Genomic DNA, 80,842 nt, shown 5'->3' on the forward strand with positions numbered 1-80,842 from the left:
CGTGATGACGCTGACCGTCACCTTCAAGCTGGGCACCGACCCGGACAAAGCGACGCAGCTGGTGCAGAACCGCGTCAGCCAGGCCGAACCGCGCCTGCCGGAAGAGGTGCGCAGCCTCGGCGTGACCACGGCGAAAAGCTCGCCGAACTTCATCATGGTCGTGCATCTGCTGTCGCCCAACGACCGCTACGACATCACCTATCTGCGCAATTACGCGGTGCTGAACGTGAAGGACCGGCTGGCCCGCATCGGCGGCGTCGGCCAGATCGACATTTTCGGCGCCGGCGACTACTCCATGCGCGTCTGGCTGGATCCCCAGAAGATCGCGGAGCACGGCCTTTCCGCCGGCGACGTCGTGAACGAGATCCGCGCGCAGAACATCCAGGCGGCGGCGGGCATCGTCGGCGCCTCGCCCACGATGCCGGGCGTCGACCTGCAGCTTTCCGTCAACGCGCAGGGCCGGCTGGAGACTGAGGAGGAATTCGGCGACATCGTCGTGAAGACCGGCGCCGACGGCCAGGTGGTGCGCCTGCGCGACCTCGGCCGCATCGAGCTCGGCGCGGCGGACTATGCCTTGCGCTCGTTGCTCGACAACAAGCAGGCGGTGGGCATCGGCGTCTTCCAGGCGCCGGGCTCCAACGCGCTGGAAATCGCCGACAACGTCCGCAAGACGATGGACGAGATCAAGAAGACGATGCCGGAAGGCGTCGACTACGCCATCGTCTACGACACCACCCGCTTCGTGGACGCTTCCATCGAGGCGGTGGTGCACACGCTGTTCGAGGCGGTGCTGCTGGTCGTCATCGTGGTGGTGGTGTTCCTGCAGACCTGGCGGGCCTCGATCATCCCGCTGCTCGCCGTGCCGGTGTCGATCGTCGGCACCTTCGCGGTGATGTACGTCTTCGGCTTCTCGATCAACGCGCTGAGCCTGTTCGGCCTGGTGCTCGCCATCGGCATCGTCGTCGACGACGCCATCGTGGTGGTGGAGAATGTCGAGCGCAACATCGAGGAGGGGCTCTCCCCGCGCGACGCCGCCTACCGGGCGATGAGCGAGGTGTCCGGCCCGATCATCGCCATCGCGCTGGTGCTGGTGGCGGTGTTCGTGCCGCTGGCCTTCATCACCGGCCTGTCCGGCCAGTTCTATCGCCAGTTCGCGCTCACCATCGCCATCTCGACGGTGATCTCGGCGATCAACTCGCTGACCTTGTCGCCGGCGCTGGCCGCGATGCTGCTGAAAGGCCATCATGCCGAGCCGGATGCGCTGCAACGCGTCATCAACGCGCTGTTCGGCTGGTTCTTCCGTGGCTTCAACTGGGTGTTCACCCGCGGCTCGGCCGGCTATGGCCGCGGCGTGCGCGGCGTGCTCACGGTGAAGAGCCTGGTCATGGTGTTCTACGCCGTGATGCTCGGCGCGACCTGGTGGCTGTTCCAGGCGGTGCCCTCCGGCTTCGTGCCGGCGCAGGACAAGCAGTATCTGGTCGGCTTCGCCCAGCTGCCGGACGGCGCCACGCTCGACCGCACGGAGGAGGTCATCCGCAAGATGACCGAGATCACGCTGGCCGAGCCGGGCGTGGAAAGCGCGGTGGCCTTCCCCGGCCTGTCGATCGCCGGCTTCTCCAATTCGTCCAATGCCGGCATCGTGTTCTCGACGCTGAAGCCCTTCGAGGAGCGCAAGACCCCGAACCTCAGCGCCGGCGCCATCGCCATGTCGCTGAACCAGAAATACGGCGCGATTCAGGAGGCGTTCATCGCCATGTTCCCGCCGCCGCCGGTGCAGGGCCTCGGCGTGGTGGGCGGTTTCAAGATGCAGATCGAGGACCGCGCGGGCCGTGGCTATGACGAGCTGGCGAAGGTCACAAATGCCTTCATGGCCAAGGCGATGGCGGCGCCGGAGCTGGTGGGCCAGTTCACCACCTTCCAGGTGAACGTGCCGCAGCTCTTCGCCAATGTCGACCGCACCAAGGCCCGCCAGCTCGGCGTGCCGATCTCCTCGGTGTTCGAGACGCTGCAGGTCTATCTCGGCTCGCTCTATGTCAACGACTTCAACAAGTTCGGCCGCACCTACTCGGTGCGGGTGCAGGCGGACGCGCCCTATCGCGCCAAGCCGGAGGACATCGGCAAGCTGAAGGTGCGCTCGAACTCCGGCGAGATGATCCCGCTATCGGCGCTGCTGAAGGTGGAGACCACCGCCGGGCCGGAACGCGCCATGCGCTATAACGGCTTCCTCACGGCGGACTTCAACGCCTCGCCGGCGCCGGGCTATTCCTCCGGCCAGGCGCAGGATGCGGCGATGCGGATCGCGCGCGAGGTGCTGCCGCCCGGCTTCGACTATGAATGGACCGACCTGACCTATCAGGAAATCCTGGCCGGCAATTCGGCGGTGCTGGTGTTCCCGCTCGCCATATTGCTCGTCTTCCTGGTGCTGGCGGCGCAGTATGAAAGCCTGACCCTGCCGATCGCGATCATCCTGATCGTGCCGATGGGGCTGCTGGCGGCGCTGTTCGGGGTCTGGCTCGGCGGCGGGGACAACAACATCTTCACCCAGATCGGGCTGGTGGTGCTGGTGGGCCTGTCGGCGAAGAACGCGATCCTGATCGTCGAGTTCGCCCGCGAGCTGGAATTCACCGGTCGCAGCCCGGTGGATGCGGCGGTGGAGGCGGCGCGGCTGCGGTTGCGGCCGATCCTGATGACCTCCTTCGCCTTCATCATGGGCGTGCTGCCGCTGGTGCTCTCCACCGGCGCCGGTGCCGAGATGCGCCATGCCATGGGCGTGGCGGTGTTCGCCGGCATGATCGGCGTCACCTTCTTCGGCCTGTTCCTGACGCCGGTGTTCTACGTGCTGCTGCGGCGGCTCACCGGCAACCGGCCGCTGCGCCAGCACGGGCAGGCCATCCATGCGCTGCCGCACCCGGCGGAATAGCGGCACGGCCACGCACGGGGGAACCCGCCCGGTCCATTCGACCGGGCGGGTTTTCTTTTCCGGTCACGACCGTGCGAGGTCGTCATCCGCCGACCGGGCGAAGGATTATGGTGACACCATCTCCGGGGCGCAGGGCCGCTCGGGCCTCCGCCTCGCTTCCGCACAAACAGGGACTGGACCATGAAGATTGATCTTTCGGGCAAGAGCGCCCTCGTGACCGGCTCCACCGAGGGCATCGGTTTCGCCATCGCCAAGGGGCTGCACGAGGCGGGCGCCGCCGTGGTCGTCAACGGCCGCACCCAGGCCAAGGTCGATGCCGCGGTGGCGAAGCTCGGCGGTTCGGCGCGCGGCCGGGCGATCGACCTGTCGACCGCCGAGGGCGTCGCGGCGCTGGCGAAGGTGGAGCCGGCCTTCGACATCGTGGTGAACAATCTCGGCATCTTCCAGCCCGTCGACTTCTTCGAGGCGGATGACGAGGTGTGGGAGCGGCACTGGCAGGTGAACGTGATGGCCTCGGTGCGGGTGGCGCGCGCCTATCTGCCGGGCATGGCCGCGAAGGGGTGGGGGCGCGTGCTGTTCCTCTCCTCGGAATCCGGCCTGAACATTCCGGTGGAAATGATCCATTACGGGGTCAGCAAGACCGCCGACATCGCGGTGGCGCGCGGCCTCGCCAAGCGCATGGCCGGCACCGGGGTGACGGTCAATTCCATCCTGCCCGGCCCGACGCTGTCGGAGGGCGTGGCCGAGATGCTGAAGCAGGAGGTCGCGGCCGGCAAGACGGTGGAGCAGGCCGGCGCCGATTTCGTCAAGGCGCACCGGTCGAGCTCGATCATCGGCCGGCTGGCGACGGTGGAGGAGGTGGCCAACATGGCGGTCTACATCGCCTCGCCGCTGGCCTCCGCCACCACCGGCGCGGCGCTGCGCGTCGATGGCGGCACGGTAGATTCCATCGTGTGACCGTGCGGCCGGGCGCGGGCGGGCAGGGGAACCTGCCCGCCGCGTTCATCGCCGTCCGGCTTGCTCGCGATCCGAAAGGCCGTAGGCGGCGGCGATCAGCTCCCGCGTATAGGCGGCGGCGGGGGCTTCATAGACGTCCTCGGTCGGCCCGGCCTCCACCAGCTGTCCGCGCCGCATCACCATGATCCAGTCGGAGAGCGCGCGCACCACCGACAGGTCGTGGCTGATGAACAGGTAGGACAGGCCGTGCTCGCGCTGCAGCCGGCGCAGCAGTTCGACGATGCCCTTCTGCACCGAGCGGTCGAGCGCCGAGGTGGGCTCGTCCAGCACCAGCACGCGCGGCTTCAGGATGAGGGCGCGGGCGATGGCGATGCGCTGGCGCTGGCCGCCGGAGAACTCGTGCGGGTAGCGGTTGCGCAGGGCCGGGTCGAGCGTCACGTCCTCCAGCGCCGCGATCACCTGCCGCTCGCGGCTGCGGGCATCGAGCTCCGGCTCGTGCACCCTCAGCCCTTCGCTGACGATCTCGCCGACGGTCATGCGCGGGGAGAGCGAGCCATAGGGATCCTGGAAGACGATCTGCACCTGCCGGCGCAGGGCGCGCAGGCCGGCGGCGTCGAGTTCGCCGACCGGCCGGCCGAACAGCCGGATGTCGCCCTTGCCGTCGATCAGGCGAATCAGCGCCCGGCCGAGGGTCGACTTGCCGGAACCGGATTCGCCGACGATGCCGATGGTCTGGCCGCGCTTCAGCGTCAGGCTCACCCGGTCGACGGCGTGGATCTCCAGCGGCGGGCCGGCCAGCCAGCCGCCGCCGATGTGGAAGGTGACGTCGAGGCCCTGCGCCTCCAGCACCACGGGCGCGTCCTCCGGCGGCGGCGCCTTGGTGCCGCTCGGCTCGGAGGCCAGCAGCATGCGGGTATAGTCGTGCGCCGGCCGGGAGAGCACCTGCGATGCCGGGCCTTCCTCCACCACCTGGCCGTAACGCATCACCGCGACGCGGTCGGCGAAATGCCGGGCGAGGCCGAGATCATGGGTGATGAACACGATGCCCATGCGGAAGCGCCGCTGCAGCGAGCGCAGGAGCTCGATGATCTGCGCCTGCACGGTGACGTCGAGCGCGGTGGTGGGCTCGTCGGCGATGAGCACGTCCGGCTCGGCGGCGAGCGCCATGGCGATCATCACCCGCTGGCGCTGGCCGCCGGAGAGCTCGTGCGGATAGGCCCGCAGCCGGCGTTCCGGGTCGGGGATGCCGACGAGGGCGAGCAGCTCCACCGCCCGCTCGCGCGCCGCCCTGGCGCCGAGACGCTTGTGGCGGGCCAGCGGCTCCGCCAGCTGGCTGCCGATGGTGTAGAGCGGATCGAGCGAGGTCATCGGCTCCTGGAAGATCATGGCGATCCGGGCGCCGCGGATCTCATCGAGCGCCCGCGACGGCAGGCCGAGGATTTCGCGGCCACGATAGCGCACGCTGCCCGCGACCCTGCCGTTGCGCGCCAGCAGGCCCATGGCCGCCATCATCGTCTGGCTCTTGCCGGAACCGGATTCGCCGACGACGGCGAGGGTCTCGCCCGGATTCAGCGCGAGATCGATGCCGCGTACCGCATGGATCTCGCCGTCGGGCGTGTCGAAGCGCACGTCGAGGCCGGTGAGCTCGAGCAACGGGGCGTCGCCGGCGGCGGCATCGATGTCGAGGTCGGAGGGCATCTCGTCGGCCATCTCAGCGGTCCTTCGGATCGAGGGCGTCGCGCAGGCCGTCGCCGAGGAAGTTGAGCGCGAACAGCGTCGAGGTCAGGAAGATCGACGGGAAGATCAGCAGCCAGGTGGCGGCGGGAATGTTCTTCGCCCCCTGCGCGATCAGCACGCCCCAGCTGGTCAGCGGCTCCTGCACGCCGAGGCCGAGATAGGACAGGAAGCTCTCGAGCAGGATGACCTGCGGCACCAGCAGCGTCATGTACACCACCACCGGGCCGAGCGTGTTCGGCACCACATGCCGCCACAATATGCCGCGCGAGGAGACGCCGAGCGCGAGGGCGGCCTGCACATATTCCTGCCGGCGGATCGACAGCGCCTGTCCGCGCACGATGCGCGCCATGTCGAGCCACTGCACCGCGCCGACCGCGATGAACATCAGGACGAAGTTCCGCCCGAAGAACACCACGAGCATGATGACGAGGAAGATGAAGGGCAGCGAGTAGAGGATGTCGACGATGCGCATCATCACGTCGTCGATCCGGCCGCCGAGATAGCCGGCGGTGGCGCCGTAGATCACCCCGATGACCACGGCGGTGAGCCCGGCGAGCAGGCCGATGGCCAGCGACACGCGGCCGGCGATCAGCGTGCGGGTGAGCAGGTCGCGGCCGGTATTGTCGGTGCCGAACAGGAAATAGTGACGCGCGACGGCGGCGCTCACCGTCATGCTCAGCCCGTCGGCGCCGGTCTGCTCGACGCGGCTGTCCTCGAAGCTCGACGAGCGGTCGAAATAGCGCGTCACGCGCGGGTCGATGGGGCGGGCGGAGCGCAGATCGACGATCACCCGGCCGTTTTCCTCCCGCCAGCCGGCGAGATCGAGGCGCATGCGCCTGGTCAGGTCGTCGAGCGTGGAGGCGAGGGCGTCGGGCTTCGGATAGGGCGTGAGGCTGGGCGCGACACGCACGTAATCAGTGTAGATCGTCGTGTAGTCGTGGCCGGTGAGCAGCGGGCCGACCAGGCAGGCCACCGCCATGACGACGAGATAGACGGCGCTGATCACGGCGGCGCGGTTGGCGGTGAGGCGTCGCCACGCATCGATCCACAGCGAGCGGCCCTTGGCGGGCGGCGAACCGGCCGGCGGGGAGGAGGGCGGAGCGGCGGGGGCGGGAGCCGTCATCTCAGTCATAGCGCACCCGCGGATCGACCAGCGCGTAGAGCAGGTCGACGATCAGGTTGAAGACGATGACGAAGACGGCGATCACCACCACCGTTCCCATCACCAGCGTGTAGTCGCGATTGAGGGCGGCATCGACGAAGTAGCGGCCGACGCCGGGAATAGCGAACACCGTCTCCACCACCACCGAGCCGGTCAGCAGCGCCGCGGCGGCCGGGCCGGCATAGGAGATGATCGGCAGCAGCGCCCCGCGCAGCGCATGCCTGACCACCACCGACCAGCCGCCCAACCCGAGGGCGCGGGCGGTGCGGATGTGGTTGGCGCGCAGGGCCTCGATCATCGCCCCGCGCATGAGGCGGGCGACGATGGCGATCTGCGGCAAGGCGAGGGTAAGCACCGGGCCGATCTTGTTGATGAACGCGCCGCCGCCCCAGCCGGCCACCGGCACCCAGGCGAGGGTGAGCGCGAAGACCAGCTGGTAGAGCGGGGCGATGACGAAGGTCGGGATGGTCGAGCCGGCGGTGGCGAGCGCGACGACGGCGTAATCGCCGGCGCGGTTCTGCCGCAGCGCCGCGACGATGCCGAGCACCGAGCCGAGCACCAGCGCCAGGATCAGCGCCGAGGCGCCGAGCTGCACCGAGACCGGCAGGCCGACGCGGAACAGGTCGGCCACGGTGAAGTCGGGCAGGTTGTAGCTGGGGCCGAAATTGCCGTGCAGCAGATCGGCGAGATAGTTCAGATATTGGCGCCAGAGCGGCGCATCCAGCTGGTAGACGCGCTCGAGATTGGCCTTCACCTCCGGGCTGAGCCCGCGCTCCTGGCTGAACGGCCCGCCGGGCGCCACGCGCAGCAGGAAGAAGGAGAGGGTGACGATCAGGAAGAGAGTCGGGATGGCGGTCAGCAGCCGCCGCAGGACATAGCGGATCAAGAGGGTCGTCCTCGTGCCGGGAGACCGGGTCGGCCGGCGCCCCGCGCGGGGACGCCGGCCCTCCGGCTCACTTGCTGATGAAGCGCGAAGGGTGGATGGCCATCACGTTCGGCTCCCAGCCTTTCAGCTTGGGCGAGGCGATCTCATGGTAGCTGTAATAGAGCAGCGGCATGTTGCCGAGGTCGTCGACCAGCACCTTCTCGGCCTCGGCGAGCTTCTTCATGCGCACGGCCGGATCGGCGCCGGCGGCGGCCGCGGCGTCCATCAGCGTCTCGAAGTCGGTATTGTTGAAGTTCGAATAGTTGTTGCCGCTGGACTTGCGGGAGATGCCGAGGAAGGTCTCGGGGTCCTTGTAATCGGCGATCCAGGCGGCGCGGGCGTAATCATAATCGCCCTTCTGCTCCAGGTGCCCGTAATGGGTCTTGGTATCGGTGTTGATCAGCGACACCTCGATGCCGAAGGGCTTCAGCTGCTCCTGGATCGCCACCGCGGTGTTCTTGTGGTTCTCGGAGGTGTTGTAGCGGATCTCCAGCTTCAGCGGCTTGCCCGGGCCGTAGCCGAGCTCGGCGAGGATCTTCTTCGCCTCGTCCTCGCGGTCGAACTGGGACATCTTCGCGTAGTCGGCCTCGGCCGGCGTGTAGCCGTCAATGCCGGGCGGCACCATGGAATAGGCCGGCAGCATCGAGTTCTGCCACACCTTCTCGGCGAGGAAGTCGCGGTCGATGATGAGCGAGACGGCGCGGCGCAGCTTGGGGTTGTTCCACGGCGCCTTGTCGGTCTTCACCGCGTAGTAGTAGGTGCCGAGATAGGGGCCGACCTTCACCTGGTCGCCGAACTTCTTCCTGAGATCCGCGAGCTGCTCGGTGGGCAGGTCGTCGTTGGAATCGAGCTCGCCCGCCTCGTAGCGCTTCATGGCGGTGGAGCGGTCCTCGGTGGGGATGTAGTTCACCGCATCCAGCTTGACCTCGGACGCGGCGTGGAATTTCGGGTTCTTGAGCAGCTTGATGTGATCGTTGGGAATGAACTCGGCCAGGGTGAAGGCACCATTGGAGACGAGATTGCCCGGCTTGATCCAGTCGGCACCGAGCTTGTCGATGGAAGCCTTGTTGACCGGATAGGCCGCCTGATGGGTCAGCAGTTCCAGGAAATAGGGGGTGGGCGACTTGAGCGTCACTTCCAGCGTCTTGGGATCGACGGCGCGCACACCCATCTCCTCGGGCTTCGCCTTGCCGGTGTTCACCTCCTCGCCATTCTTGATGACATAGAGCATGGAGGCGTATTCGGCGCCGGTCGCCGGATCCTCGAGGCGGCGGAAGGAATAGACGAAGTCGTCGGCCGTCACCGGCTCGCCATTGGACCACACCGCATCCGGCCGCAGCTTGAAGGTGTAGACCTTGCCGTCGGGCGAGACGCTCCAGCTTTCCGCGACGCCGGGAATGAGGTTGGAGACCGCGTCCTGCATCACCAGGCCCTCGAAGACGTCACGCAGGATATGCGCCTCGTAGACGGTCGAGGTCTTGTGCGGATCGAGCGATTCCGGGTCTGCCGAATTGCCCCGGTTGTAGATGGTCTCGGCCGCGGCGGGCAGCACTGCGGTGCCGAGAAGGAGCGAAGCGATGAGAAGGGATCGGAAGCGGCTCATGAGAACATTCCTTTCACGCTGGATTGGCGTCGCCTGCACAATTCTAGTGCGCGTCGACGAATTGTGCGAAGCCTTCCGTTGCGAATTCGCACGGGGCGGCCTACCGGCAGGCACGGGCGGACGGTCGCGGCCCATTCCGCGAAGGTCGTAATATGCCTGCTCCCGTTCGGGAGGGACGATTTTCTCCCGATGCGCCGGGCCGGAAAGCTCCTTTGCACAGGGAGTTCGTTGCAGATGTAAGCGGGCGCCGCGCGGCGCCTCGGGGAGGGCCGGACCATGCGGGGAATCCATCACGTCGCGATCATCTGCGCCGACTATCAGCGCTCCCGCCGCTTCTATTCCGAGACGCTGGGCTTCCCGGTGCTCAACGAGGCGTTTCGCGAAGAGCGCGGCTCCTGGAAATGCGATCTCGACGCCGGCAATGCGCGGCTGGAGCTTTTCTCCTTTCCGGCGCCGCCGCCGCGGCCGAATCGCCCGGAGGCGTGCGGGCTGCGTCATCTCGCCTTCGTCGTCGCCGATCTCGACGAGGAGATCGCCCGGCTGACGGGGCTCGGCATCGCGATCGAACCGGTGCGCACCGATCCCTATACCGGCCGGCGCTTTACCTTCTTTGCCGATCCCGACGGCTTGCCGCTGGAACTCTACGAAGCCGACCCCGCGGAGGCGGACGGGCAGAGGTGGGAAGCCGGCGGGGCCCTGTGACGTCGGCGTGTCGCGTTCTTCGGTTCTGATCCCACCTCCTTCAATCGGCACGAGCCGCCCTGTCTCCCGTTCCAGCGATGCCGCGTCATGACCGTTCCGCCTGACCACGAACTTCCTCCCTCCGCCCCGCCCTTCGGCGAGGCCGTGCGGGTCTGGGCGAAGATCGGGCTGCTCAGTTTCGGCGGTCCGGCGGGGCAGATCGCCCTCATGCACAAGGAACTGGTGGAGGATCGCCGCTGGATCGGCGAGCAGCGTTTCCTGCATGCCCTCAACTACTGCATGCTGCTGCCGGGGCCCGAGGCCCAGCAGCTCGCCACCTATATCGGCTGGCTGCTCCACCGCACTGCCGGTGGGCTGGTCGCGGGCCTGCTGTTCGTGCTGCCCGGCGCGCTGGTGATGCTGGGGCTCAGTGCGCTCTATGCCGTTTACCGGCATGTGCCGCTGGTGGAGGCAGCGTTCTTCGGCATCAAGGCGGCGGTGCTGGCCGTGGTGGTGCAGGCGGTGCTGAGGATCGGCCGGCGCGCGCTCGGGAACCGGCTGATGGTGGTCATCGCGGCGGCGGCGTTCGTCGGGATCTACCTGCTCCACCTGCCGTTTCCCCTGATCATCGCCCTGGCCGGCCTCGCCGGCTGGATCGGCCAGCGCTATGCGCCGGGGCTCTTCGCGCCGGCCGGGGCGGGGGCGAAGGGCGGGATCGCGGATCGGCCGGGCGCGGTCGACGCGATGTTCGAGCGCGGCGAGCTCGCCCATGCCGATCCTTCCGGCAGGAGGGCGCTGCGCGTGATCGCGACGTGCCTGCCGCTGTGGCTCGGTCCGGTGCTGCTGCTCTGGGCGATCACCGGCTCGTCCAGCGTGTGGACCCAGCTCGGCGCCTTCTTCAGCGCCATGGCCGTGGTCACGTTCGGCGGCGCCTATGCCGTGCTCGCCTATGTGGCGCAGGCGGCGGTGGACGGCTTCGGCTGGATGCAGCCGGGCGAGATGCTGGACGGCCTCGGCCTCGCCGAAACCACGCCGGGCCCGCTGATCATGGTGGTGCAGTTCGTCGGCTTCCTGGCGGCCTTCCGCAATCCGGGCGGGCTGGATCCGCTGCTGGCCGGCGGCCTCGGGGCGGCGCTGACCACCTGGGTGACGTTCGCGCCCTGCTTCTTCTGGATCTTCCTCGGGGCGCCCTTCGTTGAATCGCTGCGCGGCAACCGCGCGCTGGCGGCGTCGCTGTCGGCGATCACCGCCGCCGTCGTCGGCGTCATCCTGAACCTCGCTTTGTGGTTCGCGCTGCATGTGGTGTTCCGGCAGGTGGAGAGCGTCGACATTCTCGGTCTGCGGCCGGATCTGCCGGTGCCAGGCTCCATCGACTGGGCGGCGGCGGCGCTCGCCGCGGCGGCGCTGGTCGCGACGCTGTGGCTGCGCGCCGGCATGTTCACCACCCTGGCCGGCTGCGCCCTGGCGGGCATCGGCCTGCGGCTGCTCGCCGGCTAGCCGGCCGTCGCCAAATCGCCCCAAACGCCCCGCACCTTCGCGCAAGGGGCGAGACGCGACGCGGCGGCTTGCCGGGTCGTCGGTGCCGGCGGCGCGGCCGGGCGGGCGCGTCTTGATGCAGGGCCGCTCGCATGTCCGACGACCTCGCCGCGCTTACCGCCCTCCGCCGCTTCGGCCTCGGCCCGCGCCGCGGCGATCTCGCCCGCATCCGTTCCGATCCGCGCGGGGCCCTCATCGAGGAACTTGCGCAGCCCGCCACCGCCCGGCTGGAGGACACCTCCCTGCCGGGCAGCCAGCAGGCCCTGGCGCGCAACGCCGCCTATCAGCGCGCGGTAACCCGGGCGCGGCAGCAAAAGGCGCCCGTGGCGGAAGCGGCGAGGGCGACGTCGGTCGCCCTGCGCGCGCCGGCGGAGCGGGCGCCCGGCGGGTCCATGGAAGCGGCATCCGGCGGGATGGCGACGCCTCCGGCCGGGATGGCGACACCTCCGGTCGGCATGGCGGCGCCGTCGATGGGCGGCAACGGCCTCGGCCCTTCGCCCGACGTGCCCGTCTACGAGCAGGAGGTGGCGGCGCGGCTGATCCGCCTGCACGACGTGCCGGTCGGCTTCACCGAGCGGCTGGTGCTGTTCTGGGCCAATCACTTCGCCATCGCGCTCAAGGACGGGACGGTGCGCATCCTCGCCGGCGCCTTCGAGCGCGAGGCGATCCGCCCGCATGTGCTCGGGCGCTTCGCCGACATGCTGAAGGCGGTGGAGCAGCATCCGGCGATGCTGTTCTATCTCGACAACAACCAGTCGGCCGGTCCCGCCTCCAACGTGGCCCTGAAGAACAGGCGCGGCCTCAACGAGAACCTGGCGCGCGAGACGCTGGAGCTGCACACGCTCGGCGTCGCCGGCGGCTACTCCCAGGCGGACGTCACCTCGCTCGCCCGCATCCTCACCGGCTGGACGGTGGCCTCGGCCGACGAGGACGCCTTCAATGGCGGGCGCTTCACCTTCGCCCCGGTCCGGCACGAGCCGGGCGAGCAGACGCTGCTCGGCCATGTCTATCCCGAGGGCGGCGTCGAGCAGGGGGAGGCGGCGTTGCTGGCGCTGGCGGCGCATCCGGCGACCGCCCGCCATATCGCCCGCAAATTCGCGGCCCATTTCGTCGGCGACGATCCGCCGCCGGCGCTGGTGGACAGGCTGGCGGCGAGCTTCCGCACCAGCGGCGGCGACCTGAAGGAGCTCGCCCGCAGCCTGATCGAATCGCCGCAGGCTTGGGAGGCGCCGGCGGACAAGCTGCGTTCGCCGCAGGAGTTCCTCTTCGCCGCGGTGCGGCTCACCGGCAAGCCGGACCAGGTGAAGATGGCGCTGGGCCAGCTCGTCGCCATGGGGCAGCCCATGTGGAATCCGGGCAGTCCCAAGGGCTTCCCGGATCGCAGCGACGAGTGGCTGTCGCCGACCGGCATCAAGACTCGCCTCGACGTCGCCGACCAGATCGGGCGGATCGCCGGCGCGGCCGATCCGCTGGAGCTCGCCGAGGCCGCTTTCGGCGCCTCGGTCTCGCAGGAGACGCTGCGCGCGATCCGCCGCGCCGAAAGTCGCCCGCAGGCGGTGGCGCTGCTGCTGATGGTACCGGAATTCCAGAGGAGATAGCCATGGAACTGTGCGAGACCTCCGTCTCCCGACGTGCCGTCCTCGGCGCTTCCGGCGCTCTCTTCGCCTGGGCCTTCATGCCGCGCCTCGCCTTTGCCGCCGGCGGCCGCGACGCGCGCTTCGTCTGCATCGTGCTGCGCGGAGCGATGGATGGCCTCGCCTGCGTCGCCCCGGTGGGCGATCCCGCCTATGCCGGGCTGCACGGGGACCTCGCGCTGTCCCTCGAGGGCGAGATTCCCGCCCTGCCGCTCGACGGCTTCTTCGCGCTGCATCCCGCCATGCCGAACTTCGCCCGCCTCTACAAGGCGGGGCAGGCGAGCGTGGTGCACGCGGCGGCGACCGGCTATCGCGACCGTTCGCATTTCGACGGGCAGGATGTGCTTGAAAGCGGCCAGCCGGCGCCGGGGCGGACCGAGACCGGCTGGCTGAACCGCTTCCTCGCCGGGCTGCCGGCCGGCGAGCGGATCGCTGCGACCGGGGCGCTGGGCGTCGGATCGGTGCCGCCGCTGGTGGTGCGGGGCGCGGCGCCGGTGCTCGGCTGGAGCCCGGCCGTGCTGCCGCCGGCCGGAGAGGACCTCGCCGAGCGGCTCGCCGCGCTCTATGCCGAGCGCGACCCGGCGCTGCACCGCACGCTGCTCGAAGGGCTGAAGACCGAGGGCCTCGTCTCGATGAACGGGCCGGCGATCAAGCGGCAGGGCGGCCCGGCCGATCCGAAGGGCATGAACCAGACGGCCCGGGGCGCGGCGCGGCTGCTGGCGCGCGACGACGGGCCGCGCATCGCCGGCCTCGCCTTCGAGGGGTGGGATACCCACGCCAATGAGGGCGGGGTGAAGGGGCAACTGGCCAACCGGCTGCGCGGGCTCGACGACGCCATCGGCGTCTTCGCCGAGACGCTGGGGCCGAAATGGCGGGACACCGCGGTGATGGTGGTGACGGAGTTCGGCCGTACCGCCCGCATCAACGGCACGCGCGGCACCGATCACGGGACCGGCACGGTGGTGCTGCTGGCCGGCGGGGCCATTCGCGGCGGCCGGGTGATCGCCGATTGGCCGGGGCTTGCCGACGCCGCGCTGCTGGAGGGACGCGACCTGCGCCCGACCACCGATGTGCGCGCCGTGGCCAAGGGGCTGCTGGCGGATCTGTTCGGCGCGCCCGCCGCCTTCCTCGCGCGCGAGGTGTTTCCCGAGACGGGGACGCTGGCGCCGCTCAAGGATCTCGTCGCCTGACGGCGCCGGAGCGGCGGTGACACTATCTCGCGCCTCTGCGTCGCGGCGGCGCCGGCCGAACGGCTGCGCGGGCGACCCGGGCGCGATATGATGGGCCGGCATGATATCCGCAGCAAACGGCAGGGGAGGCTCGCCATGAGGGGCTGCCGCGCTCTTTTCGTGGTCGCCGCATTGATGTCGCCGGTCGCGGCGAGCCAGGCGGAGGCGTCCTCGCGCACGGTGGCGATCGCCGATTTCCAGTACATCGACACTTCCGGCGAGGCGCGGGACCAGAAGGCCGACCACGCATCGCGCCTCGAGGCGTTCATGACGGCGCTGCATCGCGATCTCGCGGCGAGCGACATGTTCCGCGTGGTGCCGCTGCCGTGCCGCCCCTGCGTGCTCACCGACGGCAACGCCGCCAAAATCGCCGGCATGGCGCAGAAGGCCGGCGCCGAGTTCCTGCTGGTGGGCGGAATCCAGAAGATGAGCACGCTGGTGCAATGGGCCAAGGTGGCGCTGATCGACCTCAGGACCGACGAGAAGGTGCTGGAGCGGCTCTACACCTTTCGCGGCGACAATGACGAGGCCTGGCGCAACGCGGAAAGCTTCATTTCCCGCCAGATCATCGGCCTGTCGTCGCAATAGGCCGGCCGTGCGCCGGCTCGACAGGAACATATTGCGAACTCGGAACAAAGCAGGTACATTCGGGAAATCACAGCAAAACACTTGCTTGCGACCCGGAGCCCGGCAATGACTCAAGCTACGTTGCGACTCGTCGAAGGATCTTCCATGGACAAGGCCAAGGCGCTGGACGCCGCGCTTTCACAGATCGAGCGGCATTTCGGCAAGGGCTCGATCATGCGGCTCGGCAAGGGCGACAAGGTCATGGAGATCGAAACGGTCTCGACCGGGTCGCTCGGGCTCGATATCGCCCTCGGCATTGGCGGCCTGCCGCGCGGGCGCATCGTCGAGATCTTCGGGCCGGAATCCTCCGGCAAGACTACGCTGGCGCTGCACACCATCGCGGAAGCGCAGAAGAAGGGCGGTGTCTGCGCCTTCATCGACGCCGAGCATGCGCTCGACCCGGTCTATGCCCGCAAGCTGGGGGTGGATCTCGACAACCTGCTCATCTCCCAGCCCGATGCCGGCGAGCAGGCGCTGGAGATTGCCGATACGCTGGTGCGCTCCGGGGCGGTCGACGTGCTGGTGGTCGATTCGGTGGCGGCGCTCACCCCGCGCGCCGAGCTGGACGGCGAGATGGGCGACAATCAGCCGGGCATGCAGGCGCGGCTGATGAGCCAGGCGCTACGCAAGCTGACCGGCTCGATCAGCCGTTCCAACACCATGGTCATCTTCATCAACCAGATCCGCATGAAGATCGGCGTGATGTATGGCAGCCCCGAGACCACGACCGGGGGCAACGCGCTGAAGTTCTACGCCTCGGTCCGCCTCGACATCCGCCGCATCGGCTCGATCAAGGAACGCGAGGAGGTGGTGGGCAACCAGACCCGCGTGAAGGTGGTGAAGAACAAGCTGGCGCCGCCTTTCAAGCAGGTCGAGTTCGACATCATGTATGGCGAGGGCGTGTCCAAGATGGGCGAGCTCATCGATCTCGGCATCAAGGCGGGCGTGGTCGAGAAGTCGGGCGCCTGGTTCTCCTATGACAGCCAGCGGCTCGGCCAGGGACGCGAGAACGCCAAGAACTTCCTGCGCCAGAACCCGGACGTTTCCGGGCGCATCGAGGCGACGATCCGCCAGAATGCCGGCCTCATCGCCGAGCAGATCCTGGCCGGGGAAGCCGAGAGCGAGGACGACGCCGACGCCTGAGCGCGCGCCGGGCGACATGGCCGGCTGCGGGGGCGTGCCCCGCGGCCGATCTTCGTCGCGCGGCTTGTGCGAGGAAGCGGCGAGGCCGGCGCGCGGCCTTTCTGGACAAGCCATTGCGGCGTCGTTAGAACCGGGGCTCGCGCCGCTCCGGCGCGGGCCGGCGCAGCTGCCGGGGGTCTATTTTCTGCGGGCAGTGTTCGATGAGCGGCGTCAACGAGATTCGGTCGACCTTCCTCGACTATTTTGCGAAGAACGGTCATCAAGTGGTTGAATCTTCGCCGCTCGTGCCGCGCAACGATCCGACATTGATGTTCACCAATGCCGGCATGGTGCAGTTCAAGAACGTCTTCACCGGCATGGAGAAGCGTGCCTATTCGCGGGCGACCACCTCGCAGAAATGCGTGCGCGCCGGCGGCAAGCACAACGACCTCGATAATGTCGGCTACACGGCGCGGCACCATACCTTCTTCGAAATGCTCGGCAATTTCTCCTTCGGCGACTATTTCAAGGAGAACGCGATCGAGTTCGCCTGGAACCTGATCACCCGCGAATTCGAGCTGCCGGTCGAGAAGCTCCTGGTGACGGTGTACCATGAGGACGACGAGGCCTTCGACCTGTGGAAGAAGATCGCCGGCCTGCCGGACAGCAAGATCATCCGCATCCCGACCTCGGACAATTTCTGGCAGATGGGCGATACCGGCCCGTGCGGCCCCTGCTCGGAGATCTTCTACGATCACGGCCCGCACATCCCCGGCGGCCCTCCTGGCTCGCCGGATGCCGATGGTGACCGCTTCATCGAGATCTGGAACCTCGTCTTCATGCAGTTCGAGCAACTGCCTGGGGGCGAGCGGATCGCCCTGCCGCGGCCGTCGATCGATACCGGCATGGGGCTCGAGCGCATCTCCGCGGTGCTGCAGGGCACGCACGACAATTACGAGATTGATCTGATGCGCGCGCTGACCGGCGCGGTCGAGGATTTCACCGACATTCCGGCGGACGGCCCGCAAAAGGCCAGCCATCGGGTCATCGCCGACCATCTGCGCGCATCGACCTTCCTGGTCGCCGACGGCGTGCTGCCTTCCAATGAGGGGCGCGGCTACGTGCTGCGGCGCATCATGCGCCGCGCCATGCGCCATGCGCAGCTGCTCGGCGCTCGCGACCCGCTGATGCATCGGCTGGTGCCGGTGCTGGTGCGCGAGATGGGCCGTGCCTATCCCGAGATCGTGCGCGCCGAGTCGCTGGTCACCGAAACGCTGCGCCTCGAGGAGACGCGCTTCCGCAAGACGCTGGAGCGCGGCCTGTCGATCCTGGAGACGGAGAGCGAGGGACTGGGAGATGGCGCCAAATTCTCCGGCGAGACGGCCTTCAAGCTCTACGACACCTATGGTTTCCCGCTCGACCTGACCGAGGACGCGCTGCGCGCCCGCGGCATCAGCGTCGACACCGGCGCTTTCGACGCGGCGATGGAGCGCCAGCGCGCCGAGGCCCGGGCCTCGTGGTCCGGCTCGGGCGAGGCGGCGACCGACGCTGTCTGGTTCGGCATCCGCGAGAAGGCGGGGGCGACCGAGTTCCTCGGCTACGGCACCGAGACCGCCGAGGGTACGGTGGCGGCGCTGGTGGCGGATGGCGTCGAGGTGGCGGAGATCGGTACCGGCGGGCGTGGCTTGCTGGTGCTCAACCAGACGCCGTTCTACGGCGAATCCGGCGGCCAGCTCGGCGATGCGGGCGCGTTGACCGGCGAGGGCGGCGTCAAGGCGCGGGTGCTCGACACGCAGAAGAAGCTCGGCGACGTGTTCGTGCACGAGGTGGAGGTCGAGAGCGGGACGCTGACCCTGGGCGCGGCGCTGGCGCTCGAGGTGGATCACGGCCGCAGGGGCGCCATCCGGGCCAATCATTCGGCCACGCATCTGCTGCACGAGGCGCTGCGCCGCGTGCTCGGCGACCATGTGGCGCAGAAGGGATCGATGGTCGGGCCGGACCGGCTGCGTTTCGATTTCAGCCATCCCAAGCCGATGAGCGAGGAGGAGATCGCCGAGGTCTCCGACATCGCCAATGCGGTGATCCTGCGCAATGAGCCGGTCGAGACCCGTCTGATGGCCGTGGACGACGCCATCGCCTCCGGGGCGCGGGCGCTGTTCGGCGAGAAATATGGCGACGAGGTGCGGGTGGTCTCCATGGGGACCGATCCCGGCAACGGCGCTCCCTATTCGATCGAGCTCTGCGGCGGCACCCATGTCGGCCGGACCGGCGATATCGGCCTCGTCACCGTGCTCGGCGAGAGCGCGGTGGGCGCCGGCGTGCGCCGCATCGAGGCGATGACCGCGGATGGGGCGCGCCATCATCTCGACGCCCAGAACCGGGCGCTGCAGGCGGCGGCGGCGGTGCTGAAGGCGCCGGTCGGCGAGGTGGAGGCGCGCGTCGCCCAGCTGGTCGAGGAGCGGCGGAAGCTCGAGCGCGAGCTGGCCGAGGCCCGCCGGCGCCTGGCGATGGGCGGCGGTGCCGGCGATGAGGACGCGGCGCGCACCGTGGGAGCGGTGAAGCTCCTGGCCAAGCAGGTGTCGGGCATCGACCTTAAGGATCTCAAGAGCCTGGCCGACGAGGGCAAGAAGCGCCTCGGCTCCGGCATCGTGGCGATCGTCGCCGTCACTGAGGAAGGGCGTGCCGGGCTGGTGGTCGGCGTGACGCCGGACCTGACCGATCGCTATGACGCGGTGGCGCTGGTGCGGCGCGGTGCGGAAGCGCTCGGCGGCAAGGGTGGCGGCGGCCGTGCCGACATGGCGCAGGCCGGCGGCCCGGACGGTGCCAATGCCTCGGCGGCGCTCGAGGCGATCGAGGCGGCGCTCGCCGGCTGAGCGGCGGAGCGTCGCGAGGGCATCCCCTGGGTCGTCCGTTCGGGAGTGTGGGCGGATCATGGCGGCGCGCAGGAAGCAGGGGCGCTGGTGGTCCAGCGCCGGACGCCGCGAGCTGCGGCGCCGGTGCCACGAAGTGCTGGAAGGCAGCGGCTCGGATGCGCTCGGCCGCTGGATCAACATCGGGCTGATCTTGCTGGTGCTCGCCAATGTGGCGGCCGCGGTGCTGGAGACCGTGCCGAGCCTCATGCTGCGCGACGCGGCGGTGTTGCGCGGCTTCGAGGCTTTCTCGCTGGTGGCCTTCGCGCTGGAATATGGGGTGCGGTTGTGGATCGCTCCCGAGGATCCGCGCTACCGGGGGCTGAGCCGGCGACAGGCGCGCTGGCGCTATGCGCGCACCCTGCCGGCGCTGGTGGACCTGGCGGCGTGGCTGCCCTTCCTTCTGTCGGCGCTATGGGGCGTCAATCTGCGGACATTGGCGATCCTGCGCCTGATGCGCTTCGTCAAGATCGCCCGCTACTCCCCTGGAATGCAGTCGCTTTTCGAAGTGCTCTATGCCGAGCGGCAATCGCTGCTCGCCTGCCTGTGGCTGCTGGCCGCGGCGGTGCTGATCTCCGCTTCCGCCATGTATGTCGCCGAAGGCGACGTCCAGCCGGACCGCCTCGGATCGATCCCCCAGGCGATGTGGTGGGCCATGGCGACGGTGACCACCGTCGGCTATGGCGACGTCTATCCGCTTACGGCCATCGGGCGGGTGATCGCCGGTCTGACCATGCTGACCGGCATCATCATGATCGCCTTGCCGGTCGGCATCATCGCCACGGCTTTCGTCGACGTGATCAAGCGGCGCGATTTCGTCATCACCTGGGGCATGCTGGCGCGGGTGCCGCTGTTCGCCGATCTCGACGCGGCGGCCATCGGCGAGATCCACAAGGTGCTCTCCGCCCATACGGCGCAGCCGGACGAGATCGTCGCCCGGCGTGGTGAGCCGGCACGGTCGATGTATTTCATCGCTTCCGGCGAGGTGGAACTGGAGTTCGGTGACGAGACGGTGGTGCTCGGCGCCGGCCAATTCTTCGGCGAGATGGCGCTTCTTCACAGTGCCCAGCGCGCTGCCACCGCCCGCGCCCGCCGCCGCAGCATGCTGCTGGTGCTCGATGCCGACGACCTGGCGGAAGTGGTGCATCGTCACCCGGATATCGGCCAGCGCATCCGCAGCATGGCGAGGGACGAGGAGGGGCCGCACGCCATGGCCCGGCGAAGCGACATCGCCACAGGGGAGGTCGCGGAGGCGAAGGAGCAGGCGGACCGGGGATGACTGTCAGGTGGCGCTTCCCGGGAGCCGCCGGTTGAACGCAACGGCGCTGAGCTACCCACGTTCGTTCGCGGCATAAGAGCCGACAACGGCGCCGAGCTGCCCACGTTCGTTCGCGGCACGAGCATCGGCCATCCCATACGACCGGGCGATGACGGCGCCGGATCAATCGGAAGATGCCGGCGGGGCGGCCTCGGCAGGTGCGCGCCGGGAGCCAACGCCGCGCGCACCGGCGGCGAGATGCGGGCTTTGTCGTGCCGATGCGAGCAAGCGGGCTGGCTCCAGAGGCACGCGCAACCCGGCAGGCGTCGAGCGGTAAGGCCTTCGCCCGATTTCCGGTAGTTCCACAGTTGTGGCGAGGTGGGTGCCGCAGGAAACGACGAGCGCGTTCCATCAGGGGAATGTTCAGCGCCTTGCGCAGATCGGCGACGTCGGCAGCGCTCTCGGTGGAGCTGTCGGCGGCTCACCCGGTGGAGCTGTTGGCGGAAAGGTCGATCCCCCTCGCGTACCGGCCGATCCCGGCGGGGCATTGCACCGGAGGCCGGCCGGCGGAAAGGTGCCGTCCGGCCTCCGGCGGAAGCGCGGGCGGGATGGAGCGTCCACCCCGCCCGGCAGGGCGTGCCTCAGGCGAGCGCCTTGCTGAGGTTCTCGGAGATCTTGTCGAGGAAGCCGGTGGTGGACAGCCACTTCTGGTCCGGCCCGATCAGCAGGGCGAGGTCCTTGGTCATGTCGCCGGCCTCGACGGTGTCGACGCACACCTTCTCCAGCGTGGCGGCGAAGGCGGCGAGCTCGGCATTGTCGTCGAGCTTGGCGCGATGGGCGAGGCCGCGCGTCCAGGCGAAGATCGAGGCGATGGAGTTGGTGGAGGTCTCCTTGCCCTTCTGGTGCTCGCGGTAGTGGCGGGTGACGGTGCCGTGCGCGGCTTCCGCCTCGACGGTCTTGCCGTCCGGCGTCATCAGCACCGAGGTCATCAGGCCGAGCGAGCCGAAGCCCTGCGCCACGATGTCGGACTGCACGTCGCCGTCATAGTTCTTGCAGGCCCAGACATAGCCGCCGGACCACTTGAGCGCCGAGGCGACCATGTCGTCGATGAGGCGGTGCTCGTACCAGATCTTCTTCTTCTCGAACTCGGCCTTGAACTCGGCGTCGTAGATGTCCTGGAAGATCTTGCGGAAGCGGCCGTCATATTGCTTCAGGATGGTGTCCTTGGTGGACAGGTACACCGGGTAGTTGCGCATCAGGCCGTAATTGAGCGAAGCGCGGGCGAACTCGACGATGGATTCGTCGATGTTGTACATCGACAGCGCCACGCCGGCGCCGGGGAACTTGTAGACCTCGTGCTCGATGGTCTGGCCGTCCTCGCCGACGAACTTGACGGTCAGCGTGCCCTTGCCCGGCACGGTGAAATCGGTGGCGCGGTACTGGTCGCCGAAGGCGTGGCGGCCGACGATGATCGGCTGCGTCCAGCCCGGCACCAGGCGCGGCACGTTCTTGCAGATGATCGGCTCGCGGAAGATCACGCCGCCGAGGATGTTGCGGATGGTGCCGTTGGGCGAGCGCCACATCTTCTTGAGGTTGTATTCCTTCACCCGGCCGACATCGGGGGTGATGGTGGCGCATTTCACGCCGACGCCGACCCGCTTGATCGCTTCCGCGGCGTCGATCGTCACCTGGTCTTCGGTGCGGTCACGGTTCTCGACGCCGAGGTCGTAATACTCGAGGTCGATGTCGAGATAGGGGTGGATCAGCTTGTCCTTGATGTACTGCCAGATGATGCGGGTCATCTCGTCGCCGTCGAGCTCGACGACCGGATTCGCAACCTTGATCTTCGCCATGGTTCTACCTCGCGCGGAAGCGGCTTCGTAATGGGGCCTCGGCGCCAGTCCGCGCGGCAGGCGCCGGTGCGAGCGTGATACCGCGACCTCGGGTCAAACGAAAGCGCCTCGGTCCCCGACTTTTTGGCAGGTTGCCGTTGCGTCGCGGAACCGATTGTCGCCGGAGGTTCATGCGCCGCTGCTAGGCGGCGGACGTCATGCAGGCCCGGCGGACCGGTTGGCGCCGCCGCCAAGGAGACGTCCCATGTCCATCTCATCCCGTTCCTTCCTCGCCGCGACGCGGGCGGCGGTTGCCGGCACCGCGCTGGCGCTGCTGCTCGCCAGTCCGGCCGCCTTCGCCCAAGAGCAGCGTCCGGCGGCGGAGACCATCAAGCGTTTCCAGGTGCCGGAGGCCCGCCAGGCGGTGGCCGTCGCCGAGCGCTATTTCTACGCCATCGACAACCGCACCATCGCCAAGCTCGACAAGGAGACCGGCAAGCCGGTGGCCAAATGGGAGGGGCCGAAGGGCGGCCCGATCCTGCATCTCGACAGCGGCGTGGTCCGCGACGGCAAGCTCTACACCGCCCATTCCAACTATCCCGACTGGCCGATGGTGAGCTCCGTGGAGGTGTGGGACGCCGAGACGCTCAAGCATCTGGAGAGCCACAGCTTCGGCATCGAGCGCGGCTCCTTCACCTGGCTCGACCGCGACCCGCAGGGGCGCTGGTGGGGCGCCTTCGCCAATTACAACCGGGTGTTCGACAAGAGCCCGCTGGCCTATGGCAACAAGTTCAACACCCAGATCGTGCGCTTCAACCCCGATTGGAGCGTCGCCGAGGCATGGGTCTACCCGGATGCGCTGGTGGCGCGCTTCCAGGACATGAGCAATTCCGGCGGCGCCTTCGGGCCGGACGGGAGACTCTACATCACCGGCCACGACAATGCCGAGCTCTATGTCGTCGCTCCGCCGGAGATGGGCTCGGTCATGCAGTGGGTGGAGACCATTCCGCTGGAGATCGGCGGGCAGGGCTTCGCCTTCGATCCCGCCGAGCGCGGCGTGGTGTGGGGTCTGATCCGCAACAAGGCGGGCGGGCCCAACGACGTCACGGTGAGCCGCCTGCCGTCGAAGCCGTGAAACCGGCCGGATAATCGCGCGGATACGGGTCCGGCCGCTGCCGGGCCCGTTCAAATTTGCCCGGACATGCTCTAGGAGAAGCGCATGTCCGAGCTCCGCTTTCCCGTTCCGTCCCTCTTCCGTCCCGTCCGGCCCGCGCGAGGCGCACGCTGATGCCCGGCGCCGGAACCGACAGCACCCGCCCCTGGCACGAGGGAGGCCCGGTGGTGATCCTCGTCGAGCCGCAGCTCGGCGAGAATATCGGCGCGGCGGCGCGGGCGATGGGCAATTTCGGCCTGTCGCGCCTTCGTCTCGTCAATCCGCGCGAGGGCTGGCCCAACCCGAAGGCCGTGACCTTCGCCTCCGGCGCCGACCGCATCCTCGAGAACGCCACGGTGTTCCCGGATGTGCGCTCGGCGGTGGCGGACCTGAAATTCCTCGCCGCCACCACGGCGCGCGAGCGTGGCATGGCCAAGCCGGTGATGGGGGCCGATGCCATGGCCGCCGACATCGCCGGCCGGCTGGCGGCGGGCGAGGATGCCGGCCTGCTGTTCGGGCGCGAGCGCACCGGCCTCTATACCGAGGAGGTGTCGCTGGCCGATGCCATCCTCACTTTGCCGGTGAACCCGGCCTTCGCCTCGCTCAATCTCGGCACCGCCGTCGCGGTCGTCGGCTATGAGTGGTACAAGATCGCCTCCCAGGGCGCCCTGCCTTTCCAGCCGCCGGAGCGCTCGCCGCTCGCCGACAAGGGCGACCTGTTCGCCTTCTTCGACCATGTGGAGCGCGAGCTGGAGGCGGCCGACTTCTTCCGCTCGCCGGAGAAGCAACCCTCCACCACCCGCAACATCCGCAACATCTTCCACCGCGTGAACCTGACGCGGCAGGATCTGGCGACGCTGCACGGCGTCGTCACCGCGCTGGTGGAGGGGCGGGAAGGGCGCGCCGCCCGCAAGGCCAAGCGGGAGGAGGGCTGACACGCCCTCTGGCGAAGCCGCGCCCGCCTGCCTATCTCCTCCGCCGCCCGGCAATGGGCACCTGTCTGAAGACGCTTTGAGGAGATGCCGCTTTGCGCGTTGCCGCTTCCGAGGTTGTCCGCTGGCTGCGGGACAACGGCCTCAACCCCGCCGACTTCCGCCTCCGGCTGGAAGCCAAGACCATCACCGCCCAGCGCGACTTGATCAATCTCGCCAGGACCGATGTCGACCCGCACCTCATCGGCAAGGTGTCGCCGACCTCGCGGCCGGCGCTGGAGGGCATCGAGCTGATCCTCGACGGCCCGATGCCCCGCTTCTGATGCGCTGAAACGACGAACGCGGCCCCGTGGGCCGCGTTCCCTGCTCGCCAGGATTGCCGACTGCCTACTCGGCGGGGGCGGGCGAGGGGGCGATGGCCATTTCCGGCAGCGTCTCCGCCGACGTGGCTTCGCCGGCCAGCGCCCGGCGCAGCTTGTCGGCGTCGAGTTCGCCTTCCCAGCGGGCAACCACGATGGTCGCCACCGCATTGCCGACGAAATTGGTCAGCGCCCGGCATTCCGACATGAAGCGGTCGATGCCGAGGATCAGCGCCATGCCGGCGACCGGCACCGAGGGCACCACCGAGAGGGTGGCCGCCAGCGTGATGAAGCCGGCGCCGGTAATGCCCGCCGCGCCCTTCGAGGAGAGCATGGCGACCAGAAGCAGCAGCACCTGGTCCCACAGGCTCAGCTCGATGCCGGTGGCCTGGGCGATGAACAGCGCCGCCAGCGTCATGTAGATGTTGGTGCCGTCGAGATTGAAGGAATAGCCGGTCGGGATGACCAGGCCGACCACCGACTTCTTGCAGCCGGCGCGCTCCATCTTCTCCATCAGGCTGGGCAGCGCCGCCTCCGAGGAGGAGGTGCCGAGCACCAGCAGCAGCTCTTCCTTGATGTAGCGCAGCAGCGCGAGGATGGAGAAGCCGTTGTAGCGGGCGACCGCGCCGAGCACCACCAGCACGAACAGCAGGCTGGTGAGGTAGAAGGTGGCGATGAGCATGGCGAGGTTGGCGACCGAGCCGATGCCGTATTTGCCGATGGTGAAGGCCATGGCGCCGAAGGCGCCGATCGGCGCGGCCTTCATCAGGATCGACACCAGCTTGAACATCGCCTGCGACAGCGAGGTGAAGAACTCCATCACCGGATGGCCGCGTTCGCCGATGGCGCCGAGCGCGATGCCGAACAGCACGGCGAAGAACAGCACCTGCAGGATCTCGCCGGAAGCGAGCGCGCTGGTCGGCGTATTCGGGATGATGTTCATCAGGAAGGCGGTGACCGTCTGGTCATGCGCCTTCTCGGTGTAGCTCGCCACCGCCTTGGGATCGAGCGAGGCGGGGTCGATGTTCAGGCCGGCGCCGGGCTGCACCACATTGGCGACGATGAGGCCGATGATGAGGGCCAGCGTCGAGAAGGTGAGGAAGTACAGCATCGCCTTGCCGGCGACCCGCCCGACCTTGCCGAGGTCGCGCATGCCGGCGATGCCGGTGACCACGGTGAGGAAGATCACCGGGGCGATGATCATCTTCACCAGCTTGATGAAGGCGTCGCCCAGCGGCTTCATGTCGGTGCCGAGCGAGGGATAATAATGACCGAGCGCGATGCCCGCCGCGATGGCGACGAGCACCTGCACATAGAGATGCTGGTAGAATTTCCGGGGCTTGGCCGGAACGGGAGCCGGGATGGCGTGCGCCATGTTGCATTCCTCCTGGGGAACCGTCGTCGCCTCTTTGCCTGGGCGTCGCTGGGAGCCGTGACTGCATGAAGCTGGCGCGAGCCGCGCCTGCCGCTTCCCTGCGCAAGCGGCGTGCCAATCTCGCGGGAGGAGGGGTTCCATTCAATGCATTGATTTATAAGTATTTTTATTGAGGGGCCTTGATCTCTGCTCGACAGTTTGTGCGAAAAACCGCACAGTGCCGCTGAGAGGCGTGCGATATTCCGCACGAATGCCTCGGCTCGGAGTTTTCCTGCATGTCCGAACGGCGCCTGTCCGGGCGATTGTCGCGCTGGCTCCTCGCGGGGCTCGGCGTCGCCGCGCTGCTGGTGGTGCTGGATGCCGCCGCCCGCTATGGCGCCGAGCGCTGGGCGCTGGGGGAGGTGCGGGCCGGAGCCGAGGCGGCGGCCTTGTTCCGCGCCGCCATGCTGCGCAGCGAGATCGAGAAGCAGCGCACGCTTCCCGTCATCCTGGCGCAGGACCCGGATGTGCGCGCGGCGCTCGAGGAGCGCGATCCGGCCCGCCTCTCAGCGCTCAATGCCAAGCTGGAGGCGCTGGCCGCCGCCACCCGGGCGGGCGTCATCTATGTGATCGATGCGCGCGGGATCGCCATCGCCGCCAGCAATTACCGGCTGCCGATCAGCTTCGTCGGCAATGACTATGCCTTCCGGCCCTATTTCACCCGCAGCATGGCGGAGGGAAGCTTCGAGCATTTCGCGCTCGGCACCGTCAGCCACAAGCCGGGGCTCTACATCGCCAGCCGCATAGGCGCGGCGGCGCAGCCGCTCGGGGTGGTGGTCGCCAAGGCGGAGTTCGACGATGTCGAGGCCGATTGGCGCCGGGCCGCCGATCCGACCTTCGTGACGGATCCGCGCGACATAGTGCTGGTGACGAGCGTGCCCGACTGGCGTTTCCGCGCCACGGTGCCGGTGCCGGCGGAACAGCGCGAGGCGATCCGCGCCAGCCTGCAATTCGGCGATGCTTCCCTCGATCTGCTGCCGCTCCGCTCCGAGGCCGGCAGCGGCCTGGTGGAATGGCCGCAGGCGTCGGGCGAGCGGGTTTTCGTCGAGGCCTCGGCGCCGGTGCCGACCATCCCCTGGACCCTGCATGTGTTGGAGCCGGTTTCCGCCACCCGCCAGCTGGCGCGGCTGGCGGCGCGGCTGATCGCGCTCTTGGTCGGCCTCGCCGCCATCGGTGCGGCGACGATATGGCTGATCCGCCGCCGCCGGCTGGAGGATGAACGGCGCCAGCAGGCAAGCATGCGCCGGGAGCTGGAGAGCCGCGTCGGCGAGCGCACGGCGGAACTGCGCGACGCCAACGATCGGCTGCGGGAGGAGATGGAGGAGCGCCGCCGTGCCGAGGCCGCCGCCCGCAGCGCCCAGGACGACCTCGCCCAGGCAAGCAAGCTGGCGCTGCTGGGGCAGATCGCCGCCAGCGTCGCCCATGAGGTCAACCAGCCGGTCGCCGCCATCCGCACCTTCGCCGACAATGGCGACCGGCTGATCGAGGCCGGTCGGCTCGACACGGCGCGGGGCAATTTTGCCACCATCGCTTCACTCACCGAGCGCATCGGCGCCATCACGTCGGAGATGCGGGCCTTCGCGCGCAAGAGTCCGGCCGCGATCGGCCCGGTAGCGTTGCGCCCGGCCATCGAAGGCGCGCTGCTCCTCGTCGGCCATCGCTTGCGGCAGAACGCCATCGACCTGGTGCTCGACCTGCCGGTGGAGGAGGTGACGGTGAAGGCCGAGCGCTGGCGACTGGAGCAGGTGCTGGTGAACCTGCTGCAGAACGCCATCGAGGCGCTGGCCGGCCGCGACGAGGCCCGCATCCGCCTCACGGTCCGCGCCACCGCCGCCACGGTTGATCTCAGCGTGGCCGATAACGGGTCCGGCCTGTCGCAAACGGTGCTGGACAATCTCTTCGTGCCCTTCACCACCACCAAGCCGGACGGGCTCGGGCTCGGCCTCGTGATCTCGCACGACATCGTGGCGGAGTTCGGCGGCACGCTGGCCGCCCGGAACGACGGCGGCGCGGTGTTCACTCTCACCTTGCCGAGGCTTGCCTGATGGATGTCGCCTTCATCGACGACGACGAGACACTCCGTGCCGCCAATGTGCAGGCCTTGATGCTGGCCGGCTTCGACGTCGCGGCCTATCCCTCGGCGATGGCGGCGCTGGAGGAGATCGACGCCGATTTTTCCGGCGTGGTCGTCACCGATGTGCGCATGCCGCGCATCGACGGGCTGGAGCTGTTCCGCCGGCTGAAGCGGATGGATGCCGAGCTGCCGGTCATCCTCATCACCGGTCATGGCGATATCGGCATGGCGGTGGAGGCGATGCGGGAGGGGGCCTACGACTTCATCGCCAAGCCCTATGCGCTGGACCGCCTGCTGGTGGCGGTGCGCCATGCGCTCGACAAGCGCCGGCTCGTCCTGGAGAACCGGGCGCTGCGGCGCAAGGCGGAGGCGTCGTCGCCGGATTTGCCGCTGATCGGCGAGGCACCGGTGATGCAGCGGCTGCGCCAGACGCTGCGGCAGCTCGCCGATGCCGAGATCGACGTACTGGTGGAGGGCGAGACCGGCAGCGGCAAGGAAGTGGTGGCGCAGACGCTGCACCGGTGGAGCCCGCGGGCGGCGCGTCCCTTCGTGGCGGTGAATTGCGGCGCGCTGCCGGAAAACGTCATCGAGAGCGAACTGTTCGGGCATGAGGCCGGCGCCTTCACCGGCGCGCTGAAGAAGCGGGTGGGGCGGGTGGAGCATGCCAGCGGCGGCACGCTGTTCCTCGACGAGATCGAGGCGATGTCGCCGGCGCTGCAGGTGAAGATGCTGCGGGTGCTGGAAGCGCGCGAGATCACGCCGCTCGGCACCAATGAGGTGCGCCGCGTCGATATTCGCGTGATCGCCGCCTCAAAGACCGATCTGGCGGAACTGGTGCGGCAGGGCAGCTTTCGCGAGGACCTTTATTACCGGCTGCACATTGCTTTCATCCGCATCCCGCCCTTGCGCGAGCGGCGGGAGGATGTGCCGCTGCTGTTCGGGCATTTTCTCGGCCGGGCCGCGAAGCGGTTCCGCCGCGAGCCGCCGCTCATCGATGCCGGCACCCGCCGGCATCTGGATGTGCATGACTGGCCGGGCAATGTCCGCGAGCTCGCCCACTACGCCGAGCGTTTCGCACTCGGCCTGATCGCCGAGCCCGCGGCTACGGCCATCGAGGGCGCCAGCCTGCCGGAGCGGGTCGACGCCTTCGAGGCGGCGCAGATCCGCGAGGCGCTGGCCGCCTGCCGCGGCGACATCCAGGCGACGCTGCGGGCGCTGGGCATTCCCCGCAAGACGCTTTACGACAAGCTGAAGCGCCACGGCATCGACCAGTCGCGCTTCCGCCTTCCGAATGAGTGACGCCCCGCCGGCCGCGGGGCGTCACGGGACGGCTCAGGCCGTGCGGGCCAGCGGCGCGGCTTGAGCCGCCGGCGCAAAGGCGAAGGCCTCCAGCGTCTCCGGCTTCATCTCGATGGAGAAGCCGGGCAGCTTGGGCGGCATGTAGGCGGCGTTCTCGATCACGCAGGGGTCGAGGAAATGCTCGTGCAGGTGGTCGACATATTCGATCACCCGGCCGTCCTTGGTGCCGGACACCGCGACATAGTCGATCATCGACAGGTGCTGCACATACTCGCACAGGCCGACGCCGCCGGCATGCGGCCACACCGGCAGGCCGTATTTCGCCGCCACCAGCAGCACCGCCAGCACCTCGTTCAGCCCGCCCATGCGGCAGCTGTCGATCTGCACCACATCGATGGCGCCCTCGGCGATGAACTGCTTGAACATGATGCGGTTCTGGCACATCTCGCCGGTCGCCACCTTCACCGGCGCGATGGCCTCGCGGATCTTGCGATGGCCGGCGACGTCGTCGGGGCTGGTCGGCTCCTCGATGAAGAACGGCTTGGCGAAGGCGAGCTGCTTCACCCAATCGATGGCCTGGCCGACTTCCCACACCTGGTTGGCGTCGATCATCAGATAGCGGTCGGGCCCGATCACCTCGCGGGCGATGGTGAGGCGGCGGATATCGTCTTCCAGGTCGCGGCCGACCTTCATCTTCACATGGTTGAAGCCGGCGTCGATCGCCTCCTGGCACAGGCGGCGCAGCTTGGCATCGTCATAGCCGAGCCAGCCGGCCGACGTGGTGTAGCAGGCATAGCCCTCGGCCTCGAGAGTGGCGATGCGCTCCGCCTTGCCGGCCTCGGCCTTGCGCAGGATGGCGAGGGCGTCGTCGCGGTCGAGCACGTCGGTGAGGTAGCGATAGTCGACGATGTCGGCGATCTCCTCCGGCGACATGTCGGCGACGAGGCGCCACACCGGCTTGCCGGCCTGCTTGGCGAGCAGGTCCCAGAAGGCATTGACCACCGCGCCGGTGGCGAGGTGCATCGCGCCCTTCTCCGGGCCGATCCAGCGCAGCTGGCTGTCGCTGGTCAAATGACGCCAGAACTTGCCGGGAGCGGCCCGCACGGTGTCGAGATCGGTGCCGACCACCAGATGGCGCATGGCGGCGATCGCCATGCAGCAGATGTCGTTGCCGCGGCCGATGGTGAAGGTGAGGCCATGGCCCTCGAGGCCGGGAGTGTCCGTCTCGAGGATGACATAGGCCGCGGAATAGTCCGGGTCCGGGTTCATCGCATCCGAGCCGTCCAGCGACAGCGACGTGGGAAAGCGCAGGTCGATGACGCGCATATCGGTGATTTTCGCCATGGCGGAGCCTCCGGCAGGATCGATGGGCAGAGATCGGAAATCGGGATGGACGGGATCGGCGCGGATCAGAGTGACCAGCCGCCGTCGATGGCGATGGCCTGGCCGGTGGTGTAGGTGGCGCCGGCGAGATAGACGGCGAGATCGGCGATCTCTTCCGGCGTGCCGATGCGGCCGATCGGCTGGCGGGCGATGAAGGCGGCGCGGGTGGTCTCGTAGTCGCCCTGGGCGCGCAGGCGGTCCTGCAGCGAGGGGCTCTCCACCGTGCCGGGGCAGATGGCGTTGCAGCGGATGTTCTGCGCCACGTAATCGGCGGCCACCGACTTGGTGAGGCCGATCACCGCCGCCTTGGTGACGCTGTAGGCGAAGCGGTTCGGCACGCCTTTGATCGAGGAGGCGACGGAGGCCATGTTGATAATGGCGCCTTCCTTGCGCGCGAGCATGCCCGGCAGCACGGCGCGGATGGTGCGCACCATCGACTTGATGTTGAGGTCGACGGCGAAGTCGAGGTCGCCGTCCTTCATCTCGAGAATGCTGCCGGGATGCACCACGCCGGCGCAGTTGAACAGCACGTCGACCGCGCCGATGCCGGCGACGAAATCGGCCACCGCCGTGTCGTCGAGCACGTTCAGCCTGGCGGTGACGAGCCGGTCGGAGGCCGGCAGCTCGGCGAGCAGCGCCTCGTTGATGTCGGTGGCGTACACCTTGGCGCCGGCCGCCAGATAGGCAAGGGCGCTCGCGCGGCCGATGCCCTGCGCGCTCGCGGTGACAAGGACGGTCTTGCCCTCAAGGTTGGCCATGGCCAGTTCTCCGTTCTTCGCTATCGGTCAGTCGAGATGGAAGACTTCTTCCGCCATCGCCCACCATTCGCCGTCCTTGCGGGTGGCGAGCGGGCGCTGGCAGGGAATGGTCAGCTTCCACCATTCCTGGTTCTTCGGGTCGGCGGCCATCCTGGCCATGTCGGCCTCGAAATCGCTGCCGTGATACTCCCAGGTGCCGAACAGGATGTTTTCCGGCTCGCGCAGGAAGATGGTGTAGTTGCGGATGTTGCAGCGGGTGATCAGGTCGAGCACTTCCGGCCACACGGCGGCGTGCAGCTGCTTGTAGGTCTCGACCATGCCGGGCTCGAGCCCGATCATCATGCCCATGCGTTGCATGACAGGCTCCGTTCAGGCGGCCGGCGCCGGGGCGTCGGCGAGCCGGTAGAAGGTGGCGGCGTTACCGCCGAATACGGCGTCGTGGTGTTCGCTCGGCACGATGTCCAGGCACTGCTCCACCCAGGCGCCGTATTCGCCGGCGAGGCGCAGCACCGGCCAGTCGCTGCCGAAGATCAGCCGTTCGGGACCGAACAGCTCCAGCAGCGTCTCGGCATAGGGGCGCACCGCCACCGGGGCGTTGCCGCCGGCCTCGGTGAGCAGGCCGGAGAGCTTGCACCAGACATTGGGCAGCGCCGCGAGGCGCGCCATGTCCTGCCGCCAGCCGGTGAGGCGGCCCTCGGCGATGAGCGGCTTGGCGCCGTGGTCGATGACGATGCGCAGCCGCGGATGCCGCGTCGCGAAGGCGGTGAGCGGGCCGAGATGACGCGGCAGCACCAGCGCGTCGAAGGCGAGATCGTGGGCGATCATAGCCTCCACCGCCGGGTCGAGCGCGGCATCGTCGATCCAGCCGTCCTCGGCGAGGTCCTGCAGCATCGGGCGGAAGCCCCGGAGCTTCGGCTCGGCGGCGAGGCGGGCGACGACCTGCGGCGCGCCGGGTGCCTTGAGGTCGGTCCAGCCGACCACCGCCTTGATGAAATCGTGCCGGGCGGCAAGGCCGAGCATGTAGGCGGTGTCCGCCTCGCGCTCCATGGTCTGCACCAGTACGGTGCCGTCGAAGCCGTTGGCGGTGAGCAGCGGCTCGAGGTCTTCGGGCCCGAAGTCGCGATGGATCGCCGCGAGCTCGGCCGGCGGCCATTGGCCGGCCCGGTCGGCGATGCGCCAGAAATGCTGGTGGGCGTCGATCCGCATCACCGCCTCACACCGGGACCGGGGCGCCGTCGGCGATCAGCCCGCGCTCCTTCAGCCGGCTCCAGAACGAGGCCGGGATGGTCTCCTCGAACCAGCCGACATTGGCGGTGATCTGCTCGGCATTGCGGGCGCCGGACACCACGGTAAGCGTGGCGGGATGGGCGAGCGGGAATTGCAGCGCCGCCGCCTGCAGCGTCACGCCCTCGTCGGCGCAGGCGGCGCGCAGCGCCTCGACGCGGGCGACGATGTCGGCGGGGGCGTCGCCATAATTGAACTTGTTGCTGCCGGCGAGGATACCGGAATTGAACACGCCGGCGGCGACGATGCCGACGCCGCGGCGGGCGCACTCGTCCATGAAGCCGAGGCTGTGCTGCTCCAAGAGCGTGTAGCGGCCGGCCAGCATGCAGATGTCGAGATCGGCGACCTTGAGCGCGTCCTCGATGATCTCGAACTCGTTGACGCCGAGGCCGAACGCCTTGATCGCCCCCTGCTCGCGCAGGCGGGTGAGCGCGCGGAAGCCGCCGCCCTCGGTCAGCTGCTGCCAGTAGTGCTCGTGGCGCTCGCCATGGGTGAAGCGGCCGATGTCGTGCACATAGAGGATGTCGGGCGCCAGCAGGCCGAGCCGCTGCTGGCTGGCCTCGAAGGAGCGCATGATGCCGTTGTGGGAATAGTCGAAGACCGGGCGGAACGGCAGCGGCTCGGCATAGCCCTCTTCCATCGTGCCGACGGTCGGGTCCGGCGTCATCACCCGTCCGACCTTGGTCGAGACGGTGTAGCTGTCGCGCGGCAGGTCGGTCAGCATGGTGCCGAGGCGGCGCTCGGAGCGGGTATAGCCGTAGAAGGGGGCGGTATCGAAATAGCGCACGCCCGCGTCCCACGACGCCCGGAAGGCGCCGGCGCATTCGGCGTAGCTGGTCACGCGGTAGAGGTTGCCCATCTGCGCGCAGCCGAGGCCGAGCGCGGTGACGGCGACCTGGGTACGGGCGTGGATGCGGGTATCGCCGGCCTTCATGATGTCCGTGTCCGTTCGGAAAGGCGGGGCACCGGCTATCCGGCACCCCGCAGGCGGGAGGTGATCAGTAGAGGACGTTCTTGGCTTCCGGCTGGTCGATATTCGCCTTCGTCACCACGACGGCGCCGGTATCGACGAACTTCTCGACCTTCTGCTTGTCGATCAGCTTGGAGACGGTCTTCACGCCGAGGTCACCCATCTGGAACGAGCCCTGCACCACGATGGCGTCGAGCGTGCCGTCCTTGACGAATTCCTGCAGGTCCTGGTTGCCGTCGAAGCCGATGGCGGCGATTTTGCCGGACTTGCCCGCCTGCTTGATCGCGCGGGCCATGCCGATGGCGGTCGGCTCGTTGGCGCCGAAGATGCCCTTCAGGTCGGCATTGGCGGCCAGCACGTCGGTGGTCTGGTTCAGCGCCGTCGCCATCTGCGACTGCGAGTAGAACGGGCCGACGATCTGGAGCTTGGAGTTCGCCTTCACATAGTCGACGAAGCCGCCCACGCGGCCGATCTCCGAGCCGGCGCCGGCGACATAGCTCATCACCGCGATCTTGCCCTCGGGGCCGGTCTTCTCGATCAGCGCCTTGGCGGCGAGCTCGCCGGCCTTGCGGTTATCGGTGGCGAGGAAGGACTGGTAGTACTGCTCGGCACCCTTGGCGAGCTGGGAATCGATCAGCACCACCGGGATGCGGGCTTCCCACGCCTTCTTCACCGCCGGCACCAGCGCATCGGGGTCGGAGGGGGCGAGCACGATGCCGGCGACGCCGCGGTTCACCGCGTTCTCGACCATGTTCACCTGGTCGGCGATGGCGGATTCCGAGGCCGGGCCCTGGAAGGTGAGGGTGTTCTTGCCGCCGGTCTCCTTGAGCGCGGCTTCGGCGCCCTTCTGCACGTTCTGCCAGAAGGTGGAGTTCACGGTCTTGACGATGACGGCGATCTCGCCGGCATGGGCGGCGGTCTGCGCCGTGGCGGCGGCGCCGAACAGGACCGCCGAGGCGAGCAGGGCGGAGACGAGCTTCTTCATGGTTTCCTCCAGAGACAGGCGTTCGTCGGGGACGGCGCCGGTCTTCCGGTCGCCGGGCAGTTTCGGAAGAGGCGCAGCGGTCAGCGGCGGTTGCGCAACTGGTCGATCCACACGGTGAGCAGGATGACGAGGCCGATGATGATCTGCTGCGTGAAGGCGGAGACGCCGTTCATGTTCAGCCCGTTGCGCAGGATGCCGATCACGAAGGAGCCGATGAAGGTGCCGGAGATGGTGCCGACGCCGCCGATCAGCGAGGTGCCGCCGATCACCGCCGAGGCGATGGCGTCGAGTTCGTACATCACCCCCTCGTTCGGCTGGGCGGTAACGAGGCGGCTCATCAGCACGCAGCCGGTGAGGCCGGCGAGCGAGCCGGACAGGATGTAGGTGAAGCAGGTGACGCCGGAGACGTTGACGCCGGACAGCCGCGCCGCCTCGGCATTGGAGCCGACCGCGTAGATATGGCGGCCGAGTACCGAGCGGTTGAGCATCAGCGACACCGCCAGCGCGATCACCACCATCAGCACCACCGGGTAGGGGATACCGGGGAACACCACGTTCGGGAAGCCGTCGTCGCCGATGGTGACGATGCGGAAGAGTGCGCCGTTGCCGAGCTCGCCGAAGCTCTCGCCGAGGCCGGACACCGCGCGGGCGCCGGTGATCTGCAGCGCGACGCCGCGAGCGATCAGCATCATGCCGAGGGTGGCGATGAAGGGCGGCAGCCGCATCTTCGTCACCAGCACGCCGTTGACCACGCCGCACAGCGAGCCGGTGAGGATGCCGATCATCATGGCGACCGGCACGGGCATGCCGAGTTCCTTCACCGCCAGCGCCGCGATGACGCCGGCCAGCGCCAGCACCGAGCCGACCGACAGGTCGATGCCGCCGGTGATGATCACGCAGGTGGCGCCGATGCCGAGCAGGGCGATCGAGGTCACCTGCAGGGCGATGGTCATGCCGTTATTGACGGTGAAGAAGGCGCTGCTGCTCAGCGAGAACACCACGATCAGCACCAGGAGGCTGCCGAGGGCGGCGAATTTCTGCAGCAGGTCCTTCTGCCGGTCGGACAGGCGGCCGCTCGGTTTTCCGGTCGCGGGCGGGGTGGTGACGGTCATGGTCATTCTCGGCTCCGTCAGTGGCGGCTGTCCGGCCGTCCGTAGCCGGAGGCGTAGCGCATGATCTCTTCCTGGTCGGTGCGCGCGGTTTCCAGCACGCCGGTGATGCGTCCGTGGTGGAACACGCAGACGCGGTCGGTCATGCCGAGGATCTCCGGCAGTTCCGACGAGATGAGCACGACGCCGATGCCCTCGGCGGCCAGCTCGTCCATGATCTTGTAGATGGCGAACTTGGCGCCGACATCGATGCCGCGCGTCGGCTCGTCGAAGAACAGCACCCGCGACTTGCGGAACAGCCACTTGCCGATGATGATCTTCTGCTGGTTGCCGCCGGAGAGCAGGCGCACCGGCTGCTTGATCGACGGCGTCTTGATGCTGAGCAGGTCGACATATTTCCTGGCGGCGTCCGCGTGTCTGGCGAAGTCGATCAGCCCGAAGCGGTTGGACACCTCGTCCATGTTGGCCAGCGTCATGTTGGCGTCGACCGGCATCTTCACCGCGAGGCCCTGCGCCTTGCGGTCCTCGGAGAGATAGGCGAGACCGGCGGCGATGGCGTCGCGCGGCGAGCGGATCACCAGCTGCCGGCCTTCCAGCGTCACCGTGCCGGCGTCGATGGCGTCGGCACCGAAGATGGCGCGCGCCACCTCGGTGCGTCCCGCGCCCATCAGCCCGGCGAAGCCGAGGATCTCGCCGCGCCGCAGCTCGAAGCCGACATCGGCGAAGACGCCGTTGCGGGTGAGGCCGTTCACCGCGAGGATGACGTCGTTCGTCGGCGTCGAGGTGCGCTCGGGGAATTTCTCCTCCAGCGAGCGGCCGACCATGCGGGCGACGATCTCGTCGACGGTGGTCTTGGCGAAGTCGTCGGTGGCGACGTAGCGGCCGTCGCGCAGCACCGTCACCCGGTCGACGATCTCCGCCATCTCGTCGAGGCGGTGCGAGATGTAGATGATGCCGACGCCGGCGGCCTTGAGGTCGTGGATGACCTTGAACAGCAGCCGGGTCTCCTGCTCGGTGAGCGAGGAGGTCGGCTCGTCCATGATCAGCACTTCGGCGTTGAGCGACAGCGCCTTGGCGATCTCCACCATCTGGCACTGGGCCACCGAGAGCTCGCGCACCAGCCGGTTCGGGTCGATGGCGACGCCGAGCCGGTCGAGGCAGGCCTTGGCATCGGCGCGCAGCTTGCGGCGGTCGATGAGGAAGCCGCGGCGCGGCTCGCGGGCGAGATAGATGTTCTCGGCGACGGTGAGATGCGGCACCAGGTTGAGTTCCTGGTGGATGATGGCGATGCCGACCGCCTCCGCATCGAGCGGGGAGGCGAAGCGGCGCTCCTCGCCCTTGTAGACGATACGCCCGGAGGTCGGGGCGAACACGCCGCTGATGATCTTCATCAACGTCGACTTGCCGGCGCCGTTCTCGCCGCAGACCGCGTGCACCTCGTGGCGACGCAGGTTGAAGCTGACGCCCTGCAGCGCTTTGACGCCAGGAAATTCCTTGGTGATGCTCTCCAGGGCGAGCAAGGGCTCGCCCGGCGCCACATCGTGCGGCGCCCGCAATTCGTCGCCGGCGGCCTGGCCGTACGCCATCCTGTCCTCCCTAGTCGCGTTTGCGACGCGTGCCCGCTTGCAGCAGGTCTTCTCGGCTCATCGGCCGGTTGCGTTACCTATGGTGGCATGTGCGGAACTGGTCAAGCCAATTTTGAGAGGAAGCAGCTGCCTTGACAGGATCGGTCGAGAAAGACACGAAGAGTCAACGCATTGAGGGCGTCTTGTTGCCCGAGGGCTCGGCTTCTATGGTAAGGCCAACCGAGGACGTGGCGATGAACATCATTCGAACGGCCGAGCGCCGGCTCTATCAGCAGGTGGCCGACCAGATCCGTGGGCTGATCCAGAGCGGGCACTTCGCGGCCGGCAGCCGGTTGCCGGCGGAGCGCGACCTCGCCCAGCAGCTCGGCGTGTCGCGTCCCTCGCTGCGCGAGGCGCTCATCGCGCTGGAGATCGACGGCACCGTCGAGATCCGCATGGGGTCGGGCATCTATGTGATCGGCCTTGGCGAGCGTCGGCCGCTCGCGGTGGCGGCCACCGGCGAGAGCCCCGTCGAATTGATGGAGGCCCGGGCCACGGTGGAGAGCGCGGTGGCGGCGCTGGCGGCCACGCGGATGACCTCGATCGCCCTGCAGGCGCTGCGCGCCACCCTGGACGCCATGCGCTCCGACATCGAGGAGGGACGCAGGCCGCTGGACCACGACCGGCAGTTCCACCTCGCCATCGCGGCCCAGACCGGCAACGCCGTCATCGTGCGGCTGGTGGCCGAGCTGTTCGACGAGCGCCACAGCCCGATGTCGTCGCAGTTCCGGGTGCATTTCGACACGCCCTCCAACTGGCTGTCGGCGCTCACCGAGCACGAGGCGGTCCTGGCGGCGCTGGAGGCGCGCGACGGGCCGCTCGCCGAGGCGCTGATGCGGGTGCACCTGGCCGAATCGAAGCGTCGCTGGGTGGAGAGCGAGCCGCGCTGATCGCGAAAGCGCGGCCCGCCGGCAAGGAGGCCTATCGCGCGCAGCTCAGCGCCGCGACGAGGTTGGAAAGGCGGCCGCCGAGGCGGCTCGACCCCTTGCTGTTCAGCACGCTTGCCGGCACCCGGCCGCTCTCCAGCGCATCGAGCCAGACGACATTGCCGACGCTGTTCTGCCGTGCGCCCGCGCGGGCGGCGAGCCATTGCGGATCGGCGATGATGTGCCGCAGCACGCCTTCCACCCTGGCGATGGTCGCCCGTTCGGGCTCGGGCATCGGGTCGCCGAAGCAGGTGCGGATATCGGCATAGAGCATCAGCGGCTGCGCCGCGAAGAAGTGGTAGTGCGAGGCCTTGGCGCCGCGACTCAGTTCCCGCGGCAGGATGCCGTCGGGCAGGGCGGTGGCGAGGGAGAGGCTCACCTTGGTGTTGGCCCATTGCACCAGATCGGCCTGACCGCTGAGATAGCCTGTCGTGCCCACCCCGAGCGCCGCCCACAGGACATGGTTGTTCAGCTGCCCGTGCTGGTCATGGAACTTCATCACTTGGTGGGCGATCTGGACCAGCCAGTCGAGGGCGGGGGCGGGCAGGGGCTTGCCGGCGCGCTGCAGCTTGAAGGCCGCCAGCGACAGGCTGGCGAGCGCCCAGTGCTGCTCGTAGCCGGACTGCATCGCCGAGGTCTTGTCCAGCAGCCGGCGCTGGCGAAGCTCCCGCTGGAACGCCTGGCCAAGGCAGTCGACCACCGCGCCGTCGGGAGCGGCGACGGCAGCATCGGAAGCCTGCGCCACGAAGGACAGGAAGCGCCGGACGCCGCGCACGCTGTCCTGATAATCCGACAACTCCTGGTCGAATTCCTCGGAGCCGGGCCGTGCCGCCTGGTCCGGGCGGCGCACGTCGATCACCGATGGCAGCGGCGGCGGGACGGCGCAGGAGGGCTGGTCCTGGGCGGTGGCGGGGGAGCCCAGGAAAAGCCCGGCGATGAACAGCGCGGCAAGGAAGGGAGGGGTGCGGCGAAGGCGTCGAGGTTCCAGCATGAATATCCGATCCAGAATAGCGCGGCGATAGAGCTCTATGAGGCGCGCAGCCTTGGCAGCGCAGACGTTGAGCAAAAGAGGTGGCGTAAAGTTGTCGAGATGTGAGGTATTATTTTCCGAACAAATTCGTTGCTTTTTCTATCGAGCCGGCTCCGCTTGACGGGGTGCGGAAACCTATGTTCTGGTAAGTTTCGGTAGCATAAGGCATTGCACGGAGAAGAGCGGGCGGCCGGGGCGACGCATCTGACTTCTCCTTATCCATTCTCGATGATCGGCTGGAATGGCATTCTCGCCCCTATGGGTGAGGAAGCGACAGGTATCATCCGAACGGCGGCACGAGCCGGATTCGGCGGTTGACACGGCGTTGCGCGCTTGGCGGGAAAGGCTCGGGGGCTCAAAGGTCGAAGATCGAAAAACTCTGATGATAGAGTAACATGGATTCTGGTACTGCGCTTGCACTTGTGCTTTAGGGTGTCTCAAATGACCGAGAGACTGCGAGGTTGCGGTTCCGCGCGAGTCGGATTTGGGAGACCAGACGCATGCTGAAAGCCAACGACAAGCATCGTGTGCCACATGATGCCGAGGCGGCGGGGTCGACCAAGCTCCTGAACGATATCGCGGCCAACCTTCCGCAACTGAAGCTGGAAACCATCATCGAGGTGGGCGCCAATCTCGGCACGTCCCTTTCCCGTTTTCTTCATTTGACGGAAGCGCGGGTCATCGGTTTCGACCTGTCCAAATCCAGCTTCGCGAAGATCGAGAAGAAGCAAGCGGAGGTTGCGCGCAGCCGGGTCCTGAATCTGGCCCTCGGGTCGAAGGCGGGGCAGGCGCAGCTGAACGACAAGCAGAATTCCATCCTCAGCCTGACGCCGGGCAAGGTGCCGGCCTCCGAGCTCATCGACGTGATCACCGGCGACGAGTTCTGCGCGCGCGAGAAGATCGACCGCGTGTCGCTTCTCAAGATCGGCACGGAAGGTTTCGATTTCAACGTCGTCGAAGGCTTCCGGTCGATGTGGGACAACCAGCAGATCGATATGGTCCAGGTCGGCTGTTCAATGAATATCACGAACCGGAAGTGGGTACCGTTCGCGGCCTTCTTCAATTATTTTTCGGCTCGTGATTATCATTTGTTCGGCCTATATGATATGGCGTTCGAATTGGACGGGCGCCCGACTGTCCGCCGTTGCAATCCAGTTTTCATCTCTTCATCTGTTATTATGAACAATAAAAAATCGAACAGTCTTTCTGCTGCGCAGAAATGAGGATGGAGAGGAAGTTGGGTTTCGGCCGAGTCATAGGTGTCATCTCGATCGGCAATCGACCGTGGTTTGCCTCGTGCACCGCTTCGATGGAGCGCTATGCGAGCCGCTGCAAGGCGGATCTGCGCATATTCGAGACCACGCCGTCGCGCACCGAATTCCCGTTTCCCGACCTGCCGGACAAGCCCGGCCGGCCGCACAAGTTCGAATACGCCCTCAAGCAATATATCGTCGGCAAGCTGATGGACGAGGGCTACAGCAATGTGCTGATGCTGGACGATACCTGCATCGTCTCGCCGACGGCGCCCGACCTCTTCTCGCTCGTCGAGCCCGGCCGCTGCGGCTACACCCATACCAGCCGCGAGCATGCGGAGGATTCCTTCCGGGTGATCCAGGCCGAGGCGGCGAAGAACGGCTGGAAGGACGTGCCCTACGACCCGGCGCTCTATGCCAATACCGGCGTCATGCTCTATGACGCGCTGTATTCGCCGGCCTTCCTTTCGAAGAACATCATCGATGCGGCGCCGTTGCTTTTCGCCCGCTATCCGCACCAGACGCTGTCCTATTATCTGCTTCGCAAATACGACGTCTCGATGCAGAGGATCGACAAGCGCTTCAACAACAGCACGCTCTTCCTTACCGAGCCGGGGAAGGACTGGCGCGACAGCGAACTGAGCGATTCCTTCATCTATCACGTCACCGGCTTCTGGAAGGAAGATCGGGAGGAGGTGGTGAAGGTGGTGCTGGAGAAGCTGGCGGAGAAGTTCGCCGCCGACGAGATTTCCTCCGTCTGAGCGATCTGTCGGGTCGTCGGCCGGCCGGGCCACCGCGCGGGATCGACTTTCCGGTGTAGATGCTTCGTTGCTGCGGCCGGTGTTCGCGGGCAGGACGCTTTCCGCGTGCCGGGCCGTCGGAGACGGCTGGCCGGACAGGCCCTTGCCCAGGGCAGACGGCTCCGGCTAGGTGGACGGCGAGGGCGCTTCGGCGGGGAAATGCGCGGTGATGGCCGCCCAGACATGTCCGTAATACGGGTCTTCATAGTGATAGGGGGCCGGGCCCCATTGATGTTCCGTCGCCGCCCGCCGTACGGAATCGTCGGCGCGCACCGCCACGGCTTCCGGCAGGGCGGCGCAGATGACATCGTAGAGTTCGTCGAGAAACGCGTTGTGCTCCGCCACGGTCTTGTCGTCGGAGCCGCCGCCGGTCGCCCATAGCGCCCGGTGGATCACGATCGGCATGTGGCCGACAGCCTCCTTCAGCTTCGCGGCCCAGAGCGGCGCGAGCTCCAGCGTCTCGGCACGCATGGCCAGGGGCGCGCGATACTTCCAGGGCGGCGGCAGCTTGCCCATCGCGACCTCGAAGCCCTTGGAATTCGTCAGGATCGTCTCGCCGTTGTTCCAGGTGGCGAGCCGCTCGTCGATCATGTCGACGATGCACAGATCCGCCTCCACCGTGCTGAGCTGGCGAAAGGCCGACTTGGCGATGTCGGTATCGAAGTTCCGGCGCTCGAAGCCCGACAGGTCCGAGGGATCGCCATAGGACAGCTTGCCGGGCGACTTGGCGAGGATCGAGCGCACCGTGCCGCGAGCGAGGTATTTCTTTACCTTCACCGACTCGCCGGTGGCGATGCGGATCATGTCGCGGCTGACGCAGGTCCCGAGGATGGCGACACTCTTGATGCGGGTGTCCCCGGCGGCGACGGCCTCCGTCAAGAGCCCGTTCCCAGGAAGCCCGACATGCGGCTCTGCAGCGAGGTCACGTGGCAGTTCTCCGCCACGAAATCACGGCCGGCGCGTGCGTAGTGCATGTAAAGGTCCTTGTCCGCCCAGACGCGGCGGATGGTCTCGCCGACCTCGTCCGGCTCGCAATAGATGGCGGCATCGTGGAAGGTCTCGCGGAACACCGGCGGCAGTACCGCGGGCACGCCGCGGGCCATGGCTTCCGCGACGTTGCGGCCGAATTCCTCGATATATTGCGTGTGCGGGAAGTGGACGAGGAAGTCGAGCGAATCGATGAAGTCGAGCACCGGGATGCTGTCGAACTCCAGCACTTCCCAGTTCTCCGGGATGCTGCTCAGAAGCCGCTCGGGGGTGTTGGCGCCGCCGAGCAGGCGCACCGTCACCTCGGTGTCCGCCATATAGGCGGCGGAGAGCAGCGAGGTGTCCTCCGGCCACTTCGTCCAGTGGTCGCGGGCGTGGCGGCCGATGACCGGCGGCCGGTCGGCGTCCCGCGGCGGCGGATCGCGCAGCGGCACGTTGATCGGCGGCAGCCAGTCGATATCGGTCATCCTCAGGCCGCTGTCCTGCTCGTCGAGATGGCGGCGCACCAGGGTGGAGATCGGCGCCCAGAGCGGGCGCACGCCGAACAGCCGGCGGAAATCGCGTTCGGCGATCAGCGGCTCGTAAAAGCTGTTTTGTCCGCCCAGCACCTGGTAGGGGAGCTGGTTGACCAGGATCACGCCGTTCTTGGTGACGATCCGCGGGAAGCGGTCGAGCATGTGCTTCATCACCGGCGGGTGATGCAGGATCAGCAGGTCGCACTCCGCCTCTTCCTCGCAGGTGATGATGTCGACCTGGGGAAGCTGGTTGCGGTCGCGATAGGCCGGATCGATGTCCGGCAGCAGGCGCAGGTCGCCGCGCGGCCAGTGGAACAGGCCGACGCGCAGGCCCGCCGCCACCGCGGCGTCGATATAGCCGAGGTTGCAGCCGCGCGTGCCGCCGAGCAGCGACAGATCCGAGACGAGGATCATGTCGTATTTCGGCTCCGGCCGCATGTGATAGGGCAGCAGCAGCTGCGGCGAGGCGAAGGGCTCCTTCTTGCTCGCCCGCTCGCCCGGGATGACGCCTTCCGCCTCCCATTTCCGCCGCATGTGCTCGACCTGGCGGTCATATTCGTGGCGCACGCCGAAGGTGAGGCTGAGCAGGCTGGTCTCGCCCTGCTCGGTCAGCGATTCCGGGCGCACGAGGAAGAACGACATCGGGGTGTTCGGCAGGGCGTCGACCAGCTTTTCCGGCCCGAACCGGTTGCGCAGGCGCGCCACCATCTCGGCGTCGGCATTGGCGCGCACGCCGTCCCACACGCCGACCTCCTCGAGGTCGCTGCGCCGCACCAGCAGCGAAGGATAGCTGCGGTGCACGGTTTCGAGGTTGCGGCGGCTGGGCCGGATGCCGAAGCGCAGGTCCGGCGTCACGCGGCACATCATGGTGAAGGTGGCCTTCACCTCCTCCGGGTCCCGCTCGAGGAACGGCTTCATCTGCGCCGCCAGCATCTCGGGATGGGACCAGTCGTCGCTGTCATGGACGGTGATGAACTCGCCGGTGGCGTAGCCCAGCGCGTTGTTGCGGGTGATGTAGGCGCCCTGGTTCTCGCTGTTGCGGAAGATGCGCACGCGATCGTCCAGCGCCGCGAAATGCTGCATCCGTTCCCAGGTGCCGTCCGGGCTGCAATCCTCGACGATGACCAGTTCGAGGTTGCGCCAGGTCTGGCCGAGGATCGATTCCACCGCGAGGTGGATATGTTCCTCGGCGCCATAGGCGGCCATGAGGACGCTGATCTTCGGCCCGTCGGTGATCCAGCGGTCGGTGGCGTCGCAGCGCAGGCTGTTGATGTTCAGCTCTTCCTTGTCGAGATCGACACGGAGCGTCGCAAGCCCGTCCTGCTCGAACATCGCGTTGAAGGCCGCAAGGCGCTCGGCGCTGGTCTCCTTCAGCGCGGCGGGATTGTCGAGGCCGCGCAGATAGGAGACGTTGGTTCCCATCAGCCGGTAGTCATTGTCGTCGGGCCGGGCCTTCGACGCATCCTCGATGCGCTTGGCGGCGGTCTCGAGGTCGCCGACCTGCAGCAGCGCGTTAATTTCGACCAGACGGAAGGTCTTGCGGCGGGCGAACGGCTTGGAGAGGCCGCGCACGTCGCTCAGCAGCTCGACCACCTGCCGGAAGTCGCCCTTCACCGAGAACCAGCGCGCCAGCTCCCAGCTGGCGCGCACGCGCGCTTCCGGGTGGGACAGGCGCGATTTGGCGATGCGCAGCAGGTTTTCCTGCGCGACCTGCGAATAGCCGCCCCACAGCGCACGTTCGAGATGCCCGATCTCGGCGTCGATCGCCTTGAGGTCCTTGGAGGCGATGCTCGGCGCCGGCGGGGAGGGGGGCGTGGCCGGCGCTGGCGCGGGAGCCGCCGCCGGTGCCGCGGCTGCCGGCTCCTGGGCGGCCTGCGGGGGCGCGGCCGGGGCCGCCGCGGGGGATGCCTTGGGCGCGGCGGTGAACAGCGGCAGCACGGTGGCCATGGGCGGGACGGCGGGTGCCGGCGCCCCCTCTTCCCGCAGGGTTCCGATGGCGGGCAGGGGAATGCCGTTGAACTGCGTCCCCTTCTCGAGGTCGCCTTCCTTGACGAGCGTCACCAGGCCGAGCCGGACCGCCACCTGCGGCGCGCGGATCACGAAGTCCACATGCAGCGTGTCGCTGACGCCGCCGGGAATATGACCGGAAGCGATGTCGTCATAGGCTTCCTTGAGGATCTCCTGATCCTCGGGTCGCAGCACGACCTCGAAGCCGGTCGCGTAGGCGGGGATTTCGACATTGTTGTCGACGGCGAGCACGGTCGAGACCAGCTTGCCGCCCTTGCCGCGCCGCACGATCTCGATCGCATCGACGATGCCGCCGTCGGCGCCGTCGGCGGCGCCGAGCACGAAGGCGACCGCCAGCGCGAAGCGACGATCCTCGCGGTCCACGGGGATCTCCGCCTCGATGCGGAGAAACCCGTCTTCCTGCACGCCCAGCACACGCAGGCCGGGCGCCACGATACCGCCGCCATCGCTGACCAGCGGTATCGACACGTTGCTATAGGCCGCTTTCGTGGCCCCTTGCTTGAGGACGATCGACCATCCGCCCCGTATGAACACCCGAGGCCCGGAAACCCGCACGCCATCGAGGGAGGATTCGGCCAGATTCGTCTTCATGCGCAACCTTCACTGCAGCGACACCAACCCTTCAGGCTGCCGCGGTTTCCTCTACGGCGACCTCAACCAGCGGCGGGGCGACGTAATAGAACACGGTATTGCTGTTGATGTCACGGAACTCGCTCGGCGGGATGCGCCAGCGATCGAGGTCCGAGTCGGAGAAGCGCGCCGCGAAATTGAAGCGCGGGTTGCTCTGGCGACGCATGGTGGCCAAAGCGCGGGGGAAGTCCGCCGCTCCGAACAGGCGGTTGCGATCGGCGCGGCCGAAGCGCTTGGAACGCTCGGCCTCGTCGAGCATCAGGCCGCCGCCTTCATCGGTGCGGGGACCGCGCACGGTCACCGTGAACAGATGAATGCCGTTCGGCTTCAGCAGGCTGTCGAGCTTCGACACCGCGTCCATGGGACGGCCGTTGAGGAGCTCGAGCGCGTTGTTGTGCAGGATGATGTCGTACTTGTCGTCGGAAGCCTCGATCAGCGCGTCGAGGTCGGGGTAGGATTCGCAATCGACGAAATCCACCGCGGTGCCTTCGATCGTCTTGGCGCTGTAGCCCTTGCCGTAGGTCTTGCTGAGGAAGCGGGCCGCGGCCCGATCCGGCATAATGTGAAGAACCTTCTTCTTCTTGCTTTCAAAATAACCAAGGCACTTCAGGGCAAGGATCTCAGCACGCTCTCTGGCTTTCGACTTGCACTTCTTGCACTCCTCCAGGGTGCGCCCCCGGAAGTCTGCAAATTTATCCCCTCCGCAAATCGGACAAGAGAAATCAACCACCTTCTTATCCCCATTATAAAATATAAAACGCCCAAGTGAGCAATCGCAGCATAAAGCTAACCCAGCTTCGATCCCCTTGGCAAGGCGGAAGAAAATGATTTGCGCCCTCTCTGTCAGGTTGAGCGAGAGTAGTTTCCGCAACGTGCGGCCGAATGCGCGGCGAGGGGACCCGAATCCGTGTGTGGCAAAACTGTGGCGGAAGGCGTCGGTGGCCGCCGCTTCCTTCCCGGGGAGAGTCTATTGCTCCCGGCGGGGGCGTCCGGTGTGTCCGGTTTGTTCCCGTCCGGGGGAATGTTGCTGACGTTCCGTCACCCCAAGACCCGGCGCGAGGGGCGGATGACGGGCTTAATCTTGCCGTGTTGCGACGGCTCACTGCGGCGCGTGCCATGCTGAGACTGTTGACATCGATCCCCCGCCTGCTTTTCGAGGCCGTCATCGCGCTGATCGTCGTGCTCGACGAACTGGCGCGCCCGGTCTATCGCCCGCTCATCGCGGCGGTGGCGCGGTGGCGGCTGATGCGGCGCTTCGAGGCCTGGGTGGCCGGGCATGGCCGTCTCGCCATCCTCATCCTGCTCGCCGTGCCGCTGGCGATCGTCGAGCCGATGAAGTTCCTGGCGGTGATCTGGGCGGCGCGCGGCCATTACGTCACGGGCACGCTCGCCCTGGGGCTCGCCTATCTCGCGAGCTTCGTGGTGGTGGAGCGCATCTACAGCGCCGGCAAGCCGAAGCTGATGACCTTTCCCTGGTTCGCCTGGGGCGTGGGGCTGATGCTGGCGGTGCGTGCCGTGGTGCTGGAAAGATTGCGCGCCAGCCCGCTCTGGCAGGGTGGCGCGCGGCTGGCGGCGCGGTTGCGCGCCGCCTTCGCACGTTTCAGGGCCGGCGCGGAGCGCTGAGGCCCGCGCGTCTCACCACTTGCCGGTATTGGGCATCGAGGTCCAGGGTTCCTGCGGCTCCTTGGCGCCGCCCTTCTGCAGGAGCTCGATCGAGATGTTGTCCGGCGAGCGGATGAACGCCATGTAGCCGTCGCGCGGCGGGCGGTTGATGGTGACGCCGGCGTCCATCAGCTTGCGGCAGGTGGCGTAGATATCGTCCACCTCATAGGCGAGGTGGCCGAAATTGCGGCCTTCGCCATAGGCTTCCGGGTCCCAGTTGTAGGTCAGCTCGACCTCGGCGACGCCGGCCTGGCCGGGAGCGGCAAGGAAGATGAGGGTATAGCGACCCTGCGGGACCTCCTTGCGGCGCACCTCCTCGAGGCCGAGCTTGTTGACGTAGAAGTCGAGCGAGGCATCGATATCGGTGACGCGCACCATGGTGTGCAGATATTTCATGGCTTCCTCGGCTGGAACGGCGAGTGAACGGGGCAGGTGAAAGACGCGGCCCGCATGGCCGCAGCAGGTGACAGGCGGCAGCAACATATGGTTCTCGACGACGACATCAAGTCCGCGCGGCGGGCGCTTGCCGGCCTGCTGGGCGACATGCGCGCCGGCGTCGCCTTCACCGGCGCCGGCATTTCCACCGAATGCGGCATCCCGGATTTCCGCTCGCCGGGCGGGCTGTGGACGCGCAACCGGCCGATCGACTTCGAGGCCTTCCTCTCCAGCCGGGAGATGCGCGACGAGGCGTGGCGGCGGCGTTTCGCCATGGAGGCGGCGTTCGGCGGCGCGCAGCCGGGGCGCGGCCACCGGGCGCTCGCCCGCCTCATCGCCGGCGGCCGCCTCGCCGCCGTGGTGACGCAGAACATCGACGGGCTGCACCAGGCCTCCGGCGTGCCGGAGGAGCAGCTCGTCGAGCTGCACGGCAACTCCACCTATGCCACCTGCCTCGCCTGCGGGCTGCGGCACGAGCTTTCCTGGGTCCGGGCGCGATTCGACGCGCTGGGCGGGCGGGCGCCCGATTGCCGCGCCTGCGATGGCCCGGTGAAGACCGCGACGATTTCCTTCGGCCAGGCGATGCCGGTCGAGGCGATGACGCGGGCGCGACAGTTTACACATGACTGCGATGTGTTTCTGGCCATCGGTTCGTCGCTGGTCGTGTATCCCGCGGCGGGATTCCCCTTGGAAGCCAAGAGGAACGGGGCAAGACTGGTGATCATCAATCGGGAGGCGACCGAGTTCGACGCGCTTGCCGACCTGGTGATCCACGCCGACATCGGCGACATATTGGATGAAGTCCAATAGCCACAGTCCGGCATTTTGCATCGATTGGGGTGTTTTCGTGGCGGAATCGGATGCTATGCTCGCCTCTGCTTGAATCGCGGGGCTGGTGTTGGCTGGGCGGCGGGGGCGCTGCCGCAAGCGGGGTGGGTCGATGGTATCCGACGGATCTTCGCCACGTTATGGTTCGAGCGCGCGTGGCGGGCCGGGCAGCGAACTCGATGGGGCCACGGAGGCGGATGCCGTCGTCTTCCAGGTCGCCGGCACCATCAAGTGGTTCGACGTTTCCAAGGGATATGGCTTCATCATTCCCGACCAGGGCGGCGGGGACATCCTGCTGCACGTCACCTGCCTGCGTCGCGGCGGTTTCCAGACCGCGCAGGAAGGCGCCCGGGTGGTCTGCGAGGTGGTGGCGCGCGAGCGCGGCTTCCAGGCGCTGCGGGTCATCTCCATGGACGAGACCACGGCGCTGCACCATTCCCAGTTGCCACCGGCGCGCACCCATGTGGCGGTTCAGCCCACCGGCGGCTTCGAGCGGGCGTGGGTGAAGTGGTTCAACCGCCTGCGCGGCTTCGGCTTCCTCACCCGCGGCGAGGGCACCGAGGATATCTTCGTGCACATGGAGACGCTGCGCCGCCACGGCCTGACCGAGCTGCGCCCGGGGCAGGTGGTGCTGGTGCGCTTCGGGCCGGGGCCGAAGGGGCTGATGGCGGCCGAGGTCCGTCCCGACGGTTCCTCCATGCCGTCCTCGCACTGATCGCCGAATCTCCGGGCGGAAGGCGGCCGGTCATACCGCCGCCATGTTGCGCTGGTGCCTTGCTGCGCTCCCCGCCGACCGGGAGGCGACGCGGCGTCCGCCGCTTCCTCGACGTCTCCCGTCAAGAAATTCGTCCAGTCACGAAACCCGTGCAGCGCAAGAACCTCGTCCGATGATCGCTCCGTTCCGCCTTTCCCTGCTGCCGGCCGTGCTGCTGGCGCTCGGCGCCGTCTTCCTCGTCCTTGCCCCGAAGGCCGCCCGGGCGGCCAGCTTCGAGAAGGCGACCATCGAGACCCGTAACGGCCCGGTGGTGTTCGAGGTGGAGATCGCCGTCACCGCCGATGAGCGCGCCAAGGGGCTGATGTACCGCACCGAGCTGGCGCCCAATTCCGGCATGCTGTTCGATTTCGCGGTGCCGCAGCCGGTCTATATGTGGATGAAGAACACCTATCTCCCGCTCGACATGCTGTTCATCCGCGCCGATGGGCGGATCGCGCGCATCGCCGCCGACACCACGCCGCTCTCGACCCGGACCATCGAATCCGGCGAGCCGGTGCGCGGCGTGCTGGAGCTGCCCGCGGGAACGGCCAAGGCCCGGGGCATCGCGGTCGGTGATCGCGTACGGCACCGATTCTTCGAGGCCAATTGAGCGGTTCGGACGGCAATTGAGCTGTGTCGGCGCCGGGCTATCGGTCGGCGCGGGCTGCCGAAGCGACCTGCACCGGCCTTCGCGCCGGCGCCCCCATCCGGGCATTTCCCCGCCTATCCGGCGCGGGCTTCGGCCGCGCGGGGCGGGCTCGGGCGCATGGCCCGGGGGAGTTTTCGCTCCGTCTCTTGCCATCGGCCCCCTCTCTATGCCATTGCATGCGGTGGGCACCGGATCGGTGCTCGAAAACGTTGGAACACAACGGGTTTCGGTCGGCGGGGTATAGCGCAGCCCGGTAGCGCGGAAGTTTTGGGTGGTTCGCGCCGATTATACACTAACCACCTGCAATGTCGTCCTTTTTCACTTCCTCCACGGGCCCCGGTTGGGACTTTTGTTGGGAATAATCGACGTCTAGCGCGTCACGCAGATCATCGTCGGTTACGTGGGCATAGCGGCCAGTCGTTTCGATCCTCGAATGACCCAACAGGCGCTGCACGAGCTTCAGGTTGCCGGACGCGCGCAGAAACCGGGTCGCTTTGGTGTGCCGGTGATCGTGCCATCGATAATCCTTGATGCCGGCGGCTGAGAGGGCGCGGCGCCATTCGCTCATCAAACCATTCTCGGTGATGGGATGGCGCTCGCCCCGCTTTCGGCCCTCTCTGGTCCGCTGGGCGATATATGTGAAGACCGATTCGGCATGCTTTCCCTGCAGGGGCCAGAGGATGTCGCGCATTTCCTTCGACAGAGGAATGGAATAGTCGCGCCCACCCTTCCCCTTGATGTTCACGCGCCGGTTGCCCCAATCTATGTCTGGCCATTGCATCTTCAGGCAGCCGGACAACCGTACGCCGCTCGCCAGTGCGAAAAGGGATATCGGCTGGTAGTCCGGCCTTAGCTGGCGGAACAACTTCTCCTCCTCTTCGGGCGTCAGCTCTCGGATGCGTTCGTTAGGTTCATCAAGAACATGCGAACTCCACTTAATGTTCGGTATTGGCTCTTCCCAGACATCGCGAGCCCGATAAAGGACCTTGCGGATGATCTCCGTCACCGAACGATTGACCGTTGCGGGCTTCACCAACGGCGCGTCTTTTTTGGTCTCTACGCGCTCGCCGCGTCGCCGCGCTACGAGGTCGGCGACAATCGAACCATTGATCGACACAAGCAGGGTGGAGCGCCCAATCCGTTCGCTTACCCAGTCCAGCGCGCGCTTCGTATGGCGGTCGCCGCCGCCGGCATGGAACTGCCCCACCTCAAGCCAAAAGCGATCCGCTGCGTCGCCCCAGGTCAGCTTCCCGACTGATGGTCGTTGTCCCTTACCCAATTCCGCTCGGATCTGGGTACGGATGCGGTCTTCGTGCGCTTCGGCTTTCCGCTTCGCGGTCTCGCCGGTGTTGCCCGAATAGCGACGACCCTTGAGCTGGAAGTCGTAATAGTAGGTATCGCGACCCTTCTGTTTGTAGACGGACAAGGCGCGCTCTCCCACCGCTTCCGGCGCTCGATGAAGTCGTCGAGATCGGCGGGGTCGAACATCCTCCTGACCCGCTTGATGCCTCTCCCGACTGCAACGTATTTGATATCGCCGTTTGTAACATGCTCGCGCAGCGTGCGCTCGCACACCGCAACGTAGTTGGCGGCTTCAGCGACGGATAGAAGTCTCCCGCTCATCCCCGCACCTCACCAGCCAGAGCGCGGCAAAGTGCAATGTCATCCTCGTATTCCAGAGGAAGCTCTGCGCCGACTTCGGCATCGATCCATTCAGTGAGGCGGGCGATGATACGTATCAATTGCTTCGGGTGGGCGACGGTAGGCGCCTCTCCCTCAAGAAGAGTGACCCAATGCACACCGTACGCTTCGGCATATTTTTTGGCGTCGGCAACGTCCATCCCACGGTCGCCGTTCTCATGCCCGTAATAGGTTGAACCGACCCATCCGAAGGCACGGATCGCCTTCGCGGCCGTCCGGTATCCGGCGTTGATGCGTGCGCGTTTGAGCCTACCGGCTGCCGTGAGAACCCCGCTCATACCCCGGCCTCCTTAGCGAGCGCGCGACCATCTCTGACCCCGGCCGCGTATGCGCGTTCAAGTTCGCGGATGATGAAATCCTTGTCGGATACGCAATCGCAATATGGGGTTTCGCCTGCCATCCACGCTCTGATCTTGCGTTGGCGGACAAGGTTTGCGAGCAACATCGCTTGCCAATAGCGGCGGCGGCCTGAAAGCGGCGCCTTAACCTGCATGGCCGGCCTCCTTAGCGAGCGCGCGGACGCGCCGTCGTGCTGCCCAAGCGATGTCCTTCCACTTCACTGGCTCTTCGGCCTCTTTGAAGCTCCAACCTTCACCGCTATGAGCGTCGTATGTGAGGGCCGCTTCCACCTCCTCCAACACTCTCGCCCTTATGATCGGCAGGACGGCGGCGAGGGCGGCTTCCATGGCACCGTCATGGGTTGGGCGGTTCATATAGGCGGATTGCATCATCTCGACCCACTCCGCCTTGCGCTGCTGTTGGGTGAGCGCTGTCACGGGCGGTCCTTCTCTGCCAGCTTGTTCATGGCGGCTTGATGCACGTCACGAAACAGATCGTATCGCGCGGACAGAAGCTGCATTGAGCGGTCGTAAGCGTCCATGACGCGCCGATGGCTTTGGTTGGTCCACCAGCGGCAGGGGATAGAGACCAAAAGCGCCCCGACGATCAGGCCAAACATGAAGGCGGAGAACAGTGGCTCACTTGGCATTCCCGCCTCCCTCAAGCGCGGCGCGGCCGGCTTCGGTCACCGCCCATTCTTTCATGACCGCATAGACGCTCGGCACTTCGACGACGTGACCGCGCTTCTCCAGCCGCCGGCATGAGCGCAGCACGTCGCTTGTGCGAAGGCCCGGCGTGAAGTTCGGCCTATTCGACCAACTCAGCATGTTACGGATGACATAGGTCGCATTGCCGCTCTGGTATGGCGCTAGGACGGCCAGCACACGGGCATCAAGTTCGGCCAGCCGCTCACGCATCCTCGCCTCCTGTGGGAGGCTGAGGGCGGAGGAGGGCGCTCCCCTCCTCCTTCTCAGAGATCGCAGCCCAGCGGCAACCCGTGGCCGGCGGCTGGGAGGAGAACGCCATTATAGCATCAATCGACATTCGGTGGTGCCGGATGCCGCTTAGGCAAGCCTCGTTGGCTTCCGAGGCAATCGTGTAGTTTCGTCCGATCCTGCGGCGATACTCGTTGTTCTCTTCGATCTGCCGTTCAAGCCGCGCTATCTCGTCCTTATGCCAAGCGACGACCTCCTCCAGCGCCGCCCGCCGCACCGCCTCTGCGTCGGTGGGTGGGGGTGAGGCCTTGACCGCCATCGCCCGTTCGAGAACGGCAACCGCGCGATCCACGTGCGGGCGTCCGATGGTGCATTTGCCCGGCCCCATGATGACGTAGGTGCCAAGAACCTCGACAATCTCGGACAACAGATCGGGCGGCACCGCCTCGGCATGCGCGGGGGCTGCGGCGAGCGCTGCGTCGTAGCCTGCGCCCATCATCGGAGCTTGCGAGCCGTCATACGGCTCAGCGACCGGCACCATCTTGAACTCACCGCTTGTCATCGGAGACCTCCGAATACGGGTAGACATCGGCCGGCCCCGCAACAGGCTCGCCAGTCTCCAGATCCACGACCGGAGAGCCCGCGAGACATTCCGCATGGCAGATTCCGAGCTCGATATCCGTCGAGCATTTGTCGGTGAGGGTGAACGCGCGCTCGCAAATCGGGCAGCGGTGTTCATCGTTCATCTGCGCGGTCCTTCTGTGCGAGGGCTTGGCGGTCACGCCTGACGCACGTCTCGATGCTGGCGGCGATTTGCTGATTGACCGAATACTCCCCGCCGCCATGGGCGATCAGCGCGGCGAAGCAGATCCTGCTCTTGCTGTCCTCCATGTCGCGGGAGTTCTTGCAGGGCCATGCGTAATTTTCTCGGCCGCAGAAGCGGCAGGGCTGCTCACCCGCCATGGTCATCACTCCCCCTCCTTGGCCGGCTGGGACAGGGCGGCGCGGCAGCCGGGACAGCAGGCATAGCGCCCAAAAACCGCCCACCCGGTGCGTCGCGCTTCCGCCGATGCGCTCCGCAAGTCGATGCCCTGTGGATTGGCGTTCTCATCAGAGAAGCAGCGCAGTCTCATGTGCTGCGTGCCATCCGGCCACTGCTTCCGCTCGTTGCACATCACCTCGACATAGAAGGCCATCGCGCTCATCCCCTGCCCAAGGCGGCGCGGATGTTGGCCGCGGTCTCTTTGGCGAAAGTTCCGGGGTAGTTGACGTCCTCGGGGCCATATGGCTCGCCGGTGTTGTCGCTATAGCCGGTCGGGTCCGCGTAGTTGTCGAGAGCGTCAAGCGCCACGTCTACCAGCCCAGTCAGCCGCTCCACCTCGCCCTTGCAGGCCGTGAGGGCGACTTTGTGGTGCTTCGCGGCCGTCTTCCAGACCTCCGCCACCTGTTGCAGCCCCACGTTCTCGGCCTGCAATTCGGCGATGCGGGCGGCGTCGGCTGCGCGAGCCTCCTTAATCGCCTGCTCGATCATCTCCTGAAAGTGCGGGTATTGATCGAACGTTGCGTCGGACAGATCGAGGTGCTTGCGAGCGATTGCCGAGATGTCCACCATCCCGCCCGCTTCGCCTGCCGGCTGCTGCGCCCGTTCGGCCTTCTCACGCTCGTAGGCGTCGTGCAGGTTCAAGGCCGGCTGCTGGGAGGGCGCGGGGGTGGCGTCGTACTTGGCGACCTTTGCCGGGTCGGGGACGAACCGCATGCCCACCGATGACGCGAGGCCATCTACCGCACCGATCAACTCAGCAGATCGGCCCTCCTCCCGCGCCACCGGCGGGGCGACTTCGATTTCTGACAGGATGCGTCGCGTGTGGTCTGACTGTGTAGCGGCTTTGGCGGCATCGAGGGTGCGAACCACGCATTTGCCGCGACAGGTCGTGAGCCACCACTCCCATTCGCCGCCCTTCGTTCTGGCGATGCAGTAGTCACCGACAACCGTATGGGAGATGTATTGCGGATGGACGTTCTCGCGTTCGACCCACACCAACTCCCGCACCTTCACCGCCCCCGGCTCCTGCGCGGCAAGGGCTGGGGCTTGTGCGTTCCATTCCGTGAGCATCTGCAAGATATCTTCGTCCGGCAGCGTGTCCTTCCAACTGCCAACGATGGAGAGCAGCCAATGCGTGGCGCCGAGTTTGGTAAGCGCCTTGGAAATTTGCGCGGCGATCTGGCCGGTGAGATCGTCCAGCGGTGCAGAATACAAGGGCTCGACTCGATAGCCGAAGCCTGGGTCGGGCGGCTGCTTAGATAGAAGAACCCATGGTGACGGCTGAACGGCCAGCCGGGGGTTAACGCATGTCATGCGCCACGCGACCGGATCAGCCTTCACGGCATCGACTGCGGGCGCGGTGTCAGGGGTGCTCATACCGGGCCTCCATCAGGGAAATGTTCAGATGGTTCGTTCGCGAAACGCTTCCAACCGAATCCGGTATCGTGAAGCTGGCGCTCGGAACGGCGGGCGACCCAGATGACAATGGCGCAGACGATCCCGACGCCGATCACCAGAAGGGCAAGGAGGAGGTTCAGGTCAGCGTCCGTCATGCCGCGCTCCTCTCAATGTCGAGGAAGGCGCGGATCACTTCCGCCGCGACTTGCGGGACGATGGCGTTGCCGAAGGCGCGCACTTGAGCCACGCGTCCGGGAAACCCATGAGCCAGCACGAGTGCGCCGGATCCAGGAGCACACCGCCGACGTTCTCCGCGGTCCCAGCCGATACCTCGGCCAGTGACCACCCGAAACCGTTCCCAGAACGCCCCGCCCACTTCGCCTTGGCTTTCGCTCTCCGCTCCGCCTTGCGCAGGATGTTGCCGCCGTTTTCCTCGGCGGTTGGTGTTGGCCACCCAGTAAATCCGTGGCCTGCCGTGCGGCGCGCCAACGGACGCAGCGCAGATATCGATAGCCCCGCAGGCATCTCCCAGGTCTTCCAAGTCAGCGCGTATTCCGGCGAGCCATTCACGTCCATCTGAACTCGCAACCTGCTCTCCAAAAGCCACTGGAGGGCGGCACTCGGCGTAAAGCTCGTAAAAAGAGGGCCAGAGATGGCGTCTATCGGCATGGCCCTTTCGCTGTCCCGCGCTCGAAAGCGGCTGACAGGGACAGGAGGCTGTCCAGACAGGGCGGAGGTCAGGCCATCCGGCGAGCCGCAGTGCGTAGGACCATCCACCGATGCCGGCGAAGAAGTGGCATTGCGTGTAGCCCGCGAGGTCGTCCGGTCGGACATCCACGATGCTCCTCTCGTCGACATCGCCAGGCGCGATCAGGCCCTCGGCGATCAGGTTGCGCAGCCACTGGGCGGCATAGGGATCGATCTCATTAAAATACGCTCTAGCCTCAGCCATTTGCTCTTTTCCTGGCTTTGTATTTGCGCGCGAGCATGTTCACGCAGGCTCGGCACTGCCGCGCACCACGGGGCGTGATGATCAAGTTACTGCCTTCAAAAGGATGGCCGCGTTTGCAGAACAACTTCGCGGCGTTGCGGCCCATGGCCGTATTGCTGACGCGCATATTTTCGCGATGCGGAACAGCTCGAAGATGCTCTGGGTTGATGCAGCCACGGTTGCGGCAGATGTGATCTATTTCGTTTCCCTCGCCAATCTCTCCGCAGAAAAGACGATAGGAAATGCGGTGTGCTTGCTCGGGCCGCCGCCCGTTCCATAGGGTTCCGTATCCGGTAGGTTGTTTCGCGCCGTGCCAGTTCCAGCACCCGGTGTCTGGGTCAGCTATGAATTTGACTCGCAATCTAGCTTCAACGTCCGTCATGCCGCGCCTCCCAGGCCGATAGCCCATCCCCAAAGGACGGCTACGAAGATGGCCATGCCGATGGCGGGGGCGAGGACGTGCGCGATGTACTGGGCGGGGCTCATCGTGAGCGCTCCATAGATAGGGGCGAGCGCGGAGCTCGGGCTATTCGGGTGAGAGCGGGGCGTTCAGGGCCAGCAGGGCCAGCACCGCGAGGGCCACGGCGTCCATGAGGGCGATGACCAGTAGGAGCGTCATGGCGCCTACTCCGCCGCCCTGAGGAGGCCATGCCGAAGGCGAGGCGATGGCTCGTTGCCGACGAAGTACAAGCCTTCGTCTTCGTCGTGCTCGGCCTCTTCGGCGGCGATCAGCGCCATGGCGACGTGCCATTCGGCATTCGAGAGCAGGTCGGCCAGCGTTGCGGGGATGTCGGAGCGAAAATCGGCCGCGTCCTTCGGCTCGACCATGCCCGAGAGCTTGATCAGCTCTTCGACGATGGGAGCCGCTTCGGCCCGGCACCTGTCGAGTACCTGATCGAGAGCGCCGATAGCCTGCGTGATGCGGGGATCGGCAGCCTTGAGGGCGGCTTGGATGGTGGGGGAATGGGCCATCACGCCACCTCATCCGAGGTGCGGCCTTCGGCGCGGGCGATGGCGGCGCGAACCATGTCGAGTGCATCGGTGGCGATGCCCTCGCCTGACATCCAGCGCTCGGCCGCCTTCAGCGCCGCCAGCATGTCGGGCGCGGCGGCGATCAGGCGAGCGTTGGCGCTGCCTTCTTCGGCGGCGTTGTCCCGCCAGGAGGCGACGAATGCCGGGGTGTTCCCATCCTTGTCCGCCACAGGGAAACCGAAGCCGCCAACGGTCATCCGTCGACATTCGCCGAGGACCCAAGGCCCAGGAGTATGCGAAGCCATCTCAATCTCCGAAGAGAGAGGAAGCGCCCCGGCCATCTGAGGGGGCTCGGGAGGAAGGCCGGGGCGCGTCACCTCGGGGAGGTGATGAGTGGGTTATAAGTGGGATTATTCCCACCGTCAACATAAAAGTAGGAAATTTCCCTCTTCCGGTCAAAATCGTTGGCGACGGCACGAATCAGACTCGACTCTCCGCTTGAACGTTCTCATGATGAGAACATAAACGGAACATTAACCTTTGGAGACCGAGGATGGCCGAGGAAGGAGAGGGGCGGATTGTCGCCCGTTTTGCGATCCACATTTGCTGCGACAGCTGCTCCAGCACGAGTGCGAAGCGCCTGGATGTTCCAGATGTCGAGGATGCGCCGACGACGGTCGAGGAGCTTCTAGAGAGCGCGTTGCTAGCGCGTCAGACCTTCTGTTGCGAAGTTTGCGAAAGCCGGATTGCTTACGTCACGTCGATCAAGCGGCTGCGTGAGAAAGAGCCGATCCATGCTTGACGCGCCTCCCGCGAACCGCGACCGGGCGGAATGGATAGCGATTGCGGTCCTCGGTTCGATAGCCAAGGATCCGTCTCGGCTGGAACAGTTTCTGAACGTGACCGGGATCGCGCCGCGAGCTGTCCGCTCACTCGCGGACGATCCACGCTTTCTGGCAGGGGTGGTGGACTATGTAGCGGACGAGCCGGCCCTGGCGGCGATCATCGTGTCCGAATTGTCTCTGCACCCGGCCGATCTGAGCATGGCGCAATACGCGCTTCGGAGGCCGAAGATCGCGGAACCAAGCGCCAACGTCGTGCGTCTTCCGATCCCGCCAAGGAGAGTGAAATGAGCAAGCGCACCTTCTATGTCGTACAGCCTTATGAAGCCGGCAAGCGCGGGGCGATCCGAGCTGGCGCGCCGATGGAAGCCCGGACGCGAGAGGACGCCGAGCGGATCGCGAAGCGCCTCAGCCTGATCAAGCTTGGGGCGATTGCGTTCTCGAAGGACGTGGATCCCGACAGCGATGACGCTGACGAGCCCGTCCTGATCGCATCGTTCGGCCAGGTGCCCGAGGGCGTGCTCGAGGCCTGAACGAAAAGCCCGGCCTGAGCCGGGCTAGTTGTGACGATCAGCCTAGGCGACGAAGCCAAGGCGCTCATATAAATCAGCGGTGGCGGATAAGTTCCGGTCCAGAAAGAAAGAGCCCGGCCGAAGCCGGGCTAGTGCTGACCATCGCGCCTGAGGGGAAACATCAGGCGTCGGCAAAACTCACTATCGGCGCCGCGGTTCCCGGCCCAGAAACGAAAAAGCCCGGCACTTGGCCGGGCTTCTACTCCTCACCGACGGGCCGCCCGGTCTCAGGATCAACGTCGTAAACACCTGGGATGCGGACATCCCTCGGCCAGTACCCCAGCCCCGCAAGGCTGACGAACATGTCTCCGTGCCGCCACAGTATGGTTCCGAGATTCTTGTTCTTGTCCTTTCCGGCCAAAGGGACACCCTTTTGTTCTAGCGCCCGCACCAGTTCGCCTCGCTTCATCGGCTTGCCAAATTCGAGCAGAGTCTCACGCGCATAGCGAGCAATCGTCTCAGGGGGCAATTCCCCCCTTTCTCTTTTCACGACTTGTTCTTCAAGCGTGTCCGCCGGTGTTGCAAAATCAAACTCCGGCTGACTGACTCGAATGGTCTCTTCGAGCATCTGAATCGTGGCGTCGAGTTTATCGAGCTGGTCAACCAACCGAGCCCGCCGTCCCCGCAATTCACGCATTATCTGGCGATAATCTGCCATGGGTCGCTCAGCCCTGCTCAACACCGACACATGCAGCATCATACACCAGCCTCGTCTCGCCTGGAGAGTGGATTCCAAAGAAGGTTAACGGAATCTTAAGTCGGGCACAATCCGCCTCTGTCCCCACCCAAGGGTTGCCCGTCGAGTTGGGATTCGCTAGAGTCGGTGGTGTTGAGGTGCCTGGTAACGCAAACGGCTCCGGATGGCAGTCCGGAGCCGCTCATGGTTGCCAGCGTTTCTCGGGGCCTTGGAGTGCCATCCCGAGAACGAAGGCGTGTCACATATGTTTGCGTAACGCGCGAAGCGTATGTCATTCGGCCAGAGACTTCAAGGGCACGCTCCATAAGGGAGTGACCCCCATGTCCAGCAAGTGCTGTCATTGGGTCCGCCCCTACACGCGCACGCGGTTTGGCCGCGAAGAGCACGTGTGTGGGCACTGGCGCTGCTGCTTCCTCTAGGAAGCGAAGCGTGTCCCGCTAACTTTTGGCGCGCGATATGCCGCCCGAGGTGAGCTCGTCGTCGGGGAGATATTCCCGACGACCTTCCTTTGCTTCTTTAGCGAGAATGCGTGCAATTAACTGCACTCAGTGTCCCGGTCCCTCACCTCCGCCCCCACTTCGTAGGGCGGGTGATGTCGGTGACGAGGGCTACCACATTCTCGGGTACGTATGGGAAAGGCGCAGCAGGATGGCGAGGATCTTCACTTCGCGCCCGTCATCGGCTGTTAGATCGCGAGTGACAACGATTGGCTTATGCCGTGGATCGGTGGAGCGGGGCTGGAATTCGACCCGGTCGTCGAATAGCGCGACTTGTTTGACCGACCATTCCCGAAGGTGGCCGCCTGCCAAGCTCTGTTGCACCACGACGATCATTCCATCGCGCAACGGGGGGCTGCCGACATCCTCGTAATCGATGCAGATAATGCGATCCCCCGGGAAGAGTGGCCGGCCGGGGAGGGCGTTCATCGAAGTCCCAACAATATCAAAGGCCATGAGGCGCGCCTGCGGATATGTGGGATCGCGCGGTTCGTCGAACCAAACCTCATCGGCTTCATACAGTTCGTCCACGGGCCTGAACGCTCCCGCTTCGACCGGACCTTGCAGCCGCACGCGCACGAAGGGTGCTGACGTCTTCACGACGTCGGACACCAGCTTCTCGTCAGGCACCGGCTCGCCATTGATTGCAGCAGTGAGTTGGCCAACTGTCCAGTGGAGAGCCTCCGCCAGTCGCGCCATGCTTGGCTGGCGGACAGACTTCTTCTTCTCCTCGACGATGTCGCGAATGAACGTTTTCTCCATGCCAACAGCGGTTGCCGCCTCAACCGGACCCAGTCCGATCTCGGCAAGCCGCGCAGACACAACATCCTTCAATGGCCTGTTCATGTAGGAATTATCCCACGCGCGGATAGTCGCATGCGAATGGGAAATTTCCCTTGTATGGTGGGTTATATCCCACTATAAAGGAGCCATGGAACATGAACTCCGCTCCAATTTGATCGCCTGCGCCGAAGCTTTTGCGAGCGCGCGCGACCTCAAGCTCTCCACTGTCGGGCGGCTGGTTGCAAATGACGGCCAGTTCTTCGAGCGGATCAAGTCGGGCTCGTTCACCGCCAGGAAATACGACGAAGCCATCCGGTGGTTCGATGAGAATTGGCCGGACAGCGGAAGCTGGCCTGTTGCCGTGGCGCGGCCCTCGCAGGGAGGGGCGCAGGTATGAGCTTCGAGGCCATCAACTCGGCGATGTGGGCTAGTGCTGTTCAGGCTGCGGCGGGGAACGCTGAGGCCATCGCCGCCTTCAAGGCGGACACCGGGATGGACTTGCGCGCCAACCTGCCGGCCGTCCTGTGGGAATTCGTTCGATGGTTCACCGTGAACCATTGGGGCCTTGAGTTCGCGCCGCAGTCCTATCGCGACAGCCTGAACACGAAGCCGGCCGAGCGCGAGGCCACGCCATGACCTCAGCCGCCGGCCGCTTCCTGCATCAAGATCGCCTGTGCCAACGAGGCGATCTCCATCAGTTCCACGTCGCCATTATAGCCGGCGTGGGCTTCGAGTGCTGCCAGCGTCCTCACCGGGTCTCCTCTGCCAAGGAGAACCACATAAGCGAGGATCGCTGCTGCTACGGACTTGCTCATTCGTCACCGCTTCCGATTGACGTCTCGCATCAGCTTGCCTGCCAGCAGGCCGATACTCTGCCATTCCTTTCCCCGGCCGGACTTACCCACCGGCCCAACTTGACGGCCGATCTCGCCCTTCGTGCTGACGGTCGGTCGTCCCTTCTTCATTTCCGCGCCTCCGTAAGTGTTCGTCTGCCTTGCTCCAATCAAAGCAGAAAGGGCGGATCGGATGCAGGGAATGTCACCCAAATCTCGGCAATCTTTTCCAAATTCGGCAAAGGACAAGACCGTGCATGTCGCGGCTGACGACCCATCCCGGATTATCGACGACATCATCGGGCCGCGCGTCAAGCTGAGCGCTGCCCTTGAGGATATTGCCGAGCGCACGGGGATAACTGTCCGTCGCGTTCGGGCCTACTGGAATGGCGAGGTAACGAAGCCTCGTCCGATTGAAGTGAGGGCGCTGCGAGAGCTGCGCGATGGCTCCACGAAGGAGCGGCCAGCACCGGCCGGCTTCGTGAGCTGGGAAGAATTCGAGCGCGTGAAGGCGGAACGAGATGCCCAAATTGCTGAATTGCGAGCCGATCTGGCGCGCGTGCAGGAAACGATTGCCCTGGCGGCTGCGCTTGGCTCTCGCGGGTTTAGCGCGGAGGCGCGGCGAGAAATGGCGGCGTCGAGCCGATTGGCTGATGGAGGCTGATGATGATCGGTGAAGTCTATTTTGTTCAGGCTGAGAAAGGCCCGGTTAAAATCGGCTTTTCAACCGACGTGCCGCGCCGCATCGGACAGCTACAGTCTGGCATGCGGGAGATCATGACGCTCCTCGCAGTGATGCCCGGCGATCGTCGGACCGAATATTTCTTTCACCAAAAGCTCAGGGCCTTTCGGATTACCGGGGAATGGTTCCATCCCTCGTCCGATGTGCTGAAGGCAGCCCAGGATGCATCGAGCGTAGGGCTGGAGTCGGTGCCCCCTGATTACCGCCCACTGCCCGAATATGACCCGCCGTCGGGGTTCGACGACGATATGAAGAGCGAGGCGCGGTACTACTGCATTCAGATCGCGGGCCATCGAGTTGGCTCGGAGACGATCCGAGACCTGATGCGCCGGGTCGAAAAGGTCACCGGCGTCAAACTCCGCACAATTCAAACTATCTGGTACGCCGAACGTGGCATCGTTCATGCCGACGTCTATCGTGCTCTCCGCGAGGCCTTCGAAGCACGCGAGGCCGTCAGGCTCGAACGCGTGAGCCGTACCGGCAACTCAGAGCCCCACGTCTACCCGATCCTCGGGCCGGGGAGGGCGGCGTAATGCTTGATCGCACCATTCCCGAAGATCAACCACTATCCGATGCCGCCGCTGGCTTCGCGAAGGAGCAACTGCGCTCCTTCGTTGAGCGCATCGAGCGCATGGACGAGGAAATCCGCGCCCTCAACGCCGACAAGCGGGACATCTACGCCGAAGCGAAGGGCAATGGCTTCGACGTGAAGGCCCTCAAGACCATCGTTGCGATGCGCCGGCAGGACGCGGACACCCGCGCCGAGCGTGAGGCCATCGTCGACCTCTACCTGCAAGCGCTTGGGATGGCTGGCTAGCCGCCTCTCACGTGCGTGCACGTGCACGCGTAGCGAGCTGATCGCCGCCCGGCTCGCACACCCCTGCGCTTACCGAGCGGCTGTTCCAGAGAACAAGACAATGGATAGCATCTTCGACGACTACCGCAAGATCCGGGCTTCGGAGCAGCACACCGAGATTTCCTACCGCTTGCTGGAAATCCTCGGGTCGGTTTCCGACGCGCACCGCAAGGCCGGCGGCCTGCGCTTCCGCATGCGTAGCCTTGATATCCCCGTCGAGAACCGGTCTTTCATCGTGGATGAAGCCAAGGCCATCCGCCGCTCGCTGACGGCGCTGCTGGCCGCGCTCGACGACGTTGAGGGCATGTGCGCCACGCCGGATCCGACCCTCCTGCTGGAGGCCGCGGAATGAGGATCGATATCAACGCCCTGCGTAGGCAGATCGACGGCCTGCTGGCCGCGCATCCCGAGCTTGCCGAAGACCAGGATCTTCTCCGGGATATGGTGGAAGGTGAGACCGAAGCCTTCGAGATTCTCTCCCGGCTTGTCTGCCAGGCCGGGGAGGCCAAGGCCCTCTCGTTCGGCGTGGCTGAGTACATCAAGGAGCTGGGCGAACGTAAGGCCCGGTTCGACCGCCGGGTGGATGGCATCCGCGCTCTAGTCGTCTCCGTGATGGAAGCTGCCGGCATTGATAAGGCGATCCTGCCGGAGGCCACTCTTTCCATTCGTGCCGGCAACTCGAAAGCAGTTGTCGACGACGCCAGCCTTCTCCCGGATGACCTCGTTCGCATCGAGCGCAAGCCTGACATGGCCGCGATCAAAGCGGCTGTGGAAGTGGGGAGGGAAGTGGCTGGTATCCACATCTCCAACGGGGAGCCGTCGCTGACGGTGCGGGTGCGCTGATGGCTCGGAAGCTGGATCCTGTCATCGCCGACGCGCTCAAGAGCTTCGGCTTCGGCCCGGACGCGGCATGGGACTGCCACGGCACCTGGGTTGTCTATCACCGCGTACTTGAGCAAATCGCCGCGAAAGGAGGCATTCGCTTCGAACCGCCCATGCCGCTGGAAACCAATGGTGCCGCCAAGTCGGTAGCGATTTGTGTCACTGGCCATATGGGCGACAAGGCCGAATGGTCCATTGGCGAAGCCTCGCCGGCAAACAACAAGAATGGCTACCCCTATGCGATGGCAGAGAAGCGCGCCAAGGACCGCGTGATACTCAAGCTGATCGGGTTGCATGGTCTGGCCTATTCCGAGGATGAGGCGGACGATTTCAAAGGAAGCGCGCCGGCACCGTCTCAGATTGAGACGCATGAACCATCGGTGTCGCGCGCGCAGCAGGAGGATGCTCGTCGCCTCATCACGGCGGTGAACCAGTGTGAAAGCCTGAATGACCTCGACGCACTCGCTCGGCAGCCCGAATTCAAGGGTGCCCTGAAGGCGCTGCCGCCCACCCTCGCAGATCAAATCAGCGCTGCGGGCGCGGCCAAGCGGCGTGTGCTGACGCCCGCCAACGTGACGATGGCGGGATGAGCCATGTCCAGCCCCGCCGCTTTCCAAGGCACCTATTCGGATATGCGCCCGGTCAAGAGCCGGAAGGTTCTGCAGATCGTTGTCGAAATCCCGATAGAGCAGGGCGCCGCGTTCGTGGCGGCTTTCGGCATGCCGAACCCCGGCACCGAAAGCTGGGTGGCGCTTGCGAAGCTGGTCTCGCCTGAGGCCAAGCCCAAGGATAGCCGGCGGTGGGATGAGCTGAGCCCCGCCCAGCAGGCCGGCATTCGATGTGCTGAAAAGTCGTTCTGGGCCTTCCTCACCGAGCGCGGCCATCCCTGTGACACGGCCGAGAATGCTGCGGCGTTTGTCCGTTCGTGGTGCGGCGTCCGCAGTCGAGCGGACATCGCCGGCAACGAGCGCGCCGAGGCCGCATGGCTCGAACTGGATGGCGAATATCTCGCATGGATGAGGTACGCCGCATGAAAACGCGCACTCAGAACGACCCGATCCGCCGCGCCATCGCGCTTTGGCAGTCTGGCAAAGACACCGCTGAAATCGCCCATGCGGTCGGGCTTGAGGAAAGCACCGTCTACAACATCCTCGCGAGGTGGCGGTCATGAGCGCCTTCCGTATTGCCTATCACCCCGAAGCCTTCTCCATCTCGCACGGCAAGAAGCGGCCCCGTGTGGAGAATGGCGCGCACCTCAAGTTCATCCGCAAGCTTCCCTGCGTTTGCTGCGGCTCCCGCAACGTCGAAGCGGCCCATATCCGCATGGGCTCTCTGGTCCACGCCAAGCGCGACAGCGGCAAGGGAGAGAAGCCGGACGACAAGTGGACGCTCCCGCTCTGCCCCGACCACCACAGGGAGCAGCACTCCATGTCGGAAGCAGCATTCTGGACGGCAAAGGGTATCGACCCGTTCCTGCTGTCGCTGATCCTCGCTCAGTGTTCGGGTGACGAAGAGGCGGCTGAGGTCGCCATTGCGAAGGCGAGGCCGGCACGATGAGGAAAGAGATCATCGGCGACTGCACGCTTTACCTCTACGACTGTCATAGCATGTTGGCCGATATTCCGGACAATTCTGCAATCGTATCAGATCCTCCTTATGGGATCGCCTTTCAAAGAGGCGTTGGAGGGCAGGGAAAGCATTCAGTACGCAACAGAAAGGCTATTGTTGGAGACGCCCATCCCTTTGACCCGGCGATTTGGCTTAGCTTCCCTGAAGTAGTCTTGTGGGGGGCAAATCACTATGCCCAACGCCTTCCGCATGGGCGCTGGTTGGCATGGGATAAACTGGCTGGGGTTCCAGAGTACGATGATTTCAGCGACGTTGAGTTTGCTTGGATTAAGGGGCGCGGAAAGGACCGCATCTTTAGCCATCTCTGGAAGGGCATCTGCAAGGCGTCTGAAAAGGGAGGCAAGGAGCGCTGGCACCCTACACAGAAGCCCGTCGCGCTTATGGAGAGATGCCTAAAGGAAGTCGCGGGCTCTCCGATTGTAGACCCCTATATGGGGTCAGGAACGACCGGCGTTGCATGCGCAAAGGCGGGTCGCCAGTTCATCGGCATAGAGATCGATGAGGGCTACTTCAACATAGCCTGCGAGCGCATCCGCAAGGCCTATGCGCAGCCTGATATGTTCGTCGAACGCCCGGCGCCCCCGCAGCAATTGTCGATGCTGGGAGCGGCCGAATGATCACCCTGCATCTCCCTTTTCCGATCAGCACCAACGCCATTTGGCGCAAGGGGAAGGGACGCACCTTCAAAAGCAAGAAGTACGTCGCCTGGATCAAGGAGGCTGACGGCTGCTTTCTTGAGCAGGGCGGCAACCGCCTTCCGAAGATCAAAGGCCGCTTCGTCGCGACCATCACGCTATCTGACCAGCGGCGCGGCAGCTGCGACGCGGACAATTTCAACAAGGGCGTTCTGGATTTCCTCCAGCGCGTCAACGTCATCGCCAACGACAAATTCAGTGACCGCGTGACCGTTGAATGGGGCCCGGCTCCGGCCGGCTGCACCGTCACGATCACGCCGGTGGAGTGACCCCCATGGAATACGTCCAAGACCTTCCCGCCGACGCCAATCCCGAACGTACATATGGCACGCAGGAATTCGAAGCCCGGCGCGGAATCTTTGGCGGACTGGCGCGCCGGCATGTGCGGGACCTTGAGCCCGCCGCACCCATCCTGCCGCCGGCTGCCGCCCTTGCCCGCTGGAAGCAGGCCAATGCCCGATTGAACCGAGGCAAGCCCCAAGCTGCGTTCCCGTCTACGCCTCCGGCTGTGGCCGCGCCCTGTCCCGAGCCGGAGCCGGATCGAAAAATGGTGGCGCACCGCCAGAGAACCTTCATTTACGAGGCTCCAATTGAGCCGATCATGCCTGAGCTAGAAGCAGCCTGCCGGATGACGATGGCAGCGATCATCCGGGCGGTGAGCGCCCACTATGGGGTCTCTGTCGTCGATATCCTGTCGCAGCGCCGCGATGCGAGGGTCATGCGCCCCCGCCTCGTCTGCTATCACCTCGCGCGCTCCCTGACCCTCAAGGGCTTCCCCGAAATCGCGCGTCGCATGGGTGGCCGCGACCATACCTCGGTCATGAGCGGCTGCCGAAAGGTCCTCCGGCTGATCGAAAACGGCGATGCCGCGCTCGTCAAGGAAATCGCCGACATCACCGAAGCGCTGGGAGCGAAGGCATGAGCGCGCCCGGGTGGATGCCGCTGCACGTCAGTGAATATCTCGCTGACACTGGCCATTTGTCCGCCTCAGAGCATGGCGCTTACCTCCTGCTGATCATGCACTATTGGCAGCATCGCAGCTTGCCTGACGATGATCGGAAGCTGGCGCGCATCTGTCGGATGGCCTCTGACGATTTCGCTAGTGCGCGTGACACCCTCGCTGAGTTTTTCGGCGAAGGATGGACGCATAAGAGGATCGACGCCGAGCTCGCCAAGGCGGACGAAAAATACGAGAAGCGCGCGTCGGCTGGGCGCAAAGGTGGCATTGCTAAAGCTTCGGCTAGCATTGCTACAGCAATGCCAGAGCAATGCTCTACCAATAACACTGACATATACAAAACAGAAGAAGATACCAAGGCTAACGCCTTGGTTGTCGAACCCTCGCCGGCTTCGACAACGACATGCCCTGTCGCAGAGATGGTCGAAGCGTACCACGAGGCTATGGCCCCATCTGGTTGCCCAAGGGTCGCCAAGATCACACCCTCTCGGAAAGCCCGCGCCCTTCAGCGGTTGAAGGACTGCAAGGGCATTGATGGTTGGAAGGCCGCGATGGCGAAAGCCCGCGCCAGCCCGTTCCTGACCGGCGCCAATGCGACCGGGTGGAAAGCCGACTTCGATTTCTTCTTGCAGGCCACGTCTTTCACCAAGCTACTCGAAGGCTCTTACGATGCGAGACAACCCGTCCAACGCCCCGGCGGTGATCGCCCCGCGACCGGGCACGCTGCCCTCCTTGCCGCCGCGCGTAAACGCCTTGCTCCACAATCTGATGGAGGAAGCTGGGCGGCCGATGTATCCGGCGCGGTTGATGCCGAGCGAAACGGATCGGGCCGATATTTCCTCGCAGATAGCAGCCATTGAGAGGCAGTTGGCGCCAGGCCCAAGCGACCAGTCTCTTGCCAAAATCGCTGGCCTAATGCTGGTGCTGCCAGTGCAGGGCGGGACGACCGAAGAGGAGGCCGGCGCCCGACTAGACCTCTATGCTGAGATTTTGGCGGATAAGCCCGCTTGGGCAGTCGCGCAGGCATGCGACCGATGGGCTGGCGGCAAAGTATCAGCGAACGTGCGGTTTATGCCCTCGACGGGAGAGTTGTGCCGTCTCGCGGATGAAGCCACCGCACCTCATCGCGCCATGATCGAGCGGCTGAAGCGCGTCCTGATCGCCCGTCCTGCCGGCTCCCAGCCCAATCCAGCCGAGCGGGAGCGCGTGGCCCGCAAGTTCGGCGACCTCCTCAAGTCCATGACGATTCTCGACTAACCCCTCTCGTCCCCCTGCCAGGAGACACCTGATGGCCCGCAAGCAACTCGACGCATTCATCCGCCACAAAGCGGAGAAGAAGAACCGCCGACGCGATCCCGATGTGAAGGTCTTCGACAAGCGCGCCCTAGGGAACCCTCAGGGCGTCGTGGAGGGCGTCGAGGAGATCCGTGGCCCGATGGACAGTCACAAGGAGCGAAGCCTTGTGGTGCGTAACCTGCGGGGCGACACGCTGGCCTATCTCCGGGACCGCCGGCAGATCGGCGAGCACCAATACATCGCCGGGCGCCATTGGCAGGAGGTGTACGAGGCGGCGTGCGGAACCGTGCCCGCCATGGATACCACGAAGGAGCCAGTCGACGGGGGCGGCATCGCAACGGACGGCCTGACCGACAAGCGCAAGCGGGCGACCAAGGAGCTGCTTGCCGCCGATGTTCTGCTCAAGCCCGAAGGCGCCTATCTCATGCGCCATGTGGCGGGATCGGGCATCACGCTCGCACAGGCAGCCGAGGCCCGCGGCATCTGCACCAAGACGATGGGGCAGAAGTTCCGCAAATGCCTCGACATACTGGCTGTGGAATTTGGATATGCCGACCGCAAGATATTGACGATTCCGGTCAATCCGCTATGATTCGCTAAGTGGGTGATTTGCGCGCGGCGCGGTCACCCCTTTTGATTCTTGTCCCCAGCGGGCACCGAGTTGACCGGCGGCGTGGAAGGACACGCATTTGCCGTCTACGACCCCGATGAGCAACGGCACAATGAGTGGGTAGCCGGTATCAAGCCCGGCCCGGTCAAACAGTTCGACGCGGCAGTGGGCTATTAGGCTCCTATGCCCCGGCGCCGATGGTACGAGCATCCAGCGCCCCGCGTCGTTCCTATCGTGCATACCGAGTTTCGACGCGGGACGGTGTAGCTCAGCGAGGAGAGCACCCGGCTAGATCGGGAGGCCGCTGGTGCGAGGCCAGCCATCGACCCGCGTCGATCCAGTTCATCCGAGGTAGCTCAGACGGTAGAGCGCCGCGTTGAAGGCGCGGGCGTCGGCGGTTCGAGCCCGCCCCTCGGGACCAGTTCCTGACGAAGCCTGTAGCTCAGGCGGCACGTAGCTTTCGGGCGTGTGGCGCTCCCCCGAGCCGAGAACGGAGGGCAAGCCCGCGAATTGACGCGGCATCGTCTAGCCGGGCGTAGCGCCCCGGCCGTCAGGAAGCGGATTCTAGACGAGGGAAGGCGGCAGCGTACTTCATGGCGAAGTGAGCCACGGGCCGTAGCGCCAAACTAGCATCGCCACGCTCGACCGCGAGCTCAAGCGAAATGCGCTCAAGGGCCAGAACGTGGATATGTCGCAGCCGCGTCTTCCCTGTCTCGATGTCGACAAGTGCCCGCTGGGTGATCCCCAGCATGCCGGCGAGTTCGTTCTGTGTGAGGCCCCACTTCTTGCGAAGGCCGGCCACCGCGCTGTTGCTTTCCAAGGCTTTGCCTCCTATCTTCCATCGGGAACCGGGACCGCATTCGCGCGGCCCCGGCCCCTCCGGACTAGAAGGAGATGGAGAGTACCAGTCTCCATCTCCCCCACCGGAGATCGATAGAGAGTTTGACTCTCATGCTCGGTCTCCGTAGTGCGTCAGGCACAATCATCTGACATGATCTTTATATGAAGTTTCTTCACTTAAAGCAAGAGAATTCTCGCTGTTGATGTGAAGAAAATACACTAAGGAGCCCGCCCGCACCCCGCGAGGCGGGTTTTTCGTGTGGGTGCCGAATGCTGCGCTTGCTCAAGTCGCTCTTCGCATGGCGGACAGTTCGAGATCAGGGTGTGTGGCTCTATCAGGAGAACGCGGTGACAGGCGCCCGCCGCGCCATACGTCAGAGGCACACAGTGTGGTCGCCCATCGATTTGGAGTGGCTTGAGGCCGGCACCGCGCATTACACGGTGATCGAGATCTGATGACCCGCTTCAAGGAATGGCTGACTGAGGTTGAGCGGCGTCTGGCGTCTGGCGTCTGGTGGCCGGGTGAGGTTTGCCTGATGTCGGACGTGGGGTTGGCCGTGCTCGGGTGTGCGTGGATTGGCCTCGTCTTCGCGTGGCTGGTCGTGCTGCCGACCATCGGCCTGCTTTGGTGCTTCGGCTGGATCTGATGGCCTACCATCGCGGCAGTGCCCGGCAGCGTGGCTACACCAGCCGGTGGGACAAGGCCCGCCTGACCTTCCTCGCAGAGCATCCTCTGTGCCGCATGTGTGAGGCGAGAGGTGAGGTGACAACTGCCGTGGTGGTCGATCACATCGAGCCCCACCGTGGCGATCAGCGCCTATTCTGGGACACGGACAATTGGCAGCCGCTCTGCGAGCCGCACCACAACAGCACGAAGCAACGTGAAGAGCATCGAGGCTTCGGCATCGGATCGGACCTGAGGGGCCGTCCCCTTGACCCAAAGCACCCTTGGAACAGGGCGTGACGGATCGGTCCAAAGGGGAGGGGGAGGGGCAAAACCTCCAGGCCCTGGGGGCACGGACCGGCCGGGGCCCCTTCATTCGCACTGAGACCAGTTTCAGAACAAAAAGTTGGGCCCACCCTAAAGGGTGATCTGCATGAACGTGATCGACGGCACCGGCCAGATCGTGCCGGAACCGCACTGGCGGATGCTGCTCACCGACGATCTGGAGATCGACGCGGCGACCGAATATTGGCGCGCCGTCACCACCGAACTGCGCGAGCGCAACCTGCTGGCGCCGGCAAATCGCCATGCCATTCAGCGCCTGGTGCTGGCCTATGTGATCTATGACCGCTCGGTGCGGGATGTCGCTGAGAATGGCGCCGTGACGAAGCCGAAACGCGGCAACCCCAAGGCCATCGCTCGGGTGAGCCCGCATTTCACGGCCATGCGCGAGGCTGCGAATGACGCGGCAACGCTGGAGGCGGAACTGGGGCTCTCGCCCCGCCGCCGCGGCGCCGTGACGAAGGTCGAGCGGAAGGCGAGGGCCGCCCGTGCGTCGGACGAGTTCAAGGGAAAAGCTGCCGGATGATCCGACGACCCGCTGGGCGCGGGACGCGGTAGACGGCAGGATCATCGTTGGCGAAATCGTGGCGGCGGCAGCTGAGCGACATTTGCGCGATATCGTCGACGGCGGCCGAGGCCTTCACTGGGTGCCGGAGAAGGCCGGCCGGGCGCTGCGGTTCTTCCCTGCCATGCTGCCGATCACCGCCGGCGCGATGGCCGGCCAGCCCTTCCACCCGCTGCCGTGGCATGTCTTCGGCGCCGGGTGTCTGTTCGGCTGGCGCAAGGACAGCGGCCGGATGCGATTCCGCTCCGCATGGTTCGAGACCGGCAAGGGACAGGCGAAGTCGCCGTTCATGGCGGCGATCGGCCTTTACCTGATGGGCTGGTACGGCGTGCCGCGCGCCGAGGTCTATTCGATCGGCCAGGACCGGGCGACGGCCAATGTGCTGTTCAAGGACGCGGTGGCGATGTGCCGGGCGCCGACGCCCGGGCAGGAAGACGAGCCGGAGGAGATCCGCGAGACGCTGGAGAACGCCGGCGACGTCCTGATCCGTGGCGAGGGCGACAATGCCTGGAAGATCGAGCACCCGGCGAGCGGCTCGAAATTTCAGTCCCTGGCAAATGGCGAGGCGATCAGCGGCCCGCGCCCGATCGCCGTGCTGGCAGACGAGATCCACGAGTTCAAGTCGAACCACTCGATTGAGACCTGGAAGCGCGCCATCGCCAAGATGCCGGGGGATGCGCTCATGCTGCTCGGCACCAACACGCCGGCCTCGGACCAGATCGTCGGGACGAACTATTCGGAGTTCTACCAGAAGGTTGCCCGCGGCGAGATCAAGGACGACGAGGCGTTCGCCTTCATCGCCCGGGTCGACAAGAAGGACCGGGAGACGGTGTTCGACAACCCGGCTTGCTGGCGCAAAGCGCTGCCGGCGCTGGGCATCACCTTCCCGGAAGAGAATATCCTCGGCGAGGTGAACACCGCGCGGGTGCTGCTCTCAACGGCCCAGTCGGTCAAGCGGCTGTATTTCGGCATTCCGATCGGCGCGACCGAGTTCTGGATTGCCGAAGAGGCATGGTCCGCCGTCCAAGGGGTAATCGACGAGGCAAAGGTGAAGGGCCGGCGGTGCTGGCTCAGTCTCGACCTGTCGAAGAAGAACGACCTGACGGCGCTCAGCATCTGCTGGGAGGACGAGGACGGGCACCTCTGGGTGCGGACCTTCTATTGGACGACCAAGGACGGCATCGGCGATCGGTCGAAGGCGGACAACACGCCCTATGACAAGTGGGCGCTGGAACCGGAGGCGACGCGGCTCGCCGCCGTTTCTGGCGCTGTGATCGACAAGACTTTCGTGGCGGCGAAGGTTGCCGAGATCTGCGCTTCGAATGACGTCCAGTTCTTGGCCTTCGACCCGGCTGGCATCGCGGACTTCATCGCCGCCTGCGAGCAGATCGGCTTCCCGGTTTGGCGGTGGGAAGGGCCCGACAAGCCAGAAGGCGCGGGACTTAAGATCGTGAGTCACGCACAGGGAAAGCTGGTGCGGTTCGAAGACAAGCAGCTGACGATGCCGCGCTCGATCGAGCGGCTGGAAGACAGGATTCTCAACAGGTCGATCACGATCGAAGCGTCGCCTGTGACCTACAACTGTGCGGCCAACGCTCACATCGATAGTGACGGCCAAGAGAACCGGGCCTTCGACAAGAAGCGATCGAGGGGAAGGATTGACGGCATGGTCACGATCGCGATGGCCGTTGGTGCCGCCGACAATGAGTTCGAAGTCGCTGAGCCGCCCGTTTCGCCCTGGGATGACCCTGAGTTTAGCCTGGTGGCCTCATGAAATTGTTCGGCTTCGACATCCGTAGGGAGGAGCGCGCTGCTGTCGAGAATCCGGCCGTGCCGCTGAACAGTGCGGCCGCTTGGGCCTCACTTTTCCAGAGCTGGGGAGGAGGAAGCGGGGCAGGCGCTGCGGTAACCGTTGAGACCGCGCTAGGGGTTCCGGCGGTGTTCTCCGCCGTTTCATTCCTCTCCCGCACCATGGCGACCCTGCCGCTGCACGCCTATCGCCATACCGAGAAAGGGGCGACGCGGATCAAGGGTGGCATTCAAACCTTGATCCATGAAGCTCCGAATGCGGAATGGACGAGCTTCGACTGGCGCGAATATCTGTTCTGGCAGGCCTTTACCGAAGGCCGCGGCCTCTCGTGGATCGAGCGATCCGGGACCAACCTCGTCGGCATCTGGCCCATGGTGACGGCCTGCACGACGATCCGGCTGCAAAACGGGAGGAAGACCTACGTCTATGCCGAAGAGGGCGTGCCGACGAAGACCTACCCGGCGAGCGACGTCATCGACCTGCCGTTCGCGCTGAAGTCCGATCGCGTCACTGCCTACTCGCCGATCGACAAATGCCGGAACGCGATTGGGCTGGCTATCGCCATGGAGGCGTACGCCGGAAACTTCTTCAAAGGCGGTGGCGTGCCGCCGCTTGCGCTGGTGGGGCAACTCGGCACCGGCAACGAAGCCATCAAGCGCTCCATCAATGACGTGCATCGCGCCATCGAAGTCGCCCGCTCGAGCAACAAGCCCATTTTCCCGTTGCCGGCGAGCTACGATCTGAAGCCTGTCGGCATCGACCCGGAAAAGGGGCAGATGGGCGAGGCCCGTCTGATGCAGATTCAGGAGATCGCCCGGGCTTTCCAACTGCCGCCGGTGTTCCTGCAGGACCTCTCGAAAGGGACATTCGCCAACACCGAGCAGCAAGATCTGTTCTTCGTGAAGCACCTCATCGGTCAATGGGCGAAGAAGTTCGAACAGCAGATGAACCTGAAGCTGTTCGGGCAGCGCAATAGCGGGCGCTACGTCGAACACAATCTGGACGGCCTCCAGCGCGGGGACTTCAAGAGCCGCATCGAGGGTCTGGCTCGCGCGATCCAGACCGCGCAAATGACGCCGGATGAGGCGAGGGCGCTGGAGAACCGACCCGCGCATTCCAATCCGGCCGCCAAGGAATTGCTGGTGCAGGGCGCGACCGTTGTTCTCGGCTCCTCGCCACCGGCCGGACACAACGGCGGGCCACCGCTCGACGATCCGCCGAAGGACGGACAGGAAAATGACGCAGAAGCCTGAGGCGGAGCAGCGATCTCACGTTCAAGCCCTCGAGCATCGGGCGGATGGCGACACCATGACAGTCGCCGGCTATGCGGCGGTCTTTGGAGAGACCACCGACATCGGCGGATATTTCCGCGAGGTGATCGCCCGCGGAGCCTTCGCTGAGACACTGCAGACGGCGGACGTGCTCGCCTATTTCGATCACGATAGTGGGCGGGTGCTTGGCCGATCGTCTGCCGGCACTCTCAGGCTGGTCGAAGACAGCAAGGGGCTCGCCGTCGAGATCGACCTTCCCGACACCTCGGATGGTCGCGACGTGCGCACGTTGATCGAGCGAGGCGACATCAAAGGCATGTCGTTCGGCTTCATGGTGACGCGTCAGGAATGGGATGAGACCGGCGCGATCCCGACGCGCACCATCAAGGAAGTCGTGCTTCGTGAGGTTTCAATCGTTTCGGAACCTGCCTATGACGGCACCTCGATAGCGCTTCGCAGCCTCGATGAGGCGAGGCGGGATCGTCGCCACAGCAATTTCAGCGCCGCCGCTCGCCGCGTCGGCATGAAGGTCACCCTTGATCTCCGATCGAGGAGTAAAGCGTAGGCGCTCGCCTCCGCCCAATCCCCCATCACGGGCCCGCTCACGCGGGCCTTTTTCATGAGGAGTTGGCTATGCCGACTATCGTCGAACTGCGCGAGCGCCAGGCCGTCATTACCGCCGAAGCTCGCGAGCGCCTGGACCTGATCACCGCCGAAACCGACGAAGCACGCGTGCGCGAGCTGGAGAGCCAGCATGACGCCGCCATGGCGGAATTCGATCGGCTCGATGTGCAGATCCGCCGCGAGGAGCAGGTCGCGGAAATGGAGCGCCGCGCCGAAGAAGAGCGTGTTCGCCAGCGTCCGAGCGGCGGCGATCGCACCGTTCCTGCCGGTGGCGGTGGTGAGCAGCGGACCTACGAGCAGGCGTTCAACGAATATCTGCGCCGCGGCATCGAGGGCATCGACGATGCCGACCGCGGCCTCATCCGCGAGCATCGCGCCCAGGGCACGACCACGGATGGCGCCGGCGGCTACACGGTGCCCACCGGCTTCGTCGGCGAGCTGATCAAGTCCCTGAAGGCATGGGGCCCGATGCTCGACCCGGGCGTGACCCGGGAGCTGATGACCGCGAGCGGCAACCAGCTGGAGATCCCGGCTCTCAACGACACGTCCAACATGGGCGTCCGACTGGCCGAGAACACCGCCGCGACGAGCGAGGGCGATCTGGCCTTCACCCAGAAGGTTCTCGACGCCTACAAATACTCGTCCGGGCCCATCCTGGTGTCGAACGAACTGCTGCAGGACAGCGCTCTGCCGTTCGAGCAGATCGTGCGCGATGCCATGGCCGAGCGTATCGCCCGCAAGGTCAATCTCGACCTGACGGTCGGCGATGGCACGGGCGATCCCAACGGCATCGTCACGGCTTCCGCCCTCGGCCGTACGTCGGTGGCGGCCGCTGCGATCACCTTCGACGAGATCATCGATCTCGTGCACTCGGTCGATCCTGCCTACCGCCAGAACGGCACCTGCCGCTTCATGTTCAACGACACCACCTTGGCGGTGCTGCGAAAGCTGAAGGACGGCGACGGCAACTATCTCTGGCAGCCGGCCGACGGCCGCAGCGGGGCGCCGGCGACCATCCTCGGCTATGGGTTCGTGATCAATCAGGCGGTGGATTCGATCGCTGCCGCCAAGAAGGTCATGCTCTTCGGCGACCTCAGCAAGTACGTGGTGCGTCGGGTGCGTGACTTCGCGGTCCGTCGCCTCGCTGAGCGTTATGCCGAGTTCGATCAGATCGGCTTCATCGGCTTCGGCCGGTACGACGGCGAACTGCTGGACGCTGCCGCCGTCAAGCACCTGATCACTGCCGCCTCGTGATCCATCGCGACGGGGCGGACTCGTGTCCGCCCCTCGCTCCAGGAGGATCTCCCATGAAGATCAAGATGCTTACGAGCCTGGCAGGAGTCGGCTTCGCGCTGGCGCCGGGCGACGAGACGGACCGCTTCCCCGATGCAGAGGCGCGTCGGATGGTCGAGGCTGGTTATGCCGTGCCCGTCGCCGAAGAGAAGCGTGAAATCGCTACCCGGAAGCCGGCCCCTGAGAAGCGTGGCTGATGTGGTATCCTTCAAAAGTCATCGCACCGCCCGCGGCTGAGCCGATCAGCCTGGCTCTCGCCAAGCAGCAGTGCGGGATTCCGGTCAACGAGACGGGGCGGGACGCTGAACTGACGGCGGCTATTGCCGGCGCCCGGGGGCTTGTCGAGAAGGTGTGCGGCATCCGCCTCGTGACGCAGACCGTCGACATGGTGTGCGACGGCTTCTGCGACCTCAGGGCCCTGCCGGACGCCCCGTTACAGTCAGTCACCTCGATCACCTATCTCGACACGGAAGGCGCCCCCCAGACGGTCCCGACGGCGGTCTATGAGGGCCGCCTCGATGGTTTGGAGCCGTCGATTGTGCTGGCGCATGGCAAGCAGTGGCCAACCACTCGCCGAGGCTCCCGGATCACGATCAAGGCTGTGGCGGGTTATGGCCTTGCCGCTGACGTGCCGCCGGATCTCGTGTCGGCCATGCTGCTGAAGATTGGATCGGCGATGAGCATGTCGGGCAAGGACATGCTGGTCCGCAGCGTTGAGGTGCACGACGTCGCGACCCGCCAGTATGGCGGGATCGTCGATGTCACAGCCTCCATGGACCGGGCCTTCTTGGCGCTGCTCGCCAACTACCAGCGAGGACTTCTGGCATGACACCTGCCGAGATCATCGCCGATCTGGACACCGCTTTGTCGCACTTCGGTGCGGATGCGGTGCTGCGTCGGGTGACATGGGCAGGCGGCAACTCGACCAATGACGATGTGACCGTGCGGATCCAGGCCCGGGGCTACACGCCTCGGGAGCTAACGGGGAACATCGTCCAGGGCGATACCAAGGTGATTCTGTCGCCGACGCAGCTCGTTGCCGCCGGCTGGCCGACTGTTCCCCAGACAGACGGCACCGACGCGCGGGTGCCCAGGAAGGGCGACAAGCTCGTCATCGCTGGGCGCGTACGCAACGTCGAGGCGGCCGCGCCGATCTATGTCGGGGGCGAGCTCCTGCGGATCGAGATGCAGGTGAGGGGATAATTCGACATTCCGCGCTTGGAGAGCTGGCGGAATGAGGGGGGGGGGGCTGAAGCTCCATTGACAGCGAGTGATAAGTCTCATGCTGAGACGCCAGGATGACTTACTCGATCTCGCGATTGTGCACCGGCTCCAAACCTATCGCCGCGGGCGCAAACGCGGAGATTGGTAATGCCGGGGGGAGGTACCAAACGGTTTCTCGCCCATTCGAGTTTACGACTGTCGCGAAAGGCGAAAAAGTTCGCATTTGTTCGGCCGTAGCCGTTGACGGGCCCGGCTTCACAATAATCCTCCCGGTTGGGAGGACCACCATGCCGCCAGACGCCAACGAACGTGGGACCACGAAACGGGACGGGCGCACGTCAATGAGTGCACGTTCGGCCGGCGTCAATTGTTCGAAAACAGAAGGGAGTGATTGCGCTGCTGAACTGGTCTCTGGTGTATGGGGCGCAGAGGCTGGTGCCATCATCGATGGCGGCGTACTGGACGCGAAGCCGGGAACCAGAATCCCCGACGAAGCAGTGTAGATCCTGTCAATACCCGCAGTGTAGCGTTTGTAGTCGCGGACTGCCGATAGTTCGAAGGCGAACACGATAGCCGTCGCGGGCTCAATGCTGCGCGCAATTCCGTTTGACACAGCGGCTCCAGCCGTGACGCCGAGTTTGGGATCGACGGTGGACGAAGCTTCTGCTTTGGCGGAAGTTTTGTTGCGGGTAACGACGCGGGCTAGCCCTTGGTATATCTTAGTGACGATATAATATTCATCCGCGGTTTTATTGAACTTTTGATACGCGTCACGAACAATCGTGCCAATTGTCGAGGCGTCAAGTTCAATGATTCTAGCGCCCGTGATCAAGATGTCGGTTTGCATATCATCGCTGGCGGCGACGGAGGCTCCGAAGAATTTGGCAATCTTTAATCCGAATTCGCCTTCTGTGCTAAAGTCAACCTTAGATGCCAGGTCGAATTCGGGCCCAACGATGTACGCCGATGCCGGTATGTTGCCCACACTGTGGAGAGATTTTCGATCCTTGAGGTAGATGGTGCCTACTTGTACGCCTCCTCTTGGAGGCAGATTCATCACAAAATGATCGGGTGAAGTATCAAGCTGCTGTGCAAGTTCGGTTCGGATGTCCGACTGTGCGAGGGTCGCTGACGCAAGTAGCGCAGTAAGCGCGAGAAAAATTCTCACGAGTGCCTCCCCGGACATCTGCCGCCTCTACAAAATGGCACGGGGTTGGCCGCTAGTAAAACCAATGTGTGTGATGCTGCGCGCTGCTCAGCAGAAGGGGAGGGCGGGAGGAGCTGGCCGTGAGTGGAACGGCGAGGCTACGCCGTGCGACGTCTCTTGGGCGTTCGCCGCGGTAAGGTGCCGTCCGGTCGCGGCGGTGCAGGCCTCAGGTTGGTTGGCGCAGGCCACGTTATTGGAGCCGCGGGGCGGTCATTGCTGCCTTGAAGGTTGAAATAGAGGCAGGAGGTGAGAAAGGCATCTTCATAAGCGCCGTGTCTTGCGCCCGCTCGTTGCAGTCCAATTCGATCCAGGCAAAGGTCGAGTTTAGCGGATCCCGACCAGCGCCGACGTGACCGTTCCATGGTGCAATACACGTCGGGATGATCGAGCGGAGCGAGACCGGCCTTGCGGATCTCTCGCTCGACATAACGCATGTCGAACTCTGCATTGTGGGCTACCAAACGATCCCCCCAGAGCAGGAAATCGCGGACTTCTTCGGCCGTCTCGGCGAATAGATCCTGAAACCGCAGGGTCCAGTCGTCCCAGCCGTGGACGGCGAGTGCGCCGGGGTGGCTGTCCTTGCGCGGGTCATAGACGTGGTGGAGCGAGTCTTTCAGCTCAGTGCCTTCGAAACGCAGCGCCGCGAGTGTGATGATCTTGTCGTACTGAGACAGGCCGGTCGTTTCAGTGTCGAGGACAATGACGCGCTGGAGGCCGCGTGAAATCGCCGGGGCCGTGGGGAAGATGATAGGCGCGGGGGGCGGTGTCCGGGTCGGGAGTGGCGGTGGAACGGCTAGTGGCGTGCGTCGTGCAGAAGAAGCTGGCGATCGGGACGCTCGCGCTTGTGGCAGTTTAGGGGGCGATACTGGTACGCCAGCCTTAGACTGCGGCGCTTTCCGCTTGGAGAGAGCTAGTACCGCCAGAAAAAGCGCGGCAACGGCAACGAGCCATATCCAATCGCTCATGAGTGCTTCCCCACCATGTTTTCCGCAACGGTACCATGGGCGGGTTGGGAGTCGAGTCAGGGTTATATTCGGCGATGATAACTTGGGCTGGAGATTAAGAGATGGACGCCCTTTTCGAAGTAGCAATCGAAGATGCGCGAGAGCGTCGCAACGCGGTCATCGACCTCATAAAATCGCAGGATCAGCAGGCGATTGCGCTACTGACCGGCTACTGCACATTGAGTGTTGCATGCGCATCCGGTGCGGTTGCCGCGTTCACGTTCAACTCGCCGTCCGCAAATTACTTTCTTTCAGCGATGCTGGGAGCCTTTTGCGCGCTCATGTTGGGCAACATGTTCTGCTACTTGGTGCTGAAATCGAGCGACGTCGTTCTGCCTGGACGCGAGGCTGGCTTCTGGAAATGGGCAGCCGAAAACAACGTCGGCCAATCCGAAGTGCTCGCGCAATACCTCGCATCGTATCACGAGACGGATGCCGAGAACGATGCTGTCAACCAAGCGTGCAGCAAATGGCTGCAGTGGGCGCGCATGAGCGGGATTGTCGCTGCGCCAGCCGCTAGCATAGCCGCACTCGCCTTCGGCGGATTGGCCTGGCTATTTGGGCTTTGATGGCGGCACTGGTCGGGGTGGTGGAGGCGGGGCCGGGATTGGCCACTCGTTCCTTTGGTGCCGCGTGGGCGGCGGCGGCGGCGGCGGCGGTGGCGGAGGAGGAGGATCCCTGTCGTTCTCGGTGACCTGAGACCCTGATCTTCCTCCAGATTTAGGTAGAGTCCGTCGATCATGGAGACGGACGA

96 protein-coding genes, 2 tRNA genes and 1 pseudogene (1 of these 99 cut by a window edge) are annotated in these 80,842 nt (G+C 65.8%); 56 read left to right on the top strand and 43 right to left on the bottom strand.

Annotation, left to right across the window (positions count from 1 at the left end):
• On the top strand, positions 1–2,920 hold the 3' portion of the coding sequence (locus KHC19_RS18175) for an efflux RND transporter permease subunit (protein WP_213353985.1). It extends 263 nt beyond the left edge of the window; the window shows 2,920 of its 3,183 coding nt (coding positions 264–3,183); the start codon falls outside the window, past its left edge; its stop codon occupies positions 2,918–2,920.
• Positions 2,921–3,100: 180 nt separating this feature from the next.
• Entirely contained in the window at positions 3,101–3,877 is a 777-nt protein-coding gene (locus KHC19_RS18180) for an SDR family NAD(P)-dependent oxidoreductase (RefSeq protein ID WP_213353987.1), read from the top strand.
• 45 nt (positions 3,878–3,922) lie between these two features.
• Here KHC19_RS18180 and KHC19_RS18185 read toward each other — a convergent pair whose 3' ends face one another.
• The 4 genes from KHC19_RS18185 to KHC19_RS18200 all read right to left on the bottom strand — a co-directional run bounded on the left by KHC19_RS18185 (position 3,923) and on the right by KHC19_RS18200 (position 9,304).
• On the bottom strand, positions 3,923–5,587 hold the full coding sequence (locus tag KHC19_RS18185) for an ABC transporter ATP-binding protein (RefSeq protein ID WP_246549087.1): 1,665 nt from the start codon (positions 5,585–5,587) through the stop codon (positions 3,923–3,925).
• A 1-nt stretch (position 5,588) separates the two neighbouring features.
• Positions 5,589–6,746 carry an ABC transporter permease gene (locus tag KHC19_RS18190; protein ID WP_378296717.1) on the bottom strand — a complete coding sequence of 386 codons (1,158 nt, stop codon included), beginning with the start codon at positions 6,744–6,746 and terminating at the stop codon, positions 5,589–5,591.
• Positions 6,739–7,662, bottom strand: a complete 924-nt coding sequence (locus tag KHC19_RS18195) for an ABC transporter permease subunit (RefSeq protein ID WP_213353989.1) — start codon at positions 7,660–7,662, stop codon at positions 6,739–6,741. Before KHC19_RS18195 ends, KHC19_RS18190 begins: the two co-directional genes overlap by 8 nt.
• Before the next feature lie 67 nt (positions 7,663–7,729).
• Positions 7,730–9,304 carry a peptide ABC transporter substrate-binding protein gene (locus tag KHC19_RS18200; RefSeq protein ID WP_213353991.1) on the bottom strand — a complete coding sequence of 525 codons (1,575 nt, stop codon included), beginning with the start codon at positions 9,302–9,304 and terminating at the stop codon, positions 7,730–7,732.
• Between the two features lie 276 nt (positions 9,305–9,580).
• Here KHC19_RS18200 and gloA2 point away from each other — a divergent pair, with 276 nt between their 5' ends.
• The 8 genes from gloA2 (at position 9,581) to KHC19_RS18240 (ending at position 20,321) form a co-directional block, all read left to right on the top strand.
• Positions 9,581–10,006: an SMU1112c/YaeR family gloxylase I-like metalloprotein gene (gene gloA2 / locus KHC19_RS18205; RefSeq protein ID WP_213353992.1), complete on the top strand. Its 426-nt coding sequence runs from the start codon at positions 9,581–9,583 to the stop codon at positions 10,004–10,006.
• Between the two features lie 87 nt (positions 10,007–10,093).
• Positions 10,094–11,482 carry a chromate efflux transporter gene (gene chrA / locus KHC19_RS18210; protein WP_213353994.1) on the top strand — a complete coding sequence of 463 codons (1,389 nt, stop codon included), beginning with the start codon at positions 10,094–10,096 and terminating at the stop codon, positions 11,480–11,482.
• A gap of 131 nt (positions 11,483–11,613) precedes the next feature.
• Positions 11,614–13,119, top strand: coding sequence for a DUF1800 domain-containing protein (locus tag KHC19_RS18215; protein WP_213353996.1), 1,506 nt, complete (start codon positions 11,614–11,616; stop codon positions 13,117–13,119).
• Between the two features lie 2 nt (positions 13,120–13,121).
• On the top strand, positions 13,122–14,345 hold the full coding sequence (locus tag KHC19_RS18220) for a DUF1501 domain-containing protein (RefSeq protein WP_213353998.1): 1,224 nt from the start codon (positions 13,122–13,124) through the stop codon (positions 14,343–14,345).
• A 135-nt stretch (positions 14,346–14,480) separates the two neighbouring features.
• Entirely contained in the window at positions 14,481–14,972 is a 492-nt protein-coding gene (locus KHC19_RS18225) for a DUF2380 domain-containing protein (RefSeq protein ID WP_213354000.1), read from the top strand.
• 105 nt (positions 14,973–15,077) lie between these two features.
• Positions 15,078–16,154, top strand: a complete 1,077-nt coding sequence (recA, locus tag KHC19_RS18230; RefSeq protein ID WP_213354002.1) for a recombinase RecA — start codon at positions 15,078–15,080, stop codon at positions 16,152–16,154.
• Positions 16,155–16,354: 200 nt separating this feature from the next.
• Positions 16,355–19,006 (top strand): alanine--tRNA ligase, encoded by a 2,652-nt coding sequence (gene alaS / locus KHC19_RS18235; protein WP_213354004.1) that lies wholly within the window; start codon positions 16,355–16,357, stop codon positions 19,004–19,006.
• Between the two features lie 58 nt (positions 19,007–19,064).
• A complete protein-coding gene (locus KHC19_RS18240) occupies positions 19,065–20,321 on the top strand; it encodes a cyclic nucleotide-gated ion channel (protein ID WP_213354006.1) in 1,257 nt (418 codons plus the stop codon).
• 620 nt (positions 20,322–20,941) lie between these two features.
• Here KHC19_RS18240 and KHC19_RS18245 read toward each other — a convergent pair.
• Positions 20,942–22,153 carry an NADP-dependent isocitrate dehydrogenase gene (locus KHC19_RS18245; protein ID WP_213354008.1) on the bottom strand — a complete coding sequence of 404 codons (1,212 nt, stop codon included), beginning with the start codon at positions 22,151–22,153 and terminating at the stop codon, positions 20,942–20,944.
• A gap of 244 nt (positions 22,154–22,397) precedes the next feature.
• Here KHC19_RS18245 and KHC19_RS18250 point away from each other — a divergent pair, with 244 nt between their 5' ends.
• The 3 genes from KHC19_RS18250 (at position 22,398) to KHC19_RS18260 (ending at position 24,540) form a co-directional block, all read left to right on the top strand.
• Positions 22,398–23,267: an NHL repeat-containing protein gene (locus tag KHC19_RS18250; RefSeq protein ID WP_246549089.1), complete on the top strand. Its 870-nt coding sequence runs from the start codon at positions 22,398–22,400 to the stop codon at positions 23,265–23,267.
• A 152-nt stretch (positions 23,268–23,419) separates the two neighbouring features.
• Complete coding sequence (locus KHC19_RS18255; protein ID WP_213354015.1) at positions 23,420–24,220, top strand: RNA methyltransferase; 801 nt, start codon at positions 23,420–23,422, stop codon at positions 24,218–24,220.
• 92 nt (positions 24,221–24,312) lie between these two features.
• On the top strand, positions 24,313–24,540 hold the full coding sequence (locus KHC19_RS18260) for a hypothetical protein (protein ID WP_213354017.1): 228 nt from the start codon (positions 24,313–24,315) through the stop codon (positions 24,538–24,540).
• A 64-nt stretch (positions 24,541–24,604) separates the two neighbouring features.
• On the opposite strand, the gene KHC19_RS18265 is transcribed toward KHC19_RS18260, so the two are convergent.
• Entirely contained in the window at positions 24,605–25,951 is a 1,347-nt protein-coding gene (locus KHC19_RS18265) for a dicarboxylate/amino acid:cation symporter (RefSeq protein ID WP_213354019.1), read from the bottom strand.
• A gap of 275 nt (positions 25,952–26,226) precedes the next feature.
• Here KHC19_RS18265 and KHC19_RS18270 point away from each other — a divergent pair, with 275 nt between their 5' ends.
• Positions 26,227–28,035: a sensor histidine kinase gene (locus KHC19_RS18270; protein WP_213354021.1), complete on the top strand. Its 1,809-nt coding sequence runs from the start codon at positions 26,227–26,229 to the stop codon at positions 28,033–28,035.
• Positions 28,035–29,363: a sigma-54-dependent transcriptional regulator gene (locus KHC19_RS18275; protein WP_213354022.1), complete on the top strand. Its 1,329-nt coding sequence runs from the start codon at positions 28,035–28,037 to the stop codon at positions 29,361–29,363. The genes KHC19_RS18270 and KHC19_RS18275 overlap by 1 nt, the downstream gene beginning before the upstream one ends.
• Positions 29,364–29,396: 33 nt before the next feature.
• Here KHC19_RS18275 and KHC19_RS18280 read toward each other — a convergent pair whose 3' ends face one another.
• The 8 genes from KHC19_RS18280 to KHC19_RS18315 all read right to left on the bottom strand — a co-directional run bounded on the left by KHC19_RS18280 (position 29,397) and on the right by KHC19_RS18315 (position 37,438).
• Complete coding sequence (locus KHC19_RS18280; RefSeq protein ID WP_213354023.1) at positions 29,397–30,707, bottom strand: L-fuconate dehydratase; 1,311 nt, start codon at positions 30,705–30,707, stop codon at positions 29,397–29,399.
• A 65-nt stretch (positions 30,708–30,772) separates the two neighbouring features.
• Positions 30,773–31,504: an SDR family oxidoreductase gene (locus KHC19_RS18285; protein WP_213354024.1), complete on the bottom strand. Its 732-nt coding sequence runs from the start codon at positions 31,502–31,504 to the stop codon at positions 30,773–30,775.
• A gap of 27 nt (positions 31,505–31,531) precedes the next feature.
• A complete protein-coding gene (locus KHC19_RS18290) occupies positions 31,532–31,861 on the bottom strand; it encodes an L-rhamnose mutarotase (protein ID WP_213354025.1) in 330 nt (109 codons plus the stop codon).
• A 12-nt stretch (positions 31,862–31,873) separates the two neighbouring features.
• Complete coding sequence (locus KHC19_RS18295; protein WP_213354026.1) at positions 31,874–32,710, bottom strand: amidohydrolase family protein; 837 nt, start codon at positions 32,708–32,710, stop codon at positions 31,874–31,876.
• A 7-nt stretch (positions 32,711–32,717) separates the two neighbouring features.
• Positions 32,718–33,722 carry an aldo/keto reductase gene (locus tag KHC19_RS18300; RefSeq protein ID WP_213354028.1) on the bottom strand — a complete coding sequence of 335 codons (1,005 nt, stop codon included), beginning with the start codon at positions 33,720–33,722 and terminating at the stop codon, positions 32,718–32,720.
• Positions 33,723–33,786: 64 nt separating this feature from the next.
• Positions 33,787–34,743: an ABC transporter substrate-binding protein gene (locus tag KHC19_RS18305; RefSeq protein ID WP_213354030.1), complete on the bottom strand. Its 957-nt coding sequence runs from the start codon at positions 34,741–34,743 to the stop codon at positions 33,787–33,789.
• An 80-nt stretch (positions 34,744–34,823) separates the two neighbouring features.
• The gene (locus tag KHC19_RS18310; protein WP_213354032.1) at positions 34,824–35,861 is read right to left on the bottom strand and encodes an ABC transporter permease; all 1,038 of its coding nucleotides are present in this window, start codon (positions 35,859–35,861) and stop codon (positions 34,824–34,826) included.
• 11 nt (positions 35,862–35,872) lie between these two features.
• Positions 35,873–37,438, bottom strand: a complete 1,566-nt coding sequence (locus KHC19_RS18315; RefSeq protein WP_213354034.1) for a sugar ABC transporter ATP-binding protein — start codon at positions 37,436–37,438, stop codon at positions 35,873–35,875.
• A gap of 233 nt (positions 37,439–37,671) precedes the next feature.
• Here KHC19_RS18315 and KHC19_RS18320 point away from each other — a divergent pair, with 233 nt between their 5' ends.
• Complete coding sequence (locus KHC19_RS18320) at positions 37,672–38,367, top strand: FadR/GntR family transcriptional regulator (protein WP_213354036.1); 696 nt, start codon at positions 37,672–37,674, stop codon at positions 38,365–38,367.
• A 31-nt stretch (positions 38,368–38,398) separates the two neighbouring features.
• On the opposite strand, the gene KHC19_RS18325 is transcribed toward KHC19_RS18320, so the two are convergent.
• Positions 38,399–39,394: an alginate lyase family protein gene (locus KHC19_RS18325; protein WP_213354038.1), complete on the bottom strand. Its 996-nt coding sequence runs from the start codon at positions 39,392–39,394 to the stop codon at positions 38,399–38,401.
• Between the two features lie 539 nt (positions 39,395–39,933).
• Between KHC19_RS18325 and KHC19_RS18330 the strand changes: the two genes are divergently transcribed.
• Positions 39,934–40,656, top strand: a complete 723-nt coding sequence (locus KHC19_RS18330; RefSeq protein WP_213354040.1) for an FkbM family methyltransferase — start codon at positions 39,934–39,936, stop codon at positions 40,654–40,656.
• 86 nt (positions 40,657–40,742) lie between these two features.
• Positions 40,743–41,447, top strand: a complete 705-nt coding sequence (locus tag KHC19_RS18335; RefSeq protein WP_213354042.1) for a hypothetical protein — start codon at positions 40,743–40,745, stop codon at positions 41,445–41,447.
• Positions 41,448–41,612: 165 nt separating this feature from the next.
• Here the strand turns inward: KHC19_RS18335 and KHC19_RS18340 are convergent, their stop codons facing one another.
• From KHC19_RS18340 to KHC19_RS18350, 3 genes are read right to left on the bottom strand one after another with little or no spacing between them, the layout of a single operon-like run.
• Positions 41,613–42,365, bottom strand: coding sequence for a DUF6270 domain-containing protein (locus KHC19_RS18340; protein ID WP_213354044.1), 753 nt, complete (start codon positions 42,363–42,365; stop codon positions 41,613–41,615).
• Positions 42,362–45,607 (bottom strand): glycosyltransferase family A protein, encoded by a 3,246-nt coding sequence (locus tag KHC19_RS18345; RefSeq protein ID WP_213354046.1) that lies wholly within the window; start codon positions 45,605–45,607, stop codon positions 42,362–42,364. Before KHC19_RS18345 ends, KHC19_RS18340 begins: the two co-directional genes overlap by 4 nt.
• A 31-nt stretch (positions 45,608–45,638) precedes the next feature.
• A complete protein-coding gene (locus KHC19_RS18350; protein ID WP_213354048.1) occupies positions 45,639–46,376 on the bottom strand; it encodes a hypothetical protein in 738 nt (245 codons plus the stop codon).
• A 386-nt stretch (positions 46,377–46,762) separates the two neighbouring features.
• Between KHC19_RS18350 and KHC19_RS18355 the strand changes: the two genes are divergently transcribed.
• Positions 46,763–47,269 (top strand): hypothetical protein, encoded by a 507-nt coding sequence (locus KHC19_RS18355; protein WP_213354050.1) that lies wholly within the window; start codon positions 46,763–46,765, stop codon positions 47,267–47,269.
• A 12-nt stretch (positions 47,270–47,281) separates the two neighbouring features.
• Here KHC19_RS18355 and KHC19_RS18360 read toward each other — a convergent pair whose 3' ends face one another.
• Positions 47,282–47,704, bottom strand: a complete 423-nt coding sequence (locus tag KHC19_RS18360; protein ID WP_213354052.1) for a VOC family protein — start codon at positions 47,702–47,704, stop codon at positions 47,282–47,284.
• An 87-nt stretch (positions 47,705–47,791) separates the two neighbouring features.
• Here KHC19_RS18360 and KHC19_RS18365 point away from each other — a divergent pair, with 87 nt between their 5' ends.
• The 3 genes from KHC19_RS18365 (at position 47,792) to KHC19_RS18375 (ending at position 49,935) form a co-directional block, all read left to right on the top strand.
• Positions 47,792–48,553, top strand: coding sequence for an SIR2 family NAD-dependent protein deacylase (locus KHC19_RS18365; RefSeq protein WP_213354054.1), 762 nt, complete (start codon positions 47,792–47,794; stop codon positions 48,551–48,553).
• Between the two features lie 130 nt (positions 48,554–48,683).
• Entirely contained in the window at positions 48,684–49,286 is a 603-nt protein-coding gene (locus KHC19_RS18370) for a cold-shock protein (protein WP_213354056.1), read from the top strand.
• A gap of 172 nt (positions 49,287–49,458) precedes the next feature.
• On the top strand, positions 49,459–49,935 hold the full coding sequence (locus KHC19_RS18375) for a DUF192 domain-containing protein (protein ID WP_213354058.1): 477 nt from the start codon (positions 49,459–49,461) through the stop codon (positions 49,933–49,935).
• 331 nt (positions 49,936–50,266) lie between these two features.
• Here the strand turns inward: KHC19_RS18375 and KHC19_RS18380 are convergent, their stop codons facing one another.
• From KHC19_RS18380 to KHC19_RS18455, 17 genes and pseudogenes are all read right to left on the bottom strand, one after another.
• Positions 50,267–51,400, bottom strand: coding sequence for a tyrosine-type recombinase/integrase (locus tag KHC19_RS18380; RefSeq protein WP_213354060.1), 1,134 nt, complete (start codon positions 51,398–51,400; stop codon positions 50,267–50,269).
• A 32-nt stretch (positions 51,401–51,432) separates the two neighbouring features.
• Positions 51,433–51,597: pseudogene (locus KHC19_RS26495) on the bottom strand (helix-turn-helix domain-containing protein); the annotation flags it as partial.
• Positions 51,594–51,953: a helix-turn-helix domain-containing protein gene (locus tag KHC19_RS18385; RefSeq protein WP_213354062.1), complete on the bottom strand. Its 360-nt coding sequence runs from the start codon at positions 51,951–51,953 to the stop codon at positions 51,594–51,596. The gene KHC19_RS18385 and the pseudogene KHC19_RS26495, both read right to left, overlap by 4 nt.
• The gene (locus KHC19_RS18390) at positions 51,950–52,168 is read right to left on the bottom strand and encodes a hypothetical protein (RefSeq protein WP_213354064.1); all 219 of its coding nucleotides are present in this window, start codon (positions 52,166–52,168) and stop codon (positions 51,950–51,952) included. Before KHC19_RS18390 ends, KHC19_RS18385 begins: the two co-directional genes overlap by 4 nt.
• The gene (locus KHC19_RS18395; protein WP_213354066.1) at positions 52,158–52,451 is read right to left on the bottom strand and encodes a hypothetical protein; all 294 of its coding nucleotides are present in this window, start codon (positions 52,449–52,451) and stop codon (positions 52,158–52,160) included. The genes KHC19_RS18390 and KHC19_RS18395 overlap by 11 nt, the downstream gene beginning before the upstream one ends.
• Positions 52,448–52,663, bottom strand: coding sequence for a hypothetical protein (locus KHC19_RS18400; RefSeq protein WP_213354068.1), 216 nt, complete (start codon positions 52,661–52,663; stop codon positions 52,448–52,450). Before KHC19_RS18400 ends, KHC19_RS18395 begins: the two co-directional genes overlap by 4 nt.
• Positions 52,653–52,931 (bottom strand): hypothetical protein, encoded by a 279-nt coding sequence (locus KHC19_RS18405; RefSeq protein WP_213354070.1) that lies wholly within the window; start codon positions 52,929–52,931, stop codon positions 52,653–52,655. The genes KHC19_RS18400 and KHC19_RS18405 overlap by 11 nt, the downstream gene beginning before the upstream one ends.
• Positions 52,924–53,511: an enterotoxin A family protein gene (locus KHC19_RS18410; protein WP_213354071.1), complete on the bottom strand. Its 588-nt coding sequence runs from the start codon at positions 53,509–53,511 to the stop codon at positions 52,924–52,926. The genes KHC19_RS18405 and KHC19_RS18410 overlap by 8 nt, the downstream gene beginning before the upstream one ends.
• Positions 53,498–53,695 carry a hypothetical protein gene (locus KHC19_RS18415; RefSeq protein WP_213354073.1) on the bottom strand — a complete coding sequence of 66 codons (198 nt, stop codon included), beginning with the start codon at positions 53,693–53,695 and terminating at the stop codon, positions 53,498–53,500. Before KHC19_RS18415 ends, KHC19_RS18410 begins: the two co-directional genes overlap by 14 nt.
• Positions 53,685–53,918, bottom strand: a complete 234-nt coding sequence (locus tag KHC19_RS18420; RefSeq protein WP_213354075.1) for a hypothetical protein — start codon at positions 53,916–53,918, stop codon at positions 53,685–53,687. Before KHC19_RS18420 ends, KHC19_RS18415 begins: the two co-directional genes overlap by 11 nt.
• The gene (locus KHC19_RS18425) at positions 53,918–54,145 is read right to left on the bottom strand and encodes a hypothetical protein (RefSeq protein WP_213354077.1); all 228 of its coding nucleotides are present in this window, start codon (positions 54,143–54,145) and stop codon (positions 53,918–53,920) included. Before KHC19_RS18425 ends, KHC19_RS18420 begins: the two co-directional genes overlap by 1 nt.
• Before the next feature lie 5 nt (positions 54,146–54,150).
• Positions 54,151–55,368: a hypothetical protein gene (locus KHC19_RS18430; RefSeq protein ID WP_213354084.1), complete on the bottom strand. Its 1,218-nt coding sequence runs from the start codon at positions 55,366–55,368 to the stop codon at positions 54,151–54,153.
• Positions 55,365–55,544 carry a hypothetical protein gene (locus KHC19_RS18435; RefSeq protein WP_213354086.1) on the bottom strand — a complete coding sequence of 60 codons (180 nt, stop codon included), beginning with the start codon at positions 55,542–55,544 and terminating at the stop codon, positions 55,365–55,367. The genes KHC19_RS18430 and KHC19_RS18435 overlap by 4 nt, the downstream gene beginning before the upstream one ends.
• Positions 55,541–56,341 carry a DNA cytosine methyltransferase gene (locus KHC19_RS18440; protein ID WP_213354087.1) on the bottom strand — a complete coding sequence of 267 codons (801 nt, stop codon included), beginning with the start codon at positions 56,339–56,341 and terminating at the stop codon, positions 55,541–55,543. Before KHC19_RS18440 ends, KHC19_RS18435 begins: the two co-directional genes overlap by 4 nt.
• Complete coding sequence (locus KHC19_RS18445; protein WP_213354089.1) at positions 56,334–56,762, bottom strand: HNH endonuclease signature motif containing protein; 429 nt, start codon at positions 56,760–56,762, stop codon at positions 56,334–56,336. Before KHC19_RS18445 ends, KHC19_RS18440 begins: the two co-directional genes overlap by 8 nt.
• Positions 56,763–57,004: 242 nt before the next feature.
• Positions 57,005–57,352 (bottom strand): hypothetical protein, encoded by a 348-nt coding sequence (locus tag KHC19_RS18450; protein ID WP_213354091.1) that lies wholly within the window; start codon positions 57,350–57,352, stop codon positions 57,005–57,007.
• Positions 57,352–57,693: a hypothetical protein gene (locus KHC19_RS18455; RefSeq protein WP_213354093.1), complete on the bottom strand. Its 342-nt coding sequence runs from the start codon at positions 57,691–57,693 to the stop codon at positions 57,352–57,354. Before KHC19_RS18455 ends, KHC19_RS18450 begins: the two co-directional genes overlap by 1 nt.
• 212 nt (positions 57,694–57,905) lie before the next feature.
• On the opposite strand from KHC19_RS18455, the gene KHC19_RS18460 reads away from it, so the two are divergent.
• From KHC19_RS18460 to KHC19_RS18470, 3 genes are read left to right on the top strand one after another with little or no spacing between them, the layout of a single operon-like run.
• Positions 57,906–58,154 carry a hypothetical protein gene (locus tag KHC19_RS18460; protein WP_213354095.1) on the top strand — a complete coding sequence of 83 codons (249 nt, stop codon included), beginning with the start codon at positions 57,906–57,908 and terminating at the stop codon, positions 58,152–58,154.
• Positions 58,147–58,485, top strand: coding sequence for a DUF3572 family protein (locus KHC19_RS18465; RefSeq protein WP_213354097.1), 339 nt, complete (start codon positions 58,147–58,149; stop codon positions 58,483–58,485). The genes KHC19_RS18460 and KHC19_RS18465 overlap by 8 nt, the downstream gene beginning before the upstream one ends.
• Complete coding sequence (locus KHC19_RS18470; protein ID WP_213354099.1) at positions 58,482–58,727, top strand: hypothetical protein; 246 nt, start codon at positions 58,482–58,484, stop codon at positions 58,725–58,727. The genes KHC19_RS18465 and KHC19_RS18470 overlap by 4 nt, the downstream gene beginning before the upstream one ends.
• A gap of 238 nt (positions 58,728–58,965) precedes the next feature.
• Here KHC19_RS18470 and KHC19_RS18475 read toward each other — a convergent pair whose 3' ends face one another.
• Together KHC19_RS18475 and KHC19_RS18480 are read right to left on the bottom strand one after the other, a co-directional pair.
• Positions 58,966–59,466: a hypothetical protein gene (locus tag KHC19_RS18475; protein ID WP_213354101.1), complete on the bottom strand. Its 501-nt coding sequence runs from the start codon at positions 59,464–59,466 to the stop codon at positions 58,966–58,968.
• A gap of 605 nt (positions 59,467–60,071) precedes the next feature.
• Complete coding sequence (locus tag KHC19_RS18480; RefSeq protein ID WP_213354108.1) at positions 60,072–60,806, bottom strand: hypothetical protein; 735 nt, start codon at positions 60,804–60,806, stop codon at positions 60,072–60,074.
• A gap of 85 nt (positions 60,807–60,891) precedes the next feature.
• Between KHC19_RS18480 and KHC19_RS18485 the strand changes: the two genes are divergently transcribed.
• Positions 60,892–61,140 carry a hypothetical protein gene (locus KHC19_RS18485; protein ID WP_213354110.1) on the top strand — a complete coding sequence of 83 codons (249 nt, stop codon included), beginning with the start codon at positions 60,892–60,894 and terminating at the stop codon, positions 61,138–61,140.
• On the top strand, positions 61,137–61,379 hold the full coding sequence (locus KHC19_RS18490; protein WP_213354112.1) for a hypothetical protein: 243 nt from the start codon (positions 61,137–61,139) through the stop codon (positions 61,377–61,379). Before KHC19_RS18485 ends, KHC19_RS18490 begins: the two co-directional genes overlap by 4 nt.
• Before the next feature lie 2 nt (positions 61,380–61,381).
• Here the strand turns inward: KHC19_RS18490 and KHC19_RS18495 are convergent, their stop codons facing one another.
• Both KHC19_RS18495 and KHC19_RS18500 read right to left on the bottom strand, forming a co-directional pair.
• The gene (locus KHC19_RS18495) at positions 61,382–61,558 is read right to left on the bottom strand and encodes a hypothetical protein (RefSeq protein WP_213354114.1); all 177 of its coding nucleotides are present in this window, start codon (positions 61,556–61,558) and stop codon (positions 61,382–61,384) included.
• A gap of 3 nt (positions 61,559–61,561) precedes the next feature.
• Positions 61,562–61,708 (bottom strand): hypothetical protein, encoded by a 147-nt coding sequence (locus KHC19_RS18500; protein ID WP_213354116.1) that lies wholly within the window; start codon positions 61,706–61,708, stop codon positions 61,562–61,564.
• A 70-nt stretch (positions 61,709–61,778) separates the two neighbouring features.
• On the opposite strand from KHC19_RS18500, the gene KHC19_RS18505 reads away from it, so the two are divergent.
• From KHC19_RS18505 to KHC19_RS18585, 17 genes are all read left to right on the top strand, one after another.
• A complete protein-coding gene (locus tag KHC19_RS18505; RefSeq protein ID WP_213354118.1) occupies positions 61,779–62,240 on the top strand; it encodes a hypothetical protein in 462 nt (153 codons plus the stop codon).
• The gene (locus KHC19_RS18510) at positions 62,240–62,851 is read left to right on the top strand and encodes a GIY-YIG nuclease family protein (RefSeq protein ID WP_213354120.1); all 612 of its coding nucleotides are present in this window, start codon (positions 62,240–62,242) and stop codon (positions 62,849–62,851) included. Before KHC19_RS18505 ends, KHC19_RS18510 begins: the two co-directional genes overlap by 1 nt.
• A complete protein-coding gene (locus KHC19_RS18515; protein WP_213354122.1) occupies positions 62,851–63,135 on the top strand; it encodes a DUF2312 domain-containing protein in 285 nt (94 codons plus the stop codon). Before KHC19_RS18510 ends, KHC19_RS18515 begins: the two co-directional genes overlap by 1 nt.
• A gap of 100 nt (positions 63,136–63,235) precedes the next feature.
• Positions 63,236–63,526: a hypothetical protein gene (locus KHC19_RS18520; protein ID WP_213354124.1), complete on the top strand. Its 291-nt coding sequence runs from the start codon at positions 63,236–63,238 to the stop codon at positions 63,524–63,526.
• On the top strand, positions 63,523–64,017 hold the full coding sequence (locus KHC19_RS18525; protein WP_213354126.1) for a siphovirus Gp157 family protein: 495 nt from the start codon (positions 63,523–63,525) through the stop codon (positions 64,015–64,017). Before KHC19_RS18520 ends, KHC19_RS18525 begins: the two co-directional genes overlap by 4 nt.
• A complete protein-coding gene (locus tag KHC19_RS18530; RefSeq protein ID WP_213354128.1) occupies positions 64,017–64,646 on the top strand; it encodes a trna delta -isopentenylpyrophosphate transferase in 630 nt (209 codons plus the stop codon). The genes KHC19_RS18525 and KHC19_RS18530 overlap by 1 nt, the downstream gene beginning before the upstream one ends.
• A gap of 3 nt (positions 64,647–64,649) precedes the next feature.
• Entirely contained in the window at positions 64,650–65,090 is a 441-nt protein-coding gene (locus KHC19_RS18535; protein WP_213354129.1) for a hypothetical protein, read from the top strand.
• Positions 65,087–65,227 (top strand): terminase gpP N-terminus-related DNA-binding protein, encoded by a 141-nt coding sequence (locus tag KHC19_RS18540; protein WP_213354131.1) that lies wholly within the window; start codon positions 65,087–65,089, stop codon positions 65,225–65,227. Before KHC19_RS18535 ends, KHC19_RS18540 begins: the two co-directional genes overlap by 4 nt.
• Positions 65,224–65,613 (top strand): DUF968 domain-containing protein, encoded by a 390-nt coding sequence (locus tag KHC19_RS18545; protein ID WP_213354139.1) that lies wholly within the window; start codon positions 65,224–65,226, stop codon positions 65,611–65,613. Before KHC19_RS18540 ends, KHC19_RS18545 begins: the two co-directional genes overlap by 4 nt.
• A complete protein-coding gene (locus tag KHC19_RS18550; RefSeq protein WP_213354141.1) occupies positions 65,610–66,302 on the top strand; it encodes a DNA-methyltransferase in 693 nt (230 codons plus the stop codon). Before KHC19_RS18545 ends, KHC19_RS18550 begins: the two co-directional genes overlap by 4 nt.
• The gene (locus KHC19_RS18555) at positions 66,299–66,649 is read left to right on the top strand and encodes a RusA family crossover junction endodeoxyribonuclease (RefSeq protein WP_213354143.1); all 351 of its coding nucleotides are present in this window, start codon (positions 66,299–66,301) and stop codon (positions 66,647–66,649) included. The genes KHC19_RS18550 and KHC19_RS18555 overlap by 4 nt, the downstream gene beginning before the upstream one ends.
• A 5-nt stretch (positions 66,650–66,654) precedes the next feature.
• Positions 66,655–67,302 carry a helix-turn-helix domain-containing protein gene (locus tag KHC19_RS18560; RefSeq protein WP_213354145.1) on the top strand — a complete coding sequence of 216 codons (648 nt, stop codon included), beginning with the start codon at positions 66,655–66,657 and terminating at the stop codon, positions 67,300–67,302.
• A complete protein-coding gene (locus KHC19_RS18565; RefSeq protein ID WP_213354146.1) occupies positions 67,299–68,198 on the top strand; it encodes a YdaU family protein in 900 nt (299 codons plus the stop codon). Before KHC19_RS18560 ends, KHC19_RS18565 begins: the two co-directional genes overlap by 4 nt.
• Positions 68,199–68,253: 55 nt before the next feature.
• Positions 68,254–68,595 (top strand): hypothetical protein, encoded by a 342-nt coding sequence (locus tag KHC19_RS18570; RefSeq protein ID WP_213354148.1) that lies wholly within the window; start codon positions 68,254–68,256, stop codon positions 68,593–68,595.
• A 31-nt stretch (positions 68,596–68,626) separates the two neighbouring features.
• Positions 68,627–69,226 (top strand): hypothetical protein, encoded by a 600-nt coding sequence (locus KHC19_RS18575; RefSeq protein WP_213354150.1) that lies wholly within the window; start codon positions 68,627–68,629, stop codon positions 69,224–69,226.
• A 275-nt stretch (positions 69,227–69,501) separates the two neighbouring features.
• Positions 69,502–69,572: transfer RNA gene (locus KHC19_RS18580), tRNA-Leu, on the top strand.
• Positions 69,573–69,589: 17 nt separating this feature from the next.
• Positions 69,590–69,665: transfer RNA gene (locus KHC19_RS18585), tRNA-Phe, on the top strand.
• A gap of 129 nt (positions 69,666–69,794) precedes the next feature.
• On the opposite strand, the gene KHC19_RS18590 is transcribed toward KHC19_RS18585, so the two are convergent.
• The gene (locus tag KHC19_RS18590; RefSeq protein WP_213354152.1) at positions 69,795–70,064 is read right to left on the bottom strand and encodes a helix-turn-helix transcriptional regulator; all 270 of its coding nucleotides are present in this window, start codon (positions 70,062–70,064) and stop codon (positions 69,795–69,797) included.
• A 290-nt stretch (positions 70,065–70,354) separates the two neighbouring features.
• Here KHC19_RS18590 and KHC19_RS18595 point away from each other — a divergent pair, with 290 nt between their 5' ends.
• From KHC19_RS18595 to KHC19_RS18645, 11 genes are all read left to right on the top strand, one after another.
• Positions 70,355–70,540, top strand: coding sequence for a hypothetical protein (locus tag KHC19_RS18595; protein WP_213354154.1), 186 nt, complete (start codon positions 70,355–70,357; stop codon positions 70,538–70,540).
• Complete coding sequence (locus tag KHC19_RS18600; RefSeq protein WP_213354156.1) at positions 70,540–70,731, top strand: hypothetical protein; 192 nt, start codon at positions 70,540–70,542, stop codon at positions 70,729–70,731. Before KHC19_RS18595 ends, KHC19_RS18600 begins: the two co-directional genes overlap by 1 nt.
• Positions 70,732–70,826: 95 nt before the next feature.
• A complete protein-coding gene (locus tag KHC19_RS18605) occupies positions 70,827–71,048 on the top strand; it encodes an HNH endonuclease signature motif containing protein (protein ID WP_246549152.1) in 222 nt (73 codons plus the stop codon).
• Positions 71,049–71,181: 133 nt separating this feature from the next.
• Positions 71,182–71,616 carry a phage terminase small subunit P27 family gene (locus KHC19_RS18610; RefSeq protein WP_213354160.1) on the top strand — a complete coding sequence of 145 codons (435 nt, stop codon included), beginning with the start codon at positions 71,182–71,184 and terminating at the stop codon, positions 71,614–71,616.
• Positions 71,579–73,429, top strand: a complete 1,851-nt coding sequence (locus tag KHC19_RS18615; protein WP_213354162.1) for a terminase large subunit — start codon at positions 71,579–71,581, stop codon at positions 73,427–73,429. The genes KHC19_RS18610 and KHC19_RS18615 overlap by 38 nt, the downstream gene beginning before the upstream one ends.
• Positions 73,426–74,718 carry a phage portal protein gene (locus tag KHC19_RS18620; protein WP_213354164.1) on the top strand — a complete coding sequence of 431 codons (1,293 nt, stop codon included), beginning with the start codon at positions 73,426–73,428 and terminating at the stop codon, positions 74,716–74,718. Before KHC19_RS18615 ends, KHC19_RS18620 begins: the two co-directional genes overlap by 4 nt.
• A complete protein-coding gene (locus tag KHC19_RS18625; RefSeq protein ID WP_213354166.1) occupies positions 74,702–75,301 on the top strand; it encodes an HK97 family phage prohead protease in 600 nt (199 codons plus the stop codon). Before KHC19_RS18620 ends, KHC19_RS18625 begins: the two co-directional genes overlap by 17 nt.
• Before the next feature lie 68 nt (positions 75,302–75,369).
• Positions 75,370–76,614 carry a phage major capsid protein gene (locus KHC19_RS18630; protein WP_213354168.1) on the top strand — a complete coding sequence of 415 codons (1,245 nt, stop codon included), beginning with the start codon at positions 75,370–75,372 and terminating at the stop codon, positions 76,612–76,614.
• 53 nt (positions 76,615–76,667) lie between these two features.
• Positions 76,668–76,850: a hypothetical protein gene (locus KHC19_RS18635; protein WP_213354170.1), complete on the top strand. Its 183-nt coding sequence runs from the start codon at positions 76,668–76,670 to the stop codon at positions 76,848–76,850.
• Positions 76,850–77,482: a head-tail connector protein gene (locus tag KHC19_RS18640; RefSeq protein WP_213354172.1), complete on the top strand. Its 633-nt coding sequence runs from the start codon at positions 76,850–76,852 to the stop codon at positions 77,480–77,482. Before KHC19_RS18635 ends, KHC19_RS18640 begins: the two co-directional genes overlap by 1 nt.
• Positions 77,479–77,856, top strand: a complete 378-nt coding sequence (locus KHC19_RS18645; RefSeq protein WP_213354174.1) for a hypothetical protein — start codon at positions 77,479–77,481, stop codon at positions 77,854–77,856. Before KHC19_RS18640 ends, KHC19_RS18645 begins: the two co-directional genes overlap by 4 nt.
• 100 nt (positions 77,857–77,956) lie before the next feature.
• On the opposite strand, the gene KHC19_RS18650 is transcribed toward KHC19_RS18645, so the two are convergent.
• Positions 77,957–79,045: a hypothetical protein gene (locus KHC19_RS18650; protein ID WP_213354176.1), complete on the bottom strand. Its 1,089-nt coding sequence runs from the start codon at positions 79,043–79,045 to the stop codon at positions 77,957–77,959.
• A gap of 137 nt (positions 79,046–79,182) precedes the next feature.
• Entirely contained in the window at positions 79,183–79,833 is a 651-nt protein-coding gene (locus tag KHC19_RS18655) for a 3'-5' exonuclease (protein ID WP_378297123.1), read from the bottom strand.
• Positions 79,834–80,150: 317 nt separating this feature from the next.
• Between KHC19_RS18655 and KHC19_RS18660 the strand changes: the two genes are divergently transcribed.
• Entirely contained in the window at positions 80,151–80,657 is a 507-nt protein-coding gene (locus KHC19_RS18660; RefSeq protein ID WP_213354180.1) for a hypothetical protein, read from the top strand.
• Positions 80,658–80,842 lie beyond the last annotated feature (185 nt).

Origin of the sequence: Ancylobacter oerskovii (assembly GCF_018390555.1) — a bacterium.
GTDB lineage: Bacteria > Pseudomonadota > Alphaproteobacteria > Rhizobiales > Xanthobacteraceae > Ancylobacter > Ancylobacter oerskovii.

Coding starts and splice junctions, on each gene's coding strand:
- KHC19_RS18180 (WP_213353987.1), top strand. CDS start 3,101: ATGAAGATTGATCTTTCGGGCAAGAGCGCCCTCGTGACCGGCTCCACC.
- KHC19_RS18185 (WP_246549087.1), bottom strand. CDS start 5,587: ATGGCCGACGAGATGCCCTCCGACCTCGACATCGATGCCGCCGCCGGC.
- KHC19_RS18190 (WP_378296717.1), bottom strand. CDS start 6,746: ATGACTGAGATGACGGCTCCCGCCCCCGCCGCTCCGCCCTCCTCCCCG.
- KHC19_RS18200 (WP_213353991.1), bottom strand. CDS start 9,304: ATGAGCCGCTTCCGATCCCTTCTCATCGCTTCGCTCCTTCTCGGCACC.
- gloA2 (WP_213353992.1), top strand. CDS start 9,581: ATGCGGGGAATCCATCACGTCGCGATCATCTGCGCCGACTATCAGCGC.
- chrA (WP_213353994.1), top strand. CDS start 10,094: ATGACCGTTCCGCCTGACCACGAACTTCCTCCCTCCGCCCCGCCCTTC.
- KHC19_RS18215 (WP_213353996.1), top strand. CDS start 11,614: ATGTCCGACGACCTCGCCGCGCTTACCGCCCTCCGCCGCTTCGGCCTC.
- KHC19_RS18220 (WP_213353998.1), top strand. CDS start 13,122: ATGGAACTGTGCGAGACCTCCGTCTCCCGACGTGCCGTCCTCGGCGCT.
- KHC19_RS18225 (WP_213354000.1), top strand. CDS start 14,481: ATGAGGGGCTGCCGCGCTCTTTTCGTGGTCGCCGCATTGATGTCGCCG.
- recA (WP_213354002.1), top strand. CDS start 15,078: ATGACTCAAGCTACGTTGCGACTCGTCGAAGGATCTTCCATGGACAAG.
- alaS (WP_213354004.1), top strand. CDS start 16,355: ATGAGCGGCGTCAACGAGATTCGGTCGACCTTCCTCGACTATTTTGCG.
- KHC19_RS18240 (WP_213354006.1), top strand. CDS start 19,065: ATGGCGGCGCGCAGGAAGCAGGGGCGCTGGTGGTCCAGCGCCGGACGC.
- KHC19_RS18245 (WP_213354008.1), bottom strand. CDS start 22,153: ATGGCGAAGATCAAGGTTGCGAATCCGGTCGTCGAGCTCGACGGCGAC.
- KHC19_RS18250 (WP_246549089.1), top strand. CDS start 22,398: ATGTCCATCTCATCCCGTTCCTTCCTCGCCGCGACGCGGGCGGCGGTT.
- KHC19_RS18255 (WP_213354015.1), top strand. CDS start 23,420: ATGCCCGGCGCCGGAACCGACAGCACCCGCCCCTGGCACGAGGGAGGC.
- KHC19_RS18265 (WP_213354019.1), bottom strand. CDS start 25,951: ATGGCGCACGCCATCCCGGCTCCCGTTCCGGCCAAGCCCCGGAAATTC.
- KHC19_RS18270 (WP_213354021.1), top strand. CDS start 26,227: ATGTCCGAACGGCGCCTGTCCGGGCGATTGTCGCGCTGGCTCCTCGCG.
- KHC19_RS18275 (WP_213354022.1), top strand. CDS start 28,035: ATGGATGTCGCCTTCATCGACGACGACGAGACACTCCGTGCCGCCAAT.
- KHC19_RS18280 (WP_213354023.1), bottom strand. CDS start 30,707: ATGGCGAAAATCACCGATATGCGCGTCATCGACCTGCGCTTTCCCACG.
- KHC19_RS18285 (WP_213354024.1), bottom strand. CDS start 31,504: ATGGCCAACCTTGAGGGCAAGACCGTCCTTGTCACCGCGAGCGCGCAG.
- KHC19_RS18290 (WP_213354025.1), bottom strand. CDS start 31,861: ATGCAACGCATGGGCATGATGATCGGGCTCGAGCCCGGCATGGTCGAG.
- KHC19_RS18295 (WP_213354026.1), bottom strand. CDS start 32,710: ATGCGGATCGACGCCCACCAGCATTTCTGGCGCATCGCCGACCGGGCC.
- KHC19_RS18300 (WP_213354028.1), bottom strand. CDS start 33,722: ATGAAGGCCGGCGATACCCGCATCCACGCCCGTACCCAGGTCGCCGTC.
- KHC19_RS18305 (WP_213354030.1), bottom strand. CDS start 34,743: ATGAAGAAGCTCGTCTCCGCCCTGCTCGCCTCGGCGGTCCTGTTCGGC.
- KHC19_RS18310 (WP_213354032.1), bottom strand. CDS start 35,861: ATGACCATGACCGTCACCACCCCGCCCGCGACCGGAAAACCGAGCGGC.
- KHC19_RS18315 (WP_213354034.1), bottom strand. CDS start 37,438: ATGGCGTACGGCCAGGCCGCCGGCGACGAATTGCGGGCGCCGCACGAT.
- KHC19_RS18320 (WP_213354036.1), top strand. CDS start 37,672: ATGAACATCATTCGAACGGCCGAGCGCCGGCTCTATCAGCAGGTGGCC.
- KHC19_RS18325 (WP_213354038.1), bottom strand. CDS start 39,394: ATGCTGGAACCTCGACGCCTTCGCCGCACCCCTCCCTTCCTTGCCGCG.
- KHC19_RS18330 (WP_213354040.1), top strand. CDS start 39,934: ATGCTGAAAGCCAACGACAAGCATCGTGTGCCACATGATGCCGAGGCG.
- KHC19_RS18335 (WP_213354042.1), top strand. CDS start 40,743: ATGGAGCGCTATGCGAGCCGCTGCAAGGCGGATCTGCGCATATTCGAG.
- KHC19_RS18345 (WP_213354046.1), bottom strand. CDS start 45,607: ATGAAGACGAATCTGGCCGAATCCTCCCTCGATGGCGTGCGGGTTTCC.
- KHC19_RS18355 (WP_213354050.1), top strand. CDS start 46,763: ATGCTGAGACTGTTGACATCGATCCCCCGCCTGCTTTTCGAGGCCGTC.
- KHC19_RS18360 (WP_213354052.1), bottom strand. CDS start 47,704: ATGAAATATCTGCACACCATGGTGCGCGTCACCGATATCGATGCCTCG.
- KHC19_RS18365 (WP_213354054.1), top strand. CDS start 47,792: ATGGTTCTCGACGACGACATCAAGTCCGCGCGGCGGGCGCTTGCCGGC.
- KHC19_RS18370 (WP_213354056.1), top strand. CDS start 48,684: ATGGTATCCGACGGATCTTCGCCACGTTATGGTTCGAGCGCGCGTGGC.
- KHC19_RS18375 (WP_213354058.1), top strand. CDS start 49,459: ATGATCGCTCCGTTCCGCCTTTCCCTGCTGCCGGCCGTGCTGCTGGCG.
- KHC19_RS18385 (WP_213354062.1), bottom strand. CDS start 51,953: ATGAGCGGGGTTCTCACGGCAGCCGGTAGGCTCAAACGCGCACGCATC.
- KHC19_RS18390 (WP_213354064.1), bottom strand. CDS start 52,168: ATGCAGGTTAAGGCGCCGCTTTCAGGCCGCCGCCGCTATTGGCAAGCG.
- KHC19_RS18400 (WP_213354068.1), bottom strand. CDS start 52,663: ATGCCAAGTGAGCCACTGTTCTCCGCCTTCATGTTTGGCCTGATCGTC.
- KHC19_RS18405 (WP_213354070.1), bottom strand. CDS start 52,931: ATGCGTGAGCGGCTGGCCGAACTTGATGCCCGTGTGCTGGCCGTCCTA.
- KHC19_RS18410 (WP_213354071.1), bottom strand. CDS start 53,511: ATGACAAGCGGTGAGTTCAAGATGGTGCCGGTCGCTGAGCCGTATGAC.
- KHC19_RS18415 (WP_213354073.1), bottom strand. CDS start 53,695: ATGAACGATGAACACCGCTGCCCGATTTGCGAGCGCGCGTTCACCCTC.
- KHC19_RS18420 (WP_213354075.1), bottom strand. CDS start 53,918: ATGACCATGGCGGGTGAGCAGCCCTGCCGCTTCTGCGGCCGAGAAAAT.
- KHC19_RS18425 (WP_213354077.1), bottom strand. CDS start 54,145: ATGGCCTTCTATGTCGAGGTGATGTGCAACGAGCGGAAGCAGTGGCCG.
- KHC19_RS18430 (WP_213354084.1), bottom strand. CDS start 55,368: ATGAGCACCCCTGACACCGCGCCCGCAGTCGATGCCGTGAAGGCTGAT.
- KHC19_RS18435 (WP_213354086.1), bottom strand. CDS start 55,544: ATGACGGACGCTGACCTGAACCTCCTCCTTGCCCTTCTGGTGATCGGC.
- KHC19_RS18440 (WP_213354087.1), bottom strand. CDS start 56,341: ATGGCTGAGGCTAGAGCGTATTTTAATGAGATCGATCCCTATGCCGCC.
- KHC19_RS18445 (WP_213354089.1), bottom strand. CDS start 56,762: ATGACGGACGTTGAAGCTAGATTGCGAGTCAAATTCATAGCTGACCCA.
- KHC19_RS18450 (WP_213354091.1), bottom strand. CDS start 57,352: ATGGCCCATTCCCCCACCATCCAAGCCGCCCTCAAGGCTGCCGATCCC.
- KHC19_RS18455 (WP_213354093.1), bottom strand. CDS start 57,693: ATGGCCGGGGCGCTTCCTCTCTCTTCGGAGATTGAGATGGCTTCGCAT.
- KHC19_RS18460 (WP_213354095.1), top strand. CDS start 57,906: ATGGCCGAGGAAGGAGAGGGGCGGATTGTCGCCCGTTTTGCGATCCAC.
- KHC19_RS18465 (WP_213354097.1), top strand. CDS start 58,147: ATGCTTGACGCGCCTCCCGCGAACCGCGACCGGGCGGAATGGATAGCG.
- KHC19_RS18470 (WP_213354099.1), top strand. CDS start 58,482: ATGAGCAAGCGCACCTTCTATGTCGTACAGCCTTATGAAGCCGGCAAG.
- KHC19_RS18475 (WP_213354101.1), bottom strand. CDS start 59,466: ATGATGCTGCATGTGTCGGTGTTGAGCAGGGCTGAGCGACCCATGGCA.
- KHC19_RS18480 (WP_213354108.1), bottom strand. CDS start 60,806: ATGAACAGGCCATTGAAGGATGTTGTGTCTGCGCGGCTTGCCGAGATC.
- KHC19_RS18485 (WP_213354110.1), top strand. CDS start 60,892: ATGGAACATGAACTCCGCTCCAATTTGATCGCCTGCGCCGAAGCTTTT.
- KHC19_RS18490 (WP_213354112.1), top strand. CDS start 61,137: ATGAGCTTCGAGGCCATCAACTCGGCGATGTGGGCTAGTGCTGTTCAG.
- KHC19_RS18495 (WP_213354114.1), bottom strand. CDS start 61,558: ATGAGCAAGTCCGTAGCAGCAGCGATCCTCGCTTATGTGGTTCTCCTT.
- KHC19_RS18500 (WP_213354116.1), bottom strand. CDS start 61,708: ATGAAGAAGGGACGACCGACCGTCAGCACGAAGGGCGAGATCGGCCGT.
- KHC19_RS18505 (WP_213354118.1), top strand. CDS start 61,779: ATGTCACCCAAATCTCGGCAATCTTTTCCAAATTCGGCAAAGGACAAG.
- KHC19_RS18510 (WP_213354120.1), top strand. CDS start 62,240: ATGATGATCGGTGAAGTCTATTTTGTTCAGGCTGAGAAAGGCCCGGTT.
- KHC19_RS18515 (WP_213354122.1), top strand. CDS start 62,851: ATGCTTGATCGCACCATTCCCGAAGATCAACCACTATCCGATGCCGCC.
- KHC19_RS18520 (WP_213354124.1), top strand. CDS start 63,236: ATGGATAGCATCTTCGACGACTACCGCAAGATCCGGGCTTCGGAGCAG.
- KHC19_RS18525 (WP_213354126.1), top strand. CDS start 63,523: ATGAGGATCGATATCAACGCCCTGCGTAGGCAGATCGACGGCCTGCTG.
- KHC19_RS18530 (WP_213354128.1), top strand. CDS start 64,017: ATGGCTCGGAAGCTGGATCCTGTCATCGCCGACGCGCTCAAGAGCTTC.
- KHC19_RS18535 (WP_213354129.1), top strand. CDS start 64,650: ATGTCCAGCCCCGCCGCTTTCCAAGGCACCTATTCGGATATGCGCCCG.
- KHC19_RS18540 (WP_213354131.1), top strand. CDS start 65,087: ATGAAAACGCGCACTCAGAACGACCCGATCCGCCGCGCCATCGCGCTT.
- KHC19_RS18545 (WP_213354139.1), top strand. CDS start 65,224: ATGAGCGCCTTCCGTATTGCCTATCACCCCGAAGCCTTCTCCATCTCG.
- KHC19_RS18550 (WP_213354141.1), top strand. CDS start 65,610: ATGAGGAAAGAGATCATCGGCGACTGCACGCTTTACCTCTACGACTGT.
- KHC19_RS18555 (WP_213354143.1), top strand. CDS start 66,299: ATGATCACCCTGCATCTCCCTTTTCCGATCAGCACCAACGCCATTTGG.
- KHC19_RS18560 (WP_213354145.1), top strand. CDS start 66,655: ATGGAATACGTCCAAGACCTTCCCGCCGACGCCAATCCCGAACGTACA.
- KHC19_RS18565 (WP_213354146.1), top strand. CDS start 67,299: ATGAGCGCGCCCGGGTGGATGCCGCTGCACGTCAGTGAATATCTCGCT.
- KHC19_RS18570 (WP_213354148.1), top strand. CDS start 68,254: ATGCTGGTGCTGCCAGTGCAGGGCGGGACGACCGAAGAGGAGGCCGGC.
- KHC19_RS18575 (WP_213354150.1), top strand. CDS start 68,627: ATGGCCCGCAAGCAACTCGACGCATTCATCCGCCACAAAGCGGAGAAG.
- KHC19_RS18595 (WP_213354154.1), top strand. CDS start 70,355: ATGCTGCGCTTGCTCAAGTCGCTCTTCGCATGGCGGACAGTTCGAGAT.
- KHC19_RS18600 (WP_213354156.1), top strand. CDS start 70,540: ATGACCCGCTTCAAGGAATGGCTGACTGAGGTTGAGCGGCGTCTGGCG.
- KHC19_RS18605 (WP_246549152.1), top strand. CDS start 70,827: ATGTGTGAGGCGAGAGGTGAGGTGACAACTGCCGTGGTGGTCGATCAC.
- KHC19_RS18610 (WP_213354160.1), top strand. CDS start 71,182: ATGAACGTGATCGACGGCACCGGCCAGATCGTGCCGGAACCGCACTGG.
- KHC19_RS18620 (WP_213354164.1), top strand. CDS start 73,426: ATGAAATTGTTCGGCTTCGACATCCGTAGGGAGGAGCGCGCTGCTGTC.
- KHC19_RS18625 (WP_213354166.1), top strand. CDS start 74,702: ATGACGCAGAAGCCTGAGGCGGAGCAGCGATCTCACGTTCAAGCCCTC.
- KHC19_RS18630 (WP_213354168.1), top strand. CDS start 75,370: ATGCCGACTATCGTCGAACTGCGCGAGCGCCAGGCCGTCATTACCGCC.
- KHC19_RS18635 (WP_213354170.1), top strand. CDS start 76,668: ATGAAGATCAAGATGCTTACGAGCCTGGCAGGAGTCGGCTTCGCGCTG.
- KHC19_RS18640 (WP_213354172.1), top strand. CDS start 76,850: ATGTGGTATCCTTCAAAAGTCATCGCACCGCCCGCGGCTGAGCCGATC.
- KHC19_RS18645 (WP_213354174.1), top strand. CDS start 77,479: ATGACACCTGCCGAGATCATCGCCGATCTGGACACCGCTTTGTCGCAC.
- KHC19_RS18660 (WP_213354180.1), top strand. CDS start 80,151: ATGGACGCCCTTTTCGAAGTAGCAATCGAAGATGCGCGAGAGCGTCGC.